General features: G+C 68.8%; 96 protein-coding genes, 2 tRNA genes and 1 pseudogene (1 of these 99 cut by a window edge). 69 read left to right on the top strand and 30 right to left on the bottom strand.

Annotated features, from left to right (window positions below; all coding sequences use genetic code 11):
• Window positions 1–36: 36 nt before the first annotated feature.
• Window positions 37–1458 (bottom strand): amino acid permease, encoded by a 1422-nt coding sequence (locus OID54_RS13705; protein ID WP_329018932.1) that lies wholly within the window; start codon window positions 1456–1458, stop codon window positions 37–39.
• A gap of 401 nt (window positions 1459–1859) precedes the next feature.
• On the opposite strand from OID54_RS13705, the gene OID54_RS13700 reads away from it, so the two are divergent.
• Entirely contained in the window at window positions 1860–2444 is a 585-nt protein-coding gene (locus tag OID54_RS13700; RefSeq protein ID WP_329018930.1) for a biotin transporter BioY, read from the top strand.
• A 146-nt stretch (window positions 2445–2590) separates the two neighbouring features.
• Here the strand turns inward: OID54_RS13700 and OID54_RS13695 are convergent, their stop codons facing one another.
• Together OID54_RS13695 and OID54_RS13690 are read right to left on the bottom strand one after the other, a co-directional pair.
• Window positions 2591–2866, bottom strand: a complete 276-nt coding sequence (locus tag OID54_RS13695; protein WP_329018927.1) for a DUF2087 domain-containing protein — start codon at window positions 2864–2866, stop codon at window positions 2591–2593.
• 135 nt (window positions 2867–3001) lie between these two features.
• Window positions 3002–4489: an amino acid permease gene (locus OID54_RS13690; protein WP_329018924.1), complete on the bottom strand. Its 1488-nt coding sequence runs from the start codon at window positions 4487–4489 to the stop codon at window positions 3002–3004.
• A 93-nt stretch (window positions 4490–4582) separates the two neighbouring features.
• On the opposite strand from OID54_RS13690, the gene OID54_RS13685 reads away from it, so the two are divergent.
• Entirely contained in the window at window positions 4583–5068 is a 486-nt protein-coding gene (locus OID54_RS13685) for a ribose-5-phosphate isomerase (protein WP_329018922.1), read from the top strand.
• Between the two features lie 141 nt (window positions 5069–5209).
• On the top strand, window positions 5210–6028 hold the full coding sequence (locus OID54_RS13680; RefSeq protein WP_329018920.1) for an Fpg/Nei family DNA glycosylase: 819 nt from the start codon (window positions 5210–5212) through the stop codon (window positions 6026–6028).
• Window positions 6029–6139: 111 nt separating this feature from the next.
• Here the strand turns inward: OID54_RS13680 and OID54_RS13675 are convergent, their stop codons facing one another.
• A complete protein-coding gene (locus OID54_RS13675; protein ID WP_329018917.1) occupies window positions 6140–7369 on the bottom strand; it encodes a GNAT family N-acetyltransferase in 1230 nt (409 codons plus the stop codon).
• 548 nt (window positions 7370–7917) lie between these two features.
• Here OID54_RS13675 and OID54_RS13670 point away from each other — a divergent pair.
• A complete protein-coding gene (locus OID54_RS13670) occupies window positions 7918–9063 on the top strand; it encodes a PP2C family protein-serine/threonine phosphatase (RefSeq protein WP_329018914.1) in 1146 nt (381 codons plus the stop codon).
• A gap of 3 nt (window positions 9064–9066) precedes the next feature.
• Here OID54_RS13670 and OID54_RS13665 read toward each other — a convergent pair whose 3' ends face one another.
• Complete coding sequence (locus tag OID54_RS13665) at window positions 9067–9324, bottom strand: DUF397 domain-containing protein (RefSeq protein WP_329027483.1); 258 nt, start codon at window positions 9322–9324, stop codon at window positions 9067–9069.
• A gap of 58 nt (window positions 9325–9382) precedes the next feature.
• A complete protein-coding gene (locus OID54_RS13660; RefSeq protein ID WP_329018911.1) occupies window positions 9383–10231 on the bottom strand; it encodes a helix-turn-helix domain-containing protein in 849 nt (282 codons plus the stop codon).
• Window positions 10232–10344: 113 nt separating this feature from the next.
• Here OID54_RS13660 and OID54_RS13655 point away from each other — a divergent pair, with 113 nt between their 5' ends.
• Complete coding sequence (locus OID54_RS13655) at window positions 10345–10836, top strand: ATP-binding protein (RefSeq protein WP_329018908.1); 492 nt, start codon at window positions 10345–10347, stop codon at window positions 10834–10836.
• Here the strand turns inward: OID54_RS13655 and OID54_RS13650 are convergent.
• Window positions 10768–11937 (bottom strand): cation:proton antiporter, encoded by a 1170-nt coding sequence (locus OID54_RS13650; protein WP_329018905.1) that lies wholly within the window; start codon window positions 11935–11937, stop codon window positions 10768–10770. The genes OID54_RS13655 and OID54_RS13650 overlap by 69 nt on opposite strands.
• Before the next feature lie 265 nt (window positions 11938–12202).
• Between OID54_RS13650 and OID54_RS13645 the strand changes: the two genes are divergently transcribed.
• From OID54_RS13645 to OID54_RS13625, 5 genes are all read left to right on the top strand, one after another.
• Window positions 12203–13048 carry an ABC transporter ATP-binding protein gene (locus OID54_RS13645; protein WP_329018902.1) on the top strand — a complete coding sequence of 282 codons (846 nt, stop codon included), beginning with the start codon at window positions 12203–12205 and terminating at the stop codon, window positions 13046–13048.
• The gene (locus tag OID54_RS13640) at window positions 13048–15528 is read left to right on the top strand and encodes an ABC transporter permease (protein ID WP_329018899.1); all 2481 of its coding nucleotides are present in this window, start codon (window positions 13048–13050) and stop codon (window positions 15526–15528) included. The genes OID54_RS13645 and OID54_RS13640 overlap by 1 nt, the downstream gene beginning before the upstream one ends.
• A 671-nt stretch (window positions 15529–16199) precedes the next feature.
• Window positions 16200–17501: a PP2C family protein-serine/threonine phosphatase gene (locus tag OID54_RS13635; protein ID WP_329018897.1), complete on the top strand. Its 1302-nt coding sequence runs from the start codon at window positions 16200–16202 to the stop codon at window positions 17499–17501.
• A complete protein-coding gene (locus OID54_RS13630; RefSeq protein WP_329018894.1) occupies window positions 17498–19162 on the top strand; it encodes a sensor histidine kinase in 1665 nt (554 codons plus the stop codon). The genes OID54_RS13635 and OID54_RS13630 overlap by 4 nt, the downstream gene beginning before the upstream one ends.
• A complete protein-coding gene (locus tag OID54_RS13625) occupies window positions 19159–19608 on the top strand; it encodes a response regulator (protein ID WP_329018891.1) in 450 nt (149 codons plus the stop codon). The genes OID54_RS13630 and OID54_RS13625 overlap by 4 nt, the downstream gene beginning before the upstream one ends.
• A gap of 21 nt (window positions 19609–19629) precedes the next feature.
• Here OID54_RS13625 and OID54_RS13620 read toward each other — a convergent pair whose 3' ends face one another.
• Window positions 19630–20055, bottom strand: a complete 426-nt coding sequence (locus OID54_RS13620; protein WP_329018888.1) for a DUF6003 family protein — start codon at window positions 20053–20055, stop codon at window positions 19630–19632.
• A gap of 123 nt (window positions 20056–20178) precedes the next feature.
• On the bottom strand, window positions 20179–20802 hold the full coding sequence (locus tag OID54_RS13615) for an RNA polymerase sigma factor (RefSeq protein WP_329018885.1): 624 nt from the start codon (window positions 20800–20802) through the stop codon (window positions 20179–20181).
• Window positions 20803–20979: 177 nt separating this feature from the next.
• Here OID54_RS13615 and OID54_RS13610 point away from each other — a divergent pair, with 177 nt between their 5' ends.
• Entirely contained in the window at window positions 20980–21963 is a 984-nt protein-coding gene (locus OID54_RS13610) for a MerR family transcriptional regulator (protein WP_329018882.1), read from the top strand.
• A 139-nt stretch (window positions 21964–22102) separates the two neighbouring features.
• Here the strand turns inward: OID54_RS13610 and OID54_RS13605 are convergent, their stop codons facing one another.
• From OID54_RS13605 to OID54_RS13585, 5 genes are all read right to left on the bottom strand, one after another.
• On the bottom strand, window positions 22103–22822 hold the full coding sequence (locus OID54_RS13605) for a hypothetical protein (RefSeq protein WP_329018879.1): 720 nt from the start codon (window positions 22820–22822) through the stop codon (window positions 22103–22105).
• 73 nt (window positions 22823–22895) lie between these two features.
• Window positions 22896–23801, bottom strand: a complete 906-nt coding sequence (locus OID54_RS13600; RefSeq protein ID WP_329018876.1) for a hypothetical protein — start codon at window positions 23799–23801, stop codon at window positions 22896–22898.
• Complete coding sequence (locus OID54_RS13595; RefSeq protein ID WP_329018874.1) at window positions 23801–24949, bottom strand: TRAFAC clade GTPase domain-containing protein; 1149 nt, start codon at window positions 24947–24949, stop codon at window positions 23801–23803. Before OID54_RS13595 ends, OID54_RS13600 begins: the two co-directional genes overlap by 1 nt.
• Before the next feature lie 223 nt (window positions 24950–25172).
• Window positions 25173–26468 (bottom strand): hypothetical protein, encoded by a 1296-nt coding sequence (locus OID54_RS13590; RefSeq protein ID WP_329018872.1) that lies wholly within the window; start codon window positions 26466–26468, stop codon window positions 25173–25175.
• 97 nt (window positions 26469–26565) lie between these two features.
• The gene (locus OID54_RS13585) at window positions 26566–28800 is read right to left on the bottom strand and encodes a CHAT domain-containing protein (RefSeq protein ID WP_329018869.1); all 2235 of its coding nucleotides are present in this window, start codon (window positions 28798–28800) and stop codon (window positions 26566–26568) included.
• A gap of 107 nt (window positions 28801–28907) precedes the next feature.
• Between OID54_RS13585 and OID54_RS13580 the strand changes: the two genes are divergently transcribed.
• Window positions 28908–29204, top strand: coding sequence for a hypothetical protein (locus OID54_RS13580; protein ID WP_329018866.1), 297 nt, complete (start codon window positions 28908–28910; stop codon window positions 29202–29204).
• 517 nt (window positions 29205–29721) lie between these two features.
• On the opposite strand, the gene OID54_RS13575 is transcribed toward OID54_RS13580, so the two are convergent.
• A complete protein-coding gene (locus OID54_RS13575; protein ID WP_329018863.1) occupies window positions 29722–30477 on the bottom strand; it encodes a Crp/Fnr family transcriptional regulator in 756 nt (251 codons plus the stop codon).
• Between the two features lie 307 nt (window positions 30478–30784).
• Window positions 30785–31135: a DoxX family protein gene (locus OID54_RS13570; protein ID WP_329018860.1), complete on the bottom strand. Its 351-nt coding sequence runs from the start codon at window positions 31133–31135 to the stop codon at window positions 30785–30787.
• Window positions 31136–31224: 89 nt separating this feature from the next.
• On the opposite strand from OID54_RS13570, the gene OID54_RS13565 reads away from it, so the two are divergent.
• The 5 genes from OID54_RS13565 (at window position 31225) to OID54_RS13545 (ending at window position 37227) form a co-directional block, all read left to right on the top strand.
• Window positions 31225–31680: a MarR family winged helix-turn-helix transcriptional regulator gene (locus OID54_RS13565; RefSeq protein WP_329018857.1), complete on the top strand. Its 456-nt coding sequence runs from the start codon at window positions 31225–31227 to the stop codon at window positions 31678–31680.
• Window positions 31681–32181: 501 nt separating this feature from the next.
• A complete protein-coding gene (locus OID54_RS13560) occupies window positions 32182–33627 on the top strand; it encodes a polyprenyl synthetase family protein (protein ID WP_329018852.1) in 1446 nt (481 codons plus the stop codon).
• The gene (locus tag OID54_RS13555) at window positions 33624–35174 is read left to right on the top strand and encodes a phytoene desaturase (RefSeq protein WP_329018849.1); all 1551 of its coding nucleotides are present in this window, start codon (window positions 33624–33626) and stop codon (window positions 35172–35174) included. Before OID54_RS13560 ends, OID54_RS13555 begins: the two co-directional genes overlap by 4 nt.
• On the top strand, window positions 35171–36166 hold the full coding sequence (locus OID54_RS13550; RefSeq protein ID WP_329018846.1) for a phytoene/squalene synthase family protein: 996 nt from the start codon (window positions 35171–35173) through the stop codon (window positions 36164–36166). Before OID54_RS13555 ends, OID54_RS13550 begins: the two co-directional genes overlap by 4 nt.
• Window positions 36163–37227, top strand: a complete 1065-nt coding sequence (locus OID54_RS13545; RefSeq protein WP_329018843.1) for a DUF5914 domain-containing protein — start codon at window positions 36163–36165, stop codon at window positions 37225–37227. The genes OID54_RS13550 and OID54_RS13545 overlap by 4 nt, the downstream gene beginning before the upstream one ends.
• A gap of 40 nt (window positions 37228–37267) precedes the next feature.
• Here OID54_RS13545 and OID54_RS13540 read toward each other — a convergent pair whose 3' ends face one another.
• Genes OID54_RS13540 through OID54_RS13530 form a run of 3 tightly spaced genes read right to left on the bottom strand, consistent with a single transcriptional unit; the run spans window position 37268 to window position 40795 of the window.
• On the bottom strand, window positions 37268–38815 hold the full coding sequence (locus OID54_RS13540) for an NAD(P)/FAD-dependent oxidoreductase (protein ID WP_329018839.1): 1548 nt from the start codon (window positions 38813–38815) through the stop codon (window positions 37268–37270).
• Window positions 38812–39549, bottom strand: a complete 738-nt coding sequence (locus tag OID54_RS13535) for a class I SAM-dependent methyltransferase (RefSeq protein ID WP_329018837.1) — start codon at window positions 39547–39549, stop codon at window positions 38812–38814. Before OID54_RS13535 ends, OID54_RS13540 begins: the two co-directional genes overlap by 4 nt.
• Window positions 39509–40795: a lycopene cyclase family protein gene (locus OID54_RS13530; RefSeq protein ID WP_329018835.1), complete on the bottom strand. Its 1287-nt coding sequence runs from the start codon at window positions 40793–40795 to the stop codon at window positions 39509–39511. Before OID54_RS13530 ends, OID54_RS13535 begins: the two co-directional genes overlap by 41 nt.
• 301 nt (window positions 40796–41096) lie before the next feature.
• On the opposite strand from OID54_RS13530, the gene OID54_RS13525 reads away from it, so the two are divergent.
• Window positions 41097–41543, top strand: a complete 447-nt coding sequence (locus OID54_RS13525) for an HD domain-containing protein (protein WP_329018833.1) — start codon at window positions 41097–41099, stop codon at window positions 41541–41543.
• A 20-nt stretch (window positions 41544–41563) separates the two neighbouring features.
• Here OID54_RS13525 and OID54_RS13520 read toward each other — a convergent pair whose 3' ends face one another.
• Window positions 41564–42757 (bottom strand): acyltransferase family protein, encoded by a 1194-nt coding sequence (locus OID54_RS13520; protein WP_329018830.1) that lies wholly within the window; start codon window positions 42755–42757, stop codon window positions 41564–41566.
• Window positions 42758–43167: 410 nt separating this feature from the next.
• Here OID54_RS13520 and OID54_RS13515 point away from each other — a divergent pair, with 410 nt between their 5' ends.
• The gene (locus OID54_RS13515; protein ID WP_329018827.1) at window positions 43168–43362 is read left to right on the top strand and encodes a hypothetical protein; all 195 of its coding nucleotides are present in this window, start codon (window positions 43168–43170) and stop codon (window positions 43360–43362) included.
• Window positions 43363–44421: 1059 nt separating this feature from the next.
• Here OID54_RS13515 and OID54_RS13510 read toward each other — a convergent pair.
• A complete protein-coding gene (locus tag OID54_RS13510) occupies window positions 44422–45660 on the bottom strand; it encodes a helix-turn-helix domain-containing protein (protein WP_329018825.1) in 1239 nt (412 codons plus the stop codon).
• Complete coding sequence (locus tag OID54_RS13505) at window positions 45657–45977, bottom strand: putative quinol monooxygenase (RefSeq protein WP_329018823.1); 321 nt, start codon at window positions 45975–45977, stop codon at window positions 45657–45659. The genes OID54_RS13510 and OID54_RS13505 overlap by 4 nt, the downstream gene beginning before the upstream one ends.
• Before the next feature lie 153 nt (window positions 45978–46130).
• Here OID54_RS13505 and OID54_RS13500 point away from each other — a divergent pair, with 153 nt between their 5' ends.
• The 13 genes from OID54_RS13500 (at window position 46131) to OID54_RS13440 (ending at window position 53229) form a co-directional block, all read left to right on the top strand.
• On the top strand, window positions 46131–46472 hold the full coding sequence (locus tag OID54_RS13500; RefSeq protein WP_329018820.1) for an SCO3933 family regulatory protein: 342 nt from the start codon (window positions 46131–46133) through the stop codon (window positions 46470–46472).
• 2 nt (window positions 46473–46474) lie between these two features.
• The gene (locus tag OID54_RS13495) at window positions 46475–47836 is read left to right on the top strand and encodes an FtsK/SpoIIIE domain-containing protein (protein ID WP_329018817.1); all 1362 of its coding nucleotides are present in this window, start codon (window positions 46475–46477) and stop codon (window positions 47834–47836) included.
• Between the two features lie 82 nt (window positions 47837–47918).
• Window positions 47919–48101 carry a hypothetical protein gene (locus OID54_RS13490; RefSeq protein ID WP_329018813.1) on the top strand — a complete coding sequence of 61 codons (183 nt, stop codon included), beginning with the start codon at window positions 47919–47921 and terminating at the stop codon, window positions 48099–48101.
• Between the two features lie 73 nt (window positions 48102–48174).
• Complete coding sequence (locus tag OID54_RS13485) at window positions 48175–48822, top strand: DUF2637 domain-containing protein (protein ID WP_329018811.1); 648 nt, start codon at window positions 48175–48177, stop codon at window positions 48820–48822.
• An 11-nt stretch (window positions 48823–48833) separates the two neighbouring features.
• Complete coding sequence (locus OID54_RS13480; protein ID WP_329018808.1) at window positions 48834–49022, top strand: mobile element transfer protein; 189 nt, start codon at window positions 48834–48836, stop codon at window positions 49020–49022.
• Window positions 49023–49040: 18 nt separating this feature from the next.
• A complete protein-coding gene (locus OID54_RS13475) occupies window positions 49041–49247 on the top strand; it encodes a hypothetical protein (RefSeq protein ID WP_329018806.1) in 207 nt (68 codons plus the stop codon).
• A 14-nt stretch (window positions 49248–49261) separates the two neighbouring features.
• Window positions 49262–49501, top strand: coding sequence for a hypothetical protein (locus OID54_RS13470; protein WP_329018803.1), 240 nt, complete (start codon window positions 49262–49264; stop codon window positions 49499–49501).
• An 88-nt stretch (window positions 49502–49589) separates the two neighbouring features.
• Window positions 49590–49796, top strand: a complete 207-nt coding sequence (locus OID54_RS13465; protein WP_329018801.1) for a hypothetical protein — start codon at window positions 49590–49592, stop codon at window positions 49794–49796.
• A 284-nt stretch (window positions 49797–50080) separates the two neighbouring features.
• Window positions 50081–50293, top strand: a complete 213-nt coding sequence (locus tag OID54_RS13460; RefSeq protein WP_329018798.1) for a hypothetical protein — start codon at window positions 50081–50083, stop codon at window positions 50291–50293.
• Window positions 50290–50460 (top strand): hypothetical protein, encoded by a 171-nt coding sequence (locus OID54_RS13455; RefSeq protein ID WP_329018795.1) that lies wholly within the window; start codon window positions 50290–50292, stop codon window positions 50458–50460. Before OID54_RS13460 ends, OID54_RS13455 begins: the two co-directional genes overlap by 4 nt.
• Entirely contained in the window at window positions 50457–51854 is a 1398-nt protein-coding gene (gene repSA, locus OID54_RS13450) for a replication initiator protein RepSA (protein WP_329018793.1), read from the top strand. Before OID54_RS13455 ends, repSA begins: the two co-directional genes overlap by 4 nt.
• Before the next feature lie 2 nt (window positions 51855–51856).
• The gene (locus OID54_RS13445; RefSeq protein WP_329018791.1) at window positions 51857–52063 is read left to right on the top strand and encodes an excisionase family DNA-binding protein; all 207 of its coding nucleotides are present in this window, start codon (window positions 51857–51859) and stop codon (window positions 52061–52063) included.
• On the top strand, window positions 52063–53229 hold the full coding sequence (locus OID54_RS13440) for a tyrosine-type recombinase/integrase (protein ID WP_329018788.1): 1167 nt from the start codon (window positions 52063–52065) through the stop codon (window positions 53227–53229). The genes OID54_RS13445 and OID54_RS13440 overlap by 1 nt, the downstream gene beginning before the upstream one ends.
• A 66-nt stretch (window positions 53230–53295) precedes the next feature.
• Here the strand turns inward: OID54_RS13440 and OID54_RS13435 are convergent.
• Window positions 53296–53369: transfer RNA gene (locus OID54_RS13435), tRNA-Gly, on the bottom strand.
• A 176-nt stretch (window positions 53370–53545) separates the two neighbouring features.
• Here OID54_RS13435 and OID54_RS13430 point away from each other — a divergent pair.
• The 5 genes from OID54_RS13430 (at window position 53546) to clpX (ending at window position 58264) form a co-directional block, all read left to right on the top strand.
• Window positions 53546–53622: transfer RNA gene (locus tag OID54_RS13430), tRNA-Pro, on the top strand.
• 180 nt (window positions 53623–53802) lie between these two features.
• Window positions 53803–55224 (top strand): trigger factor, encoded by a 1422-nt coding sequence (gene tig / locus OID54_RS13425; protein WP_329018786.1) that lies wholly within the window; start codon window positions 53803–53805, stop codon window positions 55222–55224.
• Between the two features lie 239 nt (window positions 55225–55463).
• A complete protein-coding gene (locus OID54_RS13420; protein WP_329027481.1) occupies window positions 55464–56069 on the top strand; it encodes an ATP-dependent Clp protease proteolytic subunit in 606 nt (201 codons plus the stop codon).
• A 91-nt stretch (window positions 56070–56160) separates the two neighbouring features.
• Window positions 56161–56835, top strand: coding sequence for an ATP-dependent Clp protease proteolytic subunit (locus OID54_RS13415; RefSeq protein ID WP_329018782.1), 675 nt, complete (start codon window positions 56161–56163; stop codon window positions 56833–56835).
• A gap of 145 nt (window positions 56836–56980) precedes the next feature.
• Window positions 56981–58264, top strand: coding sequence for an ATP-dependent Clp protease ATP-binding subunit ClpX (gene clpX / locus OID54_RS13410; protein ID WP_329027479.1), 1284 nt, complete (start codon window positions 56981–56983; stop codon window positions 58262–58264).
• 75 nt (window positions 58265–58339) lie between these two features.
• Here clpX and OID54_RS13405 read toward each other — a convergent pair whose 3' ends face one another.
• Window positions 58340–59335, bottom strand: coding sequence for a hypothetical protein (locus OID54_RS13405; RefSeq protein WP_329018780.1), 996 nt, complete (start codon window positions 59333–59335; stop codon window positions 58340–58342).
• Between the two features lie 135 nt (window positions 59336–59470).
• On the opposite strand from OID54_RS13405, the gene OID54_RS13400 reads away from it, so the two are divergent.
• From OID54_RS13400 to galE, 20 genes and pseudogenes are all read left to right on the top strand, one after another.
• Complete coding sequence (locus OID54_RS13400; protein WP_329018778.1) at window positions 59471–62098, top strand: valine--tRNA ligase; 2628 nt, start codon at window positions 59471–59473, stop codon at window positions 62096–62098.
• 1739 nt (window positions 62099–63837) lie between these two features.
• Window positions 63838–64985: pseudogene (locus OID54_RS13395) on the top strand (sensor histidine kinase).
• Window positions 64986–65051: 66 nt separating this feature from the next.
• Window positions 65052–66566, top strand: coding sequence for a bifunctional tetrahydrofolate synthase/dihydrofolate synthase (folC, locus tag OID54_RS13390; RefSeq protein WP_329018775.1), 1515 nt, complete (start codon window positions 65052–65054; stop codon window positions 66564–66566).
• Between the two features lie 7 nt (window positions 66567–66573).
• The gene (locus tag OID54_RS13385) at window positions 66574–66924 is read left to right on the top strand and encodes a DUF4233 domain-containing protein (RefSeq protein ID WP_329018773.1); all 351 of its coding nucleotides are present in this window, start codon (window positions 66574–66576) and stop codon (window positions 66922–66924) included.
• Window positions 66925–67070: 146 nt separating this feature from the next.
• Window positions 67071–67484, top strand: coding sequence for a nucleoside-diphosphate kinase (gene ndk / locus OID54_RS13380; RefSeq protein ID WP_329018769.1), 414 nt, complete (start codon window positions 67071–67073; stop codon window positions 67482–67484).
• A gap of 252 nt (window positions 67485–67736) precedes the next feature.
• Window positions 67737–68756 carry a rod shape-determining protein gene (locus tag OID54_RS13375; RefSeq protein ID WP_250923579.1) on the top strand — a complete coding sequence of 340 codons (1020 nt, stop codon included), beginning with the start codon at window positions 67737–67739 and terminating at the stop codon, window positions 68754–68756.
• Window positions 68757–68899: 143 nt separating this feature from the next.
• Complete coding sequence (gene mreC / locus OID54_RS13370) at window positions 68900–70030, top strand: rod shape-determining protein MreC (protein ID WP_329018766.1); 1131 nt, start codon at window positions 68900–68902, stop codon at window positions 70028–70030.
• A gap of 13 nt (window positions 70031–70043) precedes the next feature.
• Window positions 70044–70706, top strand: a complete 663-nt coding sequence (gene mreD / locus OID54_RS13365; protein ID WP_329018764.1) for a rod shape-determining protein MreD — start codon at window positions 70044–70046, stop codon at window positions 70704–70706.
• Window positions 70707–70728: 22 nt separating this feature from the next.
• Window positions 70729–72945: a penicillin-binding protein 2 gene (gene mrdA, locus OID54_RS13360; RefSeq protein WP_329018761.1), complete on the top strand. Its 2217-nt coding sequence runs from the start codon at window positions 70729–70731 to the stop codon at window positions 72943–72945.
• Between the two features lie 3 nt (window positions 72946–72948).
• Window positions 72949–74151, top strand: a complete 1203-nt coding sequence (gene rodA / locus OID54_RS13355; RefSeq protein ID WP_329018758.1) for a rod shape-determining protein RodA — start codon at window positions 72949–72951, stop codon at window positions 74149–74151.
• A gap of 84 nt (window positions 74152–74235) precedes the next feature.
• The gene (locus OID54_RS13350; protein WP_329018755.1) at window positions 74236–75774 is read left to right on the top strand and encodes a CYTH and CHAD domain-containing protein; all 1539 of its coding nucleotides are present in this window, start codon (window positions 74236–74238) and stop codon (window positions 75772–75774) included.
• A 155-nt stretch (window positions 75775–75929) separates the two neighbouring features.
• Window positions 75930–77867, top strand: coding sequence for a TIGR03960 family B12-binding radical SAM protein (locus tag OID54_RS13345; RefSeq protein WP_329018752.1), 1938 nt, complete (start codon window positions 75930–75932; stop codon window positions 77865–77867).
• Window positions 77868–78178: 311 nt separating this feature from the next.
• Window positions 78179–79069 carry a hypothetical protein gene (locus OID54_RS13340; RefSeq protein ID WP_329018749.1) on the top strand — a complete coding sequence of 297 codons (891 nt, stop codon included), beginning with the start codon at window positions 78179–78181 and terminating at the stop codon, window positions 79067–79069.
• A gap of 255 nt (window positions 79070–79324) precedes the next feature.
• Entirely contained in the window at window positions 79325–80086 is a 762-nt protein-coding gene (locus OID54_RS13335; protein ID WP_329018746.1) for a TIGR03936 family radical SAM-associated protein, read from the top strand.
• Window positions 80087–80363: 277 nt separating this feature from the next.
• Window positions 80364–84488, top strand: a complete 4125-nt coding sequence (locus OID54_RS13330; protein ID WP_329018743.1) for an Rne/Rng family ribonuclease — start codon at window positions 80364–80366, stop codon at window positions 84486–84488.
• Between the two features lie 334 nt (window positions 84489–84822).
• Window positions 84823–85941: a DegT/DnrJ/EryC1/StrS family aminotransferase gene (locus tag OID54_RS13325; RefSeq protein ID WP_329018739.1), complete on the top strand. Its 1119-nt coding sequence runs from the start codon at window positions 84823–84825 to the stop codon at window positions 85939–85941.
• Window positions 85938–86960 carry a Gfo/Idh/MocA family protein gene (locus OID54_RS13320; protein ID WP_329018737.1) on the top strand — a complete coding sequence of 341 codons (1023 nt, stop codon included), beginning with the start codon at window positions 85938–85940 and terminating at the stop codon, window positions 86958–86960. Before OID54_RS13325 ends, OID54_RS13320 begins: the two co-directional genes overlap by 4 nt.
• A gap of 25 nt (window positions 86961–86985) precedes the next feature.
• Window positions 86986–88623 (top strand): glycosyltransferase family 2 protein, encoded by a 1638-nt coding sequence (locus tag OID54_RS13315; RefSeq protein WP_329018734.1) that lies wholly within the window; start codon window positions 86986–86988, stop codon window positions 88621–88623.
• The gene (locus tag OID54_RS13310) at window positions 88620–89903 is read left to right on the top strand and encodes a nucleotide sugar dehydrogenase (RefSeq protein ID WP_329018731.1); all 1284 of its coding nucleotides are present in this window, start codon (window positions 88620–88622) and stop codon (window positions 89901–89903) included. The genes OID54_RS13315 and OID54_RS13310 overlap by 4 nt, the downstream gene beginning before the upstream one ends.
• Before the next feature lie 88 nt (window positions 89904–89991).
• Window positions 89992–90972 (top strand): UDP-glucose 4-epimerase GalE, encoded by a 981-nt coding sequence (gene galE / locus OID54_RS13305; protein ID WP_329018727.1) that lies wholly within the window; start codon window positions 89992–89994, stop codon window positions 90970–90972.
• Between the two features lie 123 nt (window positions 90973–91095).
• Here galE and OID54_RS13300 read toward each other — a convergent pair whose 3' ends face one another.
• The 3 genes from OID54_RS13300 to wecB form a co-directional block, all read right to left on the bottom strand.
• Window positions 91096–93225, bottom strand: a complete 2130-nt coding sequence (locus OID54_RS13300; protein WP_329018722.1) for a glycosyltransferase family 1 protein — start codon at window positions 93223–93225, stop codon at window positions 91096–91098.
• Window positions 93222–94571, bottom strand: coding sequence for a glycosyltransferase (locus OID54_RS13295; protein WP_329027477.1), 1350 nt, complete (start codon window positions 94569–94571; stop codon window positions 93222–93224). The genes OID54_RS13300 and OID54_RS13295 overlap by 4 nt, the downstream gene beginning before the upstream one ends.
• Window positions 94572–94737: 166 nt before the next feature.
• Window positions 94738–95841 (bottom strand): non-hydrolyzing UDP-N-acetylglucosamine 2-epimerase, encoded by a 1104-nt coding sequence (gene wecB / locus OID54_RS13290; RefSeq protein ID WP_329018718.1) that lies wholly within the window; start codon window positions 95839–95841, stop codon window positions 94738–94740.
• Between the two features lie 143 nt (window positions 95842–95984).
• Here wecB and OID54_RS13285 point away from each other — a divergent pair, with 143 nt between their 5' ends.
• On the top strand, window positions 95985–97133 hold the full coding sequence (locus tag OID54_RS13285; RefSeq protein WP_329018714.1) for a hypothetical protein: 1149 nt from the start codon (window positions 95985–95987) through the stop codon (window positions 97131–97133).
• Window positions 97134–97158: 25 nt separating this feature from the next.
• Here the strand turns inward: OID54_RS13285 and OID54_RS13280 are convergent, their stop codons facing one another.
• The gene (locus OID54_RS13280) at window positions 97159–97758 is read right to left on the bottom strand and encodes an acyltransferase (RefSeq protein ID WP_329018712.1); all 600 of its coding nucleotides are present in this window, start codon (window positions 97756–97758) and stop codon (window positions 97159–97161) included.
• 135 nt (window positions 97759–97893) lie between these two features.
• Window positions 97894–99837, bottom strand: a complete 1944-nt coding sequence (locus tag OID54_RS13275; protein WP_329018709.1) for a hypothetical protein — start codon at window positions 99835–99837, stop codon at window positions 97894–97896.
• Window positions 99838–100121: 284 nt separating this feature from the next.
• Between OID54_RS13275 and rplU the strand changes: the two genes are divergently transcribed.
• The 11 genes from rplU to OID54_RS13220 all read left to right on the top strand — a co-directional run bounded on the left by rplU (window position 100122) and on the right by OID54_RS13220 (window position 114996).
• Window positions 100122–100442 (top strand): 50S ribosomal protein L21, encoded by a 321-nt coding sequence (gene rplU / locus OID54_RS13270; protein WP_329018706.1) that lies wholly within the window; start codon window positions 100122–100124, stop codon window positions 100440–100442.
• Window positions 100443–100456: 14 nt separating this feature from the next.
• A complete protein-coding gene (gene rpmA, locus OID54_RS13265) occupies window positions 100457–100711 on the top strand; it encodes a 50S ribosomal protein L27 (protein ID WP_329018704.1) in 255 nt (84 codons plus the stop codon).
• A gap of 118 nt (window positions 100712–100829) precedes the next feature.
• The gene (gene obgE / locus OID54_RS13260; RefSeq protein ID WP_329018701.1) at window positions 100830–102269 is read left to right on the top strand and encodes a GTPase ObgE; all 1440 of its coding nucleotides are present in this window, start codon (window positions 100830–100832) and stop codon (window positions 102267–102269) included.
• A 382-nt stretch (window positions 102270–102651) separates the two neighbouring features.
• Window positions 102652–104706 carry a glycosyltransferase family 4 protein gene (locus OID54_RS13255; RefSeq protein WP_329018699.1) on the top strand — a complete coding sequence of 685 codons (2055 nt, stop codon included), beginning with the start codon at window positions 102652–102654 and terminating at the stop codon, window positions 104704–104706.
• Window positions 104707–104939: 233 nt separating this feature from the next.
• Window positions 104940–106439 carry a bifunctional cytidylyltransferase/SDR family oxidoreductase gene (locus OID54_RS13250; protein ID WP_329018696.1) on the top strand — a complete coding sequence of 500 codons (1500 nt, stop codon included), beginning with the start codon at window positions 104940–104942 and terminating at the stop codon, window positions 106437–106439.
• Between the two features lie 237 nt (window positions 106440–106676).
• Entirely contained in the window at window positions 106677–108794 is a 2118-nt protein-coding gene (locus OID54_RS13245; protein ID WP_329018694.1) for a hypothetical protein, read from the top strand.
• 358 nt (window positions 108795–109152) lie between these two features.
• Window positions 109153–110280 carry a glutamate 5-kinase gene (gene proB / locus OID54_RS13240; RefSeq protein WP_329018691.1) on the top strand — a complete coding sequence of 376 codons (1128 nt, stop codon included), beginning with the start codon at window positions 109153–109155 and terminating at the stop codon, window positions 110278–110280.
• A gap of 134 nt (window positions 110281–110414) precedes the next feature.
• Window positions 110415–110987, top strand: coding sequence for a hypothetical protein (locus OID54_RS13235; RefSeq protein WP_329018688.1), 573 nt, complete (start codon window positions 110415–110417; stop codon window positions 110985–110987).
• A gap of 516 nt (window positions 110988–111503) precedes the next feature.
• Window positions 111504–112796: a glutamate-5-semialdehyde dehydrogenase gene (locus OID54_RS13230; protein WP_329018685.1), complete on the top strand. Its 1293-nt coding sequence runs from the start codon at window positions 111504–111506 to the stop codon at window positions 112794–112796.
• Window positions 112797–112933: 137 nt separating this feature from the next.
• Complete coding sequence (locus OID54_RS13225) at window positions 112934–113521, top strand: SCO2584 family spore wall biosynthesis protein (protein WP_329018682.1); 588 nt, start codon at window positions 112934–112936, stop codon at window positions 113519–113521.
• 212 nt (window positions 113522–113733) lie between these two features.
• The gene (locus tag OID54_RS13220; protein ID WP_329018679.1) at window positions 113734–114996 is read left to right on the top strand and encodes an SCO2583 family membrane protein; all 1263 of its coding nucleotides are present in this window, start codon (window positions 113734–113736) and stop codon (window positions 114994–114996) included.
• 219 nt (window positions 114997–115215) lie between these two features.
• Here the strand turns inward: OID54_RS13220 and OID54_RS13215 are convergent, their stop codons facing one another.
• Window positions 115216–115343, bottom strand: the 3' end of a protein-coding gene (locus tag OID54_RS13215) for a M48 family metallopeptidase (protein WP_329018676.1). Its footprint extends 937 nt past the window's final position; 128 of the gene's 1065 nt are visible here — the last part of the coding sequence; its start codon lies off the right edge, out of view; the stop codon is at window positions 115216–115218.

Below are 115343 nucleotides of genomic sequence, written 5' to 3'. Positions count from 1 at the left end.
CGATCGGTGCCGGGGGAGATGCCGTGCGCGCCGTGCTCAGTCGGTAGTGGCTTCGGCCGCGGCGGCCCTGCGTGCCCCGGCCGTCTGCCGTGCATATCCGATCGCCGCGAGCGCGAGCGTCAACCCGCCCGACGACAGCAACTGGGTCCGGGTGTCCGACTCCCTGGCCATCAGGACGAAGACTGCCGCCATCCCGGCCAGCGCCACCCAGGTCAGGACCGGGAACCACCACATCCGGACCACGAGTCGCGACGGGTCCTCGCGCTCGGTCCTGCGGCGCAGGATCAGTTGGGAGATCGCGATGAAGATCCAGACGATGAGGATGATCGCGCCGACCATGTTGAGGAGCCACATGAAGATGTCGTCCGGCCGCCAGTAGCTGAGCAGCACGCATCCGAAGCCGACGACCGACGAGAACAGCACGGCGGCCCGGGGCACTCCACCGGATGCCCGGCCGAGCGCCTTCGGGCCCTGCCCGCGGGCGACGAGGGAGCATGCCATCCGGGAGGCGCCGTAGATGTTGGCGTTCATCGCGGAGAGCAGGGCGATCAACACGACCACGTTCATGATCTGACCGGCGCCGGGAATCCCGAGGTGGTCGAGGGTCGCCACATAGGGCCCCTTCTCCACGACCTTCGGGTCGTTCCACGGCACCAGCGTGACGATCACTGCCATGGAGCCGATGTAGAAGATGGCGATCCGCCACATCGCCGTCCGCACGGCCTTGGCGACCCCGCGCACCGGGTCCTTGGACTCGGCCGCCGCGATGGTGACCGTCTCCAGACCGCCGTACGCGAAGAGGGACGCGAGCAGACCGACCACCAGACCGTCGACGCCCATCGGCATGAAGCCGCCGTCGCCGGAGAGGTTCGCCGTGCCCGGAGCGTCCGAGCCCGGCAGCAGTCCGGTGATCGCGAGGCCGCCGATCACCAGGAAGAGAACGATTGCCAGCACCTTCAAGGCGGCGAACCAGAACTCGAATTCACCAAAATTCTTGACGGCCGCGAGGTTCGTGAGGCAGAAGACCAGCATGAACAGCGCCACCCAGGCCCACTCGGGTGTGCCCGGCATCCAGCCCGTCATGATCTTGGCGGCGCCGATCGCCTCCAGTCCCACGGCCACGCAGAGCAGGAACCAGAACGCCCATCCCGCGGTGAACCCCGCCCAGGGCCCGATCGCCCGCTCGGCGTGGACCGAGAACGATCCGGAGGCGGGGTTGGCCGCGGACATCTCGCCCAGCATCCGCATGACCAGCATCACGAGCAGCCCGGACAGGGCGTACGCGATGACGATGGACGGTCCTGCCTTGGCGATGCCGGCGCCCGATCCCACGAACAGTCCGGCGCCGATCACCCCGCCGAGAGCGATCATCGACAGATGGCGCTGCTTGAGTCCGTGCGAGAGCGTCACGTCGTCCGGGCGGCGATCGACGGGCGGAGGCGCGGAGGTCCGAGACATGGAAGAGCCCTGTTTCCTTGGCAGCGATGGTGCGGCAGGTGATGAGCAAGTTTGAGCATGGTGCCCGGTAACAGGGAACGTATGTCCGCTATACGGGCACGAACTTTACACAAGGTGTCCACCCGTCTACCCGGCCAAGGCGGGGACGAACGTAGGAGCGCTTTAGTGAAAACCTACAGACGCCATGGTTGAGTGCCGTCGAACGAAGGCGGCCCCACCTCAGTGACGAGGGTCACGCCTCCGGGTGCGTGTACCGGCGAGTTTGTTCACTTCCAATGAAGCAGTCCCATCGCCCTTGTCGGTGGATGACGGTGAACGATCGTTCGCCTCTGGGCTACGGTCACTGTGCTTCACCGATTCCTTGCTTCTCCCTACACCTTCCCTCGCCCCGCGGAGTCCCGATGAGCACTGCCACAGCCACCTCACGTCCGGGCGCGGTCCTCGCGGACCTGCTGCCCGCCTCCCGCACCAGGGACATCGCCCTCGTGCTCGGGGGTGCCGCGCTCACGGGCATCGCCGCCCAGATAGCGCTGCCGATCCCCGGCTCCCCGGTCCCGGTCTCCGGCCAGACGTTCGCCGCCCTCCTGGTCGGCACCGCACTCGGCGCCCAGCGGGGCCTGCTCTCGCTCCTGCTCTACGCGTTGGCCGGCATGGCGGGCGTGCCGTGGTTCGCGGAAGGCGCGTCGGGCTGGTCGATGCCGTCCTTCGGCTACATCCTCGGCATGCTGCTCGCCGCCACCGTCGTCGGTGCCCTCGCCCGTCGCGGGGCCGACCGTTCCGTCCTGCGGATGGCCGGCACCATGGCCGTCGGCTCGGTGATCATCTACGCGGTCGGTGTGCCCTATCTGGCGCTCTCCACCGGGATGACGCTCTCCCAGGCGATCGCGGCCGGTCTGACCCCGTTCCTGATCGGCGACGCCCTCAAGGCTGCCCTGGCGATGGGCGCGCTCCCCACCGCCTGGAAGCTGCTCGGCCGCCGCGGCTGAGCAGGGGCACGCGGCCCTCGGGCCGCTGCGGACAACGAGCGAGGCGCGCCGGGCGATATGCCCGGCGCGCCTCGCTCGTTCATATGGTCCGGTGCCGTACCTGACGGTCGAACCGGGACAGGAGCCCCGCACCCGTGCCCGAGTGCTCAGGCGGCCCGCCGATAGCTGCTGCCGTCCCTCGGGCGCACCAGCAGTCCGGAGGTCACCAGATAGCGGCGCAGCGCGGGGAAGTCGTCGTGCACGGTAAGCAGGGCCTCGTTCACCTCGCGCTCGGTGTACTCCCGCTCGGGCGTGAACAGCGTCTCGGCGAGGTGCGTCAGGACCTGTTCGCGGCGGGCCGTCTTGCGGGGGATGGCGGTGAGTCGACCCTGCGAGAACAGGGCGGTGACATCGTGGGCCGTGGCGGATGGTTGAGAACTCATACGGCGAAGCCTCGCCGTGCCGACACCGCCCGGGCAACACGTTTTCCACCCGGCCGGCGTCGATTCGGCAGTCCTCGGCAGTCCTCGGGCAGTCGTTGGGGCGAGTCGGTCGACCACCCCGAGGCAAGCGCCGCGTCAGGTACGGGTCGGATCACCGGCCGCGGGTGCCGGCTTCTGCTGTGGCTTCCCGCGCGGGTTTCCCTGACCGCGCCCGGTGCGGTCCCGCCAGACGGCGATGGCCACCACCACCGCCGCGACCAGCAGTGACAGCAGCATCTGCTCCCGTCCGGTGTCGTCGAAGAGCATGTAGACGATCACGAAGAGGATCATTCCGATCGTCACCCGGGTCAGCCAGGGGAACAGCCACATGCGGACGACCAGCTTCTCCGGGGCCTCCCGCTCGATGATCCGGCGCATCCGCAACTGCGTGCAGCAGATCACCAGCCAGACGAACAGCGCGACCGCGCCCGACGAGTTCAGCAGGAACGCGAAGACCGTGTCGGGCCAGCGGTAGTTGAAGAACACCGCGACGAAGCCGAACAGCACGGACGACAGGATCGCGGCCCGGGGCACTCCGCGGCTGTCCGTCCGGGCGAAGGCCCCAGGGGCGTCACCGCGCTTGCCCAGGGAGAACGCCATCCGCGAGGCCGTGTACAGCCCGGAGTTCAGACAGGACAGGACGGCCGTCAGGACGATGAAGTTCATGATCTGCCCGGCATGGGGGATGCCGATGGAGTTCAGTGCGGCGATGTACGAGCCGTCCTCGGTGATGGCCTTGCTGTTCCAGGGGAGCAGGGTGAGCACCACGAAGATCGAACCGAGGTAGAACACGGCGATCCGCCAGATCACGCTGTTGGTCGCCTTGCGCACCGCGCGCTGGGGGTCGGCCGACTCTCCGGCCGCCAGGGTCACGATCTCGCTGCCCATGAAGGAGAAGACGACCATCAGCACACCGGTGAGGATCGCCCCGTACCCCTCGGGGAAGAAGCCTCCGGAGTCGGTGAGATGGGCGAAGCCCTTGCCCGGATTGTCCGAGCCGGGCAGCAGTCCGAAGACGGCGAGCAACCCGATCACGACGAATGCCCCGATGGCCACCACTTTGATGCCGGCGAACCAGAACTCGAATTCTCCGTACGACCCCACCGACGCCAGATTGGTCGCCGTCAGCACGACCATCACGAGCAGCGCCCAGGCCCACTGGGGAACGGCTGGAATCCATCCCTCCAGAATCACCGCTCCGGCGGTCGCCTCGACCGCCAGTACGACGACCCAGAAGAACCAGTAGAGCCATCCGATCGAGAACCCGGCCCAGCGCCCGATCGCCCTGTCGGCGTACTCCGAGAACGACCCGGACGCGGGGTTCGCGGCGGCCATTTCGCCGAGCATCCGCATCACGAGGACGACCATCAGACCGACGAGCGCGTACGAGAGGAGGATGGCGGGCCCGGCGGCTGCGATGCCCGCGCCCGAACCCACGAACAGTCCGGCGCCGATCACCCCACCGATGGCGATCATGGAAAGATGTCGGTTCTTCAGTCCGGCCTTCAACTCATCCGACGACTGTGACTGTGAAGGCTCTTCCGGCTGCTCACCTTCTTTTGGAAGGGTTTGCTGCGAGGTCATGGTTGATTCCTTTGGTTCGAGAATCGTGTGCGGTGCATTCAGGTGCTGACCCCGCTGACGGCTACCCGCTCATTCGCGTGCCACACTCCCCTCATGCGCGTGTACATCGGTTCCGACCATGCTGGCTACGAACTCAAGAACCACCTCGTCGAGTGGCTCAAGGCCCACGGCCATGACCCGGTCGACTGCGGACCCCACATCTATGACGCCCAGGACGACTACCCGCCGTTCTGCCTCCGTGCCGCGGAGCGTACGGCGGCCGACCCGGACAGCCTCGGCGTCGTGATCGGCGGGTCGGGCAATGGCGAGCAGATCGCCGCGAACAAGGTGAAGGGCGTGCGGGCCGCACTCGCCTGGAGCGAGCAGACCGCCGCCCTCGGTCGCGAGCACAACAACGCCAACGTGGTCGCCGTCGGTGGCCGAATGCATACGCTGGAGGAGTCGACGAAGTTCGTTGAGATCTTCCTCAGCACGCCGTACTCGAACGAGGAGCGCCACACGCGCCGGATCGAGATGCTGACGGCGTACGAGAACACGGGCGAACTCCCCCCGATCCCGGCCCACCACCCTCAGCCGTAACCCCATCAGCCCCGGCGCCCCCAGGTTCCACCTGCGGGGCGCTTGTTCATGCCGCCCCGCAGGGCTGGGCGCACGGAAGCGGGCCGTGTCCGGGGCACAATGGGAGTCTCCGCAGCGGACCAGCACCAAGGATCGACTCCCGTGCCCGAAGGCCACACCATCCACCGTCTCGCGCAGGACCATCGCGAGCGCTTCCTCGATCAGCCCCTGCGCATCACCAGCCCCCAGGGCAAGTTCTCCGACTCGGCCGCCTTGATCGACGGCCAGGTGCTGGATGCGGCCGAGGCCCACGGCAAGCACCTGTTCCTCGGCTTCGGCCCGCTCGGCTGGGTCCACATCCATCTCGGTCTCTTCGGCAAGGTCGACCTCGGGAACGCCCCCGCACCGCCGCCCACCGACACCGTCCGGCTGCGCCTCGCTACCCCCGACGGCTATATGGATCTGCGCGGCCCGACCACCTGTGCGCTGATCACCGACGGCGAGAAGGCCGCGATACACGACCGCCTCGGCCCTGACCCGCTGCGGGCCGACGACGACCCGGGCCGCGCCTTCGCCCGGATCTCCCGCTCGCGCACCACCATCGCCGCACTGCTGCTGGACCAGAAGATCATCTCGGGGGTGGGCAATGTCTACCGCGCCGAGGTGCTGTTCCGGCACAACATCGATCCGTACCGCGCGGGCAAGGACATCGAGCGCGCCGAATGGGATCTGATCTGGGCCGATCTGGTGGAGTTGATGCACGAGGGAGTACGGAACAACCGCATCGACACCGTCCGGCCGGAGCACACCCCCGAGGCCATGGAACGCCCGCCGCGCGTGGATGACCACGGCGGCGAGGTGTACGTCTATCGCCGGGCCCAACTGCCCTGTCACATCTGCTCGACCGAGATCCGCACCGCCGATCTCGCGGCGCGCAATCTCTTCTGGTGCCCGCGCTGCCAGGTGACCACGGTCGGCTAGCCGACCCGGGACAACCGGTGTTCCCGGTCCGGACAGCCGGCCCGGGACAGTCGGGTGTCCCCGGCCCGTTCCCGGGCCGAGGACACAGAGGTTTGCGCCGCTGGACGCTTCCTAGATGTTGTGCGGCACCCAGGGCGCCACATCGCTGCCGAACGCGATCGAAGCCTCGGTCAGCGCCCCTTCGCGGACCTCGCGCACCCGCCCGGCACCGGCGAGCGCCGCGAGCGAGATGCCGCCCATGTAGGCCGCGCCCAACTCCCGTACGGACAAGACCAGGTCCGCCGCGTCCGCCGTCCGCTCGCAGACCGCGCCCTTGGTGTCGCCGGACAGCCGCCAACGCCCTTCGTTCCAGGGACAGAAGGCGTCTTCCACCTCGATCACGAGATCCAGGGCCGTGCGGTACGGGCGGGCCGCCAGCGCGGTGCCGACATCGACGAGCCGTACGTACAGACCGTCCCAGATCCGTGCGTCGCAGCGCCTGATGTCGGAGACGAGGTGCTGCCAGGGGTCGTCGACCGGCCGGTTCTCCATCCGGATCGACGACGTCAGATCGATTCCGGCGAGGAACCGCCACAGCGCCGCGTACGCCACGGGGTCCAACGCGTACAGATCGGTCAGTTGCAGGGAGCCCTTCGGCCCGGCGTTGTCCCAGGCCGGACGGTTGCGGAAGAGGGTGTAGCCGACGGTCTCGCCATCGCGCTCGGCGAGGACGCACTGGAGGTCCGACGCGCCCGCCTTGTCCTCGGATGCGTCCATGATCTGGAGGGGCTCCCAACCGGGCAGCCGGGCGATCATGCCGGGGCGCTCGGGCACCTTGCGCGCATAGATCGCCTCGCAGATGTCGAGGGCGTCCATGGGTTTCACCTTGCGCAGGGTGATGCCGTCCGGGCGCTCCGGCTCGGGGAACCGCACCCGGGAGGTGTCGATCTCCGCCACCAGCTGCCAACTCGCCGTCCCGTAGCCGAAGCGGCCGTAGATCGCGGGTTCGGACGCGGTGAGGATGGCGAGCGGCTCGCCCCACTCCCGTAGGTCATCGAGCTGACGGCGCATCATGGAGGTCAGGATTCCGCGTCGGCGATGGGTGGAGGCGACGCTCACCTCGGTCACCCCGGCCATCCGGACCGCCGACCCACCGGGCACCGTGACGTCGAACCCGAAGGAGCCCGCGGTGCCCACGGACACCGAGCCGTCCCACGCTCCGATCGCCCGAGCCGGATCGGTCAGTTCCTTGATGAGGTCCCGCTTCTCCTGGGCCTGTCGCACGCCACCGAAAGCCTGCTCCAACCCCTCATACCACTGGTCCCACTCGGACGCTTCCAGGACTCGCAGCTCAACGCTCATCCGTCATGCCTAACAAAGAGCGACCATGATCGGCGAACGAATATTCGGTGTGTCGGTGGTCCCCGGCCAGGTGCGGGCGGGCCGGGGGCCGGCTTCGGGCCCGTCGAGCGGTGCCGGCGTGGTATCAATCACAGCGGGCCCGCGCCCGGCGGCCTCACTTCAGCGCACGGTCGATGGCCGGAACTACCATGTGCCCTTCTGGCCCGATGTCTGGTCTGGACCATTACATCTAGGTGGCGCCGACAGCCGCCAACTGTACGAGGCGGTCGTTCCGGCGCAATTTCACCCCTTCCGGGCCTCGATCGGACACCAGTCCTCTCCTGTGATAGAGCTCGCAGCCGTCCGGTGGGCCAGCCCCGCTGCCGACAGAACGCCAGCTCAGAGGGCGTGCGGATCACTCACGGCCCGTCAGGGTGTAAGAGCCATACAGCACTTGTCATATGCCGTGACTATCTACCGATACGTCGACAGAGCGACCCGATTTCGAACGCATTGTCATAGGGGTCCCCCTGCACGAACGGGCTATGGGTCGATAAGGTCACACGACAATGGCCCGTGGCAGAGCAGCAGACTCACTGGGGGCTCGGTGGCGCAAGGCGACCCACCGGGCCAGAATCGCGCTGCGCAAATCCGCGGTCGACTACTTCCGTGGCGATGGCTCGGACACGGTGGCCCTCACCGGGCTGCTGCTGACCGTCCCGGCCATCACCTGGGGCACGATCACCAAGTCCGAGTGGATCTCTCCGTCCGCACTGGTGCTGCCGATCGTCGCGGGCGCGTTGATCCTGCGTCCAGCGAGCCTGCTCGGTCTGTACGCGGCCTGCGCTGCGGGCCTGATCGTGGAGACCTTCAACCTCGGCCCCTATGACGACGGCCCCGACCGGGTCACCCCCGGCACGGTCCTCGTCGTGGCGGCCTGCGGATTCTTCGGACTGCTGATCGCCCAGTTCCGGGCCCGGGTCGGCGTCCCCTGGAGACGCGGCGGAACCATGCTCTTCGACCTGCGTGAACGCATCGCCGTCCAGAGCGCCCTACCGCGGCTGCGCAAGGGCTGGCACCACGAGATGGCCCTGCGCCCCGCGGGCGGTCAGTCGTTCTCCGGTGACTTCGTGGTCGCGGCCCGCACCAACGGCGGCCGTACGCTCGAAGTCGTCCTCACCGATGTGTCCGGCAAGGGGATGGACGCGGCTTCGCGCGCCCTGCTGCTCTCCGGCGCCTTCGGCGGTCTGCTCGGCTCGCTGCCCCCGCACCGCTTTCTCCATGCAGCCAACGGCTATCTGCTCAGACAGAACTGGGACGAGGGCTTCGCCACCTCGATCCATCTCGTCCTGGACCTGGAGTCCGGGGACTACGAGCTGTTCTCGGCAGGCCACCTCCCGGCGCTCCAGCTCAGCGCGGGCAATGGCCAGTGGGAGGAGAAGTCCGGCGATGGCCCGCTGCTGGGGGTGTACGACGGGGCGCAGTTCGACCCGGTGAAGGGTTCCCTGCGCCCCGGCGATGTGCTGATGCTCTTCACGGACGGCCTGGTGGAGGCTTCCGGCCAGGACCTCAGCGAAGGCATGGACCGTCTGACCGGTGAGGCCGACCGCTATGTCTCCTCCGGTTTCGAAGGGGCGGCCTGGCATCTCATCGAGACGGTCGCGAAGGACGTCAACGACGACCGGGCGCTGTTGCTGCTGTGCCGGGACGCCTGAGTCCTACGCGGGGTTGAGTGCTCCGCGCGATGCGGCCTCGGTGAAGAGCGCGAACGCGGCGGGCGCGACGCTGAAGGACCCACGGCCCGGGTCCTTGGAATCACGGACGGCGATACGGCAGGGCTGTGCGGCGACCTCGACGCACTGGCTCTGGGAGGCCCCGCTGTGCGAGGACTTCTGCCAGCTGGCCGAACCGAGGGGCGCGCACTCTATGCAATCTCCACCGGTGTCACCGCTGTAAGTCGACTTCCGCCAGGCCACGCTGCCCAGCGTCGCGCACTCGACGCAGTTTCCACCAGTGTCTCCGCTGTACGACGACTTACGCCATAGAGCGCTCGTCGGACTCGGGTTGCTCCCCATAACGCTCCTCCATTACGCGGGCGATCAGCGCCGCTGAATCCCTCACGGAGAGGGCAGCGGCCTGGAGGCGATCGTAACGGAGCGAACCCTCTTGAATACTCTCGGGGTTGGCCGTCATATGGCCCTGGATGAAGTCCTCGGTGTAGACGATGTCCGGATCGTCCCCGAAGCGGAGGATGTTGAACGAGCCTGTCAGGCCCTCGTGTTCACCGACTTCGAAGGGGAGCACCTGAATGTCGAGCCACTTTCGTTGGTGCAGGGCGAGCAGATGCTGCAACTGCCGTCGCATCACCCGCTTCCCCCCGATCTCCTGGTGAAGGGCCGCCTCGCCGAGGACCACCCAGGTCGCGGGCGGACGGGACCGCTCCAGGACGCGCTGGCGTTCCATCCTGGCCGCGACACGGCCATCGAGGTCCTCGTCGGTCCGCGCGCCGAGGATCGCCCGGGCGTATCCCTCGGTCTGGATCAGTCCGTACACCAACTGTGGCTGGAACGTGGAGATGAAGGTTGCCCGTGCCTCCATTTCTGCGTATGGCTGGAACCAGGAGGGAAGTTGGCTGCGGAGCACCAGCCCCACCAGCCGGGAGAACATCCCGTCCGTGCCCAGGCCGGCATCCACGCGCTCCGAGAAGTCGCGGGTGGGCACCTTCTTCGTCGTTTCGATCTGGCCCACGAGCGAGCCGGTGCAGAAGACAATCGATCCGAGCTGAGCCTGGCTCAGCCCTGCGGCTTCACGCAGTCGTCGCAGTTCCGAGCCGTAGTAGTCGAGCGGTGATGCGCTCGGGTCCAGGTTTCGAACAGCAGTCACGCCGTCCCCCAACGATTGGCAAGGTTGCTCACTTTTGGTAGTCAAGCCTAAGCAGTTGGCGGCAACCTAGGAGGGGAAAAGAGCCAACTAATCGTGCACCATCGGGAGTTATCGTGCAGTTGATCGACCCCGAGCCATCCCTGAGCTATCGGATGAGCTTCACTGTCGGTGACCACGCAGCGCGTCACGTTCGCCGGATCGCGCGCTCGTACCTCCACGATTGGGAGCTCGATGCGTTGGCGGACACGGTCGCGCTCGGGCTGACCGAGCTGCTGGCCAACGTCGTACGCCATGTGCCTGGGCGGCACTGTGCGCTCGCGTTGCTGCGGCTGCCGTGGGGGGTGCGGGTCGAGGTCGGCGACGAGGGGCCCGGAATGCCGAAGACGCCCGCCCCCGTCGATCCCGAAGGACTCGATGAGGGCGGGCGCGGATTGCTGCTGATCGCGGCGCTGGCCGATCGCTGGGGCGTCGTACCGCTCACGCCGACGGGCAAGACCGTGTGGTTCGAGTGCGAGGCGCCGCAGCCGCTGTCGGTCTCAGCCGACGTGGGAAGCGATGGGCTCGGGTTTCCGCTGTTTCGGCAGGAAGCGGGCGAGCAGGTGTGACCGTCCGGCGATCATGGGTGCCAGCACGGCCAGGACCAGGACGTATCCCGCGATGAACGGCGAGAGACGGTCGTCCAGTCCGGCGGCTGCCGCCATCGTCGCCAGGATCAGCGCGAACTCACCACGGGCCAGCAGGGTGGTGGAGATGTTGGCGGCCGGGCCGGGGCCGAAGTCGTAGATCCGGGCGGCGGCGAGCCCTGCGAGGACGTTCATGGCGAGCGTCACGGCGACGGCCGCGAGGACCGGCCACAGCACGGTCGGCAGATCGCCCGGGTCGATCGAGAGACCGAACCCGAAGAAGAAGATGGCGCCGAAGGCGTCCCGCAGCGGGTGCACCAGTTTGAGGATGCGCTCCCCGGACGTGGTGCTGCCCAGCATCAGACCGACCATGAAGGCGCCGATCGCGTCCGCGACCCCGAACCACTCCGAGACACCGGCCATGAAGACGGCAGCGCCCAGGAAGGAGATGACCAGGAGTTCATCGTCCGGGGTGTTCATCAACCGGCCGATGACCTTGGTGCCGAACCGTGCGGCCAGGGCGAGCAGCAGCAGGAAGCCGAACGCCTTCCCACCGTCCATCACGGCGGCCGAGAGGCTGTTCGCCCCCGACAGGATGGGTTGGAGGGCGGCGAGGTAGAGGGCGAGGAAGATGTCCTCGACCACGATGATCCCGAGGATGGGTTTGGTCTCGGGGTTGCCGATGCGGCCCAGGTCCACGAGGACCTTCGTCACGATCGCGGACGAGGAGATGCCGAGGACGCCGGCGAGCACCAGGGCTTCGCCCGTGCCCCAGCCGAGCGCGAAGCCGAAGCCGAGGCCCGCTCCCACGTTCAGCAGCAGATAGACGCCACCGGCGATGGCCATCTTCCGGCCGCCGGCTTTGAGGTCGTCGAGATGGAATTCAAGGCCCAGGTAGAAGAGGAGGAGGACCAGGCCGAGGGCCGAGAGCATCTCCAGGTCGTGCGGATCGGAGAGCAGCACGATGCCGGGCGTATGGGGGCCGAGCAGAATGCCGGCCAGGATGAAGAGGGGGATCGTGGGCAGGCCGATGCGGCCACCGAGGCGGGCGAGGAAGGCGGCTGCGAGGAAGGCGCCGCCCATGGCTATGAGGGTGTCTGCGTGTCCGATGGGCTCATCCTCACTGTGTAAACAAGAGCATCAAGAGGGCGTCAAGAAACCGTCAGTAATTAGTTTACCAAATGATTGACCTTGCAACTATTGCGGAGTGCACTCGGGTGCCTGCCGCCCCAGGGTGGTGGGGCAATCCCCACCCTCGATCGGCCGGTCAACGCCATGGTTGTAGGGGCCCGTTGATCCGTAGCGTCTACCCCGTTGACCTGCACGGATAGTGAAGACGGAGACGATCATGGGGCTGCGGCGCAGCAAGCGGCGGAACGAGTCGGCGGCAGCGGGAGCGGCCTACGACCACGGCCAGGGCCACGGTCAGGGCGGCGCCGCGGCGGTCGAACTCCGTGGCGTACGGCGTCAGTACGGCACCCGACGCGGTGCCGTCCACGCACTCCGCGGCATCGACCTCGTCCTTGCGCACGGCTCCTTCACCGCCGTCATGGGCCCCTCAGGCTCGGGCAAGTCGACCTTCCTCCAGTGCGCGGCCGGACTCGACCGGCCCACCGAAGGATCCGTACGCCTCGGCGGTACCGAGATCACCGGCATGAGCGAGAACAAGCTCACCCTGCTGCGGCGCACCCGGCTCGGCTTCGTCTTCCAGGCGTTCAATCTGCTGCCGTCGCTCACCGTGGAACAGAACGTCCTGCTGCCCATGCGTCTCGCCGGCGAACGGCCCGACCGCCGCCGTGCCGCCGAGGTGCTGACGCAAGTCGGCCTCGGCGACAAGAGCGCCCGCAGGCCGTCCGAACTCTCCGGAGGCCAGCAACAGCGGGTCGCCCTCGCCCGGGCGCTCGTCACCCAGCCCGATGTGATCTTCGCTGACGAACCCACCGGCGCGCTCGACACCACCACCGCATCCGAAGTGCTCCAACTGTTGCGCTCCGCCGTGGACGGCCTCGGCGCCACCGTCGTCATGGTCACCCACGACCCGATCGCCGCGGCGTACGCGGACCGGGTGCTGTTCCTCGCCGACGGCTCGATCGTCGACAGCCTGGACCGTGCCGACCCGGGCACGATCGCCGACCGGATGCGCTCCCTGACCGCCCCGGCCCCGGCCCACACCTACGCCGGGATGGTGGCCTGATGTCCGGCCCCAACGGCCTGGCCCGGGCCGCGATCCGCTTCAAACCGTCGGCGTTCATCGGGACCCTCGTCGCCCTGATGATGACCGCCATGATCGTCTCCGCCTGCGGGATCATGCTGGAGACCGGGGTACGCGCCAGCGTGCCGCCCAGCCGCTACGAAGCCGCGCCCGTGGTGGTCGCCGCGGACCAGCAGATCCGGTACACCGTCGGTTCGGGCGAGGACAGGTCGGCCGAGTACGTACAGGTTCCCGACCGGGCCCGGGTGGACGCATCCCTCGTACGGACAGTGGCGGCAGCCCCCGGTGTGGCGGCGGCCGTCCCCGATGTGGTGTTCCCCGTACAGCCCGTGCCGTCCGTACCGCCCGTGCAGAAGGGCGGGGCATCGCTGAACGCCCAGGGCTGGGGATCGACCGCCTTCACCGGGACCGAACTGACCGAAGGAGCCGCGCCGCGCACCGGCGATGTCGTCCTCGGCGGGTCAGCTGCGAAGATCGGCGACCGGGTCCGACTGGAAACCCCCGCGGGCGCACAGGAGTTCCGGGTCTCCGGGCTCACCCGGGACCAGGGAGTGTGGTTCAACACCTCCGAGGCCGTACGGCTGTCCGGACACCCCGGCAAGCTGGACGCCATCGCCGTACTCCCCGAGCCCGGGGTCTCCGCGGGGGAGTTGTCCGGGCAGGTCCGCCAGGCAGTCGACGGCAAGGCGAAGATCCGCACCGCCGACACCCGCGGCACCTTGGAGGACCCCCTCCTCGCCACGGCGAAGGAAACACTGATCGCGCTGGGCGCCTCCTTCGGCGGCATCGCCACCATGGTCGCCGTGTTCACCGCGGCCGGTACGGTCGCCCTCTCCGTTGGGCTGCGCCGCCGGGAGTTCGCCCTGCTGCGGGCGATCGGCGCCACTCCGCGCCAGATCCGCCGCACCATCGCCACCGAAGCACTCCTGGTCGCCCCACTGGCGGGAGCGCTGGGCTGTGTGCCGGGGGTGGCGCTGGCGAACTGGTGGTTCGGACAGTTGAAGGAGAAGGGCGCCGTTCCCGAAGCCGTGGAACTGGCCGTCTCCCCTCTTCCCCTGTCGATCGCGGTCGCCGCCTGTCTGGTCACCGCACTGATCGCGGGCTGGGCCGCTGCCCGTCGACCCGCGAAGATCAAGCCCGGTGAGGCACTGGCCGACGCCGCCGTCGAACGGGTCGGCCTCGGCAAGATCCGCACCCCGCTGGGAATCGCCGCCCTGGCCGGTGGAGTGGCGCTCACCGGGGTGGCGGCCAGCACCTCGGGGGAGGACGCGGCCAACACCGCCCTCGGCGTGGTCATGTGCTTCATGCTCGCCGTCGCCCTGCTCGGTCCGCTGATCGCCCGGGTCTGCGCGGGACTCTTCGGGCTGCCGCTGCGCGCGGCCGGCGCCTCGGCGTCCCTGGCCGCCGCCAACTCCCGTGCCAACGCCCGACGACTGGCGTCCGCGATGACCCCGATCGTGCTGGCGATGGCCTTCTCCTCCGTACTGATCTTCCTCCAGACCAGTACGGACCGGGCGACCGAGGAGCAGCAGCGCGCCGGAATCAAGGCCGACCATCTGGTGAGCGCGCCCGGTGGACTGCCGCTGGACGCCGTCGATCGGGCCGAAAGCGTCCCCGGTGTCACGGCGGCCGTCGGCCTGGTGCGCACCTCGGTCCTGGTGCCTTCCGATACAGCGGGCGACACCTCCTGGCTGTCCGCTTCCGTCCAGGGCATCCAGGGCGACCCGGCAGCGCTGGCGAAGGTGCAGGACCTCGATGTGCGGAAGGGCTCGATGGGAGCGCTCGCCCCGGGGAAGATCGCCCTTGATCAGGTCGTGGCCGACCGTACCGGCGCGAAGGTCGGCGACCGGATGCAGATCCGCCTGCCCGATGGGACCCCCGCCGAGCCCGAGATCGTGGCCCTCTACGGCAGGGGCCTCGGCTTCGCCGAGATCACGCTGCCGGCCGCCGACCTCAGGGGCCGGGTCACCTCTCCCTATGCACAGGACCTCCTGGTGCGCGGCACCCCGGAGGCGGCCGACGCACTGGCCGAACTCGGGACCGTCCGCGATCGCGCCGGCTATGCGACCGCCGCGAGCCTCGACCGGGAGCTGAATGCCTGGGGCAATCGCGTCATGGCGGCCATCCTCGGCGGCTTCGCGGCCGTCGCGGCGGCGAACACCTTGGTGATGACGGTGCTGGACCGCCGCCGCGAGTTGGGGATGCTCCGACTGATCGGCTCCACCCGCCGCCAGGTGCTGGGCATGATCCGTTGGGAAGCGCTCCTGGTCACCGGTGCCGGAGTGGTCCTGGGTTCGGCGATCGCGCTGGCCACGCTGGTGCCGATGATGAAGGGGCTCACCGGTCAGGCCCCTTATGTGCCACCGCTGGTGTACGGGTCGTTCGTGGCGGCGATCGCGCTGTTGGGGCTCACCGCGACGGCGCTGCCCGCCCGGGCGGCCCTTCGCGATCGCACCGGCTGAGCGCCGGCTGAGCCGGCGCAGACAGCTCCGGCGCACGGTCCGGACATGCTCCCGTAGGTGCCTCGGAAGCGATCGTGCGCGTGCCCCGGAAGCCGTTGAGGCTTCCGGGGCACTTCGTCGTGTACGGCATGAGTCCTCGGACCGGACCGGCACAAGTCCTCCGTCCGGGCGCAGACGGGTCCGAGGTCCCTGGTGTACAGCGTCGTAGGTCGATAAATTCCGCGTTGGTCCGTCCCGTCTCGCCGCCGGCCAGGGGGCTGGGTCGGTCCGATCGCGGCGAGGGCGACCCATCCCGGGGATCGGAGAGAAGGCCGAGGTGACGGCGGTGCGACGGAGTGGGGAGCGGTTGGTCCGGACGCCGGGAACGTCTGGCGGAAGGCCCCGAGTGTGATCGATCACCCGGGTTGCGGAGAGGTCACGCCCGCTGTGCCCCCCTTCGGGCACCCCGTATGTTGGGGCTCACGAACTCGGTTCTACCGACCGGTACGGCCTGGCCCTCCCCCAAGGCGTTCGGCCCGTAACTCTTTAGGGCACCGGATGGTGGACAGGGTTCCGATACAGGATTCAGGCGTGAAATATTGTTTCAGGTCAATGGTTTGATGGCCTCAGTGTGGACGCACCCCCGCGACCCCGTGAGCTGGAGTGCCCGCTGCGAGAGGAGACTGTCTGTCATGGGGACTGGCCACCGTGACACCTCTGTGTCGAGCGAGAGCAGACACACCATTGCCGTACCCCCTCAGCAGTCCCGAAGCGGTCAGACGCGGCTCTCGGAGCCCCAGGCGGCCAAGGACCCCTCGCGGGTGCTGTGGAACGAAGGCCGCCCCACGGTCCTGCTGATCGAGGACGACGCGGGCGATGCCCTGCTGGTCGAAGAACTCGTGGCCGACAGCGGAGTCCCGCTCCACCTCCAGTGGGCCCGCTCGCTCTCCGACGCACTGCCCCTGCTGCGGCGCGAGCGCCCCCAGTGCGTGCTGCTCGACCTCCACCTCCCCGACGCCCAGGGGCTCGAAGCGCTGGAGAAGGTCATCGCGATCGCCGACAACTCCGCGGTCGTCGTGCTCACCGGACTCGCCGAGGAAGAAGCCGGCTTCGCCGCCGTCGCCGCCGGAGCCCAGGACTACCTGGTCAAAGGTCGCCTCGAACCGGACCTCTTCGCCCGCGCCATCCGCTATGCCATCCAGCGCAAGCACACCGAGCAGTCGGCCGCCGCCCTCCAGGCCGAGCGCCTGCGGGCCGAGGAGAACAACCGGCTCGAACGCGGACTGCTGCCCACCCCGCTGCTCCTCGACGACACCGTCCGGATCTGCTCCCGCTACCAGCCGGGCCGTGCACAGGCCCTGCTCGGCGGCGACTTCTACGACGTCGTCCAGACCGACGACGGCATCACCCACGCGGTCGTCGGCGATGTGTCAGGACACGGCCCGTACGAGGCGGCCCTCGGGGTCTGCCTCCGGGTGGCCTGGCGCTCCTTCGTCCTCGCGGGCAGCCGTGGTCAGCACCTGCTCGAACTGCTGGAACAGGTCCTCGTCGCCGAGCGCTCCGGACCGGAGATCTTCGCCTCCCTCACCAGCCTCACTTTCCGTACGCACGAGCGGACCGTGGACGTGATGCGCGCGGGGCACCCGGGCTTCCTCGTCCGCACCCCCGACGACGTACGACTGGAGGAAGTGCAGCCGGGGCCCGTCCTCGGGCTGCTGCCCAAGGCCGCGGAGTGGCCCACCACCAGGCTCACGGTTCCGGACGGCGGGGCCGTCGTCGTCTTCACCGACGGGCTCATCGAAGGCAAGACGGGCTCCGGCCCCGAGCGGCTCGGCGAGGAAGGACTCCTCGCCATCGCCCGGCACCACCCGGATTTGCCCGCCGATGAGTTCGTGGACATCCTCCTCAACACCGCGCAGTCGCTGGCCGCCGAAGCGGGCGGCCCGTCCGACGACATCGCGCTCCTCAACCTCGAATGGAACGGCCACTCGTGACCCCCGGCACCACCCGTCCGATAGCCCCCGGCACTCCCCGCAAGGCCCGCAGGGGGTTTCGAGGGCTGACCGTCCAGGCGTGGTTCCTGCTCGCCCTGATCCTCATGGGCGTGGTGGCGGCGATCGCCGCATCCGTGGGCACCAACGCCCTCGACCGGACCGAGCGGGCCAACATCCATCTCGTCGACGACATCGCGCCCGCTCGCGCCGAGGCGTTCCAGCTCAAGGCCGCGCTCCTCGACCAGGAGACCGGTGTACGGGGCTATCTCCTCACCGGGGACACCGAACTGCTGGAGCCCTACTACCGGGGTGTGGCCACCGAAGAGCGCAGCCGGGACCGGCTGGATGAGCTGATGGGCGAGGAGAAGGGGCCGGCTGCCGATCTGGCGGCGGTCGAGGAAGCCGCCGAGGGATGGCGCTCCGAGTTCGCCGAGCCCGCCATCGCCGCCCGCAAGGAGGGCCCGGTCGATGCGCCCGCCGCCGGCAAGACGGCCTTCGACCGAGTGCGCAGCAGCCTCGACGTCCAGCACACCCGGCTGATCGACGAGCGCGCGAAATGGCGTGACGAGCTCACCGAGGCCCGCAAGCACCAGGACTTCTCACTGGCCCTCATCCTCGCCACCTTCCTGGCCGCCGCCGTGGGTCTCGCCGTACTGATCCACTTCGCCGTCGGGCGTCCCCTGACCGCCGTACGCCGTGCCTCCCAGCGGGTCGCCGACGGTGAGTTCCAGCACCACATCCCGCTCCACGGGCCCGCCGACCTCCAGGCGCTGGCCGAGTCCGTGGAGGCGATGCGCGTCCGTGTCGTCGCCGACCTCGACGCCTCCCAGCGCAACGAAGCCGCCCTCCACCAGCAGGCCGCCGACCTGGAGGAGCAGCGGGTCGAGCTGGAACGCTCCAACGCGGAGCTGGAGCAGTTCGCGTACGTCGCCTCCCACGACCTCCAGGAGCCGCTGCGCAAGGTCGCGTCCTTCTGCCAACTGCTGGAGAAGCGGTACGGCGAGGAACTGGACGACCGCGGGAAGCAGTACATCGGCTTCGCCGTCGACGGTGCCAAGCGGATGCAGATCCTCATCAACGACCTGCTGACCTTCTCCCGGGTGGGACGGCTGCACGACAGCAACGAGACCGTTCCGCTCGACGACTCCTTCGACCGGGCCGTGCGCGATCTGTCCGTCGCCATCGCGGACTCCGGCGCGAGCATCGACAAGAAGGCCGAACTGCCCTCCGTACAGGGCGATCCGACGCTGTTCACGATGTTGTGGCAGAACCTGATCGGCAACGCGGTCAAGTTCCGCAGCCCCGACCGCGTCCCGCACATCGAGGTCACCGCGGCCCCCGACGAGCAGGAAGGCTTCTGGCGGTTCGCGGTCACCGACAACGGCATCGGCATCCCGGCCGAGTTCGCCGACAAGGTGTTCGTCATCTTCCAGCGGCTCCACAGCCGTGACAGCTACAGCGGCACCGGGATCGGACTCTCCCTGTGCAAGAAGATCATCGAGCACAGCGGCGGCCGGATCTGGGTCGACACCGACCACACCGAGGGCACCCGCATCGTCTTCACGCTCCCCGTGGACGCACCGTCCGAGGAGCCAGCGGCGGACGCAACAGCGCTGCCGTCCCCCGTCACCGAGCCTGCCCCTGAAGGAAGCGCCCCATGAGCACCGCAACCCACTCACAGCCCGTAGAGGTCCTCCTGGTCGAGGACGACGCCGGTGATGAGTTGATGACGCGCGAGGCGTTCGAGGACAACAAGATCGGCAACACGCTGCACGTGGTGCGCGACGGGCTGGAAGCCCTGGACTTCCTCTACCGTCGCAACGCGTACACCGACGCCCCGCGGCCCGATCTGATCCTGCTCGACCTCAACCTGCCGAAGTACGACGGCCGGCAGGTGCTGGAGAAGATCAAGTCGGACCCGGACCTCAGCCACATCCCCGTGGTGGTGCTCACCACGTCGGCAGCCGAGGAGGACATCCTCCGCAGCTACCGACTGCACGCCAACGCCTATGTCACCAAGCCGGTCGACCTCGACCAGTTCATGCAGGCGATCCGCCAGATCGACGACTTCTTCGTCACCGTCGTCAAGCTGCCGCGCTACCGCTGAACCGGCCACGGGCAGACTCGATCAGGCAGCCGCCAGCCGGGTGACGTCGTCCGGCGCCAGACCCGTCAACTCGACGATCCGGGCCGCGGGGACACCGGCCGTCAGCGCCCTGAGGACCAGGGCCTCCCAGTCCTGCGCGGTGTCCCGGAACGCCAACAACTCATCCTCCACCTCGGTGATCGACTGCGGTGCGCACTCCCGTTGCACCCGCTCGACCTCCTCGTCGCTCAACGGCACGGGGAGCCGGTCGGCGTCATCGGGGATCAACACCTCGGAACCGGCCGGGACGATCCGCACCCGCTCCGACGACGGGGGCATCCCGTGCGCGTCCAACCAGGCCCGTACGGCCGGGGCGTCCAGGCACTCCAATGCGCCCACGGCCCCGAGCGCGGCACCGAGCCGGGCCCGGCGCTCGGGTAGGAGAAACAGCTGAGCCTCATCGGCCACGGCACCGACCGCCTTCCGTTCATCGCGGGCCGCCGTCGAAGGTCAGGCCGCCCTGGGCGGACGCTTCCCCCGCACGGGCCCGATACGCCTGCTACCCGCACAATCTTCCCCGGTCCGGTCCGGTCAGGGCCCGGGATCGCCGATGCGTCGGCGCAGCCGGTGCAGGCCCCGGCGGGCATGGCTCTTGACCGTGCCCAACGGGATGCCGGTCCGCTCGGCGATCTGGGCCTGGGTGAGGTCCTCGTAGAAGGCGAGGCACAGGACCTCCCGCTGTGGTCCGGGGAGCCTGCTCAACTCATCGACGATCAGCACCCGGTCCAGCGCGCCTTCCGGGGAGGCGCCACCGTCGTGGAGCGTGCGACGTGCGGGGGAGTAGGCGGCGGCGGTGGCGAGTTCACCACGGCGACTGCGGGCGGCCAGCGCGTCCACCGTCTTGCGGCGGGCGATACCCACCAACCAGGCGCCCAGCGGGCCGCGCTCGGGTCGAAAGCCGCTGCGACCGCGCCACGCGGCGAGGAACACCTGCTGGGTCACGTCCTCCGCCTCGCGAGCATCCCCGAGCGTACGGGCAGCGAGGGCGTGCACCAACGGTCCCCAACGGCGGTAGATCGTGGCGAAGCACCGCTCGTCGCCCGCCAGGAGGCCGTTGGTGAGGCGTTCGTACTCGCGGCTCTCCTCGGCGGGTGGGCGCAGCGGTCCGATCTTCGCGGTCCGGCCGGTCGATCCGGCCAGTGATGTGGTGCTCATGCCGTCGCTCCCTCTGCCGGTCGAATCCGGTGTGTCTGCAACCGACGCAGTCGCCCGGCTCCGTTCACTGCGGTCCGACCCGGGACGGCGGGGGGCGTCCCGGGGCGGGTGTCCCAGTGTTGGGTCCGGTAAACGACGCCTTCAACATGCATCGTTTGTGCGTCGTATGATCCATCGATGGGAACGTACGCGGAGCCCGTCGAGCAGAGCGGCGGCCTCACCACCGGCGCGGTGGCACGGCGCTTCGGAGTCGCCCCCACCACCCTGCGCTCGTGGGACCGCCGGTACGGGATCGGGCCGGCCGCGCACGTGGGCGGCAAACACCGGCGCTGGACGGCGGGCGACATCGCCGTACTGGCCCGGATGTGCGATCTGACCAGTACGGGACTTCCCCCGGCCGAGGCCGCGCGCCTGGCCAGGACCGCACCCGCCACCAGCGGTGACAGGCCCCCGACGATGCCGGCCGGGCTGCCCACCCAGCGGCGGGGCCCGCGGCGCGCGGCGCGCACGGGACTGCAACTCGGCGATGTGCGCCAGGAATGCCGGGGGCTGGCGCGTGCCGCACTGAGGCTCGACGCGGACGCCGTGGACGCACTCCTCGACGCGGCCATCGCCGACCATGGACTGGTCACCGCCTGGAACGAGGTCGTCGTGCCCACACTGCTGGCCGTGGGACGCAAGTGGGAGAGCTCGGGCGAGCGGTACGTCGAAGTCGAGCACCTGCTTTCCTGGCACGTTTCCAGTGCGCTGCGGCGCACCCACACCGCACCTTCCGGACAGTTGCCGGGGCCGCCTGTCCTGCTGGCCTGCGTCCCCGGTGAGGGGCACACCCTTCCCTTGGAGGCGCTGGCCGCTGCCCTGGTGGAACGGGGCTTCCCGGTCCGGATGTTCGGTGCCGCGCTCCCCGTGGAGGCGCTGGACGGAGCGGTACGCCGGATGGGCCCGGCGGCCGTGGTGCTGTGGGCTCAGTCGCGGACGACGGCGAGTCGGCCGCTCGCCCAGCACGTCGCCGGCATCAGTTGGGGTGTGCGCGGCGCCCGTCGACAACCGTTGGTGCTGGTCGCCGGCCCCGGTTGGGCGGGGTCACCGGTGCCGGGCACGGTACGCCCGCTGGCGCTGGAGGAGGCCATCGACGCCCTGGAGTCGATGCGTTCGCGCTAGCTTGATCTTTAACCTGTGCGGCGGGTACCAGTTGGGTTCCGTCCGGCCGATGGGTCCCGGCCGGGTCCGAATCCGCGGAAAGTCCGGATGTGCGGAAGATCCCGACTCATGGGAAGCCCGGACTCGTCGAAAGGTCCGGTCAAAAGTCCGGTTGCGTTCGCAGGGGAGCCAGGGCGTCGGGCGCCGCTCCTCCATGGAACGACCAGCCGGGGAATCCGCCCCAGGCGATCGACTCTCGGAGGTACTCGACCAGGGTGATGCCCGGGCGTCCGGCCACACCGAGCAGGACCGGGTCCGCGCACCGGTCCGGCAGCGCCACATCGTGCGAACCGCCGCTGACGTTGGCCTTGTGGAGTTCGTCCGGCGCCACGACGAACAGAAAGCCGTCCTCGTCCGGCTCCTCCTGGAACTCCTCCCACTCGCACCGCAACAGTGCCGCGTCGCACAGCCACAACGGATCCGGGTACTCGGGGCCGGGCGGCATCGTGCTGTGCCCGGGGCCGTGCTGGTAGTGGAGGTTGATCGCCTCCCAGTCGCCGAGGAAGGACACCCCGCCCACCACCTGGAGGCACGCCGTCAGCGCGGCGGGCAGTCCGCCGATCTCCTCGTCAAGCTCGGCCACCGTGCGGCGATCGGCGTCCGTCGGCGGCCGGTGCAACGGCACGTCCACCCCGACGAAGCCGAGCTCCGGCAGCATTGCCGCCAGCCGGGTCACCTGCCCGGCCACCCGCTCCATGGTGACCGCGCAGACGGCGGCCACATCATCATGGAGAGCCGGAGGGACCGGACCGAGGGCACGCAACTCGCGCCACACCGAGTCGTGTTGCCCGCTCGCGTAGCGCTGGAAGTAGGACGTCACGGACGCAGGGTAAGGCCGGTCACCGGCACCTCCGCAATGAGGTCCACCTCAGAAAGATCGGTCCTCCACGGAATCACCAGCGGGAGCCGGCGAGGATCAGCACGATCACCAGTGCCGTCGTCACGGCGACCAGGGCGACGATCAGCCGGCGCCGCTCGCGTCTCCATCGCTCCGGCCCCTCTCCCGAGTCGGATTGCCCCTGCTGCTCGACCCCGTCCGGCCGTACGACTGCTGCCTGCTGTTCGGCCCCCGTCTGTTGCTCTCCAACTGCCCGGTCGGGCTCGTCCCCCTGGGCGTCGCCCACCACAGCCTGACCGCTCGACGTCCCGCGTACCGGGTCAGCGAGATCGCCAACCGGGCGAGCACCACCACCCACTCCCTCAGCGGTGCCCGATCCGACGCATGCCTCCTCCTGGGTGGGGAGGAACGGGCCGTCCGATCGTGGGTGGCGGCCCTGAAGGGCCGCCTGCACGTTCCTCTCCGACAGATAGGGGGTCTGTGCCTCGACCCTCAGGGTGCGTCCCGTACCCGCAGCGGCGATCGGCAGTGACCGGTGCAGCGGAAACGCAGCCGAATCCGCCAGGTAGAAGGCCCGTACCGTCGGCAGGCACAGTTCGTGCAGCAGCGCGAAGAACGCGTCCGTGGCATCCGGGCCCGGGCCGGACCGGTACACCACCCCCTCGATCAGGGGAGTGCGTCGGGTGTGGCGGTCGAAGTCGTCGTCCCGGTCGACCTCGCTGCCCCGCAGATAGACGACGCGGTACAACAGCCACAGCCGCACCGAACCCCGATCGCGGAACTCGCGTCGGTAGACCACGTCCTCCGACACGGTCCCGCCCGCCGCGTCCGACAGCAGATCGTGCTGCTCGGCCTCGACGAGGAAGTCGGGAGCGACGACGATCCGAAACCCCGTCCGTACCGAGCGGGTGATGGCGAACGGCCAGGCCACCCCGGGCTCGCCCGGCAATCCCTGCTCCATCACACGCCCCCCGAACCGAGGTGCGAACCGGGATGGGACGCCTCGAACTGTGCGAGCCTCGCCTCGAACAGCGCAACGAGCCCGCTGAGCGCGCCCTGTTCGGACTTGGCCTGGAGCAACTGGTCCCGCAGGGCGAAGACATCGCGCTCGACCTGCTGGCCATAGTCGTCGACCTTGCGCGACACGAAGTCCATGAACGGACCGAGGAACTCCTGCTGGAGCAGGCGCATCGCGGGCTGGTTCACGGAGGCGGCGCCCAACATGACCTTCACCCGGGGCAGTCCGCCCTGGAGGGCACGTACCCACGACAGCTTGCGGTTCTGCTGCTCCACCTCGGCGGCCTTGCGTCCGGCGCGGTCCTCGGCGGCGAGCCGTCGTACGTTCTGCTCGAACAGGTCTATCAACACCGCCATCAGCGGTACTTCGACATGGGTGGGACGGGGAAAGCCCCCCTGCTTCACCATGTCGTCCCCGTCGGGCAGGGCGAACCCGGCCCCCAACGCGCTGACGGGGATGATCCGCAGGGCTCCCCTGGTGTCGTTGGCCGCCAACCGGTTCTCGTAGATCGTCTGGAAGTGCGGGTGCCGCAACAACTGCTCCAACACCTGGCTGACCGAGTACCCGGCGGCCTCCACCAGGTCCCACTTGGTGATCACGAAGTGCATGACGGCACGGCTGTGCTCCAGCCGGTTGAAGACGGGCAGTAGCTCCTGGATCAGCCCGTAGTCGCCTTCGAAGCAGCGCTTGACCTTCGCCCCGTCCAGCAGGATCAGCAGGAACTCGGACTCGTCGATGCGCTTCCAGACGTTCCTCTCCTGCTCGCTGGTGCGCGCCGCATGGGTGAGGTGCTCACCGGCGAAGTCCATGTAGTTGATCGTGAACGGGGTGAACACCTCGTCGGCCGCGGTGCGGATCGCGCAGGTGAAGTTCCACTCCGACACCTCGTTCAACAGGGTCGGGTCGGGCCAGCGATCCGGGCTGATGATCTCGCCGTAGACCTCGTTGAGCTTCTTGCTCTGGTCCTGGGGGAGTCGGATGAAGAATCCGGTGTCGCTGCGTTGGAGGGCCAGCCGGTGGAAGAGGCTGGCGAGGTAGACGGTCTTGCCTGACTGGTGCGGTCCGAGAACGGTGACCGGAATGGCTGGCATGTGCTGCCTCACAGGAATGTGCCGGTGACGTCGGGGAGGTGCGGCCGGGGGAAGGCCAGTGGCCTTCCCCCGGAGCCCCCCCGACGCCCAGTAGAGCCGTTTGAGGCATCGCGAAACCGGTCTCAGTGCGGGTTCACGCCATCAGATTTCGGACCGGGGTGGTTCAGTCGATTTCCGGACCGGGGCGGTTCAGTCAGTTTTCGGACCGGGGTGGTTCGGTCCGTCAGATCGCCGGACCGGGGCGCGGATGGAGCCGTATCCAGGCCCGGGAGGTGAACTCCTTCTCCGGGAGCTCGACTCGGACGCATTCGAAGGAGCGCTCGTCCAGTCCGAGGTAGGCGTGCGGGACCAGGTCCCGGTACAGCGGGTCCGACCAGGCGACGGCCAGGTCCGCACGGTCGCTCTCGCGCAGCGCGGTCCGCAGCGGCGGCGAATCCAGCACCCGGAAGAGCTCCACGACGGCCGTGCCGAGGAAGCCGCTGTGGCCCTCGCGGGTGAGGCCCTGGTGGAGGCTGGCGCGCATACGGGTGGGCAGCAGGTCGTCGGGTCGGTTCGGGTCGCTGTTGGCGGCGTGGAGGGCGAACGTCAATCCGCGCAGCAGCCGGTCGACGGTCCTCGGTTCGTCCACGCCGACCGGCAGCACCAGCAGATACCCGTCGCCGGACGCCTGCCGGCCACAGGTGTGCCAGTCGATCCCTGAGGCCGTGCAGGCTCCGCGCACGGCACGCCACAGATCGCGTTGGATGCGGGGCATTTGGGTGTCGTGGCGGCGGCTGTAGCGCTCCACGTCAACCGCGAACATCAGTCGGCGCAGCCATGGCAGACCCGCCAGTCTGCCGGCCTCCGAGGTGTCGTCGTCCTCCGGGCCTGCCGTCGTCTCCGGTACGTCGTGAGGTGCCGTGGTCAGCGGGAAGGGAAGGCTCGGACCGGGTGCGGCGAGGGGCCAGGCGTCCGCGACACCCACCTGGAACCGGACGCTCTCCTGGGTCCGTGCGGATGCCCCGACCGGACGGCCGAGAAGCGTACGGCGGATCACGACCTCGGCCGTCAGCAGCCCCGAGACCCCGGCCGCGGTCCTGGCAGGGTCCAGTCGCACCAGCACCTGGGCCCAGTGCCCGTCAGGGCGCAGCCCGCCGTGCGGCCGTTCGAAGACCCAACGCAACCGGTGGCTGCCACGCCCGAACACGGACGCCTGGGTGCCGTCGTGGAGCACCGTGCCGGACGCCGGTGCCGGCTCCAGGGCCCGTGCCGTCATGTCATCCAACTCCAGGCCCAGTTGCACGGTGGTGTACGTCCGACCACCGGCGAGGGGGGCGAGGTCGAACGGGAAGCAGAGCAGCAGGTCCACCGGCGCACCGGGGGCGGTGGGGCCGGTGAGCCGATAGACGAGGGGACGTATGAAGGTCACCGAGGCTTCGCGGTCCTGCGTGCGGTCGTCGCCCAACAGCACGGAGTCCGTGTACAGCCCGACCGTCGCGAGCACGTCGTCGAAGTCCTCCGGCCGCAGTTCGTCGTCCATGTGTTTCGATGCCTCTCTCGTAGCCGCGCGGGCTCGTGATCCCGTGGTTCGGTGTTGCTTGTGCGTGCCGTGTTTGTGGCGCCGATGGGGTGTTCGATCAGCTGCCCAGGCCGAGGAGGACGGCTGACGCCCAGCGGGCGGGCGCATCGGGATACATCTCGGCCCAGGCCAGTTGGGCGCGGCGCAGCGCGGCTGCGCGGCCGGCGCCTTCGTGCAACCAGTGCTGGTGGAATCGGTGCACCAGATCGAGGCTGTCCTCCTCGCGGATGGGTGCGAGCGAGAGCAGGACCCCGGTCGGGCCGCGCACCAGCAGGGACCTGCCGAGGCCGATGACCCCGTCGGCCGTGATGCGTCCGAACCCGCTCTCGCAGGTGGTGAGGATGACCAGGTCCGCGCCGAGGGGCAGTTCGGCGAGGTCACGGGCGCGCAACCGGCCGTCGTGGTCCGCTGTCCGGGCGAGCGCCACAAAGGAGTCCAGCGGACTGCCCGGGCCGCTGCCGTACACCTGGGTGTGGGTGGCCAGACAGAGGACCGAGGCGTCGTGGGCGGCTTCCCGGAGCCGGAACGCGGTCGCGGCGGTGCCGCTGTGGACGGTGCTAGCGCCCTCCTCGTATAACTGCGCCACCAAGGCGAACGACTCCCGGGTCCAGGGCAGCGGAGCCAAGCCATCCGGCATGGGCTCGGGGTCGACGAACGCCAACAGCCGTGGTGTACGGGCCGGGAGCGAGCGGTGGGCTTCCCTGCGGTCCAACAGCCCTTCGAGGAGGGAGAGCGCGGGCAACAGGGTCAGTGCATGGCGCTGTACGAGCGGACGCCCCTCCCGGTCGGGCAGCGCGGCGAAGGGAACCTCGTACAGGACGCCGTGCGGAACGATCGCCACCGGCTGCTCGGGGTCGAGCGGGAGGCGCTGGTCCCGTGCGGTCGGCCAGAGAAGGTCCCCGAGCCATCGAAGCGCTTCTTGGACCTGTCGGGCCGAAGACCGCTGGCCGGGCAGGCCCGCGAGACGGACGGTACGGGCGGCGGCTGCGAGCCGCTGGGCGGGCACCTGCCGCACATCGGGGCTCAGGGTGCCGTCGGCTCCCACGATCCAACTCGCCAGTCGGTCGCCGTGGAGGTGGTAGACGACGACCGGGGTGCCATGGCGGGCCAGGAGCCGCCGTAGACGTTCCTCGTTCAGCGGGGGCGGGGCGCCGAAGACCCATCCGGGGTTGGCCGGGGCGTCGGTCGTCGGGGCAGGAGGATCGATGGTCGAGGCGGGGGCATGGGCTGCCCGGGCCGAGGTATCGGCTGCCCGGGCCTGGGCTGTTTCCGAGCGGCCCACGAGGTCGGCCAACGCGCGGGCCCGGCCCGCCTCGGCGGCCAGCAGCGCGGTCCCGGGCTCGCCGAGGTCGAGAAGGGCGGTCACCAACTGCTCGTGATAGGGAGCCGCGCTCTCTCCTTGCGCGATGCGTTCCTCATCGGTGTCGAGCAGGGTCCGACTCCGCTCGATGCGGTGGCTCTGGGCGAGGAGGGTGTGCAGGGTTCCGGTCACCAACTGCCTGCCGAAGCGGCCGGCCCCGGGCTGGTGCGGGTCGGGGGCGATGAGCGCGGTCCGCAGCCGAGCGGCCTCGATGAGCCGGTCGATCAGCGCCTCCTCGTCCCGGGTGGCCGCATCACAGGCGCATTGGTGCTCCAGGATCTGGAGGGCGCTGATCCGTTCCTGGTCCTGTCGGGTGGGAAGGGCGGCAGCGGCCAAGGCCCGTCGATAGAGGACGAGCGCGCGCCGCAGCAGGGGGCGGGCCTCCGCATAGCGGCGCTCCAGGGTCAACCGCTGGCCTAGGTGGCGCAGTCCGATGCGGTCGTGCCAGACGGCCTGCGCCTCAGGAGCGATGGGGTGCACTGCGGTGCGGGTCAGGACGGCGAACTCAGGCTCCCCCGCGGGATCGGCCCGGGGAGCGACCAATCCGACGGCGAGATCGAGTGGGCGGAACAGTCGTAGCACCGCTCGGCCGTCGTCGCGTACCGCCCGGTGATCTGCGGTCAACCGCCAGCCGTGGGTGTCGGTTTCCGTTCCCGTCCGGGGCGGGCTTGGGTCCAGGTCGAGCCGGGGGAGCGGACCGTACCGACCTCTCCACCCGCCGCGCAGACCGCGGGGTGCGGGCAGCGGATCGGAGTGCTCACCGCTGGGCTCCCCACGGCTGGGCTTCTCAGTGGAGCGTGGGCCGGTCGGCTCCACGGCCAGGGGCTGCTGCACTTGGTCGGCGTCCTTCATGGCGCCGCCCTCGGCGACCGTCGCATCGAGGTGTGCCCGCAGCCGGTGGTGTCCACCGGTGAAGGGGTCCAGTGCGGTCAACTCGATGGTTCCCGTGAGGTGTCCGGCTGTGAGGGCGAGCCGCGCGAGGCCGGTTTCGGCGCTGATGGGGAGGGTGAAGTCGGGCAGGAACGGGGGAGTGCTGGGGGATGTTCCAGACGGGGGCGTACGTGCTGAGGTGCTCGGGGCCGTACCGCACGGTCAGCTGGGAGTCGTTCGTTCCGGTGGTGGCTGTGGTAGCGGTCATGCCGGTGGTTTCGATGGTGAAGGCGGCGCCGTCCGTGCAGTGGGCGATCCAGAACACCGACCACGGCAGGCCCGGTTCACTGCTGTGGAGGGACATGGCCGGTGCGCTCGCCGCCCGACAGATGCGCGGGGGAGGGCCGAAGACGACTTCGACGGGGTGGCCTGAAGATGGTTCACCGGGCCCTGCGGCAACTGCCTGACCTGGTGGAGCTTGTGGACCTTCGGGAGGCAGCGGGACGAGCCTGCCGGTGAAGGTACGGCCCCACGGCCCCCGGCCCTCCGCTGTGGGCGGTTCCTGGCAGTCGGCGGCGGGTCGCAGCAAGGCCCGGACGCGTACGGCGTACGGCCAGGTGCCACCGCAGCCCACGCTGAGCGCGTCCAGTCGAGCAGTCGCGGTGCCGGCAAGGGTCAACCAGCCGTCGAACGATCCGTCGGCGCCATCGACGGCGGTGAGCATGACTGGTCCATCCGAACCGTGGGACCACGACCCCGACCAGCGGCTGCGGGCCTGCCCCCGACCGCAGTGGAGTAAGAGGTCACCGTTGTCCGTCAACTCCAGCCGCAGGGACCGAATCCGATGGCGCACTCCGTGGCCGCTCTCGTGCGGCCCGCTGATGATGTCCACCGTCGCGGTTTCGGGCAGTCGTAACCCCCAGGGCTCGACGCTGGCACTGCCCTCGACGACTCCCCAACTGCCCACGGCGACGGTGCGGTTCATCACTCCTCGCCGCCGATGGCGGCGTACTCCCGAAGTCGGGGCACGGAACGAATGACGAGTCTGCACCGCCCGAAGGTGATCACACCGGCGTCGGCGAGTTCGTGCAGAGCATGGTGGACGCGCCGCTCCTTGGCCCCGATGAAGCCACCCCACTCCGCCTGGGTGAGCCCGGGCCTGACGCGTAATCCGTCCCTCTCGCGCGTCCCGTACTGCTCGGCCAGATCAAGGGCTGCCCGCGCCATCCGGGCGATGACGGGGCCGCTGACGAAGTCCTGGCGGCGGCGGGATGCGGTGCGTCCGCGATGGGTCTGGTTGCGCATGACGGCCCGTGCGGCGGCCGGGTTCCCGGTGGCCCACTGGAGCCACTCCTCCTGTGAGATCCGACGGGCGTGCAGCGACTGGGCGGCGGTGACGGTCGCAGAGCGGGGCCCGCCGTCGAACGCCGCGGTTTCGCCGACGACATCACCCGCGGCGCGCACATCGATGAGGACGGGGACGCCGGAGGCATCGGTGAGGGTCACTTTGGCGAAGCCGTCGAGCATCAGCAGGACGAAGGTGTCGCGGGCGTGCGCGAAGAGCATCGTCTCGCCGCGGGCGTAGACCCTGGCGGTGCCGCAGCGCTCCAGAGCGAGGCGGGCTTCCGCACCGCCCGGCCCGCTTCGGGCGAGCTCGTGCAGCAGGCTTCCCACCGCCCAGTCCAAGCCCTGAGCCGGGTGCGCTGTCCGTCGGCGGGTGGGTATCTCTCCAACGCTCACTGCCCGTCCCCCTGAGGCGTTGACGTCCCAGCACATTCAGCCAGAAGGGGGAGAGCCTGCACAAGATATGACGAGAGCTCACGGACATTGACCTTCCCGGCACCACGGCCCACAGGGGGCAGTTCCCCGGTGTGGGTGCCGGGCGCCCATGGCCGCCGACCTGCTCGGTTGTGCGGTGGTGCGCCCGTGCCCGTGCCCGTGCTCGTGTCGGTGCTCGTGGAGTGCGTGGATCTGTCCGTGCCCGTGTCCGGTGTGGGTTTGGCGGACCGGTGCCCGCCTCAGGGAGCGGTCCCCCGCGGCAACCCGGTCACAGGGACAGGAAGCCCAGGACGATCGGAGCGACGGAGACGAGCACCAGTACACCGGGGGCCACACTGCCCTTGGTGTCCTTGGCCCGGAGGTGGGTGATGACCGCGCCCACGAAGTAGAGGAAGGCGCCGATGCCCGCTGCGATGCCCAGCGGACGGTAGGCGATTCCGATGAGCAGACCGACCGCCGCGGCGATCTCCAGCAGCGCGAGGGGAAGGAACCAGCTCAGGGGCACCCCGAGTCCGGTGATGGTCTCGGTGACGCGCTTCTCCCGGACCAGCTTGCCCCGCCCGGAACCGACGAGCATCAGGGCGAACAGGACGGCGACGACGACGTAGGCAATAAACATGGATGGCCCCTATGGTTGAACCAGAGATATCGTTGAACCATAACAACGATTGACGGAGTTCGGTAATGGGAGCCTGTTAAGGTATTCACATGGTGGCGCGCAGTGCGGAAGAGATGGCTGAAGGACTGGCGTTTCTGCTGGCCAGGCATGGTGCGATCGCCCAGGTTCTGCTGCGGACCGCGCTCAGCTCCAGCGGGCTCACCCCGCGGCACATGATGACGCTGAAGCATCTCGACTCCGGCCCGGTGAGCCAGCAGGCATTGATCGACATGCTGGAGGTCGACCCCAGCGTGCTGGTGGCCGTCCTGAACGACCTGGAGCGCGAGGAACTGGCCCTGCGCCGTCGTGACCCGGCGGACCGTCGTCGGCACATCGTGGAGATCACACCCTCCGGAGTTGCCGCCCTGCGCAGGTCCGACGAGGTCCTCGCGGAGGTCGAGGGAGAGTTGTTCACCGATCTCTCGGATCAGGAACGAACCACCCTGCGTGCCCTCCTGACCAGGATCAACACCTCGCCCGACCACTTCTCCTGCTCCGAGGACTGACCTCCACCCGGATTTCACCGCCCTGCGGGCCCCGCCCGCGGTCGCTTCGACGGATGCCGTTTCGACGCCCGCGCAGTGCGACCGTCCGCTGTCGTCGCCCGGATCCCCACCGAGACCGGATGCCGTTGCCCGCGTAGTGCGACCGTCCGTCCGACGGCCGAAGGACCCGCCCGTACGGGAGCGACACCGCCATCCGGTGGGCACGCCGTCCGCTCTTGAGCCGGACACAGCCGGCCCGCGGCCCCGCTGGCTCACCCCCCGGCCTGTTCCGCTGAACACGCGCCCACGCCCGGACACGGGCTCCTGCCGCGGCCTCTTCCCTCCCCGCCACACGGCCCATCCGGCACTCCCACGCGCCCATCGGGGCGAAGCACCGCCAGGATCCCCGCCGAACGGGCAGGCATCACCGCATCCAGGCAGGCATCACCGCATCCAGACGGGCAGTTTCGGCCGAAGAGTCAGTGTCCTGTGCACTCGCCGCACCGAACGAAGGGGGTATGCATGATCGATACGCGGACGACAGAGCCCATGCGGACACCACAGCCGAAGCCGGCACAGCCGCAGCCCACGGCACCGGCCGCCCACCACGGCACGGACGGCCGCCCACGCCAGCAGCCGACCGCGGCCCCGTCCACCCACCAAGAACTCGTCACCGCCGTCGAACGGGTCCTGGAACGCCATCTGCACGAGCGCGTGAGCGAAGCCGCCCGCATCGACCCCGTCTTCGCCGACCAGATGGCCGCACGGCTCGCCGAGTTCGTCCTGCGCGGCGGCAAGCGGCTGCGCGCCGGATTCCTCTGGTGGGGTTGGCAGGCAGCGGGCGGCGACCTGGAGCAGGCCGACGCAGCTCTCCACCTCGGGGCCGCCCTGGAACTCCTCCAAGGCTGTGCCCTGATCCACGACGACGTCATGGACGCATCCCCCGTACGCCGTGGTGCCCCCGCAGTCCACGCCGACTTCGCCGCCGCCCACGCCCGCGCCCTGATGCACGGATCGAGCACCGCGTACGGCACCGCCGCCGCCGTCCTCTGCGGAGACCTCGCCCTGTCCTGGGCCGATGACCTGGTGAGCGTTACCGCCCTCTCCTGCACCCACGGCAGAAGGCTGCACCAGGAGTGGCGCGCGCTGCGCACCGAACTGATCGCCGGCCAGTACCTCGACATCCATGGTCAGGCCGACCGCTCGACGGGCCTCGCCCAGGCCGTCCGTATCGCCGGGCTCAAGAGCGCCCTCTACACGGTCGAACGACCCCTGGCGTTGGGCGCGGCCCTCGCCGGCGCCGACGAAGCCACCACCGCCGCGTTGCGCTCCGCCGGCCGCTGCGCCGGCATCGCCTTCCAACTGCGCGATGACCTCCTCGGCGTCTACGGCGAGCCCGCGGTCACCGGCAAGCCCTCCGGCGAAGACCTCCGTGACGCCAAGCCCACATATCTACGGGCCGTCGCCGTGCAACGGGCCCGGGCCGCCGGCGACCACCACGCCGTACGGGCCCTCACCCGCGCGACCACTTCGGCCCCCCGCGACTCGGCCTCCCGCGACTCGGCCTCCCGCGACTCGGCGCCCTTCGGCGAGCAGGAGTTGGACGAGCAGGAGTTGGACGCACTGCGCGAGGTCATCGAGCGGACCGGCGCCCGCACCGTCGTCGAGAAGCAGATCGAACGACTGGTGGAGCTGAGCGTGCGCCATCTGCACACCGTTCGTCGCGCACCCCACACCGCCCCCGCACCCCCCACCCCGCAGACCGCCCATGTCATCGACGCCCTCACCCGGCTGATCGAACGTGCCGCAGCCAGCCCCACCGACCCACCCCGTGCACCCGACCGACGTACGAAGCCCCCACGGCCGACGGCCGACACCCACCCGAACGACCCCGCCGCCGCGGAGGGGATCGGCAGGGGGCGTACCAGCGCCGTCCCACCGGCGCCCACCACCGGAGGCCGGCCATGAGGACCATCAGCGGGGCAACCGACCATGTCGTGGTCGTCGGAGCCGGCCTGTCCGGGCTCTCCGCGGCGCTCCACCTCCTGGGCGCCGGCCGACGGGTGACCGTCGTCGAACGCGCCGCGGAGCCCGGCGGCCGGGCCGGCCATGAACTCCTCGGCGGCTACCACCTCGACACCGGCCCGACCGTGCTCACCATGCCCGAACTCGCCGACGACGCGTTCGCCGCCGTGGGCGACTCCCTCGCCGACCGCCTCCAGCTCACCGAACTCCACCCCGCCTACCGGGCCCGCTTCGCCGACGGCTCCCAACTGGACGTCCACACCGGTGCGGACGCCATGGAAGAGGAGATCCGCCGCTTCGCCGGACCCGCGGAAGCCGCCGGATACCGGCGACTCAGGCACTGGCTTCACGCCCTCTACCGGGCCCAGATGAATCGATTCATCGACACCAACTTCGACTCACCACTCCAACTCCTCCACCCCGACCTCGCCCGACTCGCGGCGCTGCGCGCCTTCGGCACCCTCGACAGCCAGATCGGCCGCTTCCTCAACGACCCCCGGCTGCGCCGCGTCTTCTCCTTCCAAGCCCTGTACGCCGGAGTCCCACCCGCCCGCGCCCTCGCCGCGTACGCCGTGATCGCCTACATGGACACCATCGCCGGCGTCCACTTCCCGCGCGGCGGCATGCACGCCCTGCCACGGGCGATGGCCGAATCCGCCACGGACGCCGGAGCCGTCTTCCACTACGACACCGAAGTGACCGGGCTGCGCCGCTCAGGCGGCCGGATCACCGCCGTCGCATTGGCCACCGGAGCAGAACTGCCCTGTGACGCCGTGGTCCTCACCCCCGACCTGCCCATCGTCTACGGGCTGCTCGGCCGGACCCCGCGCCGCCCGCTGCGGCTGCGCCACTCCCCGTCGGCGGTGGTCATCCATGCCGGAACCGACCGCACCTGGCCGGAACTGGCCCACCACACCCTCTCCTTCGGTCATGCCTGGGAGCGCACCTTCGACGAACTCACCCGCACCGGACAGCTGATGAGCGACCCTTCCCTGCTGATCACCCGGCCCACCACCCACGATCCGTCCCTGGCCCCCGAAGGACGGCATCTGCACTACGTCCTCGCCCCCTGCCCCAACACCGACATCGGCCCCTCGGCCGCCGACTGGCAGGGCCTCAGCCCGCGCTACCGGGACCAGCTCATCGCCGAGTTGGAACGCCGCGGACTCACCGGCTTCGGCGACTCCATCGAAGCGGAACGCCTGATCACCCCCGCGGACTGGGCCGCCCAGGGGCACGCCGCAGGCACCCCCTTCTCCGCCGCGCACACCTTCGCCCAGACCGGCCCGTTCCGGCCGCGAAATCTGGTCCGCGGCATCGACAACGCCGTGCTCGCCGGCTGCGGCACCACCCCCGGCGTGGGCGTACCCACCGTGCTCATCTCCGGAAAGCTCGCAGCCGCCCGGATCACCGGCCTGCCCCGCGTCCCCCGCACCCGAGCATCCCGCCCGACGCCCACCACCCCTCAACCGGAGAGGCAGGCCCGATGACCCGACGAGAACTCGACGCGGCAGGGATCACCGACCCGGAGCTGCGCACCGACTACGCCCACTGCCGACAGCTGAACGCCCGCCACGGAAAGACCTACTTCCTGGCCACCCGGCTGCTCCCCATCGAACGCCGGTCCGCCGTCCACGCCCTCTACGGCTTCGCCCGCTGGGCCGACGACATCGTCGACGACCTCCACTCACCGGCGCCCCCCGAGGAACGCGACCGCGCACTCACCGGGCTGCAACGACAACTCGTCACCGCCCTGCACGACGGCCGCAGCACCGAGCCCGTCGTCCGGGCGCTGGCCCACACCGCCCGCACCCACGACATCGACGCCGGCCTCTTCACCGACTTCATGCACGCCATGCACAGCGACCTCCACATCACCCGCTATGCCACCTATGACGACCTGCGCGGCTATATGCACGGCTCCGCCGCCGTCATCGGACTCCAGATGCTCCCCGTACTGGGCACGGTCGCCGCCCGCGAGGAGGCCGCACCCCACGCCGCGGCCCTCGGAGTGGCCTTCCAACTCTCCAACTTCATCCGGGACGTCGGCGAAGACCTCGACCGGGGCCGGGTCTATCTCCCCGAAGACCTCCTGGCAGCCCATGACGTCGACCGCGACCTCCTCCTGTGGAGCCGTCGCACCGGCCGCACCGACCCCCGCATCCGGGAGGCCCTCATCGCAGCCTGTGCACTCAACCGCGAGGTCTACCGGGAAGCCGAACCGGGAATCGACCTGCTCGACCCGCGCGCCCGCCCCTGCATCCGTACCGCCTTCACCCTGTACGGAGGCATCCTCGACGCGATCGCCGACGACGACCACCGCGTACTGCACCGCAGGGCCGTGGTTCCCCGCAGACGCCGCGCGGCCGTGGCACTCGGCGGCCTCGCCGCGATCGTCGGCGCCCGACTGCGCACCCGCCCCACCCGACCCGGAGGCGCCGATGACGTACCGGCTGCCGCGGGAGTGAGGGGGAGCCGATGACACCGCGCCGAGGCTTCCCGCCGCGCACCGGTCGCTCCTTTCCGCTGCGCACCGGCGCACGCACCCCCTGGGAACAGCAGGAACCCACCTGGCGGCAGGCGAAACCCGCACTGATCGACGCCGCGCTGAAACGCGCCACCACCCGCCCCAGCGGTAACTGGTACGTCATCGGCGCCTCCCGGGACATCACCGCGGACCGCCCCTTCGGCCGGACCATCGGCGGGGTCGAGGTCGTCGTCTGGCGCGCCCGCTCCGGTGCACTCACCGCCGGCCCCGGAGCCTGCCCCCACCTCGGAGCCCCGCTCAAGGACAGTCGGGTGTCCTGCGGCACCCTCGTCTGCCATTGGCACGGCCTCGCACTCGACGGCTCCCCCTTCGCCGGCTGGGAGCCCTACCCGGCCCACGACGACGGGGTGCTGGCCTGGGTCAGGCTCGACGCCCTCGGCGGCGAGGAACCGCTGCCCGAACCCGTGGTCCCGCCACGACCGTCCACCGCCACGGTCGACGCCGTGTTCACGGCAGTGGGACGGTGTGAGCCCGAGGACATCGTGGCGAACCGGCTCGACCCCTGGCACGGCGCCTGGTTCCACCCGTACTCCTTCGTGGACCTGACCGTCGTCCGGGCACCCGAAGACGCGGCGGCCGAAGGCCCCCAAAGTTCCCAAGGACCCCTAGGACCCGAAAGCGGCGAAGATCCCGACGCATTCGCCGTGGACGTCTCCTTCAAGGTCGCCGGCCGGCTCGTGGTCCCCGTACGCGCCGTCTTCACCGCACCCGAACCCCGCACGGTCGTCATGCACATCACGGAGGGCGAGGGCGCCACCTCGGTCGTCGAGACCCATGCCACCCCCCTGGCGCCCGATGCCCACGGCCATCCGCGCACCGCGGTCGTGGAAGCGGTGCTGGCCACGTCCGAGCGGCCCGGCTTCGCCGTCGCCCGGGCCGCCGCACCCGCGCTGCGCCCACTGATGCGCTGGGCAGCGGGCCGACTGTGGCGGGACGACCTCGCCTACGCCGAACGGCGCTGGCAACTGCGGAGCACGGGCCGCTTCCCCGGCTGAGCCCGAAGGCGCGGCCCGTGCCCGCTCCACCCGAGCCGCCTCACCCCAGGGCGGCCAGCGCCCGCAACACCCCCGACCGCCCGCCGTGCGGCACCGTCCACAGCGGATGCCCACGCACGCCCCACCGCTCCAACAGGGCGTTCGCCGCCAGGAAACCGGTCGTCGCCGCCCGCTCCATCAGCGCCACCGGCAACTCCGTCCGCACCACGTCACCCGCCACCATCACCCCGGGGTGCGAGGTGCGGACGGTCGGCCGGGTACGGAACCCGCCGACCGGGAACAGCGGACAGTCCGCCCGCCATTCATGGCGGGCATCGACGACCCGGGCCTCCCTGGTCTCCGGATACACCTCGTGGAGCTGAGCCGAGAGCCGCTTCTCCACGAGCGCCCGATCCGCGCCCTCGTCGACCGCGTATCCATGCAGCTCCACCACCGATCCACCGGTCCGCGCCGCCCAACGGGCCGCCTGACCCTCCCAGCGGTCGAGGACGCTCACATTGTCGAGTCCGTCATAGCCGCTGGTCCCGAGGAAGCCCGCCCGATCGGCACGCACCGGCCGGTCCAGCCAAAGCCGGGACACCACGAACGGCGGCGCCGTGCGGAGCGCCTCGACGTTCTGCCGCCAACCTGGGTCGCCCAGCCGCGGCGATGCGGCGACCAGCCGGCGCAGCCCGCCCACATCGAGGGCCAGCACCACCGCGTCGTACCGCTCGGGCCGCCCGTCCGCCGTCACCAGGACGCCGCCGTCGGCCTCGGGACGCACCTCCTCGACCGGGGAACCCTTGCGCACCCGCCCACCGAGCCGCAGCAGATAGTCCTCCAACGGGTCCCACAGCGCCTGCGGGTACGGCTCGCGGGGCACATCGAACAACAGCCCCTCGGACGAGCCGAGGAAGTAGATGTGGAACATCACCAGCAGTTCCGCGGCGGACAGTTCCCTCGGATCGGCGAAGAAGCTCCGCGAGAACACCTCGAACGCCAAGTGGTGCGCAGCCTCGGGAAAGCGGATCGAGTGCAGGAAGTCCCAGGCACTGACCCCGTCGAACCGCTCGTACACCTGCGGCACCCGGACATCGAGCAGCGGCAGCGCGGCCCGTGGGTCCATCCGGGCCAGATCCCGCCATCCGAACGTGGGGCTGAGCGCCACGAACCCCAGCGCGCTCCACGGCGGTGTGCGCGGCACCCGGGCGAAGCTGTCCGTCATCCCGTCGCGGTGGCGAAGCGGATAGTCCGGCAGCCCGGAGAGCACCGCCAAGGAGGGGTCGGCCCGGCGCAGTAGCCCCCGCAGGTTGTAGTACTGGCGGAAGAAGGCGTGGAACCCTCGACTCATCGTCACCGTGGAGCCGTCGGCCAACTGGTCCTGCCACCCCGCCAGCCGTCCGCCGAGGAAGGGTTCGCTCTCCAGGAGCGTCACCCGCACCCCGCGTTCGGCCAGTGCGACCGCCGCCGCCAGACCCGCGATGCCGCCTCCGACGACGGCCGTGTGCGGTCCCTGCCCCGTACATCTGTCGTGACCGGGTGCCGGCATCAGCACCCGGGCCCTGCGGTCCCTGCCCCGCCTCGGGGCGCCGCTGCCACCCCCGCTCATGCCACGACCCCATCCGCTCGGGCCGCGCTGCGCCGCGCCAGGAACGTGTGCACGACGCCGGTGCTCCAACCGGGCATCGGTACGATCCGCACCCCGCCCCACCCGGCGCGCACGAGCCGGGTGGCCAACTGCGGCGCGGTGTCGAAGGCCAGCACGCTGCGCCACAGATGGTGGTAGAGGTCCCGGTCGCCGGTCAGGGTGCCGGCCGGGATGATCACTCCCCGGCACAGGGCCGTCCACACCGCCCGGTGCGGCGCGAGCCCGCTCAGGCTGTACTCATGGACGGCCAGCCGTCCACCGGTCCGCAGCAGGGAGTGGACCGAGGCGAGTACGCCGTCCGGGTCCGTCACATTGCGCAGGAGGTAGGCGGCGAAGACGGCGTCGTACGTCCCCTCCCCACCGGCCCGCTGTGCCAACTCCTCCGCCGAGGCGTGCACAAAACTCACGTGCTGCGGCCAGCGCTTCGCCGCCGCTCGCTCCAGCATGCCCGCGGAGGCGTCGACGGCGGTGATCTCGGCGTGCGGCGCGGCCCGCAGCAGGGCCGCCGTGGAGGCGCCCGTACCGCAGCCGAGGTCCAACAGCCGCAACCCCGCGCCGCCGTCGGGCAGCCGAAGCCGTCGGGCCGAACGCCTCAGATCGGCGTGGTAGCCCGGGTTCATCGCCACCAGCCGGTCATACGTGCCGGCGGCGCGGTCAAAGGCGTGGGCGAGGTCCTGGTCCCGCAGGAGTGTCATCAGTGCCTTCCTCAGCGAGTGGGGGAGTCCGCCCGCCCCCGTGTGCTCCCGGGCCACGCTGGGCGGTGCGCCGCAGCAGCGGCAGTTCCAGCGCGGTACGGAGCATGGGGCGTACGGGAGTGGTGAAGCCGATCCGGATGTCCTCCCACAGCCGGGTGCGGCCGTCGAGGAAGCGCAGCAGTCGATCCGGTGGCGTGTGGCGAAAGAGCGAGGTGAAGAAGTCGGGTCCGTCGATCCGACCGGTGTCCAGCGCCCGCAGCAGCACGGCGTCCATGGCGAGCGCCCTGCGCGGATGGGGTGCCGGGGCGGTGGCCCGTCCCTCGATGCGCAGCCCGTCGGCGATCTCGCGGGTCTGCCGCTGCACGGCCGCGAAGGTGTACCCCGTGGCGGGTCGGGTCGCACCGCCCGCCGCGCCGATGCGGAAGGCGGCCGATCCCGCCCGGCGCGGGAAACGTGCGTCGGTCATCGCGATCACTCCCTCCTCGGCGCCGCGCACCAGGAGCGGGCCGAGTTTCAGCACCTCCCGCGTGTACAGCTCAAGCGCGGACTCGTACGCCTGCCGGGACAGGGGCGCGCGGGAGAACTCGGTGTACTCCACCAGGGCGTCGCGCGGCCCGAGCGGAAGGACATAGCCGAAGGCGAGCCCGTGCCGGGGCTGGGGCACGCGGAAGTCCATCAGCTCGACCACGTCCGGATCGAAGACGGGTCCGTCGGTGTGGACGAACCAGCCGCGGAAGTGCTGGAGCAGGGTGGTGCGGGACGGCGGGCGCACTCTCGGTGGGCGCGAGTCGTACAGGGACTTTCCGCGTACGGTCAGTTCGTCCCCGTCCACCGTGGTGCACCGGACCTCGGCCCCCTCGGACACCTGGCGGACCTCATGGGCCGTCGCCGTCACCCGGCGTACGCCTGATGTGCTTCCGAGCCGCTCCGAGACGACCTCTTCGAACCGGGTGGAGGGGACCATCTTGTAGCGCAGGGCATCCAGCTCGCGTTCGATCCGCTCGCCGTCGGGGCCGTGGACCCGCAACCGCCGCCAGGACGCCACCACGGCGTCCTCGTACTCCCCCTCGGGCTTCTCCCAGAAGCACCAGGTGCGATCGGGTGGCCGTAGCGGACCTTCGGGGGCCTCGACCAGGACGATCGACAGACGTCTGCCGCCGGGGGCCGTGAGCGCATGGGCGAGAGTGAGCCCGGCGGCTCCCGCACCGACGATGACCACATCGGCCGCGATCAGCTCCTGGCTCACTTCGGTTCCTCCCCGGCTCTGTCGTGATGCGCCCGAATGCCACGGCCGCCCGGGGGCACCGGGCGGGCGGTACGGTCCGACGGCAGCGAGTCTGCCCGCCCCGACGACGTCAACCCCGCCAACCGGCGGGGGCCCGCGTGGCGGAGTGAAACGAACACCCCGCCACGGTGAATTCCGGTCGAGGGGGCTCGCTGGATGCAGACGGCGCGGATTCGTCCCCTTGTTCGTTCCGTTGCCCCCTCGGACGGCGGTCGGTATCGCACGAGGGGCGCGCGGAACCCCGGCGCCGTACAGTCGCCCCATGTCGCAGTCCCTGACGCTCGCGGAGATCGAGGCCATCGCCCGAGCCGCTCACGAAGGCCAGACCGACAAGACCGGTCAGCCCTACGCCCAGCACATCGCCGCGGTCGCCAACGGCGTGCGCGCCCGCGGCGGCAGCGACGAGCAGATCGCCGCCGGATGGCTCCACGACGCCGTGGAGGACCACGTCCTGTCCCTGGAGTGGCTCCAGACCGCCGAGCTTCCGCAGTCCGTCAAGGACATCGTCCTCGCCCTCACCAAAGGCGAGGGCGAGGACATGGAGAGCTACACCCGGCGCATCCTGGCCACTCCGGGCGCCCTGCTGGTCAAGGAGGCCGACCTGGCGCACAACACCGACCCGCAGCGGCTGGCCGCACTGGACGAGGCCACCCGGACCCGGCTGATCGCAAAGTACGCGAAGACCCGGGAGCTCCTGGGGCTCGTCTGAGTCGTGGCCTTGCGCCGCACTCAGCGCCCCGGTCCCAGGTCGGTCGCGTCCCGGCGAAACGCCCAGCGCATCTCCGGCTCGGTCGCCCAGCGCAGGGCCCTACGGACCGGGGGAGTGCACATCAGGGTCACCAGGGCCGCCGTGACCACGGTCAGCAGCACCTCGCCGGCGGGATCGCTGAGCCAGTCGTAGGTGTCGAACACCCCCGCGTACTCAGCGGCCTTCAGGGGAAAGCCGTGCAGCAGATAGCCGCAGATGGTTCCCACGCCCAGCACGGTGAACCAGGTCCGCCGACGCGGCACCCAGGAGAGGAACGCCACGGTCAGGACGGCTCCGAGACAGAAGAGCAGCAGCGTCATCACGATGCCCGTCCACCACGAGGCGCCCAATTCCTGTGCGCTGGAGGAGCGGTAGAACCAGCCGAGGTCCATCGACGGCGCGAGCCAGTAGGCGAGGGCGAAGGCGCCGGCGAGGAGCGGTAGCGACAACACGCGGATCTCGGGACGGCGCACCAGTTGGAAGTGCTCGGGGCGCAGGACCAGCCCGAGGACGAAGAACGGTAGGAACTGGAGCACGCGTTGGAGGTTGAGGTCGTCGCCGATGCCGGGGGTGAGGGCCGCGAGCGAGGCGACGACCAGGGCGACGGGCAGCGGCCGGCGGATCTGACGCCACAGCGGGGTCGTCAACCGCCAGATGAAGAGGGCCGCCAGGAACCAGGTCAGATAGAAGGGGTCGAGGAGGCTGATGGGCTGCCCCGGCTCATCACCGGCCCAGCGCCTGAACAGCGAGTACAGCAACTCGAAGACCACATAGGGGAGGGCGATTCCGGTCAGCAGCCGTCTGACTTGGTGGGGACGGCCGCTGTAGCTCCGCGAGAAGTAGCCCGAGACGATGATGAACGCCGGCATGTGGAAGGTGTAGACGAGCATGTACAGCGCCCGCGAGGCGCGGCTGCCCTCCATGACCGGTTCCCAGGCGTGGGCGATGGCCACCAAGACGATCGCCAGGTACTTGGCGTTGTCGAAGAAGGCGTCCCGCCGGGGGGCGGTCGAAGCCTCCCGGGGCGGGGCGGCGGGGTCATGTGTCGTCGCGGCGGGCGACGTTGAGACCCTCTCGGGGGACGTCGTATCGGTCACAGTCGCCGCGGACACGGAGCTCGGCTCCCGGGCTTGGGGGCCCGGGGTTCTGCGCGATCCAAGGGGAGCGTGGAACATTCGAGGCACCCTAACTAGCCGTGTGGGAGGACGTAAAACACTCTTCGGCTGCCCTGTCAGGGAATCTCAAACCATAAATATTCGTCCGCTATCGACTATTTAATACACCTTAAATGGGTCATATCTCCCATGGTCCTGGAGGCTGTGAGGCGCCCCACGCCCCAGTTGTGAGCGCACCGTGACCGACCGGTGCCCACCGGGAAACGATCGGGCTGAATTCCTCCCCCGTTCCCCCTCCTGACTGTGGTCCGCGCCACCCGGATGGCTCGGATGGCGAGATTCCGTTGTCGTCGATGTGTCAGATGGCGGCATAGAAGGCCCAGTTGGTGGCACGATGTTCATGAGGCGGGGGATGTGCAGAGTCGCACGACCCTGGCCGGCGAGCGGACCGACCTAGGGTGTGATCTGTTGTGGCCATTTCACTGTCTGTGGTGCTGCTCTTGGGCATCATCATGGTCGTCATGATCCGCTCGGGCTCGCTCAAAGGCGGGCCCAGCATCGTTGCGATCCTTTTCGGCTTCTTCCTGGCGTCGTCGGGCATGGCCCCTTCGATCGACAGATTCCTGACGTCGATAGCGAACACGATCAACGACATCAGTTTTTGACGGACGACCGCTCGACCTGATCGCGACTCGGCGCCCCTGGGCGCCGCACGACGTGCCAGCGGCCCACGGGCCGCCCGGCAGGCACTGCGAACACTGGCTGCGAACATCGCCAGACCAGCCAGTGCCCGACCATGCAAAATGGCTTCGGGCCCGGTGAGACACGATCGTGTCTCACCGGGCCCGAAGTCATTTGGAGCGGGCGACGGGAATCGAACCCGCGTAGCTAGTTTGGAAGATCGCGTATGCGTATGGCGGTTGATCTGCTGTTCTGTTGAACAGGTGAAACCGGCGGGAAGCGCTGTGACTCCCCGCCAGTTCCCGTCTGATGCCCCTCCGTCGGGCACGTGAGGGGCACGATGGTCTAGCTCAGCGGATCGAGAGTAGGAGAGCCGCCAAGCCTGTGAGTGCGGTTGTGAGTTGGGCCAGAGCCACGATCAGTTCTGGTAGCCGACTCCCGCTTGCTGGATCGCTCATTTACGTTGCTGTACTATTCTGGGTGTCGAGGTTGGTTGTGTTGGGTGACTTTGCTCTTGATCCTTGGATCGGGTCAGCTAGTCCGCTCCTCACGATTGACCGTGCACTGTGTATGCGAAAGCCGTAAGACGTGTCTCTGGCATGAGGCAGCACGTCGTACGGCTATTCGTCATGTGCGTGTGGCGTCATGGTAGCAGGGGCCTGTCAACCTCCCTTACGGCTGCGATCAGTTGAGGTCGGTTCCGCGATTTTGGGCGGGAGCTGCCATGGGGCGAGAGATCGGGGCCCGTAAGCTTCCGGCGAGTCGGGCAGTCTGTGGACCTGCCCGCAATAGTCCGATGTGGGCCCCGATCTTCGAGGCTCGCCCCATGGTGGCTGCCTAAAATCGCGGGGCCGACCGACCCCCGTCCGGGCCTGTTTGGGTTCTGACCGTGTGGACCGTGTCGCTAGCTGCCGGTCCGCGGCGGCTGAGGCGGCGCGGAGCGGGCCGAAGGCAGGAGCGGCGCGTCAGCCGGAAGCCGGGAGCGGGCCTGGCGGAGCGGAGCGACGACGGGTCCTTGATGAGGTAGAGAAACTTGTAACAGCTCAAGGGCGGGCGTCTGCTCGATCCGCAAGTTTCTTCAGCTCCGGTGGTGCGGCTCGCCCGCTGACGAGTAGGAGATCCCTGATGGTGTCCCGTGCCTGGATGTGATTGTGGATCAGGTCAGGGGAGAGTGATTCCGCTTCCAGCAGTGAACTAAGGGCTTCGCCCACTTGCCGTCGCTGTGCGTAGGCCCTTCCAAGATCCATGTGGAGTCGGGCGCGACGCTCAAGAGAGAGGCTGGTCGTGTCCAATCGGGTGCCTACCTCGATGGCTTCGCCAGCATCGCTCAACTCCACAGAGATCGAGACTGCCTGAATCTCTACGTTGGTGGGACCGAACTCCAGATTGAAATCATTGCGATCACCACCCATTCTTGTAGCGACTCGACGGGCGTTCTCCATTTCCTCCTTCGCTCGTCTTCGGTCTCCCGCACGGGCGTGAATCAGAGCCAGCACCATGTGCAGAGCCCCCATGACTGACATGGCTTCGGGCTCCGCAGGTCTTTCGTCATAGTGCCGCTTCAAGGCGTTCAAGGCAGTGGTGGCGGCGTGCTCGGCCTGGTCTAGGTGCTTGAGTCGCACGAACGCATGTGCCAGGCGAAAGATGCTCGCGAACACATCCAGGGTGCTTCCAGACTCCTCAGCCGCACGAATCGCACGATCTGCGGCGACCCATGCCGCATCTGCTTCGTTCTGGCGGACAAAAGCGGACGCGAGAGCCTGGTAGGTGCGGCTGAGTAGGGCCCAAAGCCGCGGTCGGTCTGCCAACGGTCCTGTCCGGGCTGCCCGCTCGATCCTGGGTACTAGTGGGCCAAGCGTTGAACTCAACTCGGTGAACCGATTGGCGTGTGTGAGTTCCCAGACGTAATCAACGGATGCTTGGATCTCCTCCACATTGGTTGGTCCCGATGCCTGGGTGCCGCTGAGCACGACTTCGGGAACTGGGTGTCCTGAGATGAGAAGCCTGGCGTGATCGAGATCGTTGGGTAGATGCGCTTCAGACCCTGACGAGTCCACTTCTGCCGGCGCGTCGGGGCGTAGTTCCTGCTGTGAGACACCTAGTCCATCGGCAAGTAGGCGAAGGACGTCCATGCGATTGACCGGTTGAATGCCGCGTTCGACCTGTGACAGCCAACTCGCGGTGCGTCCGATTTCGGCTGCTAGCTGCTTCTGCGTCAGCCCACGGTCCTCTCTCAGGCCCGCGACCCGGGCGCCGAACGCTCGGCTTTCCTCCGGGGTCATCCCAAAACCGTCCCTGCACTGCTCATGGGCTGCATGAACGTGACCTCCAGCGACTGGATGTGCTGCTCCCGTTCGCTGAGGAAGTGGCGCGTGTGATCCATGCGCTCGTGACGGTCGAACGCGGCTCGGTCTTCGTATAGCTCGTAAAAGATCCGTGCGTTGGGATCGTCCTCGACCGTGTGCACGACGTAGGCGAGTGTGCCTGGTTCCTGCGTCTGGATGCCGGTCAACGTCCTCTCCACCAGAGCGTCAAAGGCTTCTGCCGCCTCTTCGCCATGCAGGGTGAATCGGACGATGAGGCCAAAACCGCTGGTCATGTGGTCCTCCTTGATGTCAGTCCCAGACTCGCAGAGATTGAGTAGCACTGCTACTCGCAGGTTCTCTTGACTCGCAGTTTTTCTGTGAGTACTTTCGTAGTGAAGCTGCGACTCGACGTGAAGTCGTCGGGCCTGAGTCAAGGGAGTGCCTTCATGCCTTCGTTCAAGATTGATCTTTCGTCTGCTGTCGTGTTCGTGGCGACGGCTCCGGTTCCGAAGCTGAAGAACAAGGCCACGGGTGAGATCGCGGTGGACCGGGAGACCGGTGCGGATCTGTTCGTGGTGGGTCTGCTGATCTCGGATGAGGGTGAGGGGAACCTGTACCAGGTGGCTGTGCCGAAGACGGGGGTGGATGCCTCGTTGTCGCCGGGTATGCCGGTTGCGGTGACGGGTCTGAAGGCTCGTGACTGGGACATCGACGGTCGTCACGGGATCAGCTTCCGTGCGGTGGCTGTTACGTCGCTCATGCCGGCCGCTGCGAATGGGCAGGGCTGACCATGTCGGATTTGATCACTGCGGTGGAGGTGTCGGGGGCGTTAGCGGCTGCTGGTGGTCTCGGGTATGCGAAGGTGCGGGCTCCGCGTGTGTGGTGGTCGCTGGTGGGTCTGCCGGTGGTGCGGGTGCGGTTCGCGGTGACGTATCGGGCGACGATGGATGTGTGTGGGCTCACCGTGCAGCCGTCTCGTGTGCGGGCGTTCATGGTGCGGACGGTGGCTCGTCGGTCGGATGTGCTGCCGGTTCCTCCCCAGGTGCGGCGGGTTCGGTACTCGTCTACGGGGTTGCGGGTGACTCTGCGTCTTCCGGCTGGTCTGGAGCCTGCGGATGTCTCGGCTGCTTCTGCGCGGTTGCGTCATGCGTGGGGCGTGTACTCGGTCGCGGTGGTGGAGTCGAAGCCGGGCTTCGTGGAACTGCGGATGACCGGCTATGACGTGCTGCGGCGTGTGCGGATGCCTCGTGTACGGAAGCTTGCCGGGCCGTTGGTGGTGCCGGTCGCACTGCGGGAGGACGGTTCGGCCTTCGTCCGGGACTATCGGGCGGTGCCGCACGCTCTGACCCTGGGGGCGAATCAGTCGGGCAAGTCGATGTATCAGCGCAACCTGATCAAGGGGCTCGCTTCCTTGGACGTGGCCTTGGTGGGGATCGACTGCAAGCGCGGTGTGGAACAGGGCCGGTTCACCTCTCGGTTCTCCGGCTTCGCGACCACACCGGATGAGGCTTCCGGGCTGCTGGACGCGCTGGTGGGTGAGATGGAATCCCGCTTTGATCTGCTGAGCCTGCATCAGGTCTCGGACCTGTGGGACCTGCCTGCGTCACTCCGTCCGGTGCCCCTGGTGGTCCTGGTCGATGAGGTCGCCGAACTGTTCCTGACCTCGGCCAAGAAGGATGAGGAACGCCGGGACCGCATGGTCATGCAGATGGTCCGGCTCGCTCAGATGGCTCGCGCGGTCGGGATCTATTTGGAGGTCTGCGGGCAGCGTTTCGGCTCGGAACTCGGCCGTGGGGCGACCATGCTGCGTGCCCAGTTGACTGGCCGTGTCGTGCATCGGGTCAATGACCGGCAGACCGCTGAAATGGGCCTCGGTGATATCTCGTCTGAGGCGATGATGGCGGCCTGCTCCATCCCGCCTGACCGGCCTGGTATCGCGGTCGCGGGGGATACCTCGGGGGGCTGGTCGCGTATCCGCACTCCCGAGATCACAGCGGATGACACTGCCGCTGCCTGCCGGAAGTTCGCGCACCTGACGCCCAACATTGCGGCCCTGGCACCCTACCGGCCGAACCCGTCGATTCGGGTGGGCGACTTCCCGGCCTTCGACTTCACCACCACGCTCGCCACTCCGCGCGCAGCGACCGAGTAGCGCTCCTCTTCACACGGTTGGCGTGACTGCCTCGCGCCATGTCCCTACCCCGCCCATGCCCGAAACCGGAAGGACATCTGTCATGGCCGCGAAGAGGACCACCACCCGACGAATCAAGCCTGTCGCTCCGGCTCCCTGCCCGGACTGCAAGGGCGCTGGCGAGACCGCCGAGACCGTGCGCATCGGCGCCCGTAAGGGCCGTGAGACGGATCACCGCCAAACGGTCCTGTGCCTGTCCTGCCTGGGTACCGGCCTCGCCACCTAACCCTCCGTACCCGTCCGGGCGGTCACCAGATGGCCGCCCGTCTCGGGCCACACCCCCTGAAGGAGGTGAAGACATGCGCACCATCAAGGTTGATGCGGTCCTCGTTCAGGCGGTGATCGCTGCCGCCCTGTCCTTCGCCCACCTGCACGACCTCGCCGCCGCTGCCGGCCAATCCGGGTGGAAAGCCTGGGCCTACCCGATCAGCGTGGATCTGCTCATGGTCGCGGCGTGGCGTCGACTGCGCTCCGGGTCGACACCGGTCATGGCCTGGTCCTGGTTCCTGATCGCCCTGTTCGCCTCACTCGGCGCGAACGTCGCCACCGCTGGCTTGCTCGACCTCGACTCGCCCCCGGCATGGCTCCGTGTCCTGGTAGCGGGCTGGCCCGCCCTGGCCTTCCTCGGCGGAAGCCTCCTCGCCCACACACCAACCGCTGAGACACCCACCGAACCGACTCCAACCGTCCCTGATCCGGGACCGGTTGCCGAACCTGCTCCCGACCCGATCCCCAAGCCCGACCCTGCCCCGGCTCTCGACCCTGCTCCGGCCCCCGTAGCTGTTCCGGCGACTCCGGTGGTGCCGGCCGCGCTGGTGGACCACGCCCGAAAGATCGCGGCGGAGCACCAGGCCCGTACCGGTGCCCGGATGGATGCCGACGCCCTACGAGCCCGGCTCGGAGTACCCCCGGCCATGGCCCACGCCATCGCTGTCCAACTCACCTGAAAGGGGACGACATGCCGCGCCCGAAGCGCTTCCGGAACTTGACCCGCTCTGGCCCGGTGCAGATCGGTACCCACAACGACGCTCGGGGCCGGGAGAAGCACACCGCCGCGTGCACGGCCCCGCGTTGTGGCTTCTCGGCCGATTACGACTCACGCGCTGCCGCTGAGCTCGCCGCCCGTACTCACCACTGCACTCCCTGACTTGAGAGGACACCTGCCATGGCCACCCCGGAGCCCACACCGCACGCGAGGTTCCTTGTCCCGGTCAGTATCGGGCTCGCTACCGCGATCGGCATCGGGGGCGTGATCGCCGCCTTCCTCGCCCTGCTGGAGTTCGCCGTTCACGCTGCCGCACTCGTCGGCGGAGCACTCGGCCCGATCGGTCTCGGCATCGCTATCCGACTCACCCGACCCAACAACCACTGAAAGGAACCACCGCCATGGGCCTGTTCAACCGCAAGAAAGAAGAACCCTCACAGCCCAACCGTGAGATCGCCGAACGCGGACGGGACTACGCGATTGCCAAGCGACACGGCGACCGCCGCGCCATGAACAAGATCGTGCGCCAGATGGAGAACGACGGGCTCGCCTCCGCCGACTGGGACTCCTTCAAGGCGGGCCAGAGCGAGTACGACGACATCCCGCCCATCCCCAAGACGCGTCGCAACCGGCGTCGCTAACCAGCCCCCGGGGCGGCCTCAACCGCCAAGTATCCGCCGCCCCGGGGCCCATCCCTCCCAGATCCAACGGACCCGAAAAGGAGCCCTGATGGGCCTGTTCAAGAACTCGAACAACCAGCCATCTGAGGCGTTCGCCGCTGACGAACAGCACCGTGCGGACGGTCTTGCGCACCGCATCGGGGAGATCACCTCGACCCGTGACCATCCGTCGGCGGACAGCCTGACCTTCTACAAGGACGCCTACCGCGACGCCTCCACCAACGCTGCCGCGCACACCGCGCAGCCTCACCACTGACCAGCCCCCGGGGCGGCCTCAACCGCCAAGTATCCGCCGCCCCGGGGCCCATCCCTCCCAGATCCAACGGACCCGAAAGGCACTCCCATCATGGCCCACTCCAGCCCTGTCCGCGTACGTGTCTGTGCTGACTGTGACGGCTTCCCGCTCGTGGTCGTCACGACCGCGGCATCTCGCCGCAACGGCAGCCGATCGACCACCTGTGTCTCCTGCCCGGCCTGCCGCGGCACCGGCACCCGCCCCACAGTCGCCTCCCGCACCACGCAGTACTCCGAGGTGGCCTGATGGGGATCTTCAGCCGCAAGGGCAACGACAACGAAGACCCGTACGAGCTTCAGGACGCTATCGACCGCATGAAGCTGGACGGCGCGATGCTGCGACGCATCGACCAAGCACACACCGCTATCGGCTGCGGCGACGACTCCCAGCCTTCTGGACAGACCTCCGGCCCTTCCTCACCGTCCGCCAGCACGCACAAGAAGGGGCGGCGCTGGTGACCTGCCTCGACTGGAGCGACAAGAAGCACTTCGACCACTCCGGCGACCAGCCCTGTGTCTGCTGCGGCAAACCCACTCCGCTTCGCTCCGACCGGGGCAAGCCGGTGCACAAGGTCTGCGCCGAAGCCTGGCTCACTGCCCACCCACCCAAGGAGAACGGCAAGTGACCGACACCGCCACCATGGCGGGCCTGGACCCGACCACCCTCGCCGACGCGCTGAGGGTGGCCGGGTCCCCCGGCTTCGACCGCTGGCAAGACCAGATCCGCCGTACGGGCGGCTGCTCCGACCCCATCCACCTCCAGGGCACGACAGTCACCCGGGATCGTGCGAGCGGGCAGGTCCTCCACTCCTACTCGACCGAGGGCGAGCCGGGCGGAAGTCTGCGAGTGGCGTGCGGAAACCGTCGTGCCTCGCGCTGCCCCGCCTGCGCCTGGACCTACGCGGGAGACACCTACCACCTGATCCGGGCCGGACTCACCGGCGACGTGGCCAAGGGCACCCCAGAGACGGTGAGGGATCACCCCCGGGTGTTCGCCACCCTCACCGCACCCAGCTTCGGCCCCGTCCACAACCGTCCCGCGGGCGGTCATCGTCCCTGCCGCTGCGGCACCCACCACCCCGAGAATGATCCCGTCCTGGGCACGGCACTCGACCCCCTCACCTACGACTACGCGGGGGCGGTGCTGTGGAACAACCACGCCTCCGACCTGTGGCGGTACTTCACCATCTACCTCCGCCGGGAGATCGCCAAGCGGGCAGGACTCACCCAACAGGCTGCACGCGACCAGTCGCGCATCTCCTTCGGGAAGGTTGCTGAGTACCAAAAGCGCGGGGCTGTGCACTTCCATGCCGTCATCCGCTTCGACGGGCCAGACGGACCCGACACACCCCCACCCTCCTGGGCAACCCTCGACCTCCTCGACGATGCGATCCGGGCCGCCGCTGCCCGCGTTGAGGTGGATGTGCCTCCAGCCGGTGACCAACCCGCCCGCACTCTCACCTGGGGCACACAGCTCGACGTACGCCCCATCCTGGCCTTCGGCGACGACACCGAGATCACGGAAGCGGCGGTGGCCTCCTACGTCGCCAAATACGCGACCAAAGCGGCTGAGATCACGGGCGGACCTGATCGACCTGTCGGCAACCACGAAGCCTTGACCCTGCTCGATCTGCCCCACCACACACGCAGGTTGATGGCGGCCTGCCTCGACCTCCACCCCGCCTACCCCGAACGCCGGTTACGCGACTGGGCCCACATGCTCGGCTTCCGCGGCCACTTCTCCACCAAATCCCGCAGCTACTCCACCACCCTCGGCACACTCCGCCAAATCCGGGCCGACTACCGCGCATCACAAGAACGCCGGCGTCTTGGCCTCCCCGACCTCGACGAACACCCCGAAGCAACAACCCTCGTCATCGCCCACTGGACCTACGCCGGACACGGCCACACACCCGGCGAAACCTGGCTCGCAGCCACCATCCACAACGACCTCCAAGCCAACCGAGAACTAGCCCGCGAAGCACGCAACGAACTGCACGACACCGAGGGGGAGTGGTGACCATGGAACGCCTACTGAAGGTGCAGGAAGTCGCCGTGCTGTTGGGTACCACGGTTCGCTTCCCGCGGCGGCTCATCGAAGAACGTCGCATCACCTTCGTCAAGGTCGGGCGACACGTCCGCATCCCTGAGCGGGCGGTAGAGGCTTTCGTGGCAGCGAACACGGTGCAACCGCGTCGGCTCGGCAACCCGCGGGGGGTGGCTGCCTGATGGCTGGGAAGCGTCGACAGTTCGGCCGTGTTCGCAAGCTTCCTTCCGGTCGCTACCAGGCTCGCTACGTCGGTCCTGACGGCTTGCTTCGGCCGGCTCCGGAGACCTTCCGCACAAAGAAGGACGCTGACGATTGGCTTGCCGACAAACAGACTGAGATGCGCCGTGGTGATTGGCATGATCCCGACGCTGGGAAGGTTCCGTTTGGCCCGTATGCCGTCGCGTGGATCGCAGAGCGGGAACTCACCGTGACCACCCGCCAGCTCTACGGTTCACTGCTGAGGAATCACCTGGAGCCGTGCTTCGGCACTGTGGCTGTTGCGGACATTTCACCGCCTGTCGTGCGCCGTTGGAGGGCTGACAAGCTCGTCTCCGGCACGGGGCCGACCACGGTCGCGAAAGCGTACGCCCTCCTGCGGGCCATTATGGCGACGGCTGTGTCTGATCAGATGATCAGGCGCAACCCGTGTGTGATCAAGGGCGCCAGCATCGTTCACACTCCGGAGCGCCCCACTGCCACGGTCCAAGAGGTGTACGACCTCGCCTCAACGATCCAGCCGCGCTACCGGGTTCTGGTGCTCATGGCCGGATTCCTGGGCCTGCGCTGGGGCGAACTCGTCGGCCTGCATCGCCGTGATATCGATCTAGAGCGGGGGACCGTGCGTGTTCGGCGGGCTGTGGCCGAACTCTTCAACGGGAAGCAGGAGATCAAGGCTCCCAAGAGCGCGGCGGGTAAGCGCACCGTTGCGATCCCTGCCGTGATTCTCGGGGAGATCCTCGATCACCTGCACGGCTTCGCCGAGTCGGGTGCAGACGGTCGGGTGTTCATCGGTGCCAAGGGAGCAACCCCGCGCCGGAACCACTTCAACCGGCTGTGGCGCAAGGCGTGTGAGGAGGCTGGGATCAAGGGCCTGCACTTCCACGACCTGCGGCATACGGGCAATACCTTGGCCGCTTCTACGGGGGCAAGCACGCGGGAACTTATGTCTCGAATGGGCCACAGTACGGCCCGTGCGGCCTTGATTTACCAGCACGCGAGTGCGGACCGGGATCGGCTTATTGCCGACGCTGTGAGCGGTCTCGTCAAGACGGGCCGGACGGACGTCCGGAAACCCCGGAAGGTAGATCGAAAGTCCAAGGGGCATGTGGGGGACACGCGGGACTGAACGAAGGTCCCCAAAACGCTCAGGGCCAGGTGGAGGAATAGTCCTCTTACCTGGCCCTGAGTCATTTGGAGCGGGCGACGGGAATCGAACCCGCGTAGCTAGTTTGGAAGACTAGGGCTCTACCATTGAGCTACGCCCGCAAAGCTCGCACCGCAGGTCACCCCCGTGGGGGCGGCCGTCGGTACGAGAAGCATCGTAGCGGGTCGCAGGGCGAGGACGCACACCGCTTCCGCGCGAGCCCCCGCGTACGCCTCCACCCCCGCGATAACCGGCAGCAGCGGCCCCCGAAGACCCTGTACCCTACGTCTCGCACCAACGGGGTGTGGCGCAGCTTGGTAGCGCGTCCGCTTTGGGAGCGGAAGGTCGTCGGTTCGAATCCGGCCACCCCGACCAACATCATCCGAGCCCTCACAAGATCGCATTGTGGGGCTCATCCTGCGTGCGGCTACTATGCAAGCTGCGTGCCCGTGTGTCCGACGACTGAGACGTGATCCGGGCCGATCAGCTGAGTCCCCACAGTGTGCGGTGGACGCGGTAGAACCCCAGTATTTCAGCCACCAAGGAGACCGAACCGTGAAGAGCGCCGTGGAGACCCTGAACCCGACCCGGGTTCGGCTCACTGTCGAGGTGCCCTTCGAGGAGCTCAAGGACAGCCTCGACGCGGCGTACAAGAAGATCAACCAGCAGGTCACGGTCAAGGGCTTCCGTAAGGGCAAGGTCCCGGCCCGAGTGATCGACCAGCGGTTCGGCCGTGGTGCTGTGCTGGAGGAGGCCGTCAACGACGCCCTTCCGAAGTTCTACACCGAAGCGGTCAACGAGGCGGAGATCAATCCCCTCGGCCAGCCCGAGGTCGACATCACCGAGCTGAAGGACGGCGACACGCTGAACTTCACCGCTGAGGTCGACATCCGTCCCGAGATCGAGATTCCGGACTACTCCGGCATCGAGGTCACCGTGGACTCCGTCGAGGTCACCGAAGAGGACATCGACGAGGCCGTGGAGCAGCTGCGCGAGCGGTTCGCCTCCACCTCGCCGGTCGAGCGCGCCGCCGAAGACGGCGACGTCGTCACGATCGACCTGGAGGCCAAGGTCGACGGAGAGGTGCTGGAGGACGGCGTCGCCAACGCCATTCCCTACACCATCGGCTCCGGTGAGCTCCTCGACGGCATCGACGAGGCCGTGAAGGGCCTGGAGGTCGGTGGCGAGGCCACCTTCACCTCCGAGCTCAAGGGCGGCTCCGCAGCGGGCAAGGAGGCCGAGGTCACCGTCAAGATCACCCAGGTCGCCGCCCGTGAGCTGCCTGCGCTGGACGATGACTTCGCACAGCTGGCCAGCGAGTTCGACACGCTCGACGAGCTGAAGGCCGACAGCCGCAAGCGCCTGGAGAACACCAAGCAGTACGACCAGGCCACCCAGGCCCAGGAGCGCGTGCTCGAAGAGCTGCTGAAGCTGGCCGAGATCCCGATCCCCGAGAAGCTCCTTGAGGACGAGGTCAACACCCGCAAGCACAACCTTGAGCACCACCAGCTCGGGCAGATGGGTCTCGACCTCACGAAGTACCTGGAGATCCAGGGCAAGACGGTCGAGGAGTTCGAGACCGAGACCAAGGAGCAGGCGGTCAAGGGCATCAAGACCCAGTTCCTGCTCGACGCGCTGGTCAACAAGGAGAAGCTGAACGTCAACCAGGAGGAGCTCACCGAGCACCTCATGCGGCGCGCGGCCTCCTCCGGCATGAGCCCCGACCAGTTCGCGCAGGCGGTCGTCGAGGGCAACCAGGTTCCGATGCTCGTCGGCGAGGTCGCCCGCGGCAAGGCGCTGGCCCTGGTCGTCGAGGCCGTGAAGGTCGTCGACACCAACGGCGAGCCCGTTGACCTGGACGTGGACGAGGACGAGGCCGCCGAGACGGTCGAGGCCACCACCGAGGCCACCGAGGTCGCGGAGGAGTCCGCCGAGGCCACCGACGCCACGGAGACCACGCCGACCAAGGACGCCTGAGCCTTTTCCAGCAGTCCCAGCGCAGGGCCCGGACACCGTTGTGTCCGGGCCCTGCGCGCTCTGGTTTCCTTAACCACCTTGCGCTCCGAGCGAACAGTTCGGGAACCGGGATGGCGTTGTCCGACCTGCGCGTTAGGGTCCATGAGTACGAGGGCAGGGGAGTACCCGCCCCCGGCTACGAAGACGCTGAGACGGCAGGCAGCCGTCAGAGACGAGCAGGTGGATACGTGACGAATCTGATGCCTTTCGCCGCCGGTGAGCCGTCCCTCGGTGGTGGCCTCGGCGACCAGGTCTACAGCCGGCTGCTCGGCGAGCGCATTATCTTCCTCGGCCAGCAGGTCGACGACGACATCGCCAACAAGATCACCGCACAGCTGCTGCTCCTTGCCGCCGACCCCGACAAGGACATCTACCTCTACATCAACAGCCCCGGCGGCTCGGTGACGGCCGGCATGGCGGTCTACGACACCATGCAGTACATCCCGAACGACGTGGTCACCATCGGTATGGGCATGGCGGCCTCCATGGGCCAGTTCCTGCTGACCGGTGGCGCGGTCGGCAAGCGCTTCGCGCTGCCGAACACCGACATCCTCATGCACCAGGGCTCCGCCGGACTCGGTGGCACCGCCTCCGACATCAAGATCCAGGCGGAGTACCTGCTGCGCACGAAGCAGCGCATGGCGGAGATCACGGCCCGCCACTCCGGCCAGACCGTCGAGGCGATCATCCGCGACGGCGACCGCGACCGCTGGTTCACCTCGCAGGAGGCCAAGGACTACGGCCTCATCGACGAGATCATCTCCGCCGCGTCGGGTGTCCCGGGCGGCGGCGGCACCGGCGCCTGATCGCCCGGTACGGCCCCTAGGCGCACCGGACCCGATCCAGGCCCCGTTCCGCCACCCCAGCCCGCGAAACGCCCCGCAGAACGCCACCAGGATGGTGAACACCCACATGACCAACTTCTCCGCGAGCGGTCTCTACACCGGCACGCAGCTGGACAACCGCTATGTCGTCCCGCGCTTCGTCGAGCGCACCTCCCAGGGCGTGCGCGAGTACGACCCGTACGCGAAGCTGTTCGAGGAGCGCATCATCTTCCTCGGCGTGCAGATCGACGACGCCTCAGCCAACGACGTCATGGCACAGCTGCTGTGCCTGGAGTCGATGGACCCCGACCGGGACATCTCCATCTACATCAACAGCCCCGGTGGCTCCTTCACCGCGCTGACCGCCATCTACGACACGATGCAGTTCGTGAAGCCGGACATCCAGACGGTCTGCATGGGCCAGGCGGCCTCCGCCGCGGCCGTGCTGCTCGCCGCCGGTACCCCCGGCAAGCGGATGGCCCTGCCCCACACCCGCGTCCTCATCCACCAGCCGTCCTCCCAGACCGGCCGGGAGCAGCTCTCCGACCTGGAGATCGCGGCCAAGGAGATCCTGCGGATGCGCGAGCAGTTGGAAGAGATGCTCGCCAAGCACTCGACCACGCCGATCGAGAAGGTTCGCGACGACATCGAGCGCGACAAGATCCTGACCGCCGAGGATGCACTCGCGTACGGTCTGATCGACCAGATCGTCTCCACTCGCAAGAGCACGGCCGCCACTGCGGCCTGACCGGTGAGTCACCCTTGGTGCGGTGCACGACAATGTGAACCGCGCCAAGGGGGGCCCGAACGAGGGCCCCGGCAAGGTACCGTCGGATATGAGGCACCAGGAGCAGGCTGAACCAAGCCGCTCCCAGGCGAAGGGGAAGCACCTCGTGGCACGCATCGGTGATGGCGGCGACCTGCTCAAGTGCTCGTTCTGCGGAAAGAGCCAGAAGCAGGTGAAGAAGCTCATCGCAGGCCCGGGTGTGTACATCTGCGACGAGTGCATCGACCTCTGTAATGAGATCATCGAGGAGGAGCTCGCAGAGACCTCCGAAGTGCGGTGGGAGGAACTGCCCAAACCGCGCGAGATCTATGAGTTCCTCGAAAGCTACGTCGTCGGCCAGGAGCCCGCGAAGAAGGCCCTCTCCGTAGCGGTCTACAACCACTACAAGCGGGTCCAGGCAGGCGAGAACGGCGGCGCCCAGGGCCGCGAGGACGCCATCGAGCTCGCCAAGTCGAACATCCTCCTCCTCGGCCCCACCGGCTCCGGCAAGACCCTGCTCGCCCAGACCCTGGCCCGCATGCTCAACGTGCCCTTCGCCATCGCGGACGCGACCGCGCTGACGGAAGCGGGTTACGTCGGCGAGGACGTCGAGAACATCCTGCTCAAGCTGATCCAGGCGGCGGACTACGACGTCAAGAAGGCCGAGACCGGGATCATCTACATCGATGAGATCGACAAGGTCGCCCGCAAGAGCGAGAACCCCTCGATCACCCGCGACGTCTCGGGCGAAGGCGTCCAGCAGGCACTGCTGAAGATCCTGGAGGGCACCACCGCCTCCGTACCGCCCCAGGGCGGACGCAAGCACCCCCACCAGGAGTTCATCCAGATCGACACGACGAACGTCCTGTTCATCGTGGGCGGCGCGTTCGCCGGCCTGGAGAAGATCATCGAGTCCCGCGCGGGCGCCAAGGGCATCGGATTCGGGGCCACGATCCGTTCCAAGCGCGAGATCGAGGCGAGCAACCAGTTCCAGGAGGTCATGCCGGAAGACCTGGTGAAGTTCGGGATGATCCCCGAGTTCATCGGCCGTCTGCCCGTGCTGACCTCGGTTCACAACCTGGACCGCGAGGCGCTGCTTCAGATCCTGGTCGAGCCGCGCAACGCCCTCGTCAAGCAGTACCAGCGCCTCTTCGAACTCGACGGTGTCGAGCTGGACTTCGACCGCCCGGCCCTGGAAGCCATCGCCGACCAGGCCATCTTGCGCGGCACCGGCGCCCGTGGACTGCGCGCCATCATGGAGGAGGTCCTCCAGTCGGTGATGTACGAGGTGCCGTCGCGCAAGGACGTCGCCCGCGTGGTCATCACGGCCGACGTGGTGCGCAACAACGTCAACCCGACGCTGGTGCCGAGGATCGTGAAGAACGACGGACGGCACGAGAAGTCGGCCTGACGACCCAGAAGCACGAGAAAGGGGCGCCCTCCCAGAGGGCGCCCCTTCTTTATGTCCGAGTGGACACCGCGTCCGTCAGACCTTCGTCCGCGAGGTCTCGTAGAACTTGGCGGTCAGTTCCGCGAGCTTCTCTTGAGTCATCTTCTCGCCGCTACCGCCCTGACCCGCTGCCTCGGCGATGTCGATCGAATTGATGGCGGCGATGGTGCTGTAGTCGGCCCAGACACACATGGGGATCTCCAACTGCTTGGGCCCCGTGCCCGCGGCGTCGTTCTTCGGCGTCAGCTTCACGTCCTGGCACTTCATCAGCGCGCCTTCGAAGCCTTCGGGCGTGACGTCGGTCGGGCTGCCGATCAACTCGACCCCGACGTCCGCGTTCTTCTGGTCATCGTTCTTGCCGATGCCTGCGAAGTAGCCGTCGATCGCCTTGCCGGGGTCGGTGACCTCACCCCACAGCCCGCTGAAAGTTGCCACACGTCCCTTCAAAGGATTGGCCGCCGAGCCCGACCTGTAGGTGACGGTCACCTGGGTGGCGTTCTTGATGCCGTAGGACTCGGCTTCCTTCTTGTCCTTCGAGGGAAGGGGACCTGACCTCTCCTGGTCACCCTTCTTGTACTCGCCGACTGACGCGGCGGGGGTGAGCTTGTGCCCCTTGGTGCTGGCGGACACCGTGCTGTTGCTGGTGCCGCTGTCACGCAGCAGGAAGAACGCACCGCCGGCGACCACCGCGAGGGCCACCACCCCGATGCCGATGATCAACCCGGTCTTCTTCTTCGGGGCCGGCGGCGGAGGCGGGACCTGCCCCGGATACTGCGGCTGCTGACCGTACGCGCCGGGCTGCTGCGGTGCGCTCCACTGGCCGGGCTGCTGGGGCTGGCTGTAGGGATTCGGCTGTTGGGGTGCACCCTGGGGAGCCTGTTGGGGATACCCGTACGGGCCGGGCTGGCCCTGCTGCGGATATCCATAGCCGGGCTGCGGGGCCTGCGGCTGCTGGCCGTAGGGGCCCGGCTGGCCGTACGGCCCGGGCTGCTGCGGCTGTCCCCCGTACGGGCCCGGCTGGTTCTCACTCATTCTGGGTTCCCCTCCAGATATTTATGTGGCCCGAACATCCTCACCTAAGCCCTGTTCGAGTGGGGCGACGGGGGTCACACCGTTACCGAACTTTCCCGTTTCAGTACGACGCTGTGACACCCCTAAACTGGGCTCGTGACCGAGAACACTCAGCAGCAGCCAGCCAGCACCCCCGAACTGCCGACCCAGTACGCGCCGGCCCAGGTAGAGGGGAAGCTGTACGAGCGCTGGGTAGAGCGCGGTTACTTCACGGCGGACGCCAAGAGCGAGAAGCCCCCGTACACCATCGTCATTCCACCGCCCAACGTCACCGGAGCGCTCCACCTGGGACACGCCTTCCAGGTCACGCTCATGGATGCCCTCACCCGCCGCAAGCGGATGCAGGGATACGAGGCGCTGTGGCTCCCCGGCATGGACCACGCCGGTATCGCCACCCAGAACAAGGTCGAACAGCAACTCGCCGAAGAGGGCAAGTCCCGGCAGGACCTCGGCCGTGCGGAGTTCACCGACCGGGTCTGGCAGTGGAAGGAAGAGTACGGAGGCCGCATCCTCGGCCAGCTCCGTCGACTCGGCGCCGGTCTCGACTGGAGCCGTGAACGCTTCACCATGGACGAGGGCCTCTCACGGGCCGTCCAGACCATCTTCAAGAACCTCTACGACGACGAGTTGATCTACCGCGCCGAGCGCATCATCAACTGGTGCCCCCGATGTCTCACCGCGATCTCCGACATCGAGGTCGACTACCAGGACGACAACGGCGAACTGGTCTCCCTGAAGTACGGAGAAGGTGACGACACCCTCGTCGTCGCGACCACGCGGGTCGAGACGATGCTCGGTGACACCGCCGTCGCGGTCCACCCCGACGACCCCCGGTACGCCCACCTCATCGGCAAGCGGATCAAACTGCCGCTGACCGACCGGACGATCCCCGTCGTCGCGGACACCCATGTGGACCCGGAGTTCGGCACGGGCGCGGTCAAGGTGACCCCGGCGCACGACCCCAACGACTTCGCCATCGGCCAGCGCCACGGCCTGGAATCCCTCACGATCATGAACGAGCGGGCCGTGATCACCGTGCCCGGTCCCTTCGAGGGCCTCGATCGCTTCGAAGCGCGTTCGGCGATCGTTGCGGCACTGCGCCAGCAGGGGCGGATCGTCGCCGAGAAGCGCCCCTACGTCCACTCCGTGGGGCACTGCTCCCGTTGCAAGACCACCATCGAGCCCCGACTCTCCCTCCAGTGGTGGGTCAAGGTCGGGCCCCTTGCGCAGTCCGCGGGCGACGCGGTCCGGGACGGCCGCGTGGCCATCCACCCGGCCGACCTGTCGAAGCGCTACTTCGACTGGGTCGACAACATGCACGACTGGTGCATCTCCCGGCAGCTGTGGTGGGGCCACCGCATCCCCGTCTGGTACGGGCCGAACGGCGAAACCGTCTGCGTCGGCCCCGACGAGCAGCCGCCGAGCGGTGAGGGATGGACCCAGGACGAGGACGTCCTCGACACCTGGTTCTCCTCCGGTCTGTGGCCGTTCTCCACACTCGGCTGGCCCGAGCAGACCCAGGACCTGAAGAAGTTCTACTCCACCGACGTCCTGGTCACCGGACACGACATCATCTTCTTCTGGGTTGCCCGGATGATGATGTTCGGTCTCTACGCCATGGACGGCGAAGCACCCTTTAAGACCGTCGCCCTGACCGGTCTCGTCCGCGACGAGAACGGCAAGAAGATGTCCAAGTCGTTCGGGAACGCGGTGGACCCGCTCGACTGGATGGACACCTACGGCTCCGACGCGGTCCGCTTCACGCTCGCACGCGGCGCCAACCCCGGTGCGGACGTGCCGATCGGCGAAGACTGGGTCCAGGCATCCCGCAACTTCGCCAACAAGATCTGGAACGCCACCCGTTTCGCCTTGATGAACGGCGCCACGGTCGAAGGCGAACTGCCCCCGGTCGAGCAGCTCTCGGCGGCCGACCGCTGGATCCTGTCCCGTCTGAACACCACCGTGGCCGAGGTGGACGCCCTCTACGGCGACTACCAGTTCGCCAAGCTCTCCGATGCGCTCTACCACTTCGCGTGGGACGAGGTGTTCGACTGGTACGTCGAGCTCTCGAAGACGACGTACTTCGCCGGCGGTGAGCAGGCCAAGGTCTCCGCCCGGGTCCTCGGTGAGGTCCTGGACGTGACGCTGCGGCTGCTCCACCCGATCGTCCCCTTCGTCACCGAGACCCTGTGGACCACGCTGACCGGCAAGGAATCACTGGTCATCGCCGACTGGCCCAGCGACAGCGGGTTCCGGGACGCAGCGGCCGAGCAGGAGATCGAACTGGTCCAGCGGGTCGTCACCGAAGTCCGCCGCTTCCGCAACGACCAGGGCCTCCAGCCGGGCCAGCGGGTCCCGGCCCGCCTGGACCTCGGCGCCACGGCACTGGCACCGCACGAGGCCGCCATCCGCCAGTTGCTCAGGCTCCAGCCGGAGGGGGACGACTTCAACGCCACCGCGACCCTGCCGGTGGCGGGGGCGACCGTGTCCCTCGACCTGTCGGGGACGATCGACGTGGTTGCGGAGCGCAAGCGGCTGACGAAGGACCTGGCGGCAGCGCAGAAGGAGAAGCAGCAGGCGGAGGGGAAGCTGGGGAACGAGGCGTTCCTCGCGAAGGCCCCCGACAACGTCGTGGAGAAGATCCGGGTGCGCCTGGCCAAGGCCGAAGAGGAGATCACTCGGATCACTTCCCAACTGGGGAGCCTGCCGGAGGCGTCGCACTAAGAGGTGGGGGGCTTGGTACGGGTCTTGGCTTGGTCCGGGTGGGGCTCGTGCTGGGTTTCCGCCTTGAGTGGCGGAGGTTTCCGTCCTCAAGCGCCGGACGGGCTGGGGTTGGCCTGGGCTGCGGGTCTTGGCTCTCTCCGGGCGGAGCCCGTTCTGTGAGCTCAGCCCTGGGGGGCAGGGGGTTCCGTCCTCAAGCGCCGGACGGGCTGGGTGGGGCGGGCGGAGCTTGTGTGTTGGGGGCTGGTCTGGGGGCGGGGCTTTAGGTGGTCCGGCTGGGGGTGGGGTTAGTTCGGCTTGTGGGGGTGCTTTCGGGCGTGACTCCTCAGCGCCGGCGGCCAGCGGCTGATCCGTTGGTGGCGGCTCTGAAGCCGCCGACGCTTCCGGGGACACCCCCTGCGCGCCCCCAATACCGCAACCAGGCATACCTGCCCCCGGCCCATCCACAAGTCGAGCTCAGGGTGCGCGCTACCCAACACCGCAAACAGGTCTGCTTGCCCTGGCTCTATCCACGGGTTGAGCTCAGGGGGGCGCACTCAGTGGCGCGGCGGGATCTGCTTGCCCCTGGCTCGTCCATAGGTTGCGCCTCAGAGGGGGGCTTGGCTCGCCATTGGGGCCGAGCCCCCGGTGACGAGTTTTTGCGAGTGACGGGCGCGTCCGTAGAGCATCGGCCGGACCTCACGCAGTCGCCAGACTCTGCCCTCCGGGCCCAGCTTGCAGGCGGGCACCGGGCGCAGCAGGCCCCGGCCGATGTCCTTGGGCACGGCCGCCCTCTCCCGCTGTCGAGTCTGTTCTATGGCCTGGCCGTTCCCCCCCCCGCCGGGACCTGGTCTGCGGTCCGCAGACACTGCCCCACGGACCGACGAACACCACCCATACGGGGCTCATCTGTGCGCAAACTCTCCTTACCCGGGGCTGGCGCTTGATCCACGACCCGGGGGAACCACTCCCCACCGAGGCTCACCTCATAGACAGGGCCAGGGTCAAGCAGAGCCCGCCCCGCCACTGGGCACCCGTCCTGAGCCCGACTTGCCCGACCTATGGACGAGTTAGGGGCAAGCTAGACCTGCTTGCGGTATTGGGTAGCACGCACCCTGAGCTCACCCCATGGACAGGGCCAGGGGCAAGCAGACCTGTTTGCGGTGTTGGGTAGCGCGCACCCTGAGCTCGACTTGTGGATGGGCCGGGGCAGGTATGCCTGGTTGCGGTATTGGGGGCGCGCAGGGGGTGTCCCCGGAAGCGTCGGCGGCTTCAGAGCCGCCACCAACGGATCAGCCGCTGGCCGCCGGCGCTGAGGAGTCACGCCCGAAAGCACCCCCACCACCCGCACCCCACCCAAACCCCAGCCGGACCACCCAAGACCCGCACCCCCCAAAGCCAACCCACAGCAAGGGCTCCACCCGCCCCACCCAGCCCGTCCGGCGCTTGAGGACGGAACCCCGCACCGTCCAGGGCTGAGCTCACAGAACGGGCTCCGCCCGGAAACAGCTCAAGACCCGCAGCTCTGGCCAACCTCAGCCCGTCCGGCGTTTGAGGACGGAACCCCGCACCGTCCAGGGCTGAGCTCACAGAACGGGCTCCGCCCGGAAACAGTCAAAACCCGCAGCCCAGGCCAACCTCAGCCCGTCCGGCGTTTGAGGACGGAACCCTCCGCCACTTAAGGCGGAAACCCAGGCACAGCCCCACCCGGACCAAGCTAGGACCCGTACCAAGCCAACCCCCTCGCGCGGCATGATGCCCCCATGCCCTTTGCACCCGTCTCCTACGTTCTGCGGCGCGTTCTCGCCGTCTGGCGTGGGTGTGCCCGTCGGTGGGCGACCTCTCCTCGTGCTCTGGATTGCATCACCGCGCTCAGCGCGTTCTCGCTGATGGTGCTGGACGTCCCCGGGCTCGCCCACGCCGACAACGCCCTCACCGGGCTGACGGCCACCCTGGTCCTTGCGGTGGGTGCCGCGACCCTGGTGGTGCGGCGGCGGTGGCCCTGGGTGCCGTATCTCGTGGCCCTGCTGTTGCTCGGCTGGCTGCACGAGCTCACCCTCATCCAGTTCGCCCTGTACTCGCTGGGACGTTTCCGCGGCAGATGGACGGGGGCTCTCGCCACCTTCGGCTACGTCGTCTTCGCGTACGCCCTCTTCACCTTGCCCGGCTGGCCCGAGCACCCCGCGAGCCTGTCCGGGTTCCTCGGGTTGGTGGTTCCGATCGGGGTGCTGGCCTGCGGTGTCGGCATAGCGGCGTACCGGGCGGACCTGGTGCGGGCGCTGGAAGCCCAGCGGGCCGAGACGGTCGCGCTGCAGGCCGTGCAGGCAGAGCGGACCTCGGTGGCCCGGGACGTACACGATCTGGTGGGGCGGGAGCTGACCGTGCTGGCCGTGCGGGCGGAGGTGCTCTCGGCCCGGTCCCGCGGTACCGACTGGCAGAAGGACTTCGAGGAACTGGCGGACACCGCGCGCCGCGCGCATCTGATGCTCAACGACACGATCGTGCACCGTGCGGACGAGCGGACGGCCACCCCGGGTCTGGATGGGCTCCCGGAGCTCGCCCGGGAGAGCGAGCGGATGGGGAGCCCGGTGTCCCTGCACATCGGTGAACCGGCACGCCGCATCTCACCGCTGCGTACCGCGTGGTCCAGGAGTGTCTGACGAACGCCGCGAAGCACGCCCCCGGCGAACGGGTGACGGTGACCATAGCCCTGGAGGGCGGCAGGCTCCGCGTCACGGCCCGCAATGCGCTGCCGCAGTCGGCCCCGCTGCGGGCGCCCGTGTCCAGCGGCACCGGGACCTTCTCCATGCGCGAGCGGGTCCGCAGCATGGGCGGGACGTTGAGCGCGGAACCCCAGGGCGGTGCGTACGAGGTGGTGGCCCTGCTCCCGGTGGGGCGCCCGGGTTCTTAGCGCCGAGGGGGTGCTTCTGGTGCGACCCGGGGATGCCGGGGCACCCCTGGACTTTAGACTGGACCCGTGAGCGAGCACCCGCATGACGCCGACGCAGGCGAGCCCGACCCGTTCGACGAGATCGTCGAGGCGGAGACCGACCGCGACCCTGACTTGGCGGTGATCGAGGCCGGGAGCCGCACGCTGCGCACCCGTGCCGATTTCCCGCAGGCCGATGCGGTGCCATCGCGGCCCGCTGACCCGGAGGTGGACAAGGCGCTTCGCGCGGTGGAGGCGGATCTGGCCACCCGTTGGGGTGAGACCAAGCTGGAGCCGTCCGTTGCCCGGATCGCTGCGCTGATGGACCTGCTTGGTGAGCCCCAGCGGGCGTACCCGTCCGTCCACATCACGGGCACCAACGGCAAGACGTCGACGGCCCGGATGATCGAGGCCCTGTTCTGTGAGTTCGAGCTGCGTACGGGCCGCTACACCTCGCCCCATGTGCAGTCGATCACCGAGCGGATCAGCCTGGACGGCGCGCCCATCGACGCGGAGCGCTTCATCTCCACGTACGAGGACATCAAGCCCTATGTGGAGATGGTCGACGCCTCCCAGGAGTTTCGCCTCTCCTTCTTCGAGGTGCTGACGGGGATGGCGTACGCCGCCTTCGCCGATGCGCCCGTGGACGTGGCGGTCGTCGAGGTCGGCATGGGCGGCGAGTGGGACGCGACCAATGTGATCGACGCCTCCGTGGCCGTGATCACCCCCATCGACCTGGACCACACGGACCGATTGGGCGGTACGCACGCCGAGATCGCCGTGGAGAAGTCCGGGGTCATCAAGCAGGGCGCCACGGTGATCCTGGCGCAGCAGCCGGTCGATGCGGCCCAGGTGATGCTGAAGAAGGCCGTGGAGGTCGATGCCACGGTCGCCCGGGAGGGCATGGAGTTCGGTGTTTCGGCCCGGGAGGTCGCGGTCGGCGGTCAGTTGCTGACCCTGCGCGGCCTCGGCGGGGACTATTCGGATGTGTTCCTCCCGCTGCACGGGGCGCACCAGGCGCACAACGCGGCGGTGGCGCTCGCCGCGGTGGAGGCGTTCTTCGGCATCGGTTCGCAGCATGCCCGGACGCTGGACGTGGATGCGGTCCGCAAGGCGTTCGCGGCTGTGTCGTCACCCGGTCGGCTGGAGATCGTCCGGCGTAGCCCCACGGTGGTGCTCGACGCGGCGCATAACCCGGCCGGTGCCCGTGCGACCGCAGAGGCGATCACGGAGGCATTCGGCTTCTCACGGTTGATCGGTGTGGTGGGCGCGAGCGCTGACAAGGACGTACGGGGCTTCCTGGAGGCGTTCGAGCCGGTGTTCGCAGAGGTCGTCGTCACCCAGAACTCCAGCCACCGTGCGATGGACGCGGACGCTTTGGCAGCGGTGGCTGTGGAGGTGTTCGGGGACGAGCGGGTCGTGGTCGAGCCGCGGCTCGACGAGGCACTGGAGGCCGCCGTCACCCTGGCGGAGGAAGAGGCCGAGTACGCCGGAGCCGGGATTCTGGTGACCGGTTCGGTGATCACGGTCGGCGAGGCCCGGCTGCTGTTCGGGAAGGGCTAGACATCTGATGCGTATGCTCTGCGCGTCCACTCTGATCGGTGAATTCTTTCTTCTCGGGTTCGCGGGTCTGGTGGCGATGAAGGATCCGGATCTGTCCATGGCCACGGTGTGGACGGTCTGTGGTGTGGCCATGGCCCTGTCCTTGTTGCTGTGCGGGATGCTCGGTCGCCCGCTCGGGGTGCAGTTGGGCTGGGCGCTCCAGGTGGGTCTGGTCCTCAGCGGCTTCGTCGTTCCGTTGATGTTCTTCCTGGGCGCGTGCTTCGGGGGTCTGTGGTGGGCGTCGGTCCACTACGGGCGGAAGATCGACGAGGTGAAGGCGCGCTGGGCAGCGCAGCAGGGGCAGCCGGAGGCTTCGTAGCGCCCCGACTGCGCCGCGGTCACGGTCCGCGGGTTTCGTTCGTCGCTGCACTGCCTGATCGGTAATCAGGTCCCGGTGACATCACTCCGGTGGCCCCCTGTAACCTCACACCACCGCACATGTATGCCTGCAAGGAGCCTCACACCATGACCCAGCGCACTCTCGTCCTGCTCAAGCCGGATGCGGTCAGGCGGAAACTGGTCGGCGAGATCATCGGCCGCATCGAGGCCAAGGCCGGCTGGACGATCGCCGCGTTGGAGTTGCGGACGCTGGACCGGGAGATCCTGGAGCAGCACTACGCCGAGCACGTGGGACGTCCGTTCTATGAGCCTCTGGTCGAATTCATGGCGTCCGGCCCGGTGGTCGCGCTGGTGGTCGAGGGCGAGCGGGTTATCGAGGGCGTACGGCAACTCGCGGGCCCGACGGACCCGATTGCGGCGCCGCCCGGTTCCATCCGTGGTGACTTTGGCACTATCGTCCGTGAGAACCTGATCCACGCATCGGACTCCGAGGAGTCCGCCATTCGGGAACTGAAGATTTTCTTTCCGGGGCTTTCCTGACTTGTCGTCAGCCAAACAGCGCTCATGACCTGGGGCGACCGAAGGAATTCGGTCGCCCTTCGGTATATGCGAACGCAATGCGGGAACGGATCGCTGCGACACCTCGTCACCTATATAGAGGTGGACCACCGCGCCGTGTCCGTGGAGGCGGCATTACGATGGAGCCTCACGCCACAGCACCCACCTCGCCATCCTGAAAAGCAGTCAACGCTTCGATTTGGGAAGGCCAGACGCATCCTCATGGGGAACAACATGTCGTTCATCGGCCGTGATATGGCTGTCGACCTCGGGACCGCCAACACGCTGGTGTACGTCAGGGGCAAGGGGATCGTCCTCAACGAGCCGTCCGTCGTCGCCATCAACACCAACACGGGCGGCATCCTCGCGGTCGGCGCTGAGGCGAAGAAGATGATCGGTCGGACACCGGGCAACATCGTTGCCGTCCGACCGCTGAAGGACGGCGTCATCGCCGACTTCGAGATCACCGAGCGGATGCTCCGCTACTTCATCCTGAAGATCCACAAGCGTCGGTACCTCGCTCGCCCGCGTGTCGTCGTCTGTGTGCCGTCCGGCATCACGGGTGTCGAGCGCCGTGCGGTCATCGAGGCGTCGACGCAGGCGGGTGCCCGTCAGGTGCACATCATCGAGGAGCCCATGGCCGCGGCCATCGGTTCCGGACTCCCCGTCCATGAAGCCACCGGCAACATGGTCGTCGACATCGGCGGCGGCACCACCGAAGTGGCGGTGATCTCGCTCGGCGGCATCGTCACCGCGCAGTCCATCCGCGTGGCGGGCGATGAACTGGACAATGCGATCATCCAGCACATCAAGAAGGAGTATTCACTTCTGCTCGGTGAGCGGACCGCCGAGAACATCAAGATCACTATTGGTTCGGCCTATGACCTCGACCAGGACGAGCACACCGAGATTCGCGGTCGCGATCTCGTTTCCGGGTTGCCGAAGACCGTGGTCATCTCGGCGACCGAAGTGCGCAAGGCGATCGAAGAACCCGTCAATGCGATCGTCGACGCGGTCAAGACGACGCTCGACAAGTGCCCGCCCGAGTTGTCGGGTGATGTGATGGACCGGGGCATCGTCCTCACGGGCGGCGGTGCGCTGTTGCGCGGTCTCGACGAGCGTCTGCGCCGCGAGACCGGCATGCCCATCCACATCGCGGAAAACCCGCTGGACTCGGTGGCGCTCGGCTCCGGCAAGTGCGTGGAGGAGTTCGAGGCGCTCCAGCAGGTGCTGGACGCGCAGCCGCGCCGATAGCTCGTCTACGTGGGGGGCACGATCTTCCCCTGGGGTCCGGAAGGACCCCGGGGGACCGCCTGTATGGGTGCCTGCCGTCCCGTGCAGCTGATCGTTGATATACAGACACTCACATTCCTACGAGGAAGGCACGGCCGCCGCACGTGAGGGACACACGAGAGAGCCGGCTGCTCCTGGTGCTGCTGATCGCCATCGCGTTCGCTTTGATCACGGTGGACATCCGCGGGGGCGAGGACTCACCCGTCGACGGCGCCCGGCAGGCCGCCGCCGGCGTCTTCGGACCGGTGGAGAACGGGGTCGCGGCAGCCGTCGACCCGGTCGGCAACGCCATCGGGGCCGTACGCGACTCGGGGCGGCGGCACGACCGCATCAGCGCCCTGGAGCGTGAGAACGCAGAACTGAAGGCGCGCCTCGGCAGCGACGACCGCAACCGCAGCCGGGCCCGCGAGCTGGACAAGATGCTGAAGAAGGCCGGTGCCGGCCAGTACGGGATCAAGGGCGCTGAGGTCATCGCCATAGGAGCGGCCCAGGGCTTCTCCTGGACCGTCACCATCGACATCGGTTCGCGTGAGGGCATCCAGCGCGACATGACCGTGCTCAATGGCGACGGTCTCGTCGGCCGCGTCACCACGGTCGGCCCGCACACGGCGACCGTACTGCTGGCCAACGACCCCGACTTCACCGTCGGCACCCGCATGGAGAAGACGGACGAACTCGGTTTCGCCACCGGACAGGGCGACCGCCCGCTCGCCGTCCAGCTCCTGAACGGCAAGGCGAAGGTGAAGAAGGGCGACCGCCTGGTCACCTTCGGCTCCCAGGCGTCCAAGCCGTTCGTGCCCGGTGTGCCCATCGGTGAGGTCGTACGGGTCGACCCGTCGGGCGGCGACCTCACCCGGACCATCTATGTGAATCCGTACGTCGGTTTCAGCAAGCTCGACATCGTGGGTGTGGTGGTGCAGGCGCCGCGCACGGACCCGCGCGACACCGTCCTGCCGCCGAAGCCCGCCGCGCCCAAGCCCACGCCCACCGTCACCGTCACGGTCAATCCCGGGCAGAACGACGCACAGGGCGACGCCCAGAACAACGCACAGGGCGACGATCAGACGGAGCCCCAGACTGACCGGACCGACAGCATCCAGGACGACCAGAACACCCCTCAGAACGACCAGAACAGCGTTCAGAACGACCAGAACGGCGTGAACAACGGGCAGACGCAGGGCACCGGCCGTACTGACGGCCAAGCCCAGGGCGACGGCCAGAACGACCAGCAGTAGGAGCTGATCCGTCATGCGTCTCAACCGGATGCTTCTTTCGACGACCCTCGTCGTGGTCGCGCTCGTCATCCAGGTCTCCGTCCTCGCCCGGCTGCAACTGCCGGGAGCGGTTCCCGATCTGCTGCTGCTCGTCGTCCTCGGGCTGGCCCTGGTCTACGGGCACACCGCGGGCGCCTTCATCGGCTTCGGCGCCGGCCTCCTCGCCGACCTCGCCCCGCCTGCCGACCACGCGGCCGGGCGATACGCCCTGGTCCTGTGTGTGATCGGCTATCTCGCGGGGCTCGCTCGTCCCGAGAACGGCAAGTTGAAGTCCGCGACCGTACCCATGCTGGTCGTGGTGGGCGCAGCCATCGGCTCCACCCTGCTGTACGCAGGGGTCGGAGCCCTCGTCGGGGACACCGCGGCCCGCCATGTGGGCCTGGTCAGCCTGCTGTTCACCGCGGCCGTCTACGACCTACTCCTCGCGCCGTTCACCGTGCCGCTCATCATGGCCCTGGCCCGGCGCACCGAGAACGATCCGCTCGCCGAGAGCCAGAGCGGCGGCGACGTCGCTTCCGGCTGGCTCTCCTCCGGCACCGGACTGCGCATCGGCAGCCAGCGCGGCGGCCTGCGGATGAAGACCGCGCGCACCAGAGCCGCCCGAGCGGGCCGCATCAAGGGCGTCAAGCGACTGTGATCCAGAAGGGGGCACTCGCATCATGAGCAACATCCCGGAGACCGGGCGGACCCCCAGGGTCCAGATCCGACTCGTCGTCATCCAGGTACTGGTCTTCTCGCTGCTGTTCACCCTCGGCGGGCGGCTCTGGTACCTCCAGATCCGCAATGGCCAGGAGTACACGGACGAGGCGAAGAACAACGGCGTGCAGCGGGTCGTCCAACCCGCCGTCCGCGGTGCCATCCTCGACGCCCGCGGGGTCCCGCTCGCCGACAATGAAACCCGTCTGGTCGTCTCCGCCTCCCGCACCGAGCTGATGAAGATAAAGGATGACGGCCAGGCCGTCCTCGCCCGGCTCGCGGGCGTCCTCGGCATGCAGCCCAAGGAAGTCCAGGACAAGGTCCGGCTCTGTGACGCCAAGACCCCCCAACCCTGTTGGAACGGCTCGCCGTACCAGCCCATCCCCGTCACCGACGAGGCGACGACCCAGCAGGCCCTTCAGATCCGCGAGCGCGCCGAGGACTTCCCCGGCATCACCGCCGAGCCGACCGCCGTGCGCCGCTACACCGCGCCGGGCAAGTCCAACACCGCCCAGGTACTGGGCTACCTCTCGCCGGTCACCGACGACGAGATCCAAAAGGCCAAGGACACCGACTCCCCGTTCCTCCGCTCGGACCAGGTAGGACGCTCCGGCCTGGAGCGCACCTACGACAAGGCGCTGCGCGGCAAGGCCGGAGTCACCCGCTACGAGGTCGACAACCTCGGCCGGGTCATCGGCGAGGCCGACCGCGACGAGGCCCAGCCCGGCGCCAACCTCGTCACCTCCATCGACGCCCGTGTGCAGGCCGTCGCGGAGTACGAACTGAACGGGGCCATGAAGGCCGCCCGCAAGGAGATCGACAAGAACAACACCGGCAAGAACTACAAGGCCGACGCCGGTGCGGTCGTGGTGATGGAGAACAAGACGGGCCGCATCATCTCCATGGCCTCCCAGCCCACCTACGACCCCAATGCCTGGGTGGGCGGCATCTCCGCCAAGGATTACAACAAGCTCACCAGCAAGGATTCCAACTACCCGCTGCTGAACCGGGCGATCCAGGGGCAGGCGGCCCCCGGCTCCATCTTCAAGGTCATTTCCTCGACCGCGGCGGTCAACGCCGGCTACTCCTTCACCGGCAACTACCCCTGCCCCTCGTCCCTGTCCTTCGGCGGCCGGGAGTTCAAGAACTTCGAGTCCAAGGGGTACGGCTCCATCAACCTGGGGCGGGCCCTCGAAGTCTCCTGCGACACCGTCTACTACGGCCTTGCGCATCGCGAATGGCTCAAGGACGGCGGCATCACGCCGAAGAAGAAGCCGAAGGACTGGTTCTACAAGACGGCCCACCAGTTCGGCCTCGGCAAGGAGACCGGTGTCGACCTGCCCAACGAGGTCCAGGGCCGGATCCCCGACCGCCAGTGGAAGCAGGACTTCTGGGAGGTCAACAAGTCCGGCTGGTGCAAGAGCGGCAAGCGGGACGGCAGCGAGTTGGAGCGCATCGCGTACGAGAACTGCCTCGAAGGCAACCGGATGCGTGCGGGTGACTCCGTCAACTACTCCATCGGGCAGGGCGACATCCTCGTCACCCCCATCCAGATGGCCACGATCTACGCCGCGATCTCCAACGGCGGCAAGCTCTACAACCCCACCGTCGGCAAGGCCATCGTGAGTGCCGACGGCAAGTCCATCCAGGAGATCAAGCCGCAGACGCACGGCAAGCTCCCGATGAACAAGAAGACGAACCGGCAGATAAACGATGCCCTCGCGGGAGTCGTCACCTCCGGTTCCGCCGCCTGGCGATTCGGCGGTTGGCCCCAGGACAAGATCCCGATGCACGCCAAGACCGGCACCGCGGAGGTCTACGGCAAGCAGACGACCTCCTGGTTCGCCTCCTACACCGACGACTACACGATCGTGATGACGATCTCCCAGGGTGGTACGGGATCCGGCGCCTCCGGGCCGGCCGTGCGGAAGATATACGAGGCGATGTACGGACTCGACGAGAAGGGCACCCAGGACCTCAAGCGCGCCCTGATGCCCAAGCCGCTCGCGTCCCTGCCCAAGATCCAGGCCGACGGCACCATCGACGCCCCGTCGATCAAGCCGTACAAGCCGCGCAAGCCGATCGACCCGAACCAGCAGATCGTCGCCGGCGCGCCGCCGTCCGGCGACAGCCGCCGGGACGGTCAACTGCTCGCGGGTTCACCCGCGCGGAGGGACTGAGACATGGCCGGCTCCCATGGCTTCTCCGTCTCCGGATACGGACCGCAGCGCGACGGACTCTGGTCCCAGATGTCCGCCCGCGACTCCGTGGTGCGCCGTCTCGACTGGCCGCTGCTGCTCTCCGCGCTCGCACTCTCCGGCATCGGGGCGCTGCTGGTCTGGTCGGCCACTCGCGGCCGTACCGAACTCAACCAGGGCGATCCCTACTACTTCCTCTTCCGCCATCTGCTGAACACCGGCATCGGCTTTGCGCTGATGATCGCCACCATCTGGCTCGGACACCGCACCCTGCGCGGTGCGGTCCCGGTGCTGTACGGGCTCTCAGTGCTGCTGATCCTGCTGGTCCTGACGCCCCTGGGCGCGACCATCAACGGCGCACACGCCTGGATCGTCATCGGCGGCGGGTTCTCCATCCAGCCCTCCGAATTCACCAAGATCACCATCATCATCGGGATGGCGATGCTGCTCGCCGCCCGGGTGGATGCGGGCGACCAACTCCACCCCGACCACCGCACGGTCGCCAAGTCGCTGGGCCTCGCCGCCCTGCCGATGGCGATCATCATGCTGATGCCGGACCTCGGGTCCGTCATGGTGATGGCCGTGATCGTGCTGGGCGTGCTGATGGCGTCCGGTGCCTCCAACCGGTGGATCCTGGGGCTGATCGGCAGCGCGGCGGCGGGCGCGTTCCTGGTTGCAGCGCTGGGTCTGCTGGACGAGTACCAGATCAACCGCTTCGCCGCTTTCGCCAACCCGGAACTCGACCCCGCCGGCGTCGGCTACAACACCAATCAGGCGCGGATCGCCATCGGCTCCGGCGGCTTGGTGGGCACCGGACTCTTCAAGGGTTCGCAGACCACGGGCCAGTTCGTGCCGGAGCAGCAGACCGACTTCGTCTTCACCGTCGCAGGGGAGGAGTTGGGCTTCCTCGGTGCCGGACTGATCCTGGTCCTGCTCGGGGTGGTCCTGTGGCGGGCCTGCCGCATCGCCCGGGAAACCACGGAGCTCTACGGGACGGTCGTCGCTGCCGGCATCATCGCCTGGTTTGCCTTCCAGTCCTTCGAGAACATCGGCATGACCCTCGGCATCATGCCGGTGGCCGGACTGCCACTGCCCTTCGTCTCCTACGGAGGCTCGTCGATGTTCGCCGTCTGGGTCGCGATCGGACTGCTGCAATCCATCCGGGTCCAGCGACCGATAACGGCCTGAGCGAACACCGCCGGGTCGACCGTCCGAGCAAATAGTGCCCGGTGTGGGCTGCCGCACCGGGCCCGGGCGAACTAGATTCTTTTCATGGCGGACACCAAGCGCGAGATCGAGCGGAAGTACGAAGCCACTCCCGAGACCAAGCTCCCGAAACTCAGCAAAGTGGTCGGAGTCTCGGCCGTCGTCGACCACGGCACCGCGGAGCTCGACGCGGTCTACTACGACACGGCCGAGCTACGGCTCGCCGCGGCTTCCATCACCCTGCGGCGCAGAACAGGTGGCAGCGACGCCGGCTGGCACCTCAAACTCCCCGTCGCCCCCGGTGTCCGCGACGAGATCGGCGCACCCCTGTCCGACGAGCTGCCACGGAGCCTCGCCGCCCTGGTACGGGCCCGTGTGCGCGGCGCCGACCTCGTCCCCGTCGTGCGGCTGCGATCCACACGACGGATCCAGGTGCTGACCGACGCGGACGGGAATCCGCTGGCCGAACTGAGTCGGGACGCGGTCCGTGCGGAACGCCTCGACGACGGCGAGGGCCGAACCGCCGCCTGGGACGAGATCGAGGTGGAGCTTGCCGACGACGCCGACCCGGCGATCCTGGACGCGGTCGAACAGAAGCTGACCAAGGCGGGCATCCGAGCGGCCGACTCGCCCTCCAAACTCGCCCGCGCACTCGATGAAACCGGTCTTGCCGCCCCTCGTGCCGCACTCGACACGGGTGCCGAGCGATCGGCCGAGCCGCAGACCGCGGGTGATCACATCCTCGTCTACCTGCGGGAACAGGTCGTGGCCCTGTTGGCGTACGACCCCGGTGTACGGCGTGACCTGCCCGATGCGGTCCATCAGATGCGGGTCGCGACCCGCAGGCTGCGCAGCGCCTTCCGCTCCTTCCGCAAGGTGTTGGACCGGACCGTCACCGACCCCATCGGCGAAGAGCTGAAGTGGTTGGCCGGCGAACTGGGCGTCGCCCGTGACCAGGAGGTACTCACCGAGCGGCTGCGGGCGGGGATTGCCGAGATTCCCCGCACCCTGCTGCTGGGGCCGGTCCGGGGGCGGTTGCGCATCTACACCGCGGCGCACGGTGCGGGCTCGCGCCGCAAGGCGCTCACGGCCCTCGACAACAAGCGCTACCTCGCGCTGCTGGCGACGCTGGAAGCGCTGTTGGCCGAACCTCCCCTGCTGGGGGCTGCCGCAAAGCCCCCCGAGGAGGCGCTGCCTAAGGCCATGGCGAAGGACTACGGGCGGTTGGCGGACCGGATCACCCACGCCCTTGAGCTGCCCGCGGGGGACGAACGCGACCTCGCCCTCCACGAGGCCCGCAAGGCGGCCAAGCGTGCCCGCTATGCGGGAGAGGCGGCGAAGTCGGCGCTGGGCAAGCCGGCCAAGCGCTTCGCCAAGAGGATGAAGGCCGTCCAGACCGTTCTCGGGGACCACCAGGACAGCGTGGTGGCCCGTGAGGCCCTGCGGAACCTGGCGATCCAGGCCCATGCGGCGGGTGAGTCCGCCTTCGCCTGGGGGCTGCTGTACGGGCGTGAGGAGTGGGCCGCGGCCGAATTGGAGCGGAAACTGCCCGAGGTGTGGGCGAAGGCGGCGCCCGAACAGTTGGGCGGGGTTCTGGACGGGTGAGCAGCAGAGCCGTCCTTCGATCGCCGCACCATCCCCGATCCGGGCGCCAGAACACCGGTGGGGCCCGGTCTGCGCCCTGATCGAGCCGTGCGGGCGCCCCTCGCCAAGCCGTTACGCTAGAGAGTCGCCCCCTGCCAGCCCACGAAAGTCCAGAGATGTCTGCTGCTGAGTCTGCTGCGTCGGTGTTTCCCCAGCTCGAAGCTCTACTCCCGCATGTGCAGAAGCCCATCCAGTACGTCGGCGGTGAGCTCAACTCGACCGTCAAGGAGTGGGAGAGCTGTGACGTCACATGGGCTCTGATGTACCCCGACGCCTACGAGGTCGGACTGCCCAACCAGGGCGTCATGATCCTCTATGAGGTGCTGAACGAGCGCGAGGGCGTACTGGCCGAGCGCACCTACAGCGTCTGGCCCGACCTGGAAGCGCTGATGCGGGAGCACGGCGTACCGCAGTTCACCGTGGACAGCCACCGCCCGGTCAAGGCGTTCGACGTCTTCGGGCTCAGCTTCTCCACCGAACTCGGCTACACCAACATGCTCACCGCCCTCGACCTCGCCGGGATCCCGCTGGAGGCGAAGGACCGCGGACTGGACGACCCGATCGTCCTCGCCGGTGGCCACGCCGCCTTCAACCCCGAGCCGATCGCGGAGTTCATCGACTGCGCCGTCATCGGGGACGGCGAGCAGGCGGTCCTCGACATGACCGCGATCATCCGCGCCTGGAAGGCGGAGGGTCGCCCCGGCGGTCGCGAGGAGGTCCTGTTCCGGCTCGCCAGGACCGGCGGTGTCTATGTGCCCGCCTTCTACGACGTGGAGTACCTGCCCGACGGCCGTATCGGTCGTGTGGTCCCCAACAAGTCGGGCGTGCCCTGGCGCGTGTCCAAGCACACCGTCATGGACCTCGACGAATGGCCCTACCCCAAGCAGCCGTTGGTGCCCCTCGCGGAGACCGTCCACGAGCGGATGTCCGTCGAGATCTTCCGCGGCTGCACCCGCGGCTGCCGCTTCTGCCAGGCCGGCATGATCACGCGTCCCGTGCGGGAGCGAAGCATCACCGGCATCGGCGAGATGGTGGAGAAGGGTCTCAAGGCGACCGGGTTCGAAGAGGTGGGTCTGCTCTCGCTCTCCAGCGCCGACCACTCCGAGATCGGCGATATCGCCAAGGGCCTCGCCGACCGGTACGAGGAGGACAAGATCGGTCTGTCCCTCCCCTCGACCCGCGTCGACGCCTTCAACGTCGACCTCGCCAACGAACTGACCCGCAACGGGCGGCGCTCCGGACTCACCTTCGCCCCCGAAGGCGGCTCCGAGCGGCTGCGTAAGGTCATCAACAAGATGGTCTCGGAAGAGGACCTCATCCGCACCGTCTCCACCGCCTACGGCAACGGCTGGCGGCAGGTGAAGCTGTACTTCATGTGCGGCCTGCCCACCGAGACCGACGAGGACGTCCTCCAGATCGGCGATATGGCGGTCAACGTCATCGCCAAGGGCCGGGAGGTCTCCGGCTCCCACGACATTCGCTGCACGGTCTCCATCGGCGGCTTCGTCCCCAAGCCGCACACCCCCTTCCAGTGGGCTCCACAGCTCAGCGCCGAGGAGACCGACGCCCGGCTGGAGAAGCTGCGCGACAAGATCCGCGGCGACAAGAAGTACGGCCGCTCCATCGGCTTCCGCTACCACGACGGCAAGCCCGGCATCGTGGAGGGCCTGCTCTCCCGCGGCGACCGCAGGATCGGATCCGTCATCCGCGCCGTCTACGAGGACGGCGGACGGTTCGACGGCTGGCGCGAGCACTTCTCGTACGACCGCTGGATGGCCTGCGCGGACAAGGCGCTGCCCGAGTTCGGGGTGGACGTCGACTGGTACACCACGAGGGAGCGCACCTACGAGGAGGTCCTGCCCTGGGACCACCTGGACTCCGGGCTGGACAAGGACTGGCTCTGGGAGGACTGGCAGGACGCCCTGGACGAGACCGAGGTCGAGGACTGCCGCTGGACACCGTGTTTCGACTGCGGGGTCTGCCCGCAGCTCGACCTGGACATCCAGATCGGACCGACGGGCAAGAAGCTGCTTCCGCTGACGGTCAAGAAATAGCCCTGACCAGCGGCGATCCGATCCGCAGGACGGCTGCGACGCTCGCCGGCACAACAGGCACGGAGCGCGCCGAGGTCCATGGGGCACTCGGCACGCAAAACTGAGAGCAGGCGCGTCGCTTCCCGCTCCTGGGCGGAAGATCGGCGATCGGAACCGAGTGGTGCGAACACCTCGTCTTCAAGAGCGTCCGTCCGAGGCCCGGTCATGGAGATCACCTCCGTGACCGGGCCTTCGGCCGCCTTGAGCCGAGGCGCACCGCCCGAGATCCCCGCCCACCCCGGTCCCAGGAGCACACAGATGCATCAGTCCTCATGAGTGGCATATCCGATACGTCGGGGAGACCCGCCGAAGGTCCGCGTAACGACGGCTGTCTCAGCGCCGCAGTGCGCCTGCCCGTGCGGATCGTGGTGCTGGTCGTCGTCGTTCCGATCCGGCTGTTGGTGGACCTGATGGCGGCGCTCGGCAGGGGAGTGCGTCGACATCTGCTGGAGCCCCTGCGGCCCGCGCTGCGCTGGCTCGGCGAGCACGTACTGGCACCGTTGGGCCGCGCACTCATATGGGTGCTCGTGGTCCTGACCAAACTGGTCTTCGTCTGGCCCTGGGTCGGCCTCTGGCGCTATCTGCTGGTTCCCCTGGCCACCTACGGCATCGCGGCACCCCTCATTTGGCTCTACCGCGAGGTCCTCACCCGGCTCGGCCGCCTCTCCGTGCCCCTCCTGCGGTACGCGCTGATCATCCCGCTCCAGTGGATCTACACCTGGGTGCTCACACCGATCGGCCGAGGCAGCAGCTGGCTGCTGCGCACCTGTTGGGCGGGATTGCTCTGGTGCCTCGTCCATCTGGTCGGACGTCCGTGCGTCTGGCTGGTCCAGCATGTGATCGTCCCACCGCTCGCCCTGCTCTGGCGGTATGTCCTGCGCCCGGCCCTCGTGCTCCTGGGCTCGGCACTCGGCTTCGCCTGGAAGATCGCCGGGCGGATCTCCCGTGCCCTGGGCGCCGCGCTGCGCTGGATCTACGTCACCCTTCTCGCGCCGCCCGTCGGCTGGTTCTACCGCGCGATCTGCACCCCGGTCGGGCGGTTGGTGCGCGACTACTTCTGGCGCCCGGCTCGCACCGCCGCCGCGGAGGCGTGGCAATCGGCCCGATCGGCCCTGCGGTCGGTCCGTGGAGCCGTCCGTCCGCGGGGGCGGAACAGCCGGTGAGAGCCCGCGGCGAAGTCCCAGGTAGCGGAACGTGGGGAACCGGTGGGGCCGGCGAAGCGTACTCTGGGTAGTACGACGACTGTCCCCGGCGCGGCGGCCGGCCCCGAGATCTCCCTCCACGAGGAGGGGTGAGCCGGGCAGGCCCCCACGGGAAGCCGAATTCCGAGGGTTGGCGCGCCACCCGCGCCCGCCCCGCAGCGAGGAGAAGAACCCCTGGGCAAGCGACAGCCCGAAGGCCCGCCGCCCGCACCTGCGGTGCAGCGCATCAGACTGCGCTACACCAAGCGTGGCCGCCTCCGGTTCACCAGTCACCGCGACTTCCAGCGCGCCTTCGAGCGGGCCCTTCGGCGTGCCGAGGTCCCCATGGCGTACTCGGCTGGTTTCACCCCGCACCCCAAGGTCTCGTACGCCAATGCCGCACCCACCGGCACGGGCAGCGAGGCCGAGTACCTGGAGATCGCCCTCACCCAGCACCGTGATCCGATCACCCTGCGTGAGTTGCTTAATGAGTCCCTGCCACCCGGCCTGGACATCACCGACGCCGTGGAAGCACGCACCTCGGGCCTCGCCGATCGCCTCACCGCCTCGGTGTGGGAACTGAGGCTCGAAGGGGTCGAGGTCGCCGATGCGGAGCGGGCCGTGGCCGCCTTCCTCGCTGCGCAGACCGTGGAGGTCCAGCGCAGAACGAAGAACGGGATGCGGACGTTCGACGCCCGGGTCGCAGTGGCCCAGCTCACGGCTCATCCACAGCCTGATAGGACGGCGGTCGGGCCCTGTGCGATACTGCGCCTGGTTGTTCGGCACGTAACGCCTGCCGTGCGACCCGACGACGTCCTGTCCGGTCTCCGCGCTGTGGCCGACCTGGCGCCGCCGGTCCCCGCAGCGGTGACCAGGCTGGCGCAGGGGCTCTTCGACGAGGAGTCCGGCACGGTGACCGACCCGCTCGCGCTCGACCGCGAGGCAGTTCCGGCCGCTCCACCCACGGTCGTCGGGACAGCCTCCCCCCAGCTCAGCTAGGGGGCCCGCGACGGCGTGCGTGCCACATCGGTCCCGCCGCGCATCCAGGCAGTCGTCGTAGCGCAGCCCTGGCACTCGGGAGCCACCTGGGTCGGGCCGCGCGAAGCCCAGAAGACTTTCGCCAGGCCGTACGTACATCGCGTACGGAACCGGCGAGCCAGACATCAGCTCCCGTGCGGCGCACGCGCCCCGGACGGCGGTACCGCGCATGGTGCGGACCGTGACCGGACCGGAAAGAGGCGCGGCGCCCGGGAGCGTGACGGGAGAACCGCCCGCAATGCACCAGTCCAATGAACCCGGCACCGCCGGGAACACCGAAGACCGTAACTCGCCGAGCGACACCCTGCCGCCGCGCCGTCGGCGCCGCGCTGCGTCCCGACCTGCGGGACCGCCGGGAGCCGCTGAGGCCGTGGCCGCTGCGCCAGAGGCTGATTCCGCCCCGGTGGAGGCCGCTGCCGAGCCCGCTGGGTCTGTTGAGGATGCTCCTGCGCCTCGTGCTCGGCGTCGGGCTACGCGGAAGGTTTCCGCGCCTGAGCCCGTGGTGGCCGAGGCCGTGGTCGAAGAGCAGCCCGTACCCGTGGCTGAGGAGCCTGTCGAGCAGGTGGAGGAGGCTGCTGCGCCGCGCAAGCGTCGCCGTGCTTCTGCCCCTGCCGGTGCGCCGGTAGCCGCTGAGGCTGCTGCCTCGGTGGAGGCCGCTGCCGAGCCCGCTGGGTCTGTTGAGGATGCTCCTGCGCCTCGTGCTCGGCGTCGGGCTACGCGGAAGGTTTCTGCGCCTGAGCCCGTCGTGGCCGAGGCCGTGGTCGAAGAGCAGCCCGTACCCGTGGCTGCGGAGCCCGTCGAGCAGGTGGAGGAGGCTGCTGCGCCGCGCAAGCGTCGCCGTGCCACCCGCCAGGTCTCGACCCCTGAGCCCGTGGTGGCCGAGGCCGTGGTGGAAGAGCAGCCCGTACCCGTGGCTGCGGAGCCCGTTGAGCAGGTGGAGGAGGCTGCTGCGCCGCGTCGGCGTCGTCGTGCTTCTGCCCCTGCCGGTGCGCCGGTAGCCGCTGAGGCTGACTCCGCCCCGGCGGAGGCCGCTGCCCCGGTGGAGGCTGCCCAGCCCGCTGAGGCTGCTGGGTCTGTTGAGGATGCACCCGCGCCCCGCACCCGCCGTCGGGCCACACGACAGAGCGCCACCCCCGCCGAGGCGCCTGCCGCATCCGGGGACGAGAGCGGTACCACCGGTGCCTCCCAGCCCGCAGCGGCCCAGGCCGCGCAGGAGCCCGCGCCCGCCGCCGAGCAGAGCGCACCCCGCGGCCGGTCCCGCCGTGGTGTCGTCTCGCCCGAGTTCACCGCCCAGCCGGCGAAGAGCGCGGACGAGAGCGGACGCGCCCGCCGTGCAGCCCGTCCCGCGGTCGCCGTCTTCCAGGCGCCCGTGTTCACCGAGCCCATGTTCCAGACCCCGGAATCCGCCGCCGCCGCAGCAGCAGCCGCTCTGGACGTCGAGGACGAGGAAGAGGAGCTGACGGAGGCCCCCGAGGCGGAGGCTTCCGCCCCGGCTCCCGCTTCCACTCCCGCTCCCGCCCCTGCGGCTGCCCCCGCCCCCGCCCCCGCCGAACCCACCGGTCGTCGCCGGCGTCGGCGCCGGGGAGAGCCCGCGCCCGCCGAGCAGGACGAGCGCGAGGAGCGCCCCGCGGTCGCCGAGGTTCCCCAGAGCGTGGACGAGCCCGAAGCGGTGGACGCCTCGGACGCCGATGACCACGACGAGCACGACGACTCCGGCGACCGCCCCTCGCGCCGCCGCCGCCGTGGTGGCCGTCGCCGCCGCCGGGGCGAGAACGCCGACGGCGAGGTGGACGAGCAGCAGTTCGACGAGCCCGCCCAGGAGGAGAACGAGTCCTCGGACGAGGGCGACGAAGGCGACGAGAGCCACGACGCGGACGAAGACTCCGGTGCCTCCGCCACCACCTCCAGCAGCCGTCGTCGGCGTCGTCGCCGGCGCCGCAGCGGTGAGTCCATGAGCGACGAGGAGTCGGGGGCCAGCGACCCGGAGCGCACCGTCGTCAAGGTCCGCGAGCCGAGGGCCGCCCGCGCCAAGAGCGATGACGCGTCCGACTTCCAGGACGCGGTGCAGTCCATCAAGGGCTCCACCCGCCTGGAGGCGAAGAAGCAGCGCCGCCGTGAAGGCCGCGAGCAGGGCCGCCGCCGTGTTCCGATCATCACCGAGGCCGAGTTCCTGGCCCGCCGCGAGGCCGTGGAGCGGGTCATGGTCGTCCGCCAGAGCGGTGAGCGCACCCAGATCGGCGTCCTTGAGGACAACGTGCTGGTCGAGCACTACGTCAACAAGGAACAGGCCACGTCGTACGTCGGCAACGTCTACCTGGGCAAGGTGCAGAACGTGCTGCCCTCCATGGAGGCCGCGTTCGTCGACATCGGCAAGGGCCGCAACGCGGTCCTGTACGCCGGCGAGGTCAACTTCGAGTCGCTGGGCATGGCCAACGGCCCGCGCCGCATCGAAGCCGCACTCAAGTCGGGCCAGTCCGTGCTCGTCCAGGTGACGAAGGATCCGATCGGTCACAAGGGCGCCCGGTTGACCAGCCAGGTCTCCCTGCCCGGCCGCTATCTGGTGTACGTCCCCGAGGGGTCGATGACCGGCATCAGCCGCAAGCTGCCCGACACCGAGCGCGCCCGGCTGAAGACCATCCTCAAGAAGATCGTCCCTGAGGACGCCGGTGTCATCGTGCGCACCGCGGCCGAGGGCGCCAGCGAGGACGAGTTGCGCCGTGATGTCGAGCGGCTCCAGTCGCAGTGGGAGGACATCCAGAAGAAGGCGAAGGGCGGTGGCGGCTCCAACGCCCCCGCACTGCTGTACGGCGAGCCGGACATGACCGTCCGCGTCGTACGCGACATCTTCAACGAGGACTTCTCGAAGGTCATCGTCAGTGGCGCCGAGGCGTGGGAGACCATCCACGGCTATGTGTCGCACGTCGCTCCCGACCTGGTCGACAGGCTCCAGCGCTGGACCAGCGAGGTCGACGTCTTCGCGACCTACCGGATCGACGAGCAGTTGATGAAGGCGCTGGACCGCAAGGTCTGGCTGCCGTCCGGCGGTTCGCTCGTCATCGACAAGACCGAGGCCATGATCGTGGTCGACGTCAACACCGGCAAGTTCACCGGCCAGGGCGGCAATCTGGAGGAGACCGTCACCAGGAACAACCTGGAGGCGGCCGAGGAGATCGTGCGTCAGCTGCGGCTGCGCGACCTCGGTGGCATCGTCGTCGTCGACTTCATCGACATGGTGCTCGAATCCAACCGTGACCTGGTGATGCGTCGACTCCTGGAGTGCTTGGGCCGGGACCGGACCAAGCACCAGGTCGCCGAAGTCACCTCGCTGGGCCTGGTTCAGATGACCCGTAAGCGCGTGGGTCAGGGTCTGCTGGAGTCCTTCTCGGAGACCTGCGTCCACTGCAACGGCCGCGGTGTGATCGTGCACATGGAGCAGCCGTCGTCCATCGGTGGCGGCGGTGGCGGCAAGCGTTCGAAGAAGCGTGGCCGTGGCGGCTCCGAGCACACCCACGAGCACGACACGACCGCTGTCGACGAGCAGGTCGAGACCGAGGCGGAGGTCGCCGCGGAGGTGGCCGAGCCCACCCCGCTCGCCGAGCCCGAGTTCGTACCGGACGAGGACCTCTACAGCAGCGCCGCCGAGGCGGAGGCAGCGGCCCAGCGCGGTCGTGGCCGTCGTCGGGCCACGCGTCGGGCATCGGCTCCCGGTGGGGCGCCGCGGTCCGGCGAGGCGAGGGCGACTGCCGGGGCGAAGCCCGCGGCCGAGCCTGAGCCCCAGCCCGAACCGCAGCCTGCGGCCGAGGAGACCCCGGTCTCCGAGCCCGAGGCCGTCGAGGCCGCCCCCGTCGGTCGCACCCGTCGTCGGGCCACCCGCAAGGCGACCGCTCCTGCTGGCGCCCCCGCGGTGACCGAGCCGGAGCCGGCCACCGTCGTGGAGCCGGCCGTGCAGGTCGCGGTGACCGCACCGGATCCCGCCGAGGCGCCGGCCGCCGAGGCCGCACCGCCGAGGGCCCGTCGCCGGGTGACCCGCAAGGTCACCGCTCCGGCCGGTTCCCCCTCGGGCGCCGATGAGGCCGCGGTCCTGGTGGTCACGGCGCAGCCGACCGAGAGCGCCGACGCGCCGTCACCGGCCGCCGACACGCCCGATGCCGCTGCGGCCGAAGGCGCCGAAGCGGCTCCCGCCAAGAAGACGGCGGCGCGCAAGACGGCGAAGAAGGCAACCGCGAAGAAGGCTGCCGTCAAGAAGACGACCGCCAAGAAGACCGCGGCGAAGAAGACGACCGCCAAGAAGGCCAGTGCGAAGAAGACTTCCGCGGCCGAGCAGCAGACGCCCCCGTCAGTGACGGCGGCCACCGAGAGCTGAACAATTGATAGGCCCTCAGTGAACAAAGCGTGTCCCATCCCACGAACCGTGGGATGGGACACGCTTTTGTCTCCGAATTGATGCAGTCCCCGGTCAAGGGCTCCCAGAGCCACCTGGGAAATCCCTGATAATGTGACGGCAGTCGCTGCCGGGTTTGTGGAACCCGTTCCGGACACTCCGGCGGGTGACCGGCCCGGCTCGGGACACGACCGGTCCCAGATCCTCGGTAGGGCGTTGGCTTTACGCCAAAGGGGTGTGTACGGCCTTACGAGACGCCCGCACCACCTCGACCTCCTGCCACAGAGAGCTCTTGCGGTGTTCAAGGAGGACGTCCATGACGAGCAGCAATCAGCAGCCCATTCCCGCTGCCCGCCCGATCATCGGTGAAGAAGAGATCGAGGCGGCGGTAAGGGTTCTGCGCACAGGGCGCGTCGTACAAGGCCCCGAAGTGGCGGCTTTCGAAGAAGGATTCTCCGAGTTGGTGGACGGTCGACACTGCGTCGCCGTGAACTCGGGCACATCTGCGCTCCACCTGCTTTTGCTGGCACTCGGCATCGGCCCCGGTGACGAGGTGATCGTTCCCTCGTTCACCTTCGCCGCCACCGCGAACGTGGTCCGCCTCGTCGGCGCCGACCCCGTCTTCGCCGACATCAACGCCGATGACTACGGTCTCTCCCCGGCCGCGGTCGAGGCCGCCATCACACCGCGTACCGCCGCGATCATGCCGGTGCACCTCTACGGCCATCCCGCCGCGATGGTCGAGCTCATGGCGATCGCCGCAAAGCACAAGCTGGCCGTCGTCGAGGATGCCTGTCAGGCACACGCCGCAGCGCTGAACGGCACTCCGGTCGGCGCCTTCGGCGCCGGTGGCACCTTCAGCTTCTACCCGACGAAGAACATGCACTCCCTTGAGGGCGGCATGGTCTCCACCGGCGACGCGGAGATCGCCCGTACCCTGCGCCTCCTGCGCAACCAGGGCATGGAGCAGCGGTACGCCAACGAGATCATCGGTGTGAACATGCGCCTGACCGATGTGGCCGCAGCGGTGGGCCGGGTACAGCTGACCAAGCTGGGCGGCTGGACCGAGCAGCGCATCGCCAACGCCGCGTACCTCACCGAGCACATCACCGCGCCCAATGTGACCACTCCGGTCGTCGCACCGGGCGCGCGTCACATCTACCACCAGTACACGATCCGCTTCAGCGGTGACCGCGACGCCGCGATGGCGAAGCTCACCGAAGCCGGTGTCGGCAACGCGGTCTACTACCCGACCCCGGTCCACCGCCTGCGCCCGTTCTGGGAGCCGGACCAGAAGGCCGGCCGCAACTGGGACCTTCCCGAGACCGAGCGAGCCGCCGCCGAGGTCATCTCCCTGCCGGTGCACCCGTCGCTGTCAGCGGAAGACCTTGACCGCATCGTCGTCGCCGTGAATGACCTTGGAGAGAAGCTGTGACCACCGCGGGAGCACAGGGGCTGCGCGCCGGACTGATCGGCCTGGGCTCGATGGGCCGTCACCACGCCCGGGTACTCGCCGGACTCGACGGAGTCCAGTTCGTCGGTGTCGTGGACCCGATGGGGGACAAGAACGGCTGGGCGCAGGGCGTCCCCGTGCTCCCCACGGTCGAGGAGCTCATCACCCTCGGCATCGACTACGCGGTGGTGGCCTGTCCTACCGCCCTGCACGAGGAAGTCGGCCTCGCGCTGGCCGAGGCCGGCATAAGCGCCCTGATCGAGAAGCCGGTGGCGGACACCGTGGAGGGCGCGCGCCGGCTGGTCGACGCGTTCGAGTCCCGCGGTCTGGTGGCCGGCGTCGGTCACATCGAGCGCTGCAACCCGGCGCTGCTCTCGCTGCGCCAGCGGCTTGAGGCCGGTGAGCTGGGGGACGTCTACCAGGTCGTCACCCGCCGCCAGGGCCCCTTCCCGCACCGCATCGCCGATGTCGGTGTGGTCAAGGACCTCGCGACGCACGATATCGACCTCACGGGCTGGGTGACCGGCCAGACCTACACCTCGATCTCCGCGCGCACAGTGTCGAAGTCGGGCCGCAAGCACGAGGACATGGTCTCCGCGGTCGGTCAGCTCTCCGACGGCACCATGGTCAACCACCTGGTGAACTGGCTGAGCCCGCTCAAGGAGCGCTTCACCTCGGTCACGGGGGAGAAGGGCTGCTTCATCGCCGACACCCTCACCGCCGACCTCACCTTCTACTCCAATGCGGCCCAGGCCACCGAGTGGGAGGCCCTCCAGGCGTTCCGCGGTGTCGCTGAGGGCGACATGATCCGTTACGCCATTCCGAAGCGTGAGCCGCTCCTGGTCGAGCACGAGCTGTTCCGTGACGCGGTGCTCGGCAAGGCACACGACATCTGCACGCTGCGTCAGGGTCTGCGTACCGTCGAGGTCGCCGCCGCGGTCCTCGCTTCGGCGAAGGACGGCACCACGGTCGACCTCTCCGCCCGCGCAGCGGCCCAGTAGGGCGAGGGACCCTTTGTCCTCTCCTGTGACCAGACCTGATGTCACCGTCATCGTCGCGGTGTACAACACGATGCCGTATCTGACGGAGTGTCTGAACTCTCTCGTCGGACAGTCCATCGGTACGGACCGGCTGGAGATCGTGGCCGTCGACGACGGCTCCACGGACGACAGCGGAACGGAACTCGACCGCTTCGCGGAGCGGTACCCGGACACCGTCAAGGTGTTCCACCAGACCAACTCCGGTGGTCCCGCGGCGCCCAGCAACAGGGCCCTGGAGGCGGCCACCGGACGGTACGTCTACTTCATCGGCTCCGACGACTACCTCGGCGAAGAGGCGTTGGAGCGGCTCGTCGCCTGCGCTGACAAGCACGAGTCCGATGTCGTCGTCGGCAAGATGGTCGGCACCAACGGCCGCTACGTCCACCAGGCGCTCTACAAGGAGAGCGTTCCGGACGTGGACCTCTTCGCGTCGGCGCTGCCGTTCACCCTGGCCAACACCAAGCTCTTCCGGCGTGACCTGGTGGAGCGGCACAAGCTGCGGTTCCCCGAGGACATGCCGGTCGGCAGCGACCAGCCCTTCACCATCGAGGCGTGTGTCCGGGCGAGGAAGATCTCCGTGCTCGCGGACTACACCTACTACTACGCGGTCAAGCGCGGTGATTCGAGCAACATCACCTATCGCGCGGACCATCTGGCGCGGCTGCGCTGCACGGCGCGGATCATGCACCACGCCGCCGAGCTGATCGAGGCGGGGCCGCGTCGGGACACGCTGTTCGAGCGTCACTTCACCTGGGAGCTCGCCAAGCTCGTCCAGGGGGACTTCCTCGCACTGGACCGGCACACTCAGCACCGGGTGTGCTCGGGCATAGCCGAGTTGGCCGACAAGTACCTCACCGAGCCCCTGCGCGACTCCCTCCCCGTGCAGCGCCGGGTACGGCTCGCGCTGGCCCAGAAGGGCGCGGTGGACGAACTGGTCCGTGCCATCGGGACGGAGGAGCCGGGAGGAACGCTGCCGTTCCTCCTGGAGGGCGACCAGGCGGACGGAGGACGGGCCTTCGCCCGCTACCCCGGCTTCCGTGAGCCTCTGCTCAACATCCCCGACAGGGTGTTCGAGGTGCTGGACGAGTCGGTGGCCGCGCAACTCGCGGCCGGTACCGAACTCGTCGACGCCGACTGGGTGCAGAACGGCGACGACCTCGCATTGGACGTCGCGGTTCGGACCGCGTTCACGGGAGTCACTTCGTCGGTCGTCGTCCGGCTGCTGCCGGGCAATTTCCCCAAGGGTGCCAACAAGGTGGGCGGCCGACGGTTGCCCGCGGGCGGGGAACTGCCGCCCGTCGTGGGCGAGTTCACCCGGACGGAGAACACGAACGGGACGGTCGTCCGGGCGCTCATCCCCATCGAGGCCCGTACCGCATCCCTCGCCGTGCGTGTCCACGCGGAAGTCGCCGGATCGGTGTACGAGATTCCGGTGCCGGCCCGCGACGCGCCGATGCCGTTGGCCCGGCGTTGGCGCAGCACCGTCCCCTATCGTGTCGCCGCGCGGGTGAACGGCCAAGGGCGCATGGTCGTCGTGACCGGCCCGCTGTTCCCGCCCCCCAGCAAACTGTGGCCGCGAGTACGGTCCCGTCTGGGCCGCCTGAAGAGGAAGACACTCCGATGAACATCTGTGTAGTAGCGCTCGGCAAGATCGGGCTTCCGCTCGCCGTGCAGTTCGCGGCGAAGGGCCACAAGGTGGTCGGCGCCGATGTGAACGAGAAGGTCGTAGAGCTGGTCAACGCCGGCACCGAGCCGTTCCCCGGCGAGCACGACCTGGACCGCCTCCTCAAGGAGACGGTGGGTGCCGGCCTGCTGAGCGCCACCACCGACACGGCAGCGGCCGTGGCGGCATCCGAAGCCGTCGTCGTCGTCGTGCCCCTGTTCGTGGACGCGGAGGGCACCCCGGACTTCGGCTGGATGGACTCCGCCACCCGGGACATCGCCCGCGGCCTGAAGCCCGGCACCCTCGTTTCGTACGAGACGACGCTTCCGGTGGGCACCACCCGTAACCGTTGGGCTCCGATGCTGGAGGAGGGCTCCGGGCTCACCGCGGGCAAGGACTTCCACCTGGTCTTCTCGCCGGAGCGGGTGCTCACCGGCCGGGTCTTCGCCGATCTGCGCCGCTACCCGAAGCTCGTCGGCGGCATCGACGAGGTCTCCGCGCGCCACGGTGTCGACTTCTACGAGCAGGTGCTCGACTTCGACGAGCGCGGCGACCTGTCCCGCCCCAACGGCGTGTGGGACCTGGGCACCGCCGAGGCATCGGAGTTGGCCAAGCTCGCGGAGACGACCTATCGCGATGTCAACATCGGTCTGGCGAACCAGTTCGCCAGGTTCGCCGACAAGAACGACATCGACATCAAGAAGGTCATCGAAGCCTGCAACTCGCAGCCCTACAGCCACATCCACCAGCCCGGTATCGCGGTCGGCGGGCACTGCATCCCGATCTATCCGCGGATGTACCTGTGGAATGACCCGGAGGCGACCGTCGTGCGCTCGGCGCGCGAGGCCAACGCAGCCATGCCGGAGTACGCCGTCGACCTGCTGGCCGCCGCCTACGGAGACCTCAGCGACACCGGCGTGCTGGTGCTCGGCGCGGCCTACCGCGGAGGCGTCAAGGAAACCGCCTTCTCCGGTGTCTTCGGCGTCGTCGAGGCACTCAAGGCCCGCGGTGCCGTCGCATTCGTGTCGGACCCGATGTACACGGCCGAGGAACTGACCGCGCACGGCCTGACCCCGCACGAGGGCCAGACGGTGACCGCCGCGATCCTCCAGGCCGACCACGCCGAGTACCGCGAGCTCGCGGCAACCGACCTCCCGGACGTACGCGTCCTGGTCGACGGCCGGCGCACCACCGACCCGGCCCGCTGGGAAGGCGTCCGCAGGGTCGTCATCGGCGGCTGAACCGCCGCTCGTAGGTGTTCCACAGAAAACGGGCCCTGCCCTGCGCTTCGGCGTATGGCGGGGCCCGGCGCGATGAGAGGCTTTGAGCATGACGTGGTTGATCACCGGCGGCGCCGGCTACATCGGCTCACACGTGGTGAAGGCGATGGTCGAGGGTGGTGAGGGCGTTGTCGTCCTCGACGACCTCAGCACGGGCCGCAAGGAGCGGCTGCCCGATTCCGTCTCGCTGGAGATCGGCACGGTGCTCGACCGAGCCCTGCTCGACCGCGTGCTGCGCGAGTACTCCGTCACCGGGATCGTCCATCTCGCGGGCAAGAAGCAGGTCGCCGAGTCCGTGGCGAAGCCGCTCCACTACTACCGGGAGAACGTGGAGGGCCTTCGGGTCCTGCTGGCGGCTGCGGTGGACGCCGAGGTCGGCCGGTTCTTGTTCTCGTCCTCCGCATCCGTCTACGGGATGCCGGACGTCGACCTCGTCACCGAGGAGACCCCGTGCAATCCCATGAGCCCCTACGGGGAGACGAAACTGGCCGGTGAATGGCTGGTGTCGTCCACCGGTACCGCGCACGGCATGGCCACGGCCTCCCTGCGCTACTTCAACGTGGCGGGGGCCGCCTCGCCCGAGTTGGGGGACGACGGAGTCTTCAACCTGGTGCCCATGGTCTTTGAGCGGCTGACCGCCGGTGAGGCTCCCCGCATCTTCGGCTCCGACTATCCGACGGCCGACGGGAGTTGCGTCCGCGACTACATCCATGTCGAGGACATCGCCTCGGCCCACGTCGCGGCGGCGCGCCGGCTGACCGCGGACCCTTCGGCGTCCCTGACCCTCAACATCGGCCGGGGGGAGGGTGTGTCGGTCGCAGAGATGGCCGCCCTTATCCAGGAGGTCACCGACCGCCGCGACCCGGCGCCGGTCGTCGTCGCCCGGCGTCCCGGAGACCCCGCCAGGGTGGTGGCCTCGGCGGACCGCATCCGTACGGAACTGGGCTGGGCCGCCCGTCACGACGTTCGGGCGATGGTCACCTCGGCGTGGGCGGGATGGTTGCTGCGGCACCCGGAGGCGCGGGTCTGACGGCGCTTCCACGCAGTCAGGTCGTCTTCCCCGCGGGGGTGACGGCGGCAGACAGACGGAAAGGGGGGATTCCCGAGAAGTTCGGGAATCCCCCCTTTCCGTCTGTTCTGTACGGTACGGCGATCAGTCCGAGTCGAGCAGCAACTCATCGAAGTCGCGGCTCACCCTGGGCCAGTCCCACACGGCCAGTGCGTGCTCGGAGGCCAGCTTGCCCGCGGTGCGCCAACTCTCTTCGGTCGCCGTCACCTCAAGGATCCGCTGCGCTGCCTGCTCGGGCGAGTCGACGACCCAGCCCTCGGGGTACAGCGTCCGCGCCCCGTGCGGACGTCCGGCGAAGAACGGCCAGTCGCGTACGACCGGCACCGCGGAACTTGCGGCACCCTCCATCAGACCGACATGGCAGCCCTCCCGCACCGACGAACTCAGGATGGTGCCGATCTCGACCAGCTTGCCGGGCACATCGTCCGTCGGACCGAGCCGCAGCACGGCACCGGACTCCTCCAGGGGCTCGATCCGCGCCTGGAAGCTCCGCAGGTAGTCCTTGGTGGCTCGGCTGGTCTTGGGGTCCATATCGCCGCCGACCATCAGCAGTCGGTAGCGCTCGTCGTGCTCACGCAGACGTTCGAGGACCTCGACCGCCCACAGCGGGTCCTTCGCGACCTGCGAGATACCGATCAGTCCGATGTTGAAGCGGGCCTCGGCGGGCTTGGGGAGGTCAAAACCGCTGAGGTCCATGGCGTTGTGGAGCATGTGCATGCGCGGCGCGTGCTCCCCCCGCAGCTGCGGGACGAGCGACTTCGTCAGGTCCTGCACATGGTCGGCGACATAGACCAGGTCGTCGATGCGTGAGAAGTCGACCATGTGCGGCCAGCGGGTGAACGCCTCGTAGCTGTGCAGCCGTACGACGATCCGTGTGTCGCCCGGATCGATCGTCGTGAGCATCACGGCCGGTGCCACACACCAGTCGAGGAAGACGGTGTCGGCCCAGTCGAGGTGGGGACGCATGATCTGCTCGACCTGCTCCGCGTAGAACGCGTCGCCGCCGAGGCGGTTCTCCAGCATCCTGCGCCCGGCCCAGGAGATCCGCTTCATGGCCGGCGAGGCGGCCAGATCGAGGTAGCGCAGCTCCACGTCCGGGTGGTTCTCGTAGCGCTTCAGGATCAGCTTGAGGAAGTTGTCGTTGGCGCTGGTGGTGATGAGCAGCCGAAGCGGCCGGTCGAGGGGAGCCTGGGCCGCGGGGACCTTCCGGCCGCGCGGCTCGATGATCTTCTGCATGGCCGTGGACGCGTACACCGGCGCGGCGTAGGTCTCGGGCTCGGTGGCCAGTTGTGAACTGAGCTGGTCGATGTGGACGACCCGGTGGAACCCGAGCACAAGCGCCCGGTCCATCGTGCTCGCGGCGGCGGCCGGGTCACCGGCCTGGTACTGCTCGTCGGCCTGCGCCAGCAACTCCCGGACGGTTCTGTCCAGCGTGCGAGGTGCGATGCCCTTCTTCAGCTCGGCCCACACGGCTTCGTCCAGCAGACCCGTACGGATCTTCCGGTCGTCGATCCGGCCCGCGGCGGTCGTCAGCGCCAGCGTGGCACCGCCCGGCCGTCCCGCCCAGCGCATGCCCTCGGCGACCTGACGCGACAGCGCGGCTCGCATCGTGGGCGGAACACCCGGCGCGTTCAGGGCGGTACGCCACAGCCGTGCGCCGACGGCGCTGCGCATCACCGGACGCGCGGTGGCCGTCCGCAGGATGTTGTGCGGTAGGGCCTTGGCCTGGCGGCGCACATCGCTCGCGAGCAGTGCCGGCGGTGGCAGGGCCCTGCGCTTGGTCGGGGCCGACGCGTCGGTCCGGCCCTCGATGGACCGCAGAGCGGGTGCGATGCCGAAGGAGGCGCTGGCGGTGGTGTTGTACTGGGCCAACCGCCACACGACGTAGACCGCGTTGGCGTCGAGCGCTACGAGGTGCTGGGCGCCCAGGCCCTGCTGACGCATCCACGGATTGCGGCGGCTCTGGAGCCACAGACGGCGCCCGTGCGGGACCTTCTTCATCCTGCGCTTGGCCAAGGGCCCCAGGTTCCCGATGCCGTAGGGCAGTTGCTGGTAGTCGTCCAGCTCCAGCCGGTCCAGCTCCTCCAGGCAGTTCCTGGTGTCGAAGTGGCAGGCCATCCGGACGCTTGCCCCGAGTGCACGGAACTTCTGCACCGCGCCCGCCAGCACGCCGAGCTGTGGCTGGGCAGTGGCGATGAAAAGCACATCGGTCACGAGCTGGGTCCTCCGGCGACGATCGACTTCGATGAGAGATTGTCCTCGGGACCCGTCGCCGTGGGCCTGGTGACAGTGACGGCCACCGGACGGCCGTTCCGATGCTCGGCGAGCCTGCCGACGAGGTCGTCGACGGCCACCGACATCAGCTTCTCGCGGGTGAAGCGGCCGGCGTGCGCCATGGCCTCGTTGTGGGCTTCCTCGCTCGTGCCGACCGCCATGTGCGCGGCCTTCACGAAGGACTCCGCGAGTTTTTCCTCGTCGATGCCGACCGCGCCGGTCCACAACGGGTGTCCGTCGAGGACGTTCGACGCGTCGTGTTCGACGACGTGGGCCGAGACGATGGGCAACCCGGTGGCCATGTACTCGTACACCTTGCCGGAGGTCACATAGCGACCGCCGATGAGGATGAGCACCATCGCGTCCCAGCGGGCGTAGATGGAGGAGACCTCGGCCTTGGCTGCGGGCCCGCCGAAGTGGACGCCGTCGGCCTCGGCCTGCTTCAGCATCTCGGAGTGCTTGTTGGCCTCACGGCCCGCTCCGTTGCCGATGTGGCCGCGGACCTCGAAGCGTGCGTTGGCGAGCAGCGGCTCGCGCTCGCGCGCCGCGCGCCAGGCGTTGAGGACGGTCTCCAGATGGGCGGGGGTGAAGTTCACCGTGCCCAGGTAGCCGAAGACGAGACCGGCCGCGGGATCCGCGTTATGGGCACGGCCGGGCGAACTGTCCGCGTCGTAGCCGTTGCGAACGACCTCCACCCGGGAGGCGAACTCGGGGTATCTGGCCCGGTAGTGATCGGCGATCGGGTCGTTCACGACCCACAGGGAGACCGCCTTGTCGAGGACCTTCTGCTCCCAGCGGCCCATCTCGGAGTCCTTGATGAAGGCTTCCAGGCCGGTGATCACATCGATGGACCAGCCGTCACGGAAGTCCACCGCGTACGGCACCTGGGCGTCCTCCCACAGCCGCCATGCGGCGGCGAGGTTGACGTAGGGCACACAACTGGCGACGAGCAGATCGGCCGGACGCTCGGTGTGGATGTCGACCACGGCCTGCTCCAGCGCCGCACGCCAGTCGCCGAAGTTCGGCTCGGGGAAGGTCTTCTGCTGCCGGGCGCGCAGCCGGGTCACCCACCGGTTGGGGTGGAGGGCGCGCTCCTCGTCGTAGAGGCGGATGTCCGTCTCCAGGTCCTCACGGGACAGCGGCAGTTCGACGATCCTCACCCGGGGGTCCACCTGGTCGAGCAGGGTGAGGTCTACGCCCGAGTCCCGCTCCCAGGACTCCTGGGCGATGGTGACGACGGTGACGTCCCAGCCCGCGTTGCAGAATTGGTTCGCCGTCTCGCGCATTCGGTAGGCGCTGCTCTTCGCAGCCGGCGGGAAGCCGATGGCGAGATAGATGACATGAGGCCGCGGGCCTTCGGATGAAGGCCCGGGCCTGGGAGACGCTGACATAGTCGGTGACGCTAGCACGGTGACGTATACGGACTTCTGCCCATTGCGGGGCTCCTGTCCATCACGCGCGCCGGCTGCCTCCTTTCCGCTCTTCCAAGATCCTCACGACGTTCCGCGCGGCCTGTCCGTCGCCGTACGGCGTGCCGGGATCGGCCGTGGGGACCGTGCGGGTGACGGTCGCCGCCCAGGCGTCGGCCGCCATCTCGTGGGGGTCGGGGACCAGGATGTTCCAACCGGAGTCGACGGTCTCCACCCACTCCGTCTCCGGGCGGATGGTGGTGGTGATCCGCTTCAGGAGGAACGCCTCCTTCTGGAGCCCTCCGGAGTCGGTGACCACACCGGAGGAGGCCAGGACGGCGGCGATCAGCCCCGCGTAGGGCAGGGGACGGCCCACGTGCACGGAGCCCTGGTCCAGCTTGATGCCGTGCTCCGCGGCGCGTGCCACCAGGCGCGGGTGGGCGAGCAGCGCCACCGGCAGGGGCAGACCGGCGAGAGCGTCGACGATCGCGGCCAGGCGCGCCGGGTCGTCGGTGTTGTCCGGCCGGTGGAGCGTCGCGAGCAGGAAGGGCTGAGAGGGATCGATGCCCTCGGGGAGGGTGGGCGCGCCGTGCTCGCCGGCGAGCACGGAGTCCCGGATGCGCAGGCAGATGTCGACCATCACATCGCCGGCCAGGACCGCGCGGTCCTTCAGTCCCTCGTCGGCGAGATGGCGCATGGCCTCCTCGGTCGGCGCGAGGAGCACATCGGCGCAGTGGTCCGTCAGGACGCGGTTGTGCTCCTCCGGCATCCGCCGGTTGAAGGAGCGCAGCCCCGCTTCCAGGTGTGCGACCGGCAGATGCATCTTGACCGCGGACAGCGCACCGGCGACGGTGGAGTTGGTGTCCCCGTAGACCAGGACCCAGTCCGGCTGCTCGCGCTCCAGGACCGGGTCGAGCGCGGTGAGGACGGCGCCCGTCTGGACGCCGTGGCTGCCGGAACCTACTCCGAGGTGGACATCCGGGTCGGGGATGCCGAGGCCGTCGAAGAAGACATCGGAGAGGTCTGCGTCGTAGTGCTGTCCGGTGTGCACAATGACGTGCTCGTGCTCCGTGCCTGCGAACGCGGCCGCGATGGGAGCGAGCTTCACCAATTGGGGACGTGCACCGACGATGCTGATGACTTTCACTGAACACTCTTCTTCTGGGTCCGGTCACTGGCGGGTGTACCGCCCATGGTAGGCAATGGACGGACCGGTCCGGTCGGCAGGCGCTGTCGTATTATCGGCGCGCACGTTTCGGGGGCAGTCAGCAAGAGAGTCGGCGGTGAGCCATGACAGTCTGGTCCGCACGGAAGAAGGCAGCGCGCCGACCCGATTCGTCGGCGCGCGGTGGGGCGGATGCGACGCCCACGCCTGCGGTGGAAACCTCCCTGGCCCCAACCACGGGGTGGCTGGTCCGGGGCAAGGACGGCAGGCTCACGGCGTACGCGCCCAGCGAGGACGCCGTGCTCCGCTGGACCGAGACCCGTCCCGGCGGGCCCGAGTGGACGGGCCCCGATGTCCTTGAGGCTCCTGGCCTGCTCCCCTATCTGTCGATAGCGCAGGGCGACGACGGTTATGTCCACCTCGTGGGCCTCCGCCGCAAGCCGCTGCCGGACGGCCGTATGAACACCGAGGTGGTGTACGCGCTCCAGTACCAGTCGGGCCTCGGCCTGCGTGACTGGTACGCGGTCGGCTCGCCCTACCCGAATGACCCGGCGCTCTCCGCGCAGATCGGTCCGCCCGGCGCGGTGGTCGACGGCGAGGGCTCGCTGCACGTCTTCGTCCGGAACGTGGGCGGAGGCGTCTGCGGTAGGGCGCAGACGCCCAACGGCAAGTGGAACAAGTGGGCCGACCACAAGGGCAGCGGAGGGATCGGCGCGGTCCACAGTGCCCTCACGGACAGCGGGCTCGTGGAGTTCGTCCTCCCGACGGCCGACCGCGTCATGCGCTGGGAGCAGGAGACCGTGGGCGTGAAGTTCGTCCGGGCCGACGACGTCCCCGCCAAGGCCCAGGCCGACTCCCCGGCCGCGGTGCGCACCGGTGAGGGGCGGCTCAGCTGGTTCTGGCACTCGGCGGTCGACGGCACTGTCGACGGCTGGCGGCCTTCCATGAGTTCGCCGATCACGCTCGGGAGCGGTACGGGCACGGGTCCCGTGGCACTGCTGCGCACCCGTGTCGACGGTCACGACTGCACCATCCTCGCCCACCGGGACACGGCGACCGGGCGCCCCGCGCTCGCCGCCTATCCGACCGAGGACGAGTCCCGCGGCGCCAGTTGGAGCCTGACGGGCGACCCTTGCGTCGGAGCGCCCGCGCTCGCGGTCGACGGCAGGGGGCGCGTGGTGATGGCGGCTTTCGGCGTCGACGGGTCGCTGCGGGTCAGCCGGCAGAAGGACGAGCCCGGACTGGCACTGGAGGCGTGGACCCAGGTGGGGTGAAGCGGGCGCGGGGCACGACCGCTTCTCAGAGCGCGCGCTCTGAGAGGACTCCCGCCTTCTCCTCGTACAGTTCGCCGGTCTTCGGGCACTCCCAGACACCCGGCTCGCCGCTCTCCACGAGACGCACCCCGGATCGTCCGACCCAGCCGATCCGTCGCGCGGGGACCCCGACGACAAGCCCGAAGTCCGGTACGTCTTTGGTGACGACGGCACCGGCCGCCACCATCGCCCAACGACCGATCTGGAGCGGGGCCACACACACCGAACGAGCACCGATGGACGCACCGTCGGCGATCTTCACGCCGACGGCCTCCCAGTCGCCGCCGCGCTTCTGCTTGCCGTCCGGGTCCACCGAACGCGGGTTGTGGTCGTTGGTGAGCACCACCGCGGGCCCGATGAAGACCCCGTTCCCCAACTCCGCGGGCTCGTAGACCAGTGCGTAGTTCTGGAGCTTGCAGTTGTCGCCCATCTGCACACCGGTGCCGACGTAGGCGCCGCGGCCCACCACGCAGCCCTCGCCCAGCCGGGCCTTCTCGCGGATCTGGGCGAGTTCCCAGACGCTGCTTCCGGCGCCGATCTCCGCCGTCTCGTCGACCTGTGCGGTGGGCTGGACCCTGTAGTTCACTCTGCTGCCTTTCCGGTGGCGTTCTGGCCCGCCGAGCATACGTCTCGATCGACGACGGGCAGCGGGTGCCCGGAACGGACCTTTGGTTCTCTCCTACCGTGCCGTTCGCGCGCGCTCGCAGCGGTACCGGGGCCGTCAGGGACGCCGTCGTCGCATGCTGTCCCGGATGCCCTTGAGCACCCCACGGCGCAGCACGAGCTGGGCACCCGGAGCGTCCTTGAGGATGTCGTCCCGCTCGCCGAATCCGTTCGGGAGCGGGGGCAGCCCGAGTGCGGCCAGGAGCTGGCGCTGCCGGCGGGCCGGGTCGTCCCCGCCGCGCAGCAAGGTGATCAGCGGACGGGGGCCGGCCGGAGGGAAGGCCGATGCGAGCGCCCGGGCGACCGCCGCGGCCTGGGGGTGGTCCAGGACCGGCGCGGCGGGGTCCCACTGGTGGGAGGCGAGGACAGTGCCCTGCCCGAAGAGCGCGAACCCATGACGGCCCGCGGTGTGGTGCAGCACCAGGGCGGGCCAGGGCTCGCCGGTGGTGAAGCCGGCCACGGCCGTCGTCAGCAACTCCTCGCCGGTCGCCGCACCCGTGCGTCGGTTGGGGAAGAGATCGGGGGCGACCTCCACATAGCTCAGACATGCCCCGGAGGAAGGGGACGGGGCAGCGGGCAGCGACGGACCACCCGCCCGCCAGGCAGCCGGCCCGGCGCCGGGGATGCCGGGTCCTGCTCCCCATAGGAGCGATCCCGGCCCGGGCGGTTCGGAGTCGGACCAGAAGGCGGCGGGCCCCTCGCTCCGGTGCTCGCCGTCGACCGGGTACCGACGCCCGACCGTATCGGTGCCCCCCTCCGTCCCGCCCGTCGCCGGCTCCGCCCGGCCCTCGCCGGACGCGCCCTGCCCCGCACCCCAGGGGGCGGGTGCGATCCGCAGCGAGACGCCGCACATCAGGGCCGCCTCGGCGACCCGGTCTGGTGCCGCCGAGACGATCGCCAGCGAGCGGTGCACGCCGTCGGACTCGGCGGCGATCTGCTCCGGCTCCGGTGGGGGAGCGGGCTGGGGAGGCTTGCCGAAGAAGGGAGTGCTCGACGCCACCTGCATCCGTACGCCCAACCGGAACTCCAGGAACTCCTTGCGGCTCTCGCCCAAGTACGCCCAGGGGAACTCCCGGGCGTGCACGCCTATCGCCCGGAACATCTCCAGTGCGTCCTGCCAGCGCTGCTCGAAGATCAGCATCAGGGCCAGATGGTTGCGGAACTCCGCGGCCTCCGGGTCACCGGGCTCGTACCAGGACGAGAGCTCCAGGGCGCGCGCCACCGCCGAAGCCAACCGGCCCCGGGTGATCGGCCCGGTCTCCGGCGGATCCGGCGACACGACCTCGTACTCGATCGCCGCCAGCAGGGGCAGGGCGTTCAGCAGTGAACCGGGCAGTGCGCGGTCGGCGGCCCGCTCGGCGAAGTCGAACATCTCCGTGTGCGAGCCGTACCACTTCTCGCACAGGTACTGGAGCGCGGAGGCGTGGCAGCCGAAGTGGTGGGGGGCCCGGGCGACGGCTTCCGACCAGTAGGAGTCGAAGACGTCGCGCGGGGACTGGATGCCCCGGGCATGGGTGAGGGCGATCTCCCACGGCACCGGATCGGTCGGATTGAGTTCGGTCGCGGCGGACAGCATCGGCACGGCCTCCTCCAGCAGGGAGAAGAAGACCCGGAACTGCTCGTCCGAGATCTCGCCGGCGTCCTCACCGGTGCGCACCTGCCAGGCGCGCTGGACCCGCAGACCGGCGGTGAGCAGGGTGGCGTCGGGGTCGTCGGGGCTGGTGTCCAGCCAGTTCTCCAGCCAGCCGGGATGCCGCAGCGCACTCGTGGCGAGGGCGGACACACAGTTGCTGCGCCGTTCCCACTGTGCGCCGAGCCGGGTCTCGGCCAGCAGCTCCCGCGCGGGCGCCGCGTCGCCGAGTGCGGCGGCGCTCAGCGCATCGCACAGCGCGGGGTCGGTCACGGCATCGACCGTGACGACCTCGTCGGGTGGCAGATCCGCGCCCACGGCGGAGCCATGGCGCAGCATCCTGGGCATGGACATCAGGGAGCGCAGCGACACAGCTGCCCATTGAACAGGCAGCGGCGGCCGTTCACCAGGTATCGCGTGTGTGTGCGACCGCGTACGGGCCGGGCGGCGGGGGCCAGGAGCTGGTTTGACCACCCGGACCCGTCCCCGTAACCTGGTCCATCGGTGTGTTTCCATACGCGCCCGCCCCTGAGCATCTCCCTCCCGACCGGCTTCGAGCCGTTGGGAGAGGCCGCTCGTCCTTCCGGATCAACACAGGCTTCGGCCTGTGCGACGGCTGGCGTCAGGGGTCCGTTCCGAGCGAAAGAGAGATCCGCGTGTACGCCATCGTGCGCAGCGGTGGTCGCCAGCACAAGGTTGCTGTCGGCGACATCGTTGAGGTTGACAAGATTTCCACTGCCAAGGTTGGCGACACGGTAGAGCTCTCTACCCTGCTCGTTGTCGACGGCGAAGCTGTGACCAGCGACCCGTGGGTGCTCGCCGGTATCAAGGTCACGGCCGAGGTCGTGGACCACCACAAGGGCGCGAAGATCGACATCCTGCGCTACAAGAACAAGACCGGCTACCGCCGTCGCCAGGGTCACCGTCAGCAGTACACGGCGATCAAGGTCATCGGCATCCCGACGGCCGCGAAGTAAGGGACTGAGGAGAGATGGCACACAAGAAGGGCGCATCGTCCACCCGGAACGGTCGCGACTCCAATGCTCAGCGGCTCGGCGTGAAGCGCTTCGGCGGTCAGGTCGTGAACGCCGGTGAGATCCTGGTCCGCCAGCGCGGCACCCACTTCCACCCCGGCACGGGCGTCGGTCGCGGTGGCGACGACACCCTGTTCGCCCTGCTGCCCGGCGCGGTCGAGTTCGGCCGTCACCGTGGCCGCAAGGTCGTGAACATCGTTCCGGTCGCCTGATCGAAGGCAGCCTCAGAGCGTTTTCCGCGGAGGCGGACCTCACTTCCCGCACGGGAAGCGGGTCCGCCTCCGTTGTGTTAGAGCTAAAGACAATCCCGTACGTATCTGGAGGACACCCATGACCACCTTCGTGGACCGCGTCGAGCTGCACGTCGCCGCGGGTAGCGGAGGCCACGGCTGCGCCTCCGTTCACCGGGAGAAGTTCAAGCCGCTCGGCGGACCCGATGGCGGCAACGGTGGCCGGGGCGGTGATGTGATCCTGGTCGTCGACCAGTCGGTCACCACGCTCCTCGACTACCACCACAGTCCGCACCGCAAGGCCACCAACGGTCAGCCGGGGGCGGGTGACAACCGCTCGGGCAAGGACGGCAAGGACCTGATCCTGCCGGTGCCCGACGGCACCGTCGTGCTCGACGCACAGGGCAATGTGCTCGCCGACCTCGTCGGCCAGGGCACCACCTTCGTGGCTGGGCAGGGCGGCCGGGGCGGCCTCGGCAACGCGGCTCTGGCCTCGGCCCGTCGCAAGGCCCCCGGCTTTGCCCTGCTGGGCGAGCCCGGTGAGGCCCGCGATGTGACGATGGAGCTCAAGACCGTCGCCGATGTGGCGCTGGTCGGCTATCCGAGCGCCGGCAAGTCGTCGCTGATCTCGGTGCTCAGCGCCGCCAAGCCCAAGATCGCGGACTATCCGTTCACCACGCTCGTACCGAACCTGGGCGTCATCACCGCCGGCTCGACCGTCTACACGATGGCCGACGTCCCCGGTCTCATCCCCGGCGCGAGCCAGGGCAAGGGCCTGGGCCTGGAGTTCCTGCGCCACGTCGAGCGCTGCTCGGTGCTGGTGCACGTGCTCGACACGGCGACGCTGGAGTCCGACCGTGACCCGCTGTCCGACCTCGACGTCATCGAGGCCGAGTTGACGCAGTACGGCGGTCTTGACGACCGGCCGCGGGTCGTCGTCCTCAACAAGGTCGACATCCCGGACGGCAAGGACCTCGCCGAGATGATCCGCCCCGATCTCGAAGCCCGTGGCTACCGGGTGTACGAGGTCTCCGCGGTGGCCCGGACCGGGCTCAAGGAACTGTCCTTTGCCCTCGCGGGGATCATCGCCGAGGCCCGTGCCGCCAAGCCGGTGGAGGAGGCGACCCGGATCGTCATCCGACCCAAGGCCGTCGACGACACCGGGTTCTCGGTCGTGCGCGAGGACGACGGACTGTACCGGGTGCGCGGCGAGAAGCCGGAGCGCTGGGTGCGTCAGACCGACTTCAGCAACGACGAGGCCGTCGGCTATCTCGCCGACCGGCTGAGCCGCCTCGGAGTCGAAGAGTCCCTGATGAAGGCGGGTGCCCGTTCGGGCGACGGCGTGGCCATCGGACCCGAGGAGAACGCCGTGGTGTTCGACTGGGAGCCGACGGTGATGGCCGGAGCCGAGATGCTCGGCCGCCGCGGCGAGGACCACCGTCTCGAAGCGCCGCGCCCCGCAGCGCAGCGCCGCCGTGACCGTGAGGCGGAGAAGGACGACGTACAGCGGGCCTACGACGAGTTCGACCCCTTCAACTAGCGGCCCGCTTCACCGAGGCGTCGCAGCAAGGCCCGTTCGGGAGCACACCGCTCCCGGGCGGGCCTTCGCACATGCCCGGGACCCTGTGTGCCCCGTGAGAGCCGGCCGGTTCCTTCGATCCGGTGCCCGCCCGTCCCCTGTGCCCGTTCCCCTGTGCCTGCTGCTCCCGGTGTCCGTCCCATCCGGGAAACTCCGGGAGCGCAGGGCAACTCACCCTTTCCGGGAACGCCGCGTACCCTTTTCCGCGTGTCCCATGGTGACCGCCTCGCCAGGCCGGTCCGATGCCGTATTGGTGCACGGCGAGGCACAACCTCTCCCCCCTTCCCCCGGTCTACTACGCGGGGGCAAAGACGAGTGGCCCCGGCAGAGAAGCGGAGCGCTGGTGAAGATTTCCTTACTTATTCACACCATTTACGGCATTGGTGGCACCATTCGCACCACGCTGAATCTGGCGGAGGAACTGGCCAGCCGCCATGAGGTGGAGATCGTCTCGGTCTTCCGCCACCGGGACATTCCCCTCTTCGATATCGACCCCCGCATCACGGTCGTGCCGCTCGTGGACACCCGTCCCTCGTCTCCTGGCAATGAGAAGAAGCACCCCGACCAGTTGAAGCCGGCGAAGCTCTTCCCGCCCCACGAGGCGCGGTACAAGGAGTACAGCGAGCTGACCGACGAGCGGGTCCGCGACCACTACGCCGGCTCCGACGCGGACGTCGTCATCGGCACCCGGCCCGGACTCGTCGCCTACGCGGCCCAGTTCGCCCCCGTCAGCACCGTGGTCATCGGTCAGGAGCACATGACCTACCACCACCACAAGGAGGCCCTGCGCGAGGAGATGCGTCCGCTCCTCGCCGAGACCGACGCCTTCGTCACAGTCTCGGAAGGGGACGCGGCCGTCTGGCGGGAGCAGATGCCGCTCCCGGACACCCGGATCCTCTCGATTCCCAATAGCGTTCCCGACCCGGACGTCTCCCCGTCGGACACGACCGGCAACATCATCGTCGCCGCCGGTCGCCTCTCCCGCGAGAAGCAGTACGACGTCCTCCTCAAGGCGTTCGCCGACGTGGTCGCGCTGCGCCCGGACTGGACCTTGCGCATCTACGGTTGGGGCCCGGAGCGGGAGAGGCTGCGCCGCCGTGTCCAGAAGTTGCGCCTCTACAACAGCGTTCAACTGATGGGCCCGCGTTCCCCGATCGAGCCCGAGTGGGTCAAGGGGGCCATAGCCGTCTCCACCTCTCGGCACGAGTCGTTCGGCATGACGCTCGTCGAGGCCATGCGCTGCGGCCTGCCGGTCGTCAGCACGGACTGCGACTACGGACCGCGGGAGATCATCAAGGACGGTGTGGACGGGCTGCTCGTCCCCGTCGGCGACGTGGGGGCCGTGTCCGCCGCGCTGCTACGGCTCATCGACGACCAGCAACTGCGCCGCCGGATGGGCGCCGAGGCCCGCGAGAACTCCCGCCGCTACGACCCGGCCGCCATCGCCAAGCAGTACACCGACCTCTTCGCCGAACTCGGCGCCGGGGCCACACAGCACAATCGCGGCGCACCCGTCGCGGAGAGTGCCCGGAGCGCGGTCTTCGCACCGGTCGCGGACGCCGTTGCGAAACCCGACGGCTCGGTCACCGTACGGCTGATCACCCCGGAGGCCGCGGTGCTGAAGCACCCCGGACTGCAACTGCTCTGCACCAAGGTCGGAGACGGGGCGCCGTCGCGGGCCTATCCGTTCGATCTCGACGGCAGCGTCACCATTCCCGCCGCCGACGACTTCGCCGACGGCCACTGGACGTGCCACGCCGACCAACCCGCAACCGGGCTACGCGCCGAGATCTTCGCCCGCACCGTCGACCAGCGGGGGTCGCTGAAGGTCGCCGACCGGCTCACCACCGGTGCTCCCGTCCACCACCACGTTCCCTACCGGCGGGCACCGGAGCAGCATCTGGTGCTGCGCTCCTGGGTACGCCCGGTCCACGCGGAGGCGGCGGACTTCCTCCTCTCCGACCGCAGGCTCACCCTGACCGGACGCCTGTTCGGCGAGGCCGAACCATCGGGTGAACCGTCACTGCTGCTGCGCCGAGGAGGCGATTCACCGGAGGAGTTGAGTTTCCCCGGCACACGAGAGGGCACCCGAGGCTTCGAAGTGACCATCGGGTGCGAGGTGGCCGTGGCCCACCAGCACCACCCGAGGGAAGCCTGGGAAGTGTGGCTGCGCTACGCCCCGGGCGAGGAGCCGGTGCGGGTGGGCCGCGTCCTTGACGACGTGGTCCAGAAGGGTGACGTGTTCGTCTACCCCGAGGCCCTGTTCCACAAGCAGCGACCGCTCCTGCTGGCCCGCCGTGTGCTGCGAAGGCTCCGGCACCAACAGCAGCGGCTCGTCAAGGTGAAGCTCGCGTACGACCGCGACAATGCGCTCGTACTCCACGTCAGTGACCGCTGATCACCGCTGAGAGGAGTGAGGGATGCCGCCCCACCTGCGCAGACCCGCAGACGGCACGGCATCCGTCACTTCCTCGGACGGGCGGCGCTCCGGTCGGACCTGTGAACGACTGATGACGATGGTGAACCCCCGGTGTCCCTGGGGGGTGAGGCGGTGGACGCCCACCTTGCACGACGGTCACGCAGAGTGCGACCATCGCAGCGTCCCCCATTCGTCTCAAGGTAGGTCGTTCTGTGTCTGTGCCGCACGAAGCCAAGCCCCGCACCACAGCGGTTGTCCTAGCCGGAGGCACCGGTCAGCGGGTGGGACTTGCCATCCCCAAGCAACTGCTGAAGATCGCCGGCAAGGCTGTCATCGAGCACACACTGACCATCTTTGAGCAGGCCGAGTCCATCGACGATGTGATCGTGCTGATGGCCCCCGGCTTCGTGCCCGAGATCGAGCGGATCGTCGCCAAGGCGGGACTGACCAAGGTCACCCGGATCATCGAAGGCGGCAGCACCCGCAACCAGACGACCGAGCGCGCCATCGCAGCGCTCAGTGAGGGCCTGGTGGACGGCGAGGACCGCAACGTCCTCTTCCACGATGCCGTCAGACCACTCCTGTCACAGCGAGTGATCCAGGACTGTGTCGACGCGCTGGAGCGTCACGCCGCCGTCGACGTGGCGATCCCCTCCGCGGACACCATCATCGTGACCCGCACCCACGGGGACGACGGCGAGTTCATCACCGACGTGCCCGACCGATCCCGTCTGCGGCGTGGCCAGACGCCCCAGGCGTTCAAGCTCTCCACGATCCGCAAGGCGTACGAGGTTGCCGCCGGCGACCCCAACTTCCAGGCGACCGACGACTGTTCGGTGGTGCTGAAGTACCTGCCGGACGTACCGATCCACGTCGTCGCGGGCGACGAGTACAACATGAAGGTCACCCAGCCCGTCGACGTCTTCCTCGCCGACAAGCTGTTCCAACTCGCCTCCACCGCGGCCCCCCGCCAGGCCGACGAGGCCGCCTACCGCGAACTGCTCGCCGGTCGCACCCTCGTCGTCTTCGGCGGCTCCTACGGTATCGGCGCCGACATCGCCACCCTCGCGGAGAAGTACGGCGCCCACGTCTACGCGCTCGGCCGCTCCACCACCGGCACCCATGTGGAGAACCCGGAGCACGTCGACGACGCGCTCTCCAAGGCGTACTCGGAGACCGGACGCATCGACTACGTCATCAACACCGCGGGCGTCCTGCGCATCGGGAAACTCGCCGAGACGGACAACACCACCATCCTGGAAGCGCTGAACGTCAACTATCTGGCTCCTGTCCAGATCGCGCGTGCCTCCTACAAATACCTGGCGGAGACCAAGGGACAGCTCCTGCTCTACACCTCCTCCAGCTATACACGGGGGCGTGCGGAGTACAGCCTCTACTCCTCCACCAAGGCGGCCATGGTGAATCTCACCCAGGCCCTCTCGGACGAGTGGGCGAACGACGGCATCCGAGTGAACTGCGTCAACCCCGAGCGCACCGCGACCCCCATGCGTACCAAGGCGTTCGGCGTCGAACCCGAGGGCTCGCTCCTGTCCTCCGAGGCCGTCGCCCGCACCTCGCTCGACGTGCTGCTGTCTGAGCTCACCGGCCATGTCATCGACGTACGCCAGCAGGACCCCACTCGCAGTGCGAGTGAGTCGTCCGACTTCGAGCAGGCCCTCGCCGCGGTCCTCGACCGCGAGGGAGACGTGTAATAATTCGCTGTTAATGCAGTGGTCGCGATCACGTTCTTCTCCGTGATCGCGACAGTCACCGCAAAATCAGCGTGCTGCGGGCCTCCGTAAACACCTCGACATGATTTGCCGGGGATGTGGGGGATGGGGAGGTCCGCCTTAGTGAAGTCCTGAGTACCACTTCTGGGAATTTCGACTTCACCATTCATGAAGCAATATGAATAAGGACTAACCGGCACCCTTTGGAGCAGGTTCCTCGTGATTTCGACCGCCATTCGTCTGGCACGTGTCGGCAGCCGATCAGAGTTGGCCGCAGCGGCTCTGATCGGACTCGGCTACCCATGCGTCATGCTCGCCGCGCTGCTCCCGAGTATCTGGCTCTTCGCCGCCGCGGGTGCCGCCACCTATCTGGCTGACTGGTATCTGCACCAAAAGGGCAGCTACCTGATCAACCGACTCAACAAGGTCCGCATAGGGCTACCGATCCGGTTCTTGCTGCGCCAGTTGCTCCTGGTGCTGCTCCTGGCCCGGGAAGGGCTGGCCGAAAGCCCGCTCTTCTACATGGCCGTCGCCGGACTCCTGGTCTTCTACGCCCTCCAGGCTCCGCACGGCGCCCTCACCACGCTGATCCGGCTGCGTCGCACGCTGCCGATCGTCACCCGCAACGTGGACCTCGCCGGGCTGCGCATCCCGGATGCCCCGCCGAAGGCGCTGATGCACCGCTCCGCGGAGAAGATGCTCCACCTGGACCTTCCCGCCATGACCGGTGTCCTCGCCGCCGTCCTCGTCGACCGGGACGTCATCGGCTACACCGGCATTGCCGTCACTCTCACCCTCGGCACGCTCTACACCGTCGCCCTGGTGCCCTATCTGCGCACTGGGCGCGTCCCCGGAGCGGGCGCTGTGCTGAAGAACATCAGCACCTGGCTGCTTGAGTACCGCCCCACGACCGTGCTCTATTTCTCCGGCTCCGGTGAATCCGCGTACCAGATCAATATGTGGCTGGAGACGATGGAGCAGGTCAACGGCCGACCGTTGATCATCATGCGTGAACGCGAACTGGTGACGAAGGTCAACGCCACCGCGGTACCGATCATCTGCGTACCGGCCGCGACCCATCTGATGAACCTTGACCTGTCCACCGTCCGGGTCGCCCTCTACCCGGCCAATGTCGGCAAGAACATCCACCTGCTGCGCGTGCCGACCATGCAGCACGTCTTCATCGGCCACGGCGACAGCGACAAGCTGGCCAGCGTCAACCCCTTCAGCAAGGTCTACGACGAGGTCTGGACCGCGGGCCGCGCCGGTCGTGACCGCTACGCGCTGGCCGACGTGGGAGTGCGCGACGAGGACGTCGTCGAGGTGGGGCGGCCTCAACTCGCCCCCATCCAGACCTGGACGGGCACCCCGAAGAACCCCATCCCCACGATCCTGTACGCACCCACGTGGGAGGGCTGGGACGACAACCCCGGCAACACCTCGCTGCTGCTGGCGGGCGAGAACATCGTGCGCGGGCTCCTCGGCGCAGAGAAGCCCGTACGGCTGATCTACAAGCCGCACCCGTTCACCGGCATCCGCAACAAGAAGGCCAAGGTCGTCCACGAGCGGATCATGCGCATGGTGCGCGCGGCAGCCGCCGAACGCGCCGTCGACCCCCGGTGGGCCTCCGACGCCGCGGCGGCGAAGCCCGGACAGGCGGAAGCACGTCTCGCCTGTACCCGCATCGAAACGGAGCTGGCGGCACTCGCCGCACCCGGACGCTCCGGTGGCGACGAGGCCGAGGAGTCGCGCGTCGCCCTGGCCGATCCCGTCCGACTGGAGCGCATCAAGCGGCTGCGCGCCGAGTGGAACGACGCCTACTGGCGCTCCACCGGCTGGTGGGAGCACCTCATCGTCACCGGCACCGAGCCGAAGCTGTACGACTGCTTCAACGAGGCGGACGCCATGGTCTCCGACATCTCCAGCGTGGTCTCGGACTTCATGGCGAGCGGAAAGCCGTATGCGGTCACCGACTCGGCGGCCCTCGGCGCGGAGGAGTTCCAGCGGCAGAACACGGCGGCACGCGCCGCGGTCGTCCTGTCCAACACCGCGGTCGAACTGGCACAGCTGCTGGCCGCGGTGGAGTCCCCGGCGCTCGATCGGCTCGCCGACTCGCGCAGGGAACTCAAGGAGTACCTCCTCGGCCCCGACCACCCGACCTCCATGGAGCGCTTCAACACGGCCGTAAGCACCCTGCGGGCCGGCGCCGAGGCACGCAACGCGGGCGTACAGCAGAGGCTGACCGAGCAGGCGCAGAGGGAGCTCAACCGGCAGCCGGACGCCGGCCCGGTCGCTCCTGCCGCCGCCACGGAGCAGGAGGCTCCGCTGGCCCGCTGACGCGGCAGCCACCCGAAAGACCGTCACACGAAAGACCGTCACAGGGACAGGGCTCGTACGGTGCACGTTGCCGTACGAGCCCTGTGTCGTGCGCCTCGGGGACGACAGCCACGCGCCGAAAGCGGGTGGTGGGGCGGGGCCGGACGCCCGGTGTTCGCCGGGGGAGCAGCGCACCACGACCCAGGGGTGCCCGGGGTCGACGGCCGTGCGTCAGGGGCGCGGAGAGCAATCTCATGTGCCGCGTCCGGCCGCTCCGGTGTCGTTCGGACGACACCGGAGGCCCATGGGGTGTCCAGCGTCACGTCCAGCGGATGAAATGCCGAGGCACCCGGGCGGCACCCTGGCATAGATTCAGCCCGTGACAGAGGCAAGACAGCAGGTAACGCAGGCCCGCAGAATCGTCGTCAAGATCGGTTCGTCCTCCCTGACCACCGCGTCGGGCGGACTCGACGCCGACCGGGTCGACGCCCTCGTCGACGTACTCGCCAAAGCGCGCAGCGGCGGCGAGAAGGAGATCGTGCTCGTGTCGTCCGGTGCGATCGCCGCCGGTCTCGCTCCGCTCGGGCTCGCTCGACGGCCTCGGGACCTGGCCCGCCAGCAGGCCGCCGCCAGCGTCGGTCAGGGGCTTCTCGTGGCCCGCTACACGGCCTCCTTCGCCCGCTACGGCGTACGCGTGGGCCAGGTACTCCTCACCGGCGACGACACTAGCCGTCGGGCCCACTACCGCAACGCCTACCGCACCCTGGACCAGCTCCTCACGATGGGTGCGGTCCCCGTCGTCAACGAGAACGACACCGTCGCCACCGACGAGATCCGTTTCGGTGACAACGATCGCCTCGCCGCTCTCGTCGCCCACCTTGTCCGCGCGGACCTGCTGATCCTGCTCTCCGACGTCGACGGTCTGTACGACGGCGATCCGGCGAAGGCCGGCAGCGCACGCATCGACGAGGTCCACGGGCCGGCCGACATCGAGCAGGTGGAGATCGGCAGCGCAGGCAAGGCGGGCCTCGGCACGGGCGGGATGGTCACCAAGGTCGAAGCAGCCCGGATCGCCGCCGCCGCGGGGGTGCCCGTCGTCCTCACCTCGGCGGTGCGCGCGGCTGACGCACTGGCCGGCCGGGTCACCGGCACCTACTTCCACCAGACGGGCCGCAGATCCGCGGACCGCTTGCTCTGGCTCGCCCACGCCTCCACCCCACGCGGTGCACTCATCCTCGACGACGGCGCAGTCGACGCTGTCGTACGCGGCAGGAAGTCGCTGCTCCCGGCAGGAATTGCGGCGGTCGAAGGGGAGTTCAGCGCGGGCGACCCGGTGGAGTTGCGGAACACCCATGGTCAGGCAATTGCCCGAGGATTGGTCAACTTCGACGCCAAGGAGATTCCCCAACTTCTCGGACGTTCCACCAAAGACCTCGCACAGGAGCTCGGACCCGAATATGAGCGAGAAGTCGTACACAGGGACGATCTGGTCGTCATGCACCCCTGAAACGGCTGAAAGTCCCGTCATCCGACAGACACCTTCATGAAAAACGCCCCATGTTCGGTCCAGGACTGGTCAACTTTGTTGCGGGGCACATGGCGGGGGACGGCAAGACGACACAGGTAAACAGGAGGCCGCCGGTGAGACGAGCGCGCCCAGGGGATGCACCCCGTGGGAACGGGGGCGTCCCGAACACCCGCAGAACTGCGGGCGATCACCACCGTGGGGCGGCGGGTGAGGAGCGAGCCCTCACGAGCGTCGAAGCCGGTGCCGACTTCGACGACGGTGGCTCGTCGGAGCGGACCGGGCGGAGCATCGGGGCCGGAGCGGCAGCGCAGCCGGACGAGACGAACGACGCCCACGGCGACGGACAGTCGAAGCTCTGGCACATCACTCTGAGCGTCTCGGGTGCCGAGGCGCCCCTCAAGGAGGTCCGGCGCGGCCTGGAGCAGTTGGCCCACGACCACCCCTTCTTCCTGACCAGCCGCTACGCCAACGACCATGCGGAGATCCGCTATTGGGAGGAGGCACGCGATCTTCATGATGCGGCTGCGGTGGCGCTGCGCCTGTGGGGCGAGCACCGTTCCACCGCCCGACTGCCTCCGTGGACGATCGTGGGTCTTGAAGTGATCGACCGGCAGACGTATCACCAGCGGGTCGCCGAGGGGTACGGGCCGCCGCCCGCCTCCTCCATGGGAGTCCATCCCTTCTAGGCGGTCCGTGGCCCGTTTCGGTTTGCGGGCTGGCTTCGGGCCTGCGGGTTCCCGCTCCTGGATGGCGCTGGTCTGTGGGTGTCCGGCTCCTAGGTGTCCGCATCCCGTTTTCATCCGGTTTCCGCCGTACGTCACGGCCTTCGTTCGGCCTGGACGTCCGGTGGGTGCCGGCGTGCCGGCGCAGCAGGGCGGCCGGGATGACGCGTGGCGGTGGCGGGCCGTGGGTGCCCGCGGCACCCGGGGGACATTTCGGGCATAGGGTTGGGCTTCGAAGCCATGGGACGCGAAAGCCCGCTGAGCACCGGATGGCGCCGATCCGCATCGGTGAGGGTTCGCGGGGGCTGGCGGCAGATCCGGCCAGCGGTGCCGGCGGCCACCCGCGACACCCACCCGTCAGGCCCGGTGCTCGTGCCACCCCACGCCCCGGCCGTGCTGGACCGACCACCGACCGCGGGTGCCCGTCTCGCTCTACGGGATACCGGCCGGGCCACTCCATACGCGCATTACCCTGCGAGTATGACGACGCCCTCGCCGCTTGCGCAGAACGACACTCCTTCGCCGGTAGTCCAGGCCGCTCAGCGGGCTCGGACCGCTGCCGCCGACATCGCGCCACTGCCGCGTGCGGTCAAGGACGAAGCCCTGCTGGCGATCGCAGACGCCCTGGAAGCCCGTACCGACGTCATCGTCGCCGCCAATGCCGAGGACATCCTCCGGGCCCGCGAGGCCGGCACCAGCGAGTCGATCATCGACAGGCTCACCCTCACTCCGGAGCGGGTGCGGGCCATCGCCGCCGACGTCCGCGACGTCGCGGCCCTGCCGGACCCGGTGGGTGAGGTCGTCCGTGGTTCGACCCTGCCCAACGGCATCGACCTCCGCCAGGTGCGGGTCCCGCTCGGAGTCGTCGGCATCATCTACGAGGCCAGGCCCAATGTGACCGTGGACGCCGCGGCCCTCTGCCTCAAGTCGGGCAACGCCGTGTTGCTGCGGGGCTCCTCCTCCGCCTACTCGTCGAACGTCGCGCTGGTCGACGTCCTGCGCGACGCGGTCAAGTCCGCGGGTCTCCCAGCCGACTCCGTACAACTGGTACCGGGAGAGTCCCGCGACTCGGTACGCGAGCTGATGCGGGCACGGGGGCTCGTGGACGTACTGATCCCCCGCGGCGGCGCCGGTCTCATCCGGACCGTCGTCGAGGAGTCCATCGTTCCCGTCATCGAGACCGGCACCGGCAACTGCCATGTGTACGTCGATGCCCAGGCCGACCTCGACATGGCCGTGGACATCCTCATCAACTCCAAGGCCCAGCGGCCCAGCGTGTGCAATGCGGCGGAGACGCTCCTGGTGCACCGCGACATCGCTGCTGCGTTCCTGCCACGCGCCCTCGACGCGCTCGCTGAGGCGGGAGTGACCGTCCACGCGGATGAGCAGGTGACTGAGTACGCCTCCGCCAGCAAGGCCACGGTGGTCCCGGCGACCGCGGAGGACTGGGAGACCGAATACCTCTCGTACGACATCGCTGCGGCCGTCGTGGACTCCCTGGACGCTGCCGTCGCCCACATTCGCCGCTGGTCGTCCGGCCACACCGAGGCGATCGTGACCACGTCCCAGGCTGCTGCCCGTCTGTTCACCCAGTTGGTGGATTCCACCACCGTGGCCGTGAACGCCTCCACCCGCTTCACCGACGGTGGCCAGTTCGGCTTCGGGGCAGAGATCGGGATCTCCACCCAGAAGCTCCACGCCCGAGGCCCCATGGGGTTGCCCGAGCTGACGTCCACCAAGTACATCGTCACCGGCGACGGCCACGTCCGATAGGACCGGACGGGCCAGTAGCGGGCCTCGCCCTTTGACCAGCGCCCTCCGATCCGACGTGATGGAAACCCCACCACCTCGGATCGGAGAGTTCGCCCTTCCGCCTGCCCAAAAGGGGCGGCCAGGTCTACTCTGAATGCGTGCCGGACGACGTGGGGGGCAGGCCGTTCCCGGACGACGGGGAGCCCGACGACGACCGCGGTGGCGCGGACGAGAACTTCGCCTCCGTGGTGTTCGACGAGGACTTCGTCAGAGCAGCGGAAGTCCACGAGCCGAGCGCCGTCGAGAGACTCCTCGCCGCTGCCCAGGCACGAGCCGAAGCGGAGGCAGCCCGAGCGGGCCCCGGCCGCGGCCCCCACGAAGACGATCCTTACGAGGACGAGTACGGCTCCTACGGCCGTGAGGGCTTCGGCGACGGATACCACCCCGACGATGAATCGGGCCCCTATGGCAGGCACGGCGGTGCCCTGCGCCCCTACCGGGGCAGCGCCCGCTGGCACCGTCCCGTCGCATGGATCCTCGCCCTGCTGATGGGCATCGGCATGGTTGCCCTCGCGTTCACGGCCGTGTACCGGGGATCCGCGGGAAACAGCGAGGACCAGGTGCCCGCGCCCGCATCGACGGGCGTCGACAGCAGCCCCTCAGCCTCCCCGGACCGTGCCCATGGCCCGGCTGGTTCGGCGGATGTCTCCATTCCTCCCGTCCCCGTCGATCCGGGCACTCCCTGACGTACGGACTCCCCTTCATCGGGCGCCACGCTCCCTTTCCACACCCATGACGCAACGGTCATATTCGGCCACTCAAGTTCTGTCGAACTGATCGCTCCCTGCCCCCGATCGACCACTTTTCCGTGAGTCCTCGAACGGTTGAGTGGTAAGTCATCAGACTTTGTCGCACGCCACCGCGTTTACCGAGGCCCCGCCAGACCCACCCTGAAGGTATGGCTGGCCGTGGAGACCCGCCTGAGGGGACACCTGAGGGGACACCCGAAGGACTCCCCGGCGGTGGAGAGGACGAGTACCGATCCGTCGTCTTCGACGAATCGTTCATACGAGCTGCGCGACTTCAGGAGTTCTCCGCGCACGAACGGATGGGCGAGCATGCGCGCGCCGTGCGCAGTCTCCCCTCCAACACCCGGAGAACCGGCCCGAGGCAACTACTGATCCTCATCCTGCTCGTGGCCGTCGCCTTCGGTACCGCGACGTACTTCGGGATGCGCCCTTCTAGCCAAGTGCCCGGCGGGAAACGAGCAGCCCCACTGCGCACCACACTGATCCCCCTCGCTCCTCAGGGCGCCGTCCCCGGTGGGACGCCCAGCGACCTCTACGCGAACAGCTCGGCCGCCCAGTTCCGCATCGGGGCCTCGGGCATCACCTTCCCCAGTGCCGTGCGGACCAAGAGCTTCTCCCAGAGCCAGGTCGTGACGGCCCTGACGATCGCGAAGGACTACCTGGTGGAGTCCTCCCTCGACCCCGACGTCCTCACGGGCGGTGCGGTACGACCCGTGCGGGTGCTGATCGATCCGGGCCAGCTGGCGCAGTTCGACCGGAGCATGTCCACTCCCGTGGCGGACGGGCACCACGCGGCAACCGGATGGTTGATCCGCTACGACCCGGCGAAGGTGGTCCTTGCCGATCCGGAAGTCCGGGTCCGGGGCACTCTGGCGGTGACGGAGGCCGGAGCCGACGCCCTGGAGGTGACGTCGGACCACACCTTCGCGTACGCCCTTCGCCCGGCTCCTACGCATGGCCCACCGACGGGCACGGGGGCGACACCTCAACTCGGCGAAGGCCCGAGGGACGAATCGAGGGCCTCGACGATGGGCGCCTTCCGTCGGACGGTCGACGAAACCTCACCGCACCCTGGGGCCGCAGCCTTCCCCAGGGCCAGCCGTCCCCATCAAGCCATCAGCCGGACCGACCGGACGGCCGGTGCCTCGTTGTTCACCGTCCGGCGCGTACTGCACTTCCGGTTCGACCGGGATGATCTCCAGCTCCACCGCGCGGAACTGTTGGCGAGCTACGTACAAGCCGGTCCGCAGGCGTGCTCCGACGACTCTTCTGGCACCTTGCACCCGCTCCTCGCTGGGGAGCGGGCAACCTCGGGCGCTCCAGCGGGCACCGATCCCTACGCGGAGGGAGAGGCCACCGCCGCGCTGTGCGGCTCCCTGGCGTCGTCAGCACAACCGAGCCCGAACCCCTAGGACATACGCGCTCCTCATCGAACTCCCCAGAACGAGAACCGTCCGCCCCGCGGATGCAAGGCTCCAGCCCGAAGCCCGAAGCCCGAAGCCCGAAGCCCGAAGCCCGAAGCCCGAAGCCCGAAGCCCGAAGCCCGGCTGAGGCCCCCTCCCTTCGATTGCCCGATCATCCGATCGAACCCATTCAACCGTCGGCAGGGGGCGACATCGCTAGGACGCTTCCTAGCTCTCTGCCTTGGTCCCCCCTGAGGCCGAGCCATTGCCGTTCCCGCCGGTGAACCGGTCTCGCAGCTTGCCCCCGAGGTCGCCCGCGCCCCCGGCGATGTCACCGACCAACTTCATCAACGGGT

Origin of the sequence: Streptomyces sp. NBC_00690, from assembly GCF_036226685.1 — a bacterium.
Lineage (GTDB): Bacteria > Actinomycetota > Actinomycetes > Streptomycetales > Streptomycetaceae > Streptomyces.
Note: the sequence above shows the minus strand (reverse complement) of the source record. Positions and strands in the feature narration are given on the sequence as shown.

Excerpts from the sequence above, each read along its gene's own strand:
- OID54_RS13440 (WP_329018788.1), top strand. The coding sequence starts at position 52,063 with ATGGCTGGGAAGCGTCGACAGTTCGGCCGTGTTCGCAAGCTTCCTTCC.
- rodA (WP_329018758.1), top strand. The coding sequence starts at position 72,949 with ATGGCCGGCTCCCATGGCTTCTCCGTCTCCGGATACGGACCGCAGCGC.
- OID54_RS13485 (WP_329018811.1), top strand. The coding sequence starts at position 48,175 with ATGCGCACCATCAAGGTTGATGCGGTCCTCGTTCAGGCGGTGATCGCT.
- OID54_RS13565 (WP_329018857.1), top strand. The coding sequence starts at position 31,225 with ATGGTGGCGCGCAGTGCGGAAGAGATGGCTGAAGGACTGGCGTTTCTG.
- OID54_RS13470 (WP_329018803.1), top strand. The coding sequence starts at position 49,262 with ATGGGCCTGTTCAACCGCAAGAAAGAAGAACCCTCACAGCCCAACCGT.
- OID54_RS13420 (WP_329027481.1), top strand. The coding sequence starts at position 55,464 with ATGCCTTTCGCCGCCGGTGAGCCGTCCCTCGGTGGTGGCCTCGGCGAC.
- galE (WP_329018727.1), top strand. The coding sequence starts at position 89,992 with ATGACGTGGTTGATCACCGGCGGCGCCGGCTACATCGGCTCACACGTG.
- OID54_RS13500 (WP_329018820.1), top strand. The coding sequence starts at position 46,131 with ATGCCTTCGTTCAAGATTGATCTTTCGTCTGCTGTCGTGTTCGTGGCG.
- OID54_RS13595 (WP_329018874.1), bottom strand. The coding sequence starts at position 24,949 with ATGCCAGCCATTCCGGTCACCGTTCTCGGACCGCACCAGTCAGGCAAG.
- OID54_RS13580 (WP_329018866.1), top strand. The coding sequence starts at position 28,908 with ATGTTCCAGACGGGGGCGTACGTGCTGAGGTGCTCGGGGCCGTACCGC.
- OID54_RS13510 (WP_329018825.1), bottom strand. The coding sequence starts at position 45,660 with ATGACCCCGGAGGAAAGCCGAGCGTTCGGCGCCCGGGTCGCGGGCCTG.
- OID54_RS13325 (WP_329018739.1), top strand. The coding sequence starts at position 84,823 with ATGACGAGCAGCAATCAGCAGCCCATTCCCGCTGCCCGCCCGATCATC.
- OID54_RS13635 (WP_329018897.1), top strand. The coding sequence starts at position 16,200 with ATGGGGACTGGCCACCGTGACACCTCTGTGTCGAGCGAGAGCAGACAC.
- OID54_RS13475 (WP_329018806.1), top strand. The coding sequence starts at position 49,041 with ATGGCCACCCCGGAGCCCACACCGCACGCGAGGTTCCTTGTCCCGGTC.
- OID54_RS13690 (WP_329018924.1), bottom strand. The coding sequence starts at position 4,489 with ATGACCTCGCAGCAAACCCTTCCAAAAGAAGGTGAGCAGCCGGAAGAG.
- OID54_RS13495 (WP_329018817.1), top strand. The coding sequence starts at position 46,475 with ATGTCGGATTTGATCACTGCGGTGGAGGTGTCGGGGGCGTTAGCGGCT.
- OID54_RS13675 (WP_329018917.1), bottom strand. The coding sequence starts at position 7,369 with ATGAGCGTTGAGCTGCGAGTCCTGGAAGCGTCCGAGTGGGACCAGTGG.
- OID54_RS13570 (WP_329018860.1), bottom strand. The coding sequence starts at position 31,135 with ATGTTTATTGCCTACGTCGTCGTCGCCGTCCTGTTCGCCCTGATGCTC.
- OID54_RS13295 (WP_329027477.1), bottom strand. The coding sequence starts at position 94,571 with ATGCGCGAGACGGCGAACCAATTCTGCAACGCGGGCTGGGACGTCACC.
- OID54_RS13350 (WP_329018755.1), top strand. The coding sequence starts at position 74,236 with ATGGCGGACACCAAGCGCGAGATCGAGCGGAAGTACGAAGCCACTCCC.
- OID54_RS13700 (WP_329018930.1), top strand. The coding sequence starts at position 1,860 with ATGAGCACTGCCACAGCCACCTCACGTCCGGGCGCGGTCCTCGCGGAC.
- OID54_RS13490 (WP_329018813.1), top strand. The coding sequence starts at position 47,919 with ATGGCCGCGAAGAGGACCACCACCCGACGAATCAAGCCTGTCGCTCCG.
- ndk (WP_329018769.1), top strand. The coding sequence starts at position 67,071 with ATGACCCAGCGCACTCTCGTCCTGCTCAAGCCGGATGCGGTCAGGCGG.
- OID54_RS13445 (WP_329018791.1), top strand. The coding sequence starts at position 51,857 with ATGGAACGCCTACTGAAGGTGCAGGAAGTCGCCGTGCTGTTGGGTACC.
- OID54_RS13465 (WP_329018801.1), top strand. The coding sequence starts at position 49,590 with ATGGGCCTGTTCAAGAACTCGAACAACCAGCCATCTGAGGCGTTCGCC.
- OID54_RS13610 (WP_329018882.1), top strand. The coding sequence starts at position 20,980 with ATGGGAACGTACGCGGAGCCCGTCGAGCAGAGCGGCGGCCTCACCACC.
- OID54_RS13230 (WP_329018685.1), top strand. The coding sequence starts at position 111,504 with ATGACGACGCCCTCGCCGCTTGCGCAGAACGACACTCCTTCGCCGGTA.
- OID54_RS13505 (WP_329018823.1), bottom strand. The coding sequence starts at position 45,977 with ATGACCAGCGGTTTTGGCCTCATCGTCCGATTCACCCTGCATGGCGAA.
- OID54_RS13685 (WP_329018922.1), top strand. The coding sequence starts at position 4,583 with ATGCGCGTGTACATCGGTTCCGACCATGCTGGCTACGAACTCAAGAAC.
- OID54_RS13480 (WP_329018808.1), top strand. The coding sequence starts at position 48,834 with ATGCCGCGCCCGAAGCGCTTCCGGAACTTGACCCGCTCTGGCCCGGTG.
- OID54_RS13405 (WP_329018780.1), bottom strand. The coding sequence starts at position 59,335 with ATGAGTGAGAACCAGCCGGGCCCGTACGGGGGACAGCCGCAGCAGCCC.
- OID54_RS13340 (WP_329018749.1), top strand. The coding sequence starts at position 78,179 with ATGAGTGGCATATCCGATACGTCGGGGAGACCCGCCGAAGGTCCGCGT.
- OID54_RS13375 (WP_250923579.1), top strand. The coding sequence starts at position 67,737 with ATGTCGTTCATCGGCCGTGATATGGCTGTCGACCTCGGGACCGCCAAC.
- OID54_RS13520 (WP_329018830.1), bottom strand. The coding sequence starts at position 42,757 with ATGTTCCACGCTCCCCTTGGATCGCGCAGAACCCCGGGCCCCCAAGCC.
- obgE (WP_329018701.1), top strand. The coding sequence starts at position 100,830 with ATGACCACCTTCGTGGACCGCGTCGAGCTGCACGTCGCCGCGGGTAGC.
- OID54_RS13695 (WP_329018927.1), bottom strand. The coding sequence starts at position 2,866 with ATGAGTTCTCAACCATCCGCCACGGCCCACGATGTCACCGCCCTGTTC.
- OID54_RS13650 (WP_329018905.1), bottom strand. The coding sequence starts at position 11,937 with ATGGGCGGCGCCTTCCTCGCAGCCGCCTTCCTCGCCCGCCTCGGTGGC.
- OID54_RS13625 (WP_329018891.1), top strand. The coding sequence starts at position 19,159 with ATGAGCACCGCAACCCACTCACAGCCCGTAGAGGTCCTCCTGGTCGAG.
- OID54_RS13540 (WP_329018839.1), bottom strand. The coding sequence starts at position 38,815 with ATGAGCGGGGGTGGCAGCGGCGCCCCGAGGCGGGGCAGGGACCGCAGG.
- OID54_RS13385 (WP_329018773.1), top strand. The coding sequence starts at position 66,574 with ATGCGTATGCTCTGCGCGTCCACTCTGATCGGTGAATTCTTTCTTCTC.
- rpmA (WP_329018704.1), top strand. The coding sequence starts at position 100,457 with ATGGCACACAAGAAGGGCGCATCGTCCACCCGGAACGGTCGCGACTCC.
- OID54_RS13590 (WP_329018872.1), bottom strand. The coding sequence starts at position 26,468 with ATGGACGACGAACTGCGGCCGGAGGACTTCGACGACGTGCTCGCGACG.
- OID54_RS13220 (WP_329018679.1), top strand. The coding sequence starts at position 113,734 with ATGGCTGGCCGTGGAGACCCGCCTGAGGGGACACCTGAGGGGACACCC.
- OID54_RS13705 (WP_329018932.1), bottom strand. The coding sequence starts at position 1,458 with ATGTCTCGGACCTCCGCGCCTCCGCCCGTCGATCGCCGCCCGGACGAC.
- OID54_RS13545 (WP_329018843.1), top strand. The coding sequence starts at position 36,163 with ATGACACCGCGCCGAGGCTTCCCGCCGCGCACCGGTCGCTCCTTTCCG.
- OID54_RS13615 (WP_329018885.1), bottom strand. The coding sequence starts at position 20,802 with ATGAGCACCACATCACTGGCCGGATCGACCGGCCGGACCGCGAAGATC.
- OID54_RS13345 (WP_329018752.1), top strand. The coding sequence starts at position 75,930 with ATGTCTGCTGCTGAGTCTGCTGCGTCGGTGTTTCCCCAGCTCGAAGCT.
- OID54_RS13555 (WP_329018849.1), top strand. The coding sequence starts at position 33,624 with ATGAGGACCATCAGCGGGGCAACCGACCATGTCGTGGTCGTCGGAGCC.
- OID54_RS13285 (WP_329018714.1), top strand. The coding sequence starts at position 95,985 with ATGACAGTCTGGTCCGCACGGAAGAAGGCAGCGCGCCGACCCGATTCG.
- OID54_RS13560 (WP_329018852.1), top strand. The coding sequence starts at position 32,182 with ATGATCGATACGCGGACGACAGAGCCCATGCGGACACCACAGCCGAAG.
- OID54_RS13640 (WP_329018899.1), top strand. The coding sequence starts at position 13,048 with ATGTCCGGCCCCAACGGCCTGGCCCGGGCCGCGATCCGCTTCAAACCG.
- OID54_RS13550 (WP_329018846.1), top strand. The coding sequence starts at position 35,171 with ATGACCCGACGAGAACTCGACGCGGCAGGGATCACCGACCCGGAGCTG.
- OID54_RS13460 (WP_329018798.1), top strand. The coding sequence starts at position 50,081 with ATGGGGATCTTCAGCCGCAAGGGCAACGACAACGAAGACCCGTACGAG.
- mreD (WP_329018764.1), top strand. The coding sequence starts at position 70,044 with ATGCGTCTCAACCGGATGCTTCTTTCGACGACCCTCGTCGTGGTCGCG.
- mrdA (WP_329018761.1), top strand. The coding sequence starts at position 70,729 with ATGAGCAACATCCCGGAGACCGGGCGGACCCCCAGGGTCCAGATCCGA.
- OID54_RS13310 (WP_329018731.1), top strand. The coding sequence starts at position 88,620 with ATGAACATCTGTGTAGTAGCGCTCGGCAAGATCGGGCTTCCGCTCGCC.
- OID54_RS13525 (WP_329018833.1), top strand. The coding sequence starts at position 41,097 with ATGTCGCAGTCCCTGACGCTCGCGGAGATCGAGGCCATCGCCCGAGCC.
- OID54_RS13670 (WP_329018914.1), top strand. The coding sequence starts at position 7,918 with ATGGCCCGTGGCAGAGCAGCAGACTCACTGGGGGCTCGGTGGCGCAAG.
- OID54_RS13330 (WP_329018743.1), top strand. The coding sequence starts at position 80,364 with ATGCACCAGTCCAATGAACCCGGCACCGCCGGGAACACCGAAGACCGT.
- OID54_RS13600 (WP_329018876.1), bottom strand. The coding sequence starts at position 23,801 with ATGGAGCAGGGATTGCCGGGCGAGCCCGGGGTGGCCTGGCCGTTCGCC.
- OID54_RS13415 (WP_329018782.1), top strand. The coding sequence starts at position 56,161 with ATGGTGAACACCCACATGACCAACTTCTCCGCGAGCGGTCTCTACACC.
- OID54_RS13535 (WP_329018837.1), bottom strand. The coding sequence starts at position 39,549 with ATGACACTCCTGCGGGACCAGGACCTCGCCCACGCCTTTGACCGCGCC.
- OID54_RS13645 (WP_329018902.1), top strand. The coding sequence starts at position 12,203 with ATGGGGCTGCGGCGCAGCAAGCGGCGGAACGAGTCGGCGGCAGCGGGA.